Source organism: Microbacterium sp. bgisy189, from assembly GCF_057707225.1.
This window is the reverse complement of record NZ_JBYIPT010000001.1, coordinates 561,834-645,288: the sequence shown is the minus strand read 5'-3', so window position 1 is coordinate 645,288 and position 83,455 is coordinate 561,834. Positions and strand designations below refer to the sequence as shown.

78 protein-coding genes and 2 tRNA genes (1 of these 80 running past the window's edge) are annotated in these 83,455 nt (G+C 69.4%); 33 read left to right on the top strand and 47 right to left on the bottom strand.

What is annotated here, in order from left to right; translation table 11 throughout:
- Positions 1 to 101: 101 nt before the first annotated feature.
- From AC3ENX_RS03085 to AC3ENX_RS03055, 7 genes are read right to left on the bottom strand one after another with little or no spacing between them, the layout of a single operon-like run.
- The gene (locus tag AC3ENX_RS03085; protein ID WP_434810363.1) at positions 102 to 518 is read right to left on the bottom strand and encodes a pilus assembly protein TadG-related protein; all 417 of its coding nucleotides are present in this window, start codon (positions 516 to 518) and stop codon (positions 102 to 104) included.
- A complete protein-coding gene (locus AC3ENX_RS03080; protein ID WP_434810362.1) occupies positions 506 to 937 on the bottom strand; it encodes a TadE/TadG family type IV pilus assembly protein in 432 nt (143 codons plus the stop codon). The genes AC3ENX_RS03085 and AC3ENX_RS03080 overlap by 13 nt, the downstream gene beginning before the upstream one ends.
- A gap of 4 nt (positions 938 to 941) precedes the next feature.
- The gene (locus tag AC3ENX_RS03075; protein ID WP_434810361.1) at positions 942 to 1,331 is read right to left on the bottom strand and encodes a TadE family protein; all 390 of its coding nucleotides are present in this window, start codon (positions 1,329 to 1,331) and stop codon (positions 942 to 944) included.
- A gap of 3 nt (positions 1,332 to 1,334) precedes the next feature.
- Positions 1,335 to 1,538: a hypothetical protein gene (locus AC3ENX_RS03070; RefSeq protein WP_434810360.1), complete on the bottom strand. Its 204-nt coding sequence runs from the start codon at positions 1,536 to 1,538 to the stop codon at positions 1,335 to 1,337.
- Positions 1,539 to 1,571: 33 nt separating this feature from the next.
- On the bottom strand, positions 1,572 to 2,483 hold the full coding sequence (locus tag AC3ENX_RS03065) for a type II secretion system F family protein (RefSeq protein ID WP_434810359.1): 912 nt from the start codon (positions 2,481 to 2,483) through the stop codon (positions 1,572 to 1,574).
- Positions 2,480 to 3,337 (bottom strand): type II secretion system F family protein, encoded by an 858-nt coding sequence (locus AC3ENX_RS03060; RefSeq protein ID WP_434810358.1) that lies wholly within the window; start codon positions 3,335 to 3,337, stop codon positions 2,480 to 2,482. The genes AC3ENX_RS03065 and AC3ENX_RS03060 overlap by 4 nt, the downstream gene beginning before the upstream one ends.
- Entirely contained in the window at positions 3,334 to 4,500 is a 1,167-nt protein-coding gene (locus tag AC3ENX_RS03055; RefSeq protein ID WP_434810357.1) for a TadA family conjugal transfer-associated ATPase, read from the bottom strand. Before AC3ENX_RS03055 ends, AC3ENX_RS03060 begins: the two co-directional genes overlap by 4 nt.
- Before the next feature lie 110 nt (positions 4,501 to 4,610).
- Here AC3ENX_RS03055 and AC3ENX_RS03050 point away from each other — a divergent pair.
- A tRNA-Leu gene (locus tag AC3ENX_RS03050) sits at positions 4,611 to 4,692 on the top strand.
- Positions 4,693 to 4,767: 75 nt separating this feature from the next.
- Positions 4,768 to 5,517 carry a DedA family protein gene (locus AC3ENX_RS03045; RefSeq protein WP_434810392.1) on the top strand — a complete coding sequence of 250 codons (750 nt, stop codon included), beginning with the start codon at positions 4,768 to 4,770 and terminating at the stop codon, positions 5,515 to 5,517.
- Between the two features lie 6 nt (positions 5,518 to 5,523).
- Here AC3ENX_RS03045 and ku read toward each other — a convergent pair whose 3' ends face one another.
- Entirely contained in the window at positions 5,524 to 6,384 is an 861-nt protein-coding gene (gene ku / locus AC3ENX_RS03040; protein ID WP_434810356.1) for a non-homologous end joining protein Ku, read from the bottom strand.
- Positions 6,385 to 6,435: 51 nt separating this feature from the next.
- On the opposite strand from ku, the gene AC3ENX_RS03035 reads away from it, so the two are divergent.
- Positions 6,436 to 8,808, top strand: a complete 2,373-nt coding sequence (locus AC3ENX_RS03035; RefSeq protein WP_434810355.1) for an ATP-dependent DNA ligase — start codon at positions 6,436 to 6,438, stop codon at positions 8,806 to 8,808.
- Positions 8,809 to 8,814: 6 nt separating this feature from the next.
- Here AC3ENX_RS03035 and AC3ENX_RS03030 read toward each other — a convergent pair whose 3' ends face one another.
- From AC3ENX_RS03030 to murI, 4 genes are all read right to left on the bottom strand, one after another.
- Positions 8,815 to 9,720, bottom strand: a complete 906-nt coding sequence (locus AC3ENX_RS03030; protein ID WP_434810354.1) for a cation diffusion facilitator family transporter — start codon at positions 9,718 to 9,720, stop codon at positions 8,815 to 8,817.
- Between the two features lie 88 nt (positions 9,721 to 9,808).
- Positions 9,809 to 10,405 (bottom strand): RdgB/HAM1 family non-canonical purine NTP pyrophosphatase, encoded by a 597-nt coding sequence (rdgB, locus tag AC3ENX_RS03025; protein WP_434810353.1) that lies wholly within the window; start codon positions 10,403 to 10,405, stop codon positions 9,809 to 9,811.
- Between the two features lie 29 nt (positions 10,406 to 10,434).
- On the bottom strand, positions 10,435 to 11,169 hold the full coding sequence (gene rph, locus AC3ENX_RS03020) for a ribonuclease PH (RefSeq protein ID WP_434810352.1): 735 nt from the start codon (positions 11,167 to 11,169) through the stop codon (positions 10,435 to 10,437).
- A gap of 49 nt (positions 11,170 to 11,218) precedes the next feature.
- The gene (murI, locus tag AC3ENX_RS03015; protein WP_434810351.1) at positions 11,219 to 12,043 is read right to left on the bottom strand and encodes a glutamate racemase; all 825 of its coding nucleotides are present in this window, start codon (positions 12,041 to 12,043) and stop codon (positions 11,219 to 11,221) included.
- Between the two features lie 75 nt (positions 12,044 to 12,118).
- On the opposite strand from murI, the gene AC3ENX_RS03010 reads away from it, so the two are divergent.
- Positions 12,119 to 13,447 (top strand): nicotinate phosphoribosyltransferase, encoded by a 1,329-nt coding sequence (locus tag AC3ENX_RS03010; protein WP_434810350.1) that lies wholly within the window; start codon positions 12,119 to 12,121, stop codon positions 13,445 to 13,447.
- A gap of 2 nt (positions 13,448 to 13,449) precedes the next feature.
- Here the strand turns inward: AC3ENX_RS03010 and AC3ENX_RS03005 are convergent, their stop codons facing one another.
- The 3 genes from AC3ENX_RS03005 to AC3ENX_RS02995 form a co-directional block, all read right to left on the bottom strand.
- Complete coding sequence (locus AC3ENX_RS03005; protein ID WP_434810349.1) at positions 13,450 to 13,716, bottom strand: DUF3039 domain-containing protein; 267 nt, start codon at positions 13,714 to 13,716, stop codon at positions 13,450 to 13,452.
- A 66-nt stretch (positions 13,717 to 13,782) separates the two neighbouring features.
- Complete coding sequence (locus AC3ENX_RS03000) at positions 13,783 to 15,330, bottom strand: hypothetical protein (protein WP_434810348.1); 1,548 nt, start codon at positions 15,328 to 15,330, stop codon at positions 13,783 to 13,785.
- Positions 15,306 to 16,316 (bottom strand): ABC transporter ATP-binding protein, encoded by a 1,011-nt coding sequence (locus tag AC3ENX_RS02995; protein WP_434810347.1) that lies wholly within the window; start codon positions 16,314 to 16,316, stop codon positions 15,306 to 15,308. Before AC3ENX_RS02995 ends, AC3ENX_RS03000 begins: the two co-directional genes overlap by 25 nt.
- A 210-nt stretch (positions 16,317 to 16,526) precedes the next feature.
- Between AC3ENX_RS02995 and AC3ENX_RS02990 the strand changes: the two genes are divergently transcribed.
- The 4 genes from AC3ENX_RS02990 to AC3ENX_RS02975 are packed head-to-tail and all read left to right on the top strand — an operon-like array spanning position 16,527 to position 19,798.
- Entirely contained in the window at positions 16,527 to 17,219 is a 693-nt protein-coding gene (locus tag AC3ENX_RS02990) for a phosphocholine cytidylyltransferase family protein (protein WP_434810346.1), read from the top strand.
- Between the two features lie 26 nt (positions 17,220 to 17,245).
- Positions 17,246 to 18,217: a hypothetical protein gene (locus AC3ENX_RS02985; protein ID WP_434810345.1), complete on the top strand. Its 972-nt coding sequence runs from the start codon at positions 17,246 to 17,248 to the stop codon at positions 18,215 to 18,217.
- 9 nt (positions 18,218 to 18,226) lie between these two features.
- Positions 18,227 to 19,561 (top strand): maltokinase N-terminal cap-like domain-containing protein, encoded by a 1,335-nt coding sequence (locus AC3ENX_RS02980; RefSeq protein ID WP_434810344.1) that lies wholly within the window; start codon positions 18,227 to 18,229, stop codon positions 19,559 to 19,561.
- A gap of 39 nt (positions 19,562 to 19,600) precedes the next feature.
- A complete protein-coding gene (locus AC3ENX_RS02975) occupies positions 19,601 to 19,798 on the top strand; it encodes a hypothetical protein (RefSeq protein WP_434810343.1) in 198 nt (65 codons plus the stop codon).
- 3 nt (positions 19,799 to 19,801) lie between these two features.
- Here the strand turns inward: AC3ENX_RS02975 and AC3ENX_RS02970 are convergent, their stop codons facing one another.
- Positions 19,802 to 21,073: a CDP-glycerol glycerophosphotransferase family protein gene (locus AC3ENX_RS02970; protein ID WP_434810342.1), complete on the bottom strand. Its 1,272-nt coding sequence runs from the start codon at positions 21,071 to 21,073 to the stop codon at positions 19,802 to 19,804.
- Between the two features lie 140 nt (positions 21,074 to 21,213).
- Here AC3ENX_RS02970 and AC3ENX_RS02965 point away from each other — a divergent pair, with 140 nt between their 5' ends.
- Positions 21,214 to 22,230, top strand: coding sequence for a glycosyltransferase (locus tag AC3ENX_RS02965; RefSeq protein ID WP_434810391.1), 1,017 nt, complete (start codon positions 21,214 to 21,216; stop codon positions 22,228 to 22,230).
- Between the two features lie 58 nt (positions 22,231 to 22,288).
- On the opposite strand, the gene AC3ENX_RS02960 is transcribed toward AC3ENX_RS02965, so the two are convergent.
- The 3 genes from AC3ENX_RS02960 to AC3ENX_RS02950 are packed head-to-tail and all read right to left on the bottom strand — an operon-like array spanning position 22,289 to position 26,532.
- Positions 22,289 to 23,749, bottom strand: coding sequence for a CDP-glycerol glycerophosphotransferase family protein (locus AC3ENX_RS02960; RefSeq protein ID WP_434810341.1), 1,461 nt, complete (start codon positions 23,747 to 23,749; stop codon positions 22,289 to 22,291).
- A complete protein-coding gene (locus AC3ENX_RS02955) occupies positions 23,746 to 24,978 on the bottom strand; it encodes a CDP-glycerol glycerophosphotransferase family protein (RefSeq protein WP_434810340.1) in 1,233 nt (410 codons plus the stop codon). The genes AC3ENX_RS02960 and AC3ENX_RS02955 overlap by 4 nt, the downstream gene beginning before the upstream one ends.
- Positions 24,979 to 25,026: 48 nt before the next feature.
- Complete coding sequence (locus AC3ENX_RS02950) at positions 25,027 to 26,532, bottom strand: S1C family serine protease (protein WP_434810339.1); 1,506 nt, start codon at positions 26,530 to 26,532, stop codon at positions 25,027 to 25,029.
- A gap of 99 nt (positions 26,533 to 26,631) precedes the next feature.
- Between AC3ENX_RS02950 and AC3ENX_RS02945 the strand changes: the two genes are divergently transcribed.
- On the top strand, positions 26,632 to 27,858 hold the full coding sequence (locus AC3ENX_RS02945) for an aminotransferase class I/II-fold pyridoxal phosphate-dependent enzyme (protein ID WP_434810338.1): 1,227 nt from the start codon (positions 26,632 to 26,634) through the stop codon (positions 27,856 to 27,858).
- Positions 27,859 to 27,870: 12 nt separating this feature from the next.
- On the opposite strand, the gene AC3ENX_RS02940 is transcribed toward AC3ENX_RS02945, so the two are convergent.
- Positions 27,871 to 28,689: a carbon-nitrogen hydrolase family protein gene (locus AC3ENX_RS02940; RefSeq protein ID WP_434810337.1), complete on the bottom strand. Its 819-nt coding sequence runs from the start codon at positions 28,687 to 28,689 to the stop codon at positions 27,871 to 27,873.
- 98 nt (positions 28,690 to 28,787) lie between these two features.
- Between AC3ENX_RS02940 and AC3ENX_RS02935 the strand changes: the two genes are divergently transcribed.
- Positions 28,788 to 28,864 (top strand) — tRNA-Met (locus AC3ENX_RS02935).
- Between the two features lie 34 nt (positions 28,865 to 28,898).
- Here AC3ENX_RS02935 and AC3ENX_RS02930 read toward each other — a convergent pair.
- Positions 28,899 to 29,393 (bottom strand): MarR family winged helix-turn-helix transcriptional regulator, encoded by a 495-nt coding sequence (locus tag AC3ENX_RS02930; protein ID WP_434810336.1) that lies wholly within the window; start codon positions 29,391 to 29,393, stop codon positions 28,899 to 28,901.
- A gap of 74 nt (positions 29,394 to 29,467) precedes the next feature.
- Between AC3ENX_RS02930 and idi the strand changes: the two genes are divergently transcribed.
- From idi to AC3ENX_RS02895, 7 genes are read left to right on the top strand one after another with little or no spacing between them, the layout of a single operon-like run.
- Positions 29,468 to 30,055, top strand: a complete 588-nt coding sequence (gene idi, locus AC3ENX_RS02925) for an isopentenyl-diphosphate Delta-isomerase (protein ID WP_434810335.1) — start codon at positions 29,468 to 29,470, stop codon at positions 30,053 to 30,055.
- Positions 30,052 to 31,107: a polyprenyl synthetase family protein gene (locus tag AC3ENX_RS02920; RefSeq protein ID WP_434810334.1), complete on the top strand. Its 1,056-nt coding sequence runs from the start codon at positions 30,052 to 30,054 to the stop codon at positions 31,105 to 31,107. Before idi ends, AC3ENX_RS02920 begins: the two co-directional genes overlap by 4 nt.
- Entirely contained in the window at positions 31,104 to 31,976 is an 873-nt protein-coding gene (locus tag AC3ENX_RS02915) for a phytoene/squalene synthase family protein (protein WP_434810333.1), read from the top strand. Before AC3ENX_RS02920 ends, AC3ENX_RS02915 begins: the two co-directional genes overlap by 4 nt.
- Positions 31,973 to 33,517, top strand: coding sequence for a phytoene desaturase family protein (gene crtI / locus AC3ENX_RS02910; RefSeq protein ID WP_434810332.1), 1,545 nt, complete (start codon positions 31,973 to 31,975; stop codon positions 33,515 to 33,517). The genes AC3ENX_RS02915 and crtI overlap by 4 nt, the downstream gene beginning before the upstream one ends.
- Before the next feature lie 2 nt (positions 33,518 to 33,519).
- Positions 33,520 to 33,870: a lycopene cyclase domain-containing protein gene (locus AC3ENX_RS02905; RefSeq protein WP_434810331.1), complete on the top strand. Its 351-nt coding sequence runs from the start codon at positions 33,520 to 33,522 to the stop codon at positions 33,868 to 33,870.
- Entirely contained in the window at positions 33,867 to 34,190 is a 324-nt protein-coding gene (locus AC3ENX_RS02900; RefSeq protein WP_434810330.1) for a lycopene cyclase domain-containing protein, read from the top strand. Before AC3ENX_RS02905 ends, AC3ENX_RS02900 begins: the two co-directional genes overlap by 4 nt.
- Positions 34,187 to 35,068, top strand: coding sequence for a prenyltransferase (locus AC3ENX_RS02895; protein WP_434810329.1), 882 nt, complete (start codon positions 34,187 to 34,189; stop codon positions 35,066 to 35,068). Before AC3ENX_RS02900 ends, AC3ENX_RS02895 begins: the two co-directional genes overlap by 4 nt.
- Before the next feature lie 48 nt (positions 35,069 to 35,116).
- Here the strand turns inward: AC3ENX_RS02895 and AC3ENX_RS02890 are convergent, their stop codons facing one another.
- Entirely contained in the window at positions 35,117 to 38,035 is a 2,919-nt protein-coding gene (locus AC3ENX_RS02890; protein ID WP_434810328.1) for a UPF0182 family membrane protein, read from the bottom strand.
- 73 nt (positions 38,036 to 38,108) lie between these two features.
- Positions 38,109 to 39,230: a YlbL family protein gene (locus AC3ENX_RS02885; RefSeq protein WP_434810327.1), complete on the bottom strand. Its 1,122-nt coding sequence runs from the start codon at positions 39,228 to 39,230 to the stop codon at positions 38,109 to 38,111.
- Positions 39,231 to 39,366: 136 nt separating this feature from the next.
- On the opposite strand from AC3ENX_RS02885, the gene AC3ENX_RS02880 reads away from it, so the two are divergent.
- Positions 39,367 to 40,767 carry a zinc-dependent metalloprotease gene (locus AC3ENX_RS02880; RefSeq protein ID WP_434810326.1) on the top strand — a complete coding sequence of 467 codons (1,401 nt, stop codon included), beginning with the start codon at positions 39,367 to 39,369 and terminating at the stop codon, positions 40,765 to 40,767.
- A 748-nt stretch (positions 40,768 to 41,515) separates the two neighbouring features.
- On the opposite strand, the gene AC3ENX_RS02875 is transcribed toward AC3ENX_RS02880, so the two are convergent.
- Entirely contained in the window at positions 41,516 to 43,228 is a 1,713-nt protein-coding gene (locus tag AC3ENX_RS02875) for an ATP-dependent helicase (protein WP_434810325.1), read from the bottom strand.
- The gene (nudC, locus tag AC3ENX_RS02870; protein ID WP_434810324.1) at positions 43,221 to 44,141 is read right to left on the bottom strand and encodes an NAD(+) diphosphatase; all 921 of its coding nucleotides are present in this window, start codon (positions 44,139 to 44,141) and stop codon (positions 43,221 to 43,223) included. The genes AC3ENX_RS02875 and nudC overlap by 8 nt, the downstream gene beginning before the upstream one ends.
- A gap of 64 nt (positions 44,142 to 44,205) precedes the next feature.
- Between nudC and AC3ENX_RS02865 the strand changes: the two genes are divergently transcribed.
- On the top strand, positions 44,206 to 45,453 hold the full coding sequence (locus tag AC3ENX_RS02865; protein WP_434810323.1) for a phosphotransferase: 1,248 nt from the start codon (positions 44,206 to 44,208) through the stop codon (positions 45,451 to 45,453).
- A 24-nt stretch (positions 45,454 to 45,477) separates the two neighbouring features.
- Here AC3ENX_RS02865 and AC3ENX_RS02860 read toward each other — a convergent pair whose 3' ends face one another.
- Entirely contained in the window at positions 45,478 to 48,756 is a 3,279-nt protein-coding gene (locus AC3ENX_RS02860) for an ATP-dependent DNA helicase (RefSeq protein WP_434810322.1), read from the bottom strand.
- On the bottom strand, positions 48,753 to 51,860 hold the full coding sequence (locus AC3ENX_RS02855; RefSeq protein ID WP_434810321.1) for an ATP-dependent helicase: 3,108 nt from the start codon (positions 51,858 to 51,860) through the stop codon (positions 48,753 to 48,755). The genes AC3ENX_RS02860 and AC3ENX_RS02855 overlap by 4 nt, the downstream gene beginning before the upstream one ends.
- Positions 51,861 to 51,986: 126 nt before the next feature.
- Between AC3ENX_RS02855 and AC3ENX_RS02850 the strand changes: the two genes are divergently transcribed.
- On the top strand, positions 51,987 to 52,211 hold the full coding sequence (locus tag AC3ENX_RS02850) for a DUF3107 domain-containing protein (protein ID WP_434810320.1): 225 nt from the start codon (positions 51,987 to 51,989) through the stop codon (positions 52,209 to 52,211).
- Between the two features lies 1 nt (position 52,212).
- Positions 52,213 to 52,500, top strand: coding sequence for a GlsB/YeaQ/YmgE family stress response membrane protein (locus tag AC3ENX_RS02845; RefSeq protein ID WP_434810319.1), 288 nt, complete (start codon positions 52,213 to 52,215; stop codon positions 52,498 to 52,500).
- A 9-nt stretch (positions 52,501 to 52,509) separates the two neighbouring features.
- Here AC3ENX_RS02845 and AC3ENX_RS02840 read toward each other — a convergent pair whose 3' ends face one another.
- Positions 52,510 to 53,229 carry a ferritin-like fold-containing protein gene (locus AC3ENX_RS02840; RefSeq protein WP_434810318.1) on the bottom strand — a complete coding sequence of 240 codons (720 nt, stop codon included), beginning with the start codon at positions 53,227 to 53,229 and terminating at the stop codon, positions 52,510 to 52,512.
- Between the two features lie 163 nt (positions 53,230 to 53,392).
- Here AC3ENX_RS02840 and AC3ENX_RS02835 point away from each other — a divergent pair, with 163 nt between their 5' ends.
- Positions 53,393 to 54,898, top strand: coding sequence for a DEAD/DEAH box helicase (locus AC3ENX_RS02835; protein ID WP_434810317.1), 1,506 nt, complete (start codon positions 53,393 to 53,395; stop codon positions 54,896 to 54,898).
- A gap of 40 nt (positions 54,899 to 54,938) precedes the next feature.
- On the opposite strand, the gene AC3ENX_RS02830 is transcribed toward AC3ENX_RS02835, so the two are convergent.
- Positions 54,939 to 55,808 (bottom strand): PHP domain-containing protein, encoded by an 870-nt coding sequence (locus AC3ENX_RS02830; RefSeq protein ID WP_434810316.1) that lies wholly within the window; start codon positions 55,806 to 55,808, stop codon positions 54,939 to 54,941.
- 65 nt (positions 55,809 to 55,873) lie between these two features.
- On the opposite strand from AC3ENX_RS02830, the gene AC3ENX_RS02825 reads away from it, so the two are divergent.
- Positions 55,874 to 56,908 (top strand): endonuclease/exonuclease/phosphatase family protein, encoded by a 1,035-nt coding sequence (locus tag AC3ENX_RS02825; protein WP_434810315.1) that lies wholly within the window; start codon positions 55,874 to 55,876, stop codon positions 56,906 to 56,908.
- Between the two features lie 31 nt (positions 56,909 to 56,939).
- Positions 56,940 to 58,358: an aminopeptidase P family protein gene (locus AC3ENX_RS02820; protein ID WP_434810314.1), complete on the top strand. Its 1,419-nt coding sequence runs from the start codon at positions 56,940 to 56,942 to the stop codon at positions 58,356 to 58,358.
- 51 nt (positions 58,359 to 58,409) lie between these two features.
- Here AC3ENX_RS02820 and AC3ENX_RS02815 read toward each other — a convergent pair whose 3' ends face one another.
- Complete coding sequence (locus AC3ENX_RS02815; protein WP_434810313.1) at positions 58,410 to 59,108, bottom strand: alpha/beta hydrolase family protein; 699 nt, start codon at positions 59,106 to 59,108, stop codon at positions 58,410 to 58,412.
- Positions 59,105 to 59,677 carry a YflT domain-containing protein gene (locus tag AC3ENX_RS02810; protein ID WP_434810390.1) on the bottom strand — a complete coding sequence of 191 codons (573 nt, stop codon included), beginning with the start codon at positions 59,675 to 59,677 and terminating at the stop codon, positions 59,105 to 59,107. Before AC3ENX_RS02810 ends, AC3ENX_RS02815 begins: the two co-directional genes overlap by 4 nt.
- Before the next feature lie 61 nt (positions 59,678 to 59,738).
- On the opposite strand from AC3ENX_RS02810, the gene AC3ENX_RS02805 reads away from it, so the two are divergent.
- The 3 genes from AC3ENX_RS02805 to AC3ENX_RS02795 are packed head-to-tail and all read left to right on the top strand — an operon-like array spanning position 59,739 to position 62,679.
- Complete coding sequence (locus tag AC3ENX_RS02805) at positions 59,739 to 61,013, top strand: magnesium transporter MgtE N-terminal domain-containing protein (protein WP_434810312.1); 1,275 nt, start codon at positions 59,739 to 59,741, stop codon at positions 61,011 to 61,013.
- On the top strand, positions 61,013 to 61,543 hold the full coding sequence (locus tag AC3ENX_RS02800) for a DUF1003 domain-containing protein (RefSeq protein ID WP_434810311.1): 531 nt from the start codon (positions 61,013 to 61,015) through the stop codon (positions 61,541 to 61,543). Before AC3ENX_RS02805 ends, AC3ENX_RS02800 begins: the two co-directional genes overlap by 1 nt.
- Positions 61,540 to 62,679 (top strand): Mrp/NBP35 family ATP-binding protein, encoded by a 1,140-nt coding sequence (locus tag AC3ENX_RS02795; RefSeq protein ID WP_434810310.1) that lies wholly within the window; start codon positions 61,540 to 61,542, stop codon positions 62,677 to 62,679. The genes AC3ENX_RS02800 and AC3ENX_RS02795 overlap by 4 nt, the downstream gene beginning before the upstream one ends.
- Here AC3ENX_RS02795 and AC3ENX_RS02790 read toward each other — a convergent pair whose 3' ends face one another.
- Positions 62,680 to 63,045 (bottom strand): twin-arginine translocase TatA/TatE family subunit, encoded by a 366-nt coding sequence (locus AC3ENX_RS02790; protein WP_434810309.1) that lies wholly within the window; start codon positions 63,043 to 63,045, stop codon positions 62,680 to 62,682.
- 70 nt (positions 63,046 to 63,115) lie between these two features.
- Between AC3ENX_RS02790 and AC3ENX_RS02785 the strand changes: the two genes are divergently transcribed.
- Positions 63,116 to 63,751 (top strand): O-methyltransferase, encoded by a 636-nt coding sequence (locus AC3ENX_RS02785; protein WP_434810308.1) that lies wholly within the window; start codon positions 63,116 to 63,118, stop codon positions 63,749 to 63,751.
- Positions 63,752 to 63,832: 81 nt separating this feature from the next.
- On the opposite strand, the gene AC3ENX_RS02780 is transcribed toward AC3ENX_RS02785, so the two are convergent.
- The 3 genes from AC3ENX_RS02780 to dapE form a co-directional block, all read right to left on the bottom strand.
- On the bottom strand, positions 63,833 to 64,006 hold the full coding sequence (locus AC3ENX_RS02780) for a DUF3117 domain-containing protein (protein WP_076690416.1): 174 nt from the start codon (positions 64,004 to 64,006) through the stop codon (positions 63,833 to 63,835).
- An 87-nt stretch (positions 64,007 to 64,093) separates the two neighbouring features.
- The gene (locus AC3ENX_RS02775) at positions 64,094 to 65,293 is read right to left on the bottom strand and encodes a hypothetical protein (RefSeq protein ID WP_434810306.1); all 1,200 of its coding nucleotides are present in this window, start codon (positions 65,291 to 65,293) and stop codon (positions 64,094 to 64,096) included.
- Complete coding sequence (gene dapE / locus AC3ENX_RS02770; protein WP_434810305.1) at positions 65,275 to 66,348, bottom strand: succinyl-diaminopimelate desuccinylase; 1,074 nt, start codon at positions 66,346 to 66,348, stop codon at positions 65,275 to 65,277. Before dapE ends, AC3ENX_RS02775 begins: the two co-directional genes overlap by 19 nt.
- A gap of 44 nt (positions 66,349 to 66,392) precedes the next feature.
- On the opposite strand from dapE, the gene dapD reads away from it, so the two are divergent.
- Complete coding sequence (dapD, locus tag AC3ENX_RS02765) at positions 66,393 to 67,337, top strand: 2,3,4,5-tetrahydropyridine-2,6-dicarboxylate N-succinyltransferase (protein WP_434810304.1); 945 nt, start codon at positions 66,393 to 66,395, stop codon at positions 67,335 to 67,337.
- Positions 67,338 to 67,352: 15 nt separating this feature from the next.
- Here dapD and AC3ENX_RS02760 read toward each other — a convergent pair whose 3' ends face one another.
- The 7 genes from AC3ENX_RS02760 to AC3ENX_RS02730 all read right to left on the bottom strand — a co-directional run bounded on the left by AC3ENX_RS02760 (position 67,353) and on the right by AC3ENX_RS02730 (position 73,362).
- Entirely contained in the window at positions 67,353 to 68,957 is a 1,605-nt protein-coding gene (locus AC3ENX_RS02760) for an L-lactate permease (RefSeq protein WP_434810303.1), read from the bottom strand.
- A 99-nt stretch (positions 68,958 to 69,056) separates the two neighbouring features.
- The gene (locus AC3ENX_RS02755; RefSeq protein WP_434810389.1) at positions 69,057 to 70,325 is read right to left on the bottom strand and encodes a citrate synthase; all 1,269 of its coding nucleotides are present in this window, start codon (positions 70,323 to 70,325) and stop codon (positions 69,057 to 69,059) included.
- Between the two features lie 115 nt (positions 70,326 to 70,440).
- Positions 70,441 to 71,550, bottom strand: a complete 1,110-nt coding sequence (gene dapC / locus AC3ENX_RS02750; RefSeq protein WP_434810302.1) for a succinyldiaminopimelate transaminase — start codon at positions 71,548 to 71,550, stop codon at positions 70,441 to 70,443.
- Positions 71,551 to 71,871, bottom strand: a complete 321-nt coding sequence (gene fdxA / locus AC3ENX_RS02745; protein ID WP_434810301.1) for a ferredoxin — start codon at positions 71,869 to 71,871, stop codon at positions 71,551 to 71,553.
- A 9-nt stretch (positions 71,872 to 71,880) separates the two neighbouring features.
- Positions 71,881 to 72,270: a DUF6113 family protein gene (locus AC3ENX_RS02740; RefSeq protein ID WP_434810300.1), complete on the bottom strand. Its 390-nt coding sequence runs from the start codon at positions 72,268 to 72,270 to the stop codon at positions 71,881 to 71,883.
- A 37-nt stretch (positions 72,271 to 72,307) separates the two neighbouring features.
- Positions 72,308 to 72,622, bottom strand: a complete 315-nt coding sequence (locus tag AC3ENX_RS02735; protein WP_434810298.1) for an AzlD domain-containing protein — start codon at positions 72,620 to 72,622, stop codon at positions 72,308 to 72,310.
- The gene (locus tag AC3ENX_RS02730) at positions 72,619 to 73,362 is read right to left on the bottom strand and encodes an AzlC family ABC transporter permease (RefSeq protein ID WP_434810297.1); all 744 of its coding nucleotides are present in this window, start codon (positions 73,360 to 73,362) and stop codon (positions 72,619 to 72,621) included. Before AC3ENX_RS02730 ends, AC3ENX_RS02735 begins: the two co-directional genes overlap by 4 nt.
- 65 nt (positions 73,363 to 73,427) lie before the next feature.
- On the opposite strand from AC3ENX_RS02730, the gene AC3ENX_RS02725 reads away from it, so the two are divergent.
- Positions 73,428 to 73,976 carry a helix-turn-helix domain-containing protein gene (locus AC3ENX_RS02725; protein ID WP_434810296.1) on the top strand — a complete coding sequence of 183 codons (549 nt, stop codon included), beginning with the start codon at positions 73,428 to 73,430 and terminating at the stop codon, positions 73,974 to 73,976.
- Between the two features lie 17 nt (positions 73,977 to 73,993).
- Complete coding sequence (locus AC3ENX_RS02720; RefSeq protein ID WP_434810294.1) at positions 73,994 to 74,332, top strand: DUF2200 domain-containing protein; 339 nt, start codon at positions 73,994 to 73,996, stop codon at positions 74,330 to 74,332.
- A 107-nt stretch (positions 74,333 to 74,439) separates the two neighbouring features.
- Here AC3ENX_RS02720 and typA read toward each other — a convergent pair whose 3' ends face one another.
- Both typA and AC3ENX_RS02710 read right to left on the bottom strand, forming a co-directional pair.
- Positions 74,440 to 76,353, bottom strand: a complete 1,914-nt coding sequence (gene typA, locus AC3ENX_RS02715; RefSeq protein ID WP_434810293.1) for a translational GTPase TypA — start codon at positions 76,351 to 76,353, stop codon at positions 74,440 to 74,442.
- 88 nt (positions 76,354 to 76,441) lie between these two features.
- The gene (locus tag AC3ENX_RS02710; RefSeq protein ID WP_434810292.1) at positions 76,442 to 78,157 is read right to left on the bottom strand and encodes an ABC transporter ATP-binding protein; all 1,716 of its coding nucleotides are present in this window, start codon (positions 78,155 to 78,157) and stop codon (positions 76,442 to 76,444) included.
- A gap of 29 nt (positions 78,158 to 78,186) precedes the next feature.
- On the opposite strand from AC3ENX_RS02710, the gene AC3ENX_RS02705 reads away from it, so the two are divergent.
- A complete protein-coding gene (locus AC3ENX_RS02705) occupies positions 78,187 to 78,792 on the top strand; it encodes a PH domain-containing protein (protein WP_434810291.1) in 606 nt (201 codons plus the stop codon).
- Here the strand turns inward: AC3ENX_RS02705 and AC3ENX_RS02700 are convergent.
- The 3 genes from AC3ENX_RS02700 to AC3ENX_RS02690 form a co-directional block, all read right to left on the bottom strand.
- Positions 78,783 to 79,958, bottom strand: a complete 1,176-nt coding sequence (locus AC3ENX_RS02700) for an ABC transporter permease (RefSeq protein WP_434810290.1) — start codon at positions 79,956 to 79,958, stop codon at positions 78,783 to 78,785. The two genes, AC3ENX_RS02705 and AC3ENX_RS02700, sit on opposite strands and share 10 nt — an antisense overlap.
- A 1-nt stretch (position 79,959) precedes the next feature.
- Positions 79,960 to 81,495: an ABC transporter permease gene (locus tag AC3ENX_RS02695; RefSeq protein ID WP_434810289.1), complete on the bottom strand. Its 1,536-nt coding sequence runs from the start codon at positions 81,493 to 81,495 to the stop codon at positions 79,960 to 79,962.
- 200 nt (positions 81,496 to 81,695) lie between these two features.
- Positions 81,696 to 83,455 carry the 3' portion of an ABC transporter family substrate-binding protein gene (locus tag AC3ENX_RS02690; RefSeq protein ID WP_434810288.1) on the bottom strand. Its footprint extends 106 nt past the window's final position, so 1,760 of the gene's 1,866 nt are visible here — the last part of the coding sequence; its start codon lies off the right edge, out of view; the stop codon is at positions 81,696 to 81,698.

Below are 83,455 nucleotides of genomic sequence, written 5' to 3'. Positions count from 1 at the left end.
CGTCGCGACCGGGTTGATGGGAGTCGTCGGACTGCTCGGCGCCGCCGCATTCCTGCGCTGGGTGCCACGGTTCGTGCCCCGCCGCTGAACCGACGTCGCGGTCACCGCAATGCAGTGCGACTCGTCGCCGTTGCCTCCAGCGTGACCCCGTCGGGAACGAACAACGTCATGATGGGCGGACGCCACAGCCTCGAAACCGTCACCCGCGCGCTGGCGCCGTCGGGTGTCCGCGCATCGACGAGGGATGCCGAACCGTAGACGGCGACGATCTCGGACGCCTGCGCTTCGACGTCCGCATCGGTCAGACGCAGCACGGGCGCATCCGCGTCGCCCGCCAGTTCGAAGCCGTCTGATCCGGCGAGCGCGGCGGCGTCGGCGATCGCCTCGGTCCGTTTGTGGGCGAGATAGAGACTCGTGGCGTCGACGCACACCAGGATCAGCACGATCGCGAGCAGCGCGTAGCCGATCGTGAGCGGCAGGATGCTGCCCTCGTCGTCCGCCCCGTTCATCCTGTCCATGTGCGCGACACCTTCTGCACGGCGACCGCCTCGACCGGTACGCGTGCTGCCTGATCGATCCCCAGAAGCGGCGGGACGAGCGGGAGCGCGGCAGAGGCAGACACCGTCACGACGATGACCTCTCCCGGCGCCGGACACGCACCGCTCGTGGTGCACGACACATCGATCTCGATCGTCGACGGATCGATGCCGTACTCCTCGGCGACCGCGGTGACGATCCGGTCGGCGCGCGCGTCGCCCTCGGCGGCATCGGCTGCGGTCGCGATGCTTCGCGCGACGTGCCGTGCGGCCGATTCCACGCCCAGGGCGTGGGCCTGCAGCATCCCCAAGGTGACCACGAGATAGATCAGCGGCACCAGCATGACGACACCGGCGAGGATGAACTCGAGCGATGCCGACCCCGAATCGTCACCGCGCACTGCGTCATCCGAAGGATTCGACGGGCGCATGCGCCGTCACCTCCATCGACCGTGGGAGTCCGAGCAGACCGAACAGTGGCAGCCTCGCCGCGACCGTCACTTCGACTGTCGGCCCACCGAGAAGGTCGGTCTCTCGCACCACGACCGCGTCGACGATGTCCCCTCCGACGGTGTCAGCGACGACCGTGCGAGTACGGTCGGCGCCCTCACCGAGTGTCGTGTCGGCGAGCGCCGCGTGGTACGCGCCGTCGACAGCGGCGTCGTGCACGAGGTTGCGCACATAGACCGCCAGGCCGAACTGCACGACGGCGAACGTCAGCATCGTCAACAGCGCGCCGACCAGCACGAATTCGACGGGACTTGACCCGTCATCGTCGTCCCACAGCGCGCGCATGGTTCAGAAGCCGTCGACGCGATCGATCGCCTGCTCGAACAGACCCGCCAACGCGGGTCCCGCGAGCGCCCAGATGACGACGACCAGCCCTGCGGTCATCAGGGTGATGAGCACCCAGCCCGGCACGTCCCCGCGCTCATCCTCCCACGTGTCGGTCCAGACCAGACCCCACGCGGTGCGCAGGTGGCGGTACGTCTCACGGATCATGTCCGTCTCCTTTCGGATCTGTGTGTGGCGGGCTCAGCCGAGCCCGAGTCGAAGCATGACGATGCCGGGAAAGACGGCGAACAGCACCGACAACGGCAAGATGAGGAACACGAGCGGGAGCAGCATTTGGATCTCCTTGCGGCCGGCCTGCTCGATGAGGACGCGTTTCGCCTCTTCTCGTGCGTCGGATGCCTGCGCCTGCAGCACGGTCGCAAGTGGCGCGCCCCGCTCCACGGCCGCAATGAGGTGGTCCACCGCGCGAGAGAGCGCTGGCAGGTCGACCCGTCGGGCGAGTTCGGCCAGTGCGTCGGTCAACGTGGTGCCGGTGCCGGTGGCGAGTACGACGGCGCGCAGTTCGATTGTCAGCTCTCCCGAACCGACATCGCCCACCCGTCGGAGGGCATCGCGAAGCCCCTCGCCGGCCGCCAGGCACAGCGATAAGAACTCCAGCACCGTCGGGAGTTCCTCCTCGATCCGGGTCGTTCTGCGGCGCGCGGCGAGGGTGAGTCGGAAGTCATACAGTGCCGCCGCGGCGAAGCCCGACAACGGGGGCAGCAGCGCAAGTCCAGGCGACAGTCGGTCGGCCACCGCAAGCGCGACCACGAGGGCCGCCCCGGCCGCAGTGCCGGCGACAGCCCAGCCCAGCTGCCTGCCACGGAAGGCGACAGCGTCGGTCGACCACCCGGCCTGCCCGAGGCGTCGGTGCACCGACTCGACGCCACCGAATGTCGACACCCACCGGTCCCTGCGGTCGCGCCACGATCGCAGCGACGGCGCAAGCGGCGTGATCCCCTGCGGGTCGGACACATCGCGCACGTACGGTGCGATACGAGCAGCGAGCGTGGGCGCCGACCAACGAGGGATCCGCACCGCGGCCAGGAGCAGACCTGTCGCGAGCGCGCCCCCGAGGACGACAGCGAGCGCCACATCGACGAGGGCGGTCATCCGAACCACCGCCTGGGCTCGGGTAGTCGTCCAACCCGCAGCATGAGGCGGAATGCGACGACCGACACGACGGCGCCCGCGAGTACGACCGTCACTCCCTCCGCAGTCGCGTAGGCGCGCGCTCCTTCGGGCCGCAGTGACAGCAGGACGAGGATCACCCATGGCGCGACGACCCCGAGCACGGCTGCACCTCGGATCCACGACTGACGGGCCTCGACTTCAGCGCGAAGCGCGGCCTCGGCGCGGACGGCCGTCGACAGCGCGCGCAGCACGGCGGTCAGCTCGGTGCCGCCCACCTGGCGCGCCATGCGCAGGGTCTCCAGGATGCGATCGGCGACCGGATCGGCGAGCCGCGCCTTCAGTCGCAGCACGCTCGAATCGAAGTGCCCCGATGCAGCGATGTCGCCTGCGAACGACGCGAACGCAGGGCGGAGCGGCGCGGGCGCGACGGTCGCGAGCGCCGCGACCGCGTCCGGGAGCGATTGCCCCGCGCGGACCGACGAGATGAGCAGGTCGCACACATCTGGCCAGAGTGCACGTCTCGTGCGTCGCAGCCGTCGGGCACGCCCGCGCAGCCACGCGAAGGGCGCCGCGCCGCCGGCCACGACGGCGACGGCGGCGACCGCGGGCAGTCCCGTGACGAGCAGCCCCACCGAACCGGCGACGACGGCGCTTGCCGCGCCGATCGCGATCCACCTCCCTGTCGGCGTGTGCGCGAAACCGGCGCCCGCCAGAAGGCTGGTGAGTCGGTTCGACGCAGCGGCGCGCGGCGAGGCACTGCGCTGCGGCCAGAGCCACGGCGATGCGACGAGCAGGAGGCCCGCCGCCAGGACGACACCCCACAGTGCCGTCATCGGCGCGCTCCCGACCACACGGGGCGCGTCTGAACCGTGTCGCCCTCGACACGACCGGTCGTCGCGACGATCTCCGCGACCCGGCGGTGCCCATCGCGATCTTTCGTGCAATGCACGACGAGGTCGACGCTGGATGCGATCGCCGGCAGGACGAAGCCATGGTCGATATTGCGCCCCGCCAGCAGCGGAAGTGCTGCGAGCTTGCGGAGCGCCTCGGTCGCCGAATTGGCGTGGATCGTCGCCGCGCCCGGCACACCAGTGTTCAACGCCAGCAGCAGGTCGAGCGCCTCTGCATCACGCACTTCGCCGACGACGAGCCTGTCGGGGCGCATGCGCAGCGCCTCCTTCACGAGCCTGCGCAGGCTGATCTCGCCGGTGCCCTCCAGACTGGGCTGTCGGCCCTGCAGCGAGACGACATCGGGTGCCCGCAGGTCGAGCTCGAACGTCTCCTCGACGGTCACGATGCGATGATCCGACGGGCACGCACCGATCAGCGCGCCGAGCATCGTCGTCTTCCCCGCGTGGGTCGCGCCGGATACGAGCACACTCCGCCCGTCGCGCATCGCGGCGGTCAACACCTCCGCTGCTTCGCGATCGAGTGAGCCGGCGCCGACGAGCGCGTCGAGTCCGCGGTAGGCGCGGAGGAACTTTCGGATGTTGACGGCCCAGTGGCGTCGGGTCACATCGGGAATGACGACGTGAAGCCGCGATCCGTCGGGCAGCGATGCGTCGACGAACGGCTGACTCAGATCGACGCGCCGCCCGGTCGCGTGCAGCATCCGCTCGACGAGCTCCCGCACGGCGGTCTCGGTGAGCACGAACGGCGCCCGCTCGCTGCGTCCGTGTCGGGCGACATAGACCTTGTCGGGGGCGTTGATCCAGATCTCCTCGACCTCAGGATCCTCCAGCAGCACCTGCAGCGGCCCGAAGCCGGCGACGAGCGCAAGCACGTCGCGTACGCACGACGCCTCATCGTCGATCGGCGCCGCGCCGCGGGCCGGTGCGAAGTCATTGTGGCGCCGTACTTCGGCCTGCACGATCGCCTTGGCTCGCGCAGGATCGCGCGCGGGATCGGTCTGCTCCTCACGAAGCCGGTCACGAACGCGTTCGGCAACGGCGATCGTGGCGGGTTCAGCGGTCGCCGAGGCGTGCGCGAGGGACATGCCAGCATCCTGACAAGACGGCGGCCCTTGGCGTTCGGGTTATCCACAGGTGCGGATTCGGGTGATCCCCAGGGTGGGCGGTCACAGCCCGCCGATAGACTGATCACCGCGCGGGAGTGGTGAAATTGGCAGACACGCAGGATTTAGGTTCCTGTGCCTTCGGGCGTGTGGGTTCAAGTCCCACCTTCCGCACGGATCGGGGCGACCTGCCCCTCGACGCCGATCGAAACGACCGACGGGAACCCAGTGCTCGACCTCGCCATCCACATGCCCACCGCGCTCATCCCGTGGTTGGACCCGGAGCAGATCATCAGCGCCGCAGGCCCGTGGGCCCTGCTGGTCGTCTGCTTCATCGTCTTCGCCGAGACCGGCCTGCTCGTGGGATTCCTGCTGCCGGGCGACACGCTGCTGATCATCGCCGGGCTCCTCTCGCACAGCCAGCCGTACGCGCCCGAAGGCGTGTTCGGGCTGAGCGTATGGTGGGTCGCGCTGCTCATCGGCCTCGCCGCGTTCGTCGGCGGTGAGGTGGGATACATCATCGGCCACAAGGGCGGGCCGGCCATCTTCGAGCGCAAAGAATCCGGCTTGTTCAGCCGCAAGAACGTCGAGCGCACCAACGCGTTCTTCGAGCGGTATGGCGGCCTCACGATCATCCTCGCCCGCTTCGTGCCGATCGTGCGCACCTTCGCCCCGGTTGCTGCCGGCGTCGGCCACATGCACAAGGGCAAGTACACGCTCTACAACTTCATCGGCGCCGTCATCTGGGGCTTCGGCCTCACCATGTTCGGGTACGTCATCGGCTTCATTCCGCCGGTCGCGTGGTTCGTCCGCGAATACATCGACCTCATCCTGCTCGCCGCGGTCGGCGGCACCGCGCTGGTGACGCTGTGGCACTACTTCGCCGAGCGCCGTAAGGCACGCAAAGCCGCCGCGGCGGGCGAAGACGTCGTCACCGACCACGACGAGGCCGAGGCGCTGCGTCTGGACCAGAAGCACTTCGACCAGCAGCCCGACTGACCTCGGTCAGGATGCCTTCGAGGCCTTCTTCTTCGCCTTCGCCGGCTTGTCTTCGGCCCCATCGCCGACATCCTCGCCCCGCGCGGCGCGAGATCGTTCGACGCTGGCGCGAAGCGCCGCCATGAGGTCGATGACCTCCCCGGAGCCCGCCTCCTCGCGCTCGCCGAACGTCTCCGACGTGTCGAGCGCGTCGCCCTGGTCGAGCTTCGCGTCGATGAGGGTGCGCAGCTCCTGCTGGTACTCGTCGGTGAAGCGATGCGGGTCGAAGTCGGCCGAGAAGCTGTCGACGAGGGATGCCGAGAGCTCCAGTTCCTTCTCCGAGATCTTCACGGGCTCATCGAGCGACGGGAATGCGGCTTCGCGCACCTCGTCGGCCCAGAGCAGCGTCTGCAGCACGAGCACGTCGCCGCGCACCCGGAGGGCGGCCAGACGCGTCTTCTGCCGCAGCGTGAAGCGCACGATAGCGGTGCGGTCGGTGCGCTCGAGCGTCTGCCGCAGCAGGACGTACGCCTTCGGCGAGGCGGAGTCCGGCTCCAGGTAGTACGGCTTGTCGAGGGTGAGGAGGTCGATCTGCTCGCTCGGCACGAACTCGACGACGTCGATCTCGCGGGTGCGTTCGGCCGGGAGCGAGGCGATGTCGTCCTTGGTCAGCACGACGGTGCGCTCCCCGTCGTCGTAGGCCTTGTCGATGTCGGCGTACGGCACGACCTCGCCGTCGATCTCGCAGATGCGCTGGTATCGGATGCGGCCGCCGTCGGCGGCGTGCACCTGGTGCAGCGGCACGTCGTGGTCCTCGATGGCCGAATACACCTTGACCGGCACGTTGACCAGACCGAAGGTCAGCGCACCCTTCCAGATCGCTCTCATCACACCAGTACACACCGTTCACAGCCGTCTGTGCCAGATAGCCTTGCCGCCATGGCCGCAGAACAGCTCGTCGAGGTGGAGGGGCGTCGCCTGCGCCTCAGCAATCTCGACAAGGTGCTCTACCCCGCGACCGGCACCACCAAGGGCGAGGTGATCGACTACTACAGCCGTGTCGCCCCGCTCATGCTCCCCCACCTGAAGGACCGCCCGGTCACCCGCAAGCGGTGGCCGGAGGGCACCGATCACGAGCCGTTCTTCGCGAAGGATCTCGAACGCGGCGCGCCCGCGTGGCTGCGGCGCTTTCCGATCGATCACTCCACCGGCGCGAAGGACTACCCGCTGGTCGACGACCTGTCGGGGCTCGTCTACCTCGCACAGGTCGCGAGTCTCGAACTGCACGTGCCCCAGTGGCGGTTCGACCGCGACGGCAGGCGGCTGGGCCCTGACCGGCTCGTGCTCGATCTCGACCCGGGCCCGGGCGTCGGGCTGGCCGAGTGCGCACAGGTCGCCCACTGGGCGCGAGCCGTGCTCAGCGACCTCGGCATGGACCCGGTGCCGGTCACGAGCGGCAGCAAGGGCATCCACCTGTACGCACCGCTGGACGGCACCCGATCCAGCGACGACATCTCGGCATTCGCGAAGGAGCTCGCGAGGCTCCTGGAGGCCGACCATCCCGACCTCGTCGTCAGCAAGATGGCGAAGGCCTCGCGCGGCGGCAAGGTGTTCCTCGACTGGAGTCAGAACAACGGATCGAAGACGACGATCGCACCGTATTCGCTGCGCGGGCGTGCCGAGCCGACCGTCGCCGCACCCCGCACGTGGGATGAGCTCGATGACCCGGCGCTGCGGCACCTCTCCTTCGCAGACATGCTCGAGCGGCTCCCCGACACCGGCGACCTGCTGGCATCCCTCGCACCTGTCGCGCGCGACCCCCTCGCCGTCTACATCTCGAAGCGTGTCGCCGATCGCACGCCCGAACCGGTGCCGTCCTCGCCGGCCGCAGGCCGCTCGGTCACGGACCAGCTGCGGTTCGTGGTGCAGGAGCACCACGCCAGCCGGCTCCACTACGACCTGCGGTTGGAACGGGACGGGGTGCTGGTGAGCTGGGCGGTCCCGAAAGGGATACCCGAATCGGTCGACCGCAACCACCTCGCGGTCATGACCGAGCCGCACCCGCTGGAGTACCTCACCTTCCACGGCACGATCCCCGCCGGCGAATACGGTGCCGGCACGATGACGGTGTGGGACACCGGCACGTACGAGGCCGAGAAGTGGCGTGACGACGAGGTCATCTTCACCCTCACGGGGCGCGCCGACGGCCCGACGGGCACAGTGCGCCTCGCCCTGATCCGCACCTCCGGCGACGGCGAGAAGTCCACATGGCTGCTGCACCGCATGAAGGATGCCGCGGCCCGTGCCCCGCAGGCGCCCCGAGCACCGGCTGCATCCCGCGGCGCGACGGGCCCGATGCTGGCAACCGCGGCGACCCCCGCATCGGCGGCCCGAGCCGCCGACCGATGGGGCGCTGAGCCGTGGGTCGAGTTCAAGTGGGACGGCATCAGGGCGATGGGCTCGTGGGACGGCCGCCGGCTGCGCCTGCGGGCACGCAGCGGCACTGACATCACGGCCCGCTATCCGGAGCTGACCGCCGCCGACCTGGGCCTGGGCGACCTGCCGCTGGAACTCGATGGCGAGATCGTGGCAATGGATGCCGCGGGGCGACCGAGCTTCTCACGCCTGCAGAACCGCATGCACCTCACCAAGCCGCGCGAGGTCGAGCGCGAGGCGGTCCGCACGCCGATCAGCTACCTGCTCTTCGATGTGCTGCGGGTCGGTGACGACGACGTCGCGGCACTCCCGCTCGCGCAGCGCCGTCGACTGCTCGAGCAGGCCACCGTCGATGTGGCACCCGTCGTCGTCGTGCCACCGGTCGCGACCGACGTCGCAGCCGCCCTCGAAACAGCTCGCGCGATGGACCTGGAGGGACTGGTCGTGAAAGATCCCCGCTCGGCCTATCGGCGCGGTCAGCGCAGCGAGCAGTGGCTGAAGGTGAAGCTCACCCGCACACAGGAAGTCGTGATCGGCGCTATCCGACCGGGACGCGGCGGCCGCACCGGATCGATCGGATCGCTGCTGCTCGGCATCCCCGGCGACGACGGGCTACGATACGTCGGCCGTGTCGGTTCGGGATTCAGCGATGCGACGCTCGCCCGACTCGAAGCAGCGCTCGAGCCGTTGCGCACCGAGGCCTCACCGTTCCTCGACGTGCCGCGCGAAGACGCCGCCGACGCCCTCTGGGTGCGCCCCGAACTGGTCGCCGAGGTGACCTTCGCCGAATTCTCACCCAGCGGCAGCCTCCGTCACGCGGTGTGGCGGGGCCTACGACCCGACGTGTCGCCGGAGGACGTGCGCCGCGAGTCCTGATCCGCGTCAGTGCGCGTCGTGCTCGAGGTGCCCGGCGGGCTCGAGCTGGAACGTCGAATGCTCGACGTCGAAGTGCTCCGCCAGGCAGGACTGCAACTGCGCGAGCAGCGCGCCGGAGCGCCCGGATGCGAGCGCCAGATCGTCGACGACGACATGCGCCGTGAACACCGGCTGGCCGCGCGTGAGCTGCCACACGTGCACATCGTGCACGTCGACGACGCCGTCGGCCCCGAGGATGTGGTCGCGGATCTCCTGCACGTCGGTGCCCTTCGGCGCCCGCTCCCCCAGCACCGAGAACACTTCGCGCAACAGCGAGATCGCACGCGGCACGATCAGCACGGCGATCGCGAGCGAGGCCAGCGCGTCGGCCGGCATCCATCCGGTGAGCGCGATAACGATCGCCGCGACGATGACCATCGCCGAACCGACGAGATCGCCGAGCACTTCGAGATACGCGCCCCGCACGTTGATGCTGTGCTTCTGCGCCGCCGACAGCAGGTAGAGCGCGACGCCGTTGGCGACGAGACCGATGAGTGCCACGACGAGCATGAGCCCGCCTTCGACCTCGATCTCGCTCGGGTTCAGCAGCCGCCCGATCGCCTCGACCGCGATCCACGCGCACAGCACGAGCAGGATGACGGCGTTCGCGAGCGCACCGAACACCTCGGCGCGCTGATACCCGTAGGTGTTGCGGTCGTTCGCGGGACGGGCGGCGATGATGCTCGCGATGAGCGCGATCACGAGCGCCGAGCTGTCGGTGAACATGTGCGCGGCGTCCGCGAGCAGCGCGAGCGAACCAGTGAGGATCGCGCCGATGATCTGCACGACCATGACGGTCGCCGTCAGGGTGAGTGAGACGGCCAGCAGGCGCTGGTTGCTTGCGCCACGGATGCCGGGGGCGTGATCGTGCATGTCACCACGCTACGGTCGGCACACCTGCATTCCAGGCCGTTTCGCGCAGTCGGGAATGAGTGTGATTCTCACTTCCGGCGCGCGCGCCTCACAGGTTGGCCAGCAAGGGCACGAGCGCGCGGAAGGCGCGGGCACGGTGCGAGACGGCGTTCTTCTCGTCGGCGGTCCATTCGCCGACGGTCCGCTCGGGAGCGTTCTGCCCGTCCGGGATGAACACCGGGTCGTACCCGAACCCGCCGGCACCCGATGCCGCCGTGGCCAGCCGCCCGGGCCAGCGCCCCTCGACGACGTGCTCGGCGCCGCCGGGAGTGACGAGCGCGATCACCGAAACGAACTGCGCGGCGCGATGCGGGTCGGCGATATCGGAGAGCTGGTCGAGGAGCAGGTCGCGGTTTGCCACGGCATCCTTCGCATGCCCCGCCCAATACGCCGAGAACGCGCCGGGCGCGCCCCCAAGCGCGTCGACCGCGATGCCGGAGTCATCGGCGAGCGCCGGCAGCCCGGTATGGGCCGCTGCGGCGCGTGCTTTGATGAGCGCGTTGGCCGCGAACGTCACGCCGTCCTCGACCGGCTCTGGCCCGTCGTACCCGACAACCTCGAGGTCGGGCCGGGTCGCCGCGACGATCGCGCCGAACTCCTGAACTTTGTGCGGGTTGTGGGTCGCGAGGACGATCTGCGCGGTCATGGCGTCGGTTTCTCAGGAGTTGCGCACGATCAGGATGCGAGCGCCGCAGTCTGCTGGTCGCGCAGGTCGGCACAGCCGGCGACACCCAGGTCGAGCAGCGCATCGAGCTCGCGCTTGTCGAACGGCGCACCTTCGGCGGTGCCCTGCACCTCGACGAACAGGCCGCGGCCGGTCACGACGACGTTCATGTCGGTCTCGGCGCGAACATCCTCGACATAGGCGAGGTCGAGCATCGGCTCGCCGTCGATGATGCCCACCGACACCGCGGCGACGGAGTCGATCAGCGGCGTCGAGTTCTTGCCGATGTGGCCCTTGCCGCGTCCCCACTCGATGGCATCCGCCAGCGCGACGTAAGCGCCCGTGATCGCGGCGGTGCGGGTGCCGCCGTCGGCCTGCAGCACGTCGCAGTCGATGACGATCGTGTTCTCGCCGAGCGCCTTCGTGTCGACGACCGCGCGGAGGGCCCGCCCGATGAGGCGCGAGATCTCGTGCGTGCGGCCGCCGATGCGGCCCTTCACCGACTCGCGGTCACCGCGGGTGTTGGTGGCGCGCGGCAGCATCGCATACTCGGCGGTCACCCACCCCTTGCCCTTGCCGGTGAGCCAGCGCGGCACCCCTGCGGTGAACGACGCGGTGCACAGCACCTTGGTGCCGCCGAAGCTGATCAGCGCCGAGCCTTCGGCGTGGGTGCTCCAGCCGCGTTCGATCGTGACGGGGCGCAGCTGGTCGACGGTGCGACCGTCCTTGCGGATGGTGTCGGGCATCGGGTGCCTCCAGGGCTGGTCGGGTCCGCGTGCAGGCACGCGGGAGGGTTCAGGGGATGCGGGGGAGGTCGATCGCGCCGGTCTGCACGAGGCGCACGGACTGCACTTCGCGGCCCATGAGCCGGTGTGCGAGATCGAGAAAGTCGTCTGCCGAGTCGCCGGTGGCTTCGTAGACGTGCGACGCGGTCGCGTCGGGACCTGCGAGCAGGTCGCGCGAGACGAGTTGCCGATAGACGTCCTTGGCTGTCTCGGTGTCGCTGCTCACGAGCGAGACGTCGGGGCCGAGCACGTAGCTGATGGCGCCCTCGAGGAACGGGTAGTGCGTGCAGCCGAGCACGACGGTGTCGACGCCCGCGTGCCGCAGGGGCGCGAGGTACTCCTCGGCGACGGCGAGCACTTCAGGACTGCCGGTAACGCCCGCCTCGACGAACTCGACGAACCGCGGGCACGCCTGCCCGAACACGGTGAGGTCGGCGTTGACGCCGAGCATGTCCTGGTAGACGCCCGAGCCGATCGTGCCGAGCGTGCCGATCACGCCGATGCGGCGGTTGCGGGTCGTCGTGATGGCGGTGCGGACGGCGGGCCCGATCACTTCGACGACGGGCACGTCATAGCGTTCGCGCGCGTCGCGCAGCAGCGCCGCGGATGCCGTGTTGCAGGCGATCACGAGCATCTTGACGCCCTCGTCCACGAGCGTGTCGAGCACTTCGAGTCCGTAGCGGCGAACGTCAGCGATGGGCTTGGGGCCGTACGGCGAGTGGGCCGTGTCGCCGATGTAGCGGATGGATTCGCGCGGCAGCAGCTGTGAGACGGCGCGTGCGACGGTGAGTCCACCGACCCCGGAGTCGAAGATCCCGATCGGCGCATCCGTCACGGTCGTCCAGCCTACCCGCCGACGCCCACAGTCCGTCGCTGCACGCGGTGCCGCGCCCACCTCTAGGCTGAGCGCATGAGTGCGAGCACGGCGCTGTTGACCGACCGATACGAGTTGACGATGGTGGATGCCGCACTACGCGACGGGACCGCGCACCGCCCGAGCGTCTTCGAACTGTTCGGCAGGCGCCTGCCGGGGGCACGACGTTTCGGTGTCGTCGCCGGCACCGGGCGCCTGCTGTCGCACCTGCGGGAGTTCCGATTCGGCGATGACGAGCTGAAGTTCCTGCGAGACGAGCGGGTTGTCAGCGATGAGACCCTCGCCTACCTCGCCGACTTCCGCTTCACCGGCACGATCACCGGCTATCGCGAGGGCGAGCTGTACTTCCCCGGCTCCCCCATTCTCACCGTCGAGGGAACGTTCGCCGAGGCGGTCATCCTCGAGACACTGGCGCTCAGCATCCTCAACCACGACTCGGCCGTCGCCAACGCGGCGGCGCGCATGAGCGTGGCCGCCGGCGACCGTCCCCTCGCCGAGATGGGCTCGCGCCGCGCGGCCGAGCAGTCTGCGATCGCGGCCGCCCGCGCCGCGTACATCGCGGGGTTCGGCGCAACGAGCAACCTGGAGGCGGGTCGCACGTGGGGCATCCCCACGATGGGCACTGCGGCGCATTCGTGGACACTGCTGCACGAGACCGAGGAGGACGCGTTCCGCAGTCAGATCGATGCACTCGGCCTCGACACGACGCTCCTCATCGACACCTACGACATCCGGCAGGGCGTCGAGACCGCGATCCGCGTCGCCGGCACCGGCCTGGGCGGCGTCCGCATCGACTCCGGCGACCTTCCCACGGTTGCGGCCGCCGTCCGCGAACAGCTCGACGCGCTCGGGGCGACCGGTACCAAGATCACCGTGACGAGCGACCTCGACGAGTTCGCGATCGCCGCGTTGGCGGCCTCACCCGTCGACGCGTACGGCGTCGGCACTTCGGTGGTCACGGGGTCGGGCGCGCCGACCGCCGGGATGGTCTACAAGCTCGTCGCACGCCAGGCGCAGGACGGCTCGTGGGTGTCGGTTGCGAAGGCATCGACCGACAAGTCCTCGAAGGGAGGCCGCAAGGCGGCGTTCCGCACACTGGATGCCGGCACCGCGACGCACGAGCTGATCTTGGTCGCCGATGGATTCGAGGCCGTACCAGCTGTCGCCGGCCGGGCGGAGGCGCGCGCGCTGCAGGTGACGTACGTCGAGCACGGCGAGATCGACGCCGCATTCGAGGGAACCGGTGGGGTCGCGGATGCACGCGCGCATCACGCCCGGGTGCGGGAGGAGTTGCCCGTCCGCGCGCTCGCGCTCAGCAGGTCGGACCCGGCGATCCCGACGGTCTACGAAGACGTCGAAGGCTGATCTCAGCCGGTCATCGATTCGTAGATCTCTTTGCAGGTGGGGCACACAGGGAACTTCTCGGGATCGCGCCCAGGCGTCCACTTCTTGCCGCACAGGGCACGCACCGGCTTGCCGGTGAGAGCGGATTCGAGGATCTTGTCCTTCTTCACATAGTGCGAGAACCGCTCGTGGTCGCCCGGTTCGATGTTCTCCTCGCGGATCAGCTCTTCGAGCTCGCGGTCGAGGGTCGCCAGACCCCCCTGGTCGGGGCTGTCGAGAGGAGTGCTCATGGCCCCGATTGTATCCGCGGCAGGGGCTCGGCGGTCGGTGCGCGACGCGCGGGGTACTGACGCCGGTCACGTCGAGGCCGCGAACTCCATCAGTCGTCCACTGCGTCGGCGGAACGCCCAGCCGCCGAGCACCACACCGAGCACGAGGGTCGAGCAGCCGATCACGAGGCCCGCGCGCAACGCGTCCCATGCGGCGTCGTCGGTACGGTCGAGCGCGAGCCAGGCGAGCCACAGCACGGGCAGGGTCAACGCGATCGCGACGACGAGAACGGCACCCTGCGCGAGCGCGCCACCGGTGCGCTGGGGCTGTTGGAAGGGACTGTCACCGGGCCGAGAAGCAGGATACGGAGCCAGCGCGCTCGCGACCGACGACGCACCCAACCCGCAGAGGAAGAGGCTGATGCACACGCCCGACATCGCGGGCAGCAGCGACCAACTGCCGTGGAGCATGATCGAGATCGACACCGCAGCAGCGAGCAGCGGGATCGAGATGAGGGTGACCGGGACGAGCCGACCGAGTCGATCCGAGACGCCCCGCACGCCGGCGGCGATGTGCATCCAGAGCGCAGTGGAGTCGTAGGCGAGATCGTTGTGCGCGAGCCAGCCGAGGAAGAGCGCCATGAGCGGTGCCGGAATGAGCGCGACGATCTGCATCGGCACGCCGACGATCAGCAGTGGAAGGACCGCGACCACCGCCGCGACGGGTATCACCGCGACGTTGACGAGGTAGCGTGCATCGCTGAACCAGTAGGTGAGGCTCCGCGCCGCGATGGCCCCGGTCGGGGTTCCCGGCGCGACGCCGAACCACCCCAGTCCGCGACGCTCCTTGCCGCTCACGGGCCGCGTCGTCGTGGTGAGCAGTCGTTCGACGAGCAGGAACCAGAGCGCGACGAGCAGGCCGACGACGAGCGCGGCGATGACGATCGACCAGCCACCGCCCGTCGTGCCGGGCGGCGCCCACGCCGCCCCGAGCGGCGTGATCGCGAGCACGTCGACGACCGCGAGCAGCGGAGCCGGCACCCTGCCGCGCCATTCGAGCGAGGCGAAGAAGATGCCGATGGGAACGACGACTGCCAACAGGGCGACGAGCATGAGGCCGGTCAGCTCCCGCGACCGCCGCTCCTGCAGCACGAGCGCACTGAGCGCCATCGACACCTTCACAGCAAGCACGCACGTCAGCACACCGAGCGCCGCCGACGCGGCAGCGAGGGGCCATGCAACCCCGTGCGCGGTCCACAGTGCGACCACGCTGACGCCGACCGCGATGAGACACAGCGAGGGCACGCTGAGCAGCGCGGCACCCGCCAGCACGGCCGCGAGCGGTCGCGGCTGCGCGCCGAACACGGCGAAGCGCCGAGGATCCAGTTGGTCCTCGAGCACACCCACGAGTGGGGCGGCCACGCACGCGAGCACGACCACCGACCCGGTCAGCACGACTGCGGTCTGCGCCACCGCCGCCGACGCGTCCCGGAGGGAGAGCACAACGGTGCACACGACGATCGTGAGCGCGATCGCCCCGATGAACAGGAGCGCGGCGCGCAGTGCCGTCCTCGGACCCCCGCGGAAGGCGCCTGCGAACAGCGCGAGCCTCAGTCGGAGAACGTGTGCAGCCACTCCAGGCCCTCCACGTCGCTGAGGCCGCCGGCGAGCTCGACGAATCGCTGTTCGAGCGTCAACTCGCCGCGCACGTCCTCGACCGCACCTTCGGCCAGCACCTGGCCGGCGACGATGACAGCGACCCCGGTGCAGACCCGTTCGACGAGGTCCATGCCGTGGCTCGAGAGCACGACAGTCCCGCCGTGGTCCACATAGGTCTTCAGGATGTCGAGGATGACCGCGCTCGAGACGGGGTCGACGGCCTCGAACGGCTCATCCAGAACGAGCAGCCGCGGCGAGTGGATGAGGGCGCCCGCCAGCATGATCTTCTTCGTCATGCCGGCCGAATAGTCCGAGACGGGCCGCTGGAGCGCATCGACCAGGTCGAACGCGCGGGCGAGGTCACGGGTCCGGGTGTCGACGACGCCGGCGTTCACCCCGCGCAGCACACCGTAGTAGTGGAGAAGCTGGCGCCCGGTGAGTCGATCGAAGGTGCGGAGCCGGTCGGGCAGCACACCCATCCGCTGCTTCGCTTCGCGAGGGCGGGCGACGAGGTCGACGCCGCCGATTTCGACGCGGCCCGCATCGGGGCGAAGAAGCCCGGCCACCATTGACAAGGTCGTGGTCTTGCCTGCGCCATTCGGACCGACGATGCCGTAGAAGCTTCCCGCGGGCACGACCAGGTCGATCGCGTCGACCGCCTTCGTCCCGCCGTACCACTTGGTCACACCGGTCAGGCGCAACGCCGGCGTGTCGGTTGTCCCCTCACGCTCCGGCTCAGCCAGAAGAAGCGGTGCTGCGGGCTCCGGCTCGGTGACGCGCTCGACGATCGGGTCGAGCACATCGACGACATCGACGAGCTTCGGCGCGGGGGGTGCAGTCTGCGCCGCCGGGCGCCCTGCTGCCTCCGCCGCGGACATCGACGGCAGCGGCGGCCGGTCGGCGGGTGCCGCGATGGGGGCGACGTCCGGGTCGTCCTGGGGAAGCGGCAGGGAGGCGGTCACCCCTCCACGCTAGCAAGGCGCTCTCAACACGTTCCCGGGGATCCCCCGCGAACCGCGGCGCCCGTGCCCACAATCGATACGATGATCACGAATCAGCAACGGCACGCTCACTGTCTGCGGGTTCCCAGGTGCCGTCGCTAGCATGGTCGCGGCACGAAGGAGTGTCCTCTCGTCGAACGTACGACAAACACTTTCCCCGAGGAGATCGCCTTGACCATCAACACCGTCATCCTTGCTGCGGGCATGGGCTCGCGCCTGGGCCGCAGTCTCCCGAAGCCGCTCACCGAGCTTTCGGACGGCCGCACCATCATGGGCCAGCAGCACGACAACATCCGCGCCGCGTTCGGTGACGCCGCCCGCATCACGACTGTCGTCGGCTACCGTGCCGAGACGATCGTCGAGGCCTTCCCCGCCGCGACGTATGTGTACAACGACCGTTACGACCAGACGAACACGTCAAAGAGCCTGCTGCGCGCCCTCAAGGCGACCGGCAAGGGCGGCGTGCTCTGGATGAACGGCGACGTGGTCTTCGACCCCCGCATCCTGGGTCGCGCGATCGCGCTGATCGAGCGCGATCAGTCGTTCGTCACCGTCAACACCGCGAAGGTCAGCGACGAAGAGGTCAAATACACCGTCGACGCCGAGGGCTTCATCGCTGGACTGTCGAAGACGGTCAAGGGCGGCATCGGCGAGGCTGTCGGCATCAACTACATCTCGGCACGCGACAAGAAGGCCTTCATCGCACAGTTGAGCCGTGTCGACGATCAGGACTACTTCGAACGCGGCCTCGAACTCGCCATCGCTGAGAACGGCCTCCTGCTCGAGCCGATGGACATCTCCGACCTGTACGCCGTCGAGGTCGACTTCGCTGAGGACCTCGAGCGGGCGAACCTGTTCGTCTGACACGAGCCTCTGAGCCCGGCATCGACATGGCCGAGGTCCACCGGATCCATTCCCTTCCCGACGGCGCCCCCTGGAGCGGAGGGTTGCCTCCTGAGGGCTCCGAGGAGCATCCTCGGACGATTCGAGCGCTCGATCGTATCCTCGCCGTTCAGCGCCCGGTCGTCGTCGCGCACCTGCGCAGCATCAGACTGCGACACCCCGATGCGACCACGGAGCAGATCGGGCGGATGCTCGAACGGCGCTATCTGACCGCGGTCACGACCGGAGGCGCAGCCGTCGGCGCGACCGCGGTGGTGCCGGGCATCGGCACCGGCATCACGCTCGCCTTGAGCGGCGTCGAGACGGTCGGCTTCCTCGAGGCGACGGCGCTGTACGCGCAATCCCTCGCAGAACTCCACGGCATCCGTGTCGAGAACCCAGATCGGGCGCGCGCGCTCGTGCTCACCCTCATGCTCGGGCAGGAGGGCGTCTCACTCGTCTCGCAATTGGCGCGCCAGGCCACCGGCAAAGGCAGCACCCGTTCGTCGTATTGGGGCGAGCTGGTGACCAAGTCGCTCCCGCGTGCAGCGATGGGCCCGCTCGTGGATCGCCTCAAGACCGAGTTCATCAAGCAGTTCGCCGCCCGCGGCGGCGCATCCTTCCTCGGCAAGGCCCTCCCGTTCGGGATCGGCGCAGCGGTCGGCGGCGCCGGCAACCACATCCTCGGCCGTCGCGTGGTCGTCGGATCCCGCAAGGCGTTCGGCACGCCGCCGACGCACTTTCCCAGTGAGCTGGAGCCGCGCGAAGGCGCTGCGCGCGTCGAGGCGCGGGCTGCGGGTGGCATCCGTCGCGCCGGTGGCGCCGTCGTCGAAGCCGGCAGACGCGTCGGCGAGGGCGTTTCGAATCTCGTCCCGAAGCGTCGCCTCGCTCCCGATGACACCGTCGAGGCGCCCCCGATCGGCGATGACGACGCGACACGCGGAGCGGTCGATGTGTCGGAGAGGCCCGGGACGTCCTAGTCTCGTGGGATGGATCGCACGCTGGCGAGTCTGGCCGGGTGGATGCCCCGCCAGCGGTGGTATACGTCGGCGACCCGCGCACCGCGGCTGACGATGCTCGGCTCGTGGGAGCTGCCATCGGATGAGAGCGGCGTGACGATCCGCACGCATCTCCTGCTCGACGAGAGCGTCTCCCCCGCCGTCACCTATCAGGTTCCGGTCGTCCTGCGACCGTTCGCTCCGGATCGAGGACACGTCATCGACCACCCCGAGCCCGATGTCGTCGTGATCGATGGACCGCACGACCCCGCGTACACGCGCGCACTGCTTCGGCTGATCACGGCGGACGGTGACGCACGCGGCGACGGTGCATCGGCGGCCGGACACAGCAGCGCCCCCACCCCCGGCATGGCTGCCGCCTCCCGTGTGCTCACGGGCGAGCAGTCGAACACATCGATCATCTACACGCCCGCAGACGGCGGCCAGCCGGTCATCTGCAAGCTGTACCGGCAACTGCACCCCGGCCTCAACCCCGACATCGAACTGCAGACCGCCCTTGCCGCAGGCGGATCACCGCACACCCCCACCACCTTCGGGTGGGCAGAGGGCACCTGGACCACGCGGGACGGTGCCTGGGTGACCGGCTCGCTCGCGTTCGCGCAGGAGTTCGTGCAGGACGGCGAAGATGCATGGCGCGTCGCGTTGCGCGCCGCGCACGACGGAGAAGACTTCACCGACAGTGCCCGCGCATTGGGAGCTGCCGTCGCCGGCGTCCACGCCGCCCTGGCCGCCGCCCTGCCCACGAGCGAGCCTGACGATGCCGACCGCGAGGCCGCACAGCGGGTGTGGGAGCGGCGCCTGGGCATCGCGGTCTCCGAAGTGCCGGCCCTCGCCGAGCATCGGGAGGCGATCGAGCACGTGTACCGCACCGCCGGCGGTACGACCTGGCCGCGCCTGCAGCGGATCCACGGCGATCTGCATCTCGGACAAGTGCTCCATTCCCGCAATCGGGGCTGGATCGTGCTCGACTACGAGGGCGAACCGATGCGACCCATGCGGGAGCGGATGCGCCCCGACATCGCGTTGCGTGACATCGCCGGCATGCTGCGCTCCTTCGACTACGTCGCCGGATCGCTCGAATCCGACGAGCCGGCCTCTGATGCAGAACGCACACAAGCGTGGGCGGCGTCCGCGCGGGCCGCGTTCATCGAGGGATACGACGATGTCGCGGGTCGAGCGTCCCGGGGACCACTGCTCGACGCGTTCGAGCTCGACAAGGCCGTGTACGAGGCGATCTATGAGGCTCGCAACCGTCCCACGTGGCTCGCGATCCCGTTGCGCGCGATCGAACGGCTGCTGAACTGACATCTGGCGACAGCCCGCCACGCACGGCAGACTGTCGGCATGGGACTTTTCCAGCAGCGACCCGAGGAGCCGACCGAATGGGCGGGCCTGCCCGCTGAGCCGTGGCGCCCTCGGACCGAGGCGGAACTGCTCGGTGCGGCATCCTTCGGCGACCCGGCCGCGGTCACCGGCGTACCGGAGACAGTGATCGAGATCCCCGTGAGCGTCAGCGCCGTCGAGAGCGGCGACGCGGACTGAACCTCACTCGTCGTCGAGCTCGGCTTCATCGGGCTCTTCGTCGTCGGACTCAGCCGTCCGCGCATGCCACAGGTCCCACTGCGTCATCAGGCCCGCCAACGCGTCATGGAAGCGCGCCGTCGCCGCGCCGGGAGCCGTGTCGCCGAAGTAGTGGCGCACCCAGCCCTCGAGCCGGGTGACGGCGTCAGGATCAGACAGGACGCGGTCCACCTCGGCGAGGATGCGGGGCGCGGCCGCGACCGTGAGCCACTCGGCATCCGAAAGGTAGCCGTGCGTATCGACGATCGCTGCGGCGTCGGCCGGCCGTGTGATCATCAGCGGCTTGTCTGCAGCGAGCCGGTCGTAGACCATCGCCGAGATGTCGACGACCGCGACATCGGCGGCGGCGAGCTGCCACCCGAGTTCGGGTTGGTCGTCGTAGACGTGCTGCGCAGACGGATCGGACGCGTTGGCTGCCTCGATGGCGGCGATGATGCGAGCGTTCGCCGCGCCGTATTCGGGGTCGACGACGCCCGAGCGAGGGTGAGGACGGTACACGAGGCGGTGCCGCGGTGAAGCCAGGACCGCAGCCGTGAGTGCTTCACCGTGGGTGCGGATCGACCCGTAGTGCGCCGACGGGCGGTCACCCTCCCACGTCGGCGCATAGAGCACGACGGTGCGGTCATCGGGCGTGTACGGCAGCGTGCCCGAGTAGTGGTCGGCCTGGGGGCGACCGATCTGGACCGTACGCGCGTCGAGGTCGTAGTCCCAGAGCACGCGACCCAACCGTTCGCGCGCCGCATCCCCCGCGATGAACGCGTAGTCATACGCCTTGAACTGGTTGGTCGTCATGTACATCTTGTCGGACTCGCCGTGGTTGATGAACACGTGCCACCGGCGCCCGTACCGGAACATCTGGAAGTTGCGGGTGTTCTGGTTCACGTACAGCACGACCCGGATGTCCTGCGTCGCGATGTACCGCTCGAGATCGCGCACCGTCGGCACGAACGCCACGGGCAGCGCGTCGTCCGCCGCGATCGCCCGCGCACCGCGCGCGTTCCGGGCGAGGACGACGACCGGCCACGTCTTGGCGACGTCGGCGAGCGGCTTGTACCACTGCCGCACCTGGTACATGTTGACGTCGCTGTCGCCGAAGTACACGGCGATCCGGTAGTGCTGACGGGGCTGTGGCCCCCGCGCCGCCAGGGTGCGACGCACATCGATGACAGCGGCACGCCCCGTGACGGCCTTGCGGACCAGGGCGAACGCCTTCTTCACATCAGCGACCATTCCCACCCCTCCAGCCTACCCAGCGCGTCGGTGGACACTTCGCGTCGCGCGCCCGCGGGGCGTGACATGATCGTCGGGTGCACGACGACCACCCGACTCGACGGGATGCCCCGGTTCCGCCGACCGGATCCGGAGTCACGTTCGTCATGCCGGTGCTCAACGAGGTCGACTACCTCGAGAAGGCCGTGCACACGGTGCTTTCGCAACACATCGACGAGCCGACCGAACTCGTACTGGCGCTCGGGCCCTCGACGGACGGGACGACGCAGCTCGCCGAACGGCTCGCGTCCGACGACGACCGCATCCGCCTCGTGGCGAACGCGGCGGCCGACATCCCGGTCGGCCTCAATCGCGCCATCGCGGCCGGGCGCTACCCCACGATCGTGCGAGTCGACGCCCACTCAGAACTCGAGCCCGACTACACCCGCCGTGCACTGGCGACGCTCGCCGAAACGCGGGCGGCCAACGTCGGCGGCGTGATGCGGGCCGACGGTCGCACGCCCTTCCAGCGTGCGGTCGCCCGGGCCTACAACTCGCCCATCGGGCTCGGCGGTGGGGCGTATCACGGCGGCGCGGTCGCGGGACCGGCCGAGTCTGCGTACCTCGGAGTGGTCCGCAGGAGCGTCCTGGAGGAGATCGGCGGATTCGATGAGACCGTGCGGCGTGGCGAGGACTGGGAACTGAACCTCCGCATCCGTCGCGCCGGATACACCGTCTGGTTCGACCCCGACCTGTCCGTCACCTACTGGCCACGCGAAAGCTGGTCACGGCTCGTGCGTCAATTCACCGCCACCGGCATCTGGCGCGGCGAGCTGGTCCGCCGATACGGCAGGCGCAACCCCCCGCGGTTCTTCGCACCGCCGGCGCTCGTGGTCGCCGTGGTGCTCGCGATCGTCCTCGGCGCGCTGCACGCGGCAGGAGTGCTCGCGGGTGTCTGGCGAGTGCTCGCGTGGCTGGCGTATCTTCCCGTCGTGGCGTACCTGCTGCTGATCGGCGTGGTCGCTGCGCGCGGCTCAGGCACCCTTCGCGAACGGGCGTGGTTCGCCGTCGTCCTCCCGTCGATGCACCTCGCGTGGGGCGCGGGGTTCCTGCGGGGCCTCGTGCGGGGCGGCGGAGGCGCGGTCGACACCTCGCGGCTGCGACGGAACACACCGCTCCCCTGACCCACCACTCACCTGGCACACCACTCACCTGGCACACCACTCGCCCGGCCTGCGGCGGTCAGGCCCGATCGATGAAGCCCTGGTCGAGGATGCGGGCGACGACGCGCTCGGCGGCGCGCCCGTCGTCACGCGCGTTGAAGCGCTCGCGCCAGCGGGCGTAGCGCTCGGCGTACGCGTCAGCAGTCGTGGGGTCGGCGATCGCCGTGACGAGCTCATCGAGCGTCGCGGTCAGCGGACCCGGCGCCTCGTCCGCGAGATCGAAGTAGAACCCGCGCAGCTCGCCCCGATAGTGCGCGAGATCGGGCGCGAACAGGTACAGCGGTTTGCCGGTCGCGGTGAAGTCGAACATGACCGACGAATAGTCGGTCACCAAGGCGTCGGCGACCAGCAGCAGATGCGAGATGTCGGGGTAGCCGGTGACATCGACGACCCGGTCGCCATGGGCGTCATGGCCCGGCAGGAGCGTTCGAGAGTGGCCGCGCACCAGGACGACGGCATCCGTGCGCCGTGCCAGCTCGGCGAGATCGAGGAAGTCGACCATCTCATCACGGTCATCACGCCACGTCGGGGCGTAGAGGATCACCCGCGCATCATCGGCGATGCCCAAGGCTGCGCGCACCGGCGCGGCATCCCCCGACACGAGTACGTCGTTGCGCGGATACCCCTCGACCCACACCGGGCCACGGAAGGCGTACGCGGTGCGCAGGACACGTCCCCCGTACGGGTTCTGCGCCAACAGGACGTTCCAACGCCGACTCTCGCGGATCACCGCGATCGCGCGCCTGGGATCGAACCCCGGTCGATGCAACGCGAGGCGCTTGAGCGCCGTGCCGTGCCACGTCTGCAGCACCACCTGCCCGCGGCGCCTGGCGAAACGGCGACGCAACCAGTCGTTGACGACGAGCAGGCGTGCCGCCCCACGCGCACGCCACCACTCCGGAGACCCTTCCACGACGGCGATGGCGCCATCGGGCACGGACACCGACAAGTCGATGACACTCCAGTAGCGTGTGACCCCCGGCGCGCGGACTGCGAGTTCGCGGTCGATGGCCAGGGGATTGCAGCTGACGTTGCGACCGTAGAACGACTCGAAGAAGACGGCGTTCTCGAGCCCGCCCGGACGCGTCGCATAGCGCCGCTCGAGCGCGTCCTGTCCCTCGCCCGAGTCGTACGCGGGGTCGATCGGCGCGGCGACCCGCACGGCGCCTTCGGTGATCTCCGCGCGGAGGGTGCCGAGCATGACCACGGGGTGATCGGCGAGGGTCACCGCGACGTCGTCGATCTGCAGTCGGTATGTCCCGGACGGCAACGGCAACGCAGGGCCGCCCCAGCGGGCGGCGCGCAGCGGCAGCGAAGCGATCCAGCCATCGTCGATCGCGCGGATGGTGGCCTCGACCGTCGCACGCGGGCCGACGAGACGGACGCTCGCCGGCATCGCGTCACCCCCTGCCACCTCCATCGTGGCGGCCGGTTCAGACGCCACACCGGCATCGGCGACGAAGCTCGTGATCGGCGTCATGCGCTGTCCCCGATGCCGATACGGATCGCGTCATAGACGCGTCGCGACGAATTGCCGTCGCGGAAGGCGTGCACCTGGGCGCTGAGCGCACGGGCGGCGTCGAGTCGGCGCGCGCGCTCCTCGTCATCGCCGAGCACGGCGGCCAGCTGCGCAGTCGCCTGCTCCCACGAATGCGCGTGGGCCTCGTGCGACACGTCGGCATACGTGCCGTAGAACCCGCGGCGAGCACCGTAGGCGGCGAGGTCGGGAGCGAGCAGCACGACGGGGAGCGGCACGAGGGCACTGTCGAACAGGAGCGACGAGTAGTCGGTCACCAGCGCGTCCATCGCCGGAAGCAGGGGGGTGACGTCGTTGAGGACGTCACTGCCGAGGGCGCGGACCCGGGCGGTCGGCACCGGCGGGGTGTACGCGCCGGCACCCAGCGGATGGGAGCGGACGTACAGCACGGCGTCGTGCGCCTCGAGCATCTCGAGCAGGCTGTGCCACTGCTGGGCCGTCGGCACGGCGGGGTCGATCTCGCCGTCACGCCACGTCGGTGCGTACAGCACAGCCTGCTGCGACGCCTCGATCGTCCCGGACAGCGCCTGCAGCTCGTCGCGCGCGCGTTCGCGTCGTGCGAGCGCGGAACCCCGGCACAGCACGTCGGTGCGTGGTTCGCCGGTGACCGGCACCTGCGCCTCGCTCAGCCCGAAGGCGGACTCGAGCCGGCCTCGGACGAGATGCGATGCAGCAGGAAGCAGACGAATGCGGCCCTGCGTGCGCCGATAGAGCACCCGCAGGACGGGCGAAAGCGCCGCGATCGGACTGCGGGTCGTCTCCGGCGAATCGAGTCCGATGCGCTTGAGCGGGATGCCATGCCACAGCTGTACGACGAACCCGCCGGTCGCGGCATACCGGTTCACGTCACCGAAGCCGTGGGTGACGACCGTGACACCGGCGCGGGCGGTCTCCCAGAACCCTCGCCACGAATCGCGACGCACCGTCGGGATGCCGCGGGCTGCGGCATCGGCATCCTGTGCCGCGTCCGCCGTGAGCCAGACCCCACGCTCCCCCGCAGCCTGCGCGACCTGCCACAGCGCCAGCGCACCGTCGGCGATCCCGACCGCGCAGCCGAACACCCAGCGATCACGCACCCGAGGGATGACGACGGTCGCGAGCCGGCCTGCCGCGTAGAGCGGGATGCGCAGCAGTTTGCCGGCGTTCCCGGCGCCGAACGAGAAGGACGCCACCCCGCGAGCCTATCGCGCGTGGTGGCGTCCTTCTTCGAGCGTGGCGGGTCAGTCGGTGAGTTCGCCGAGGGTCACCTCGACGGTCGCCGTCTCACCGTCTCGCACGTAGATCACCTCGGCGGTGCTTCCCGCCGCCGCCGCACGGACCTGCGCAGTCAGGTCGGTCGCGTCCGAGATCGGCACACCGTTGAACTGCGTCACGATGTCGCCGGCCTGCAGTCCCGCCTCGGCGGCGGCGCCGCCCTGCGTAACCTCACTGATGTACGCGCCGGCGATCGTGGCGTTCTCCTGCGCTGCGGCATTGCCGACCATGGCGCCGAGCAGGCCGTGGCTCGCGGAACCGCCCTCGATGATCTCGTCGGTGATCCGCTGGACGACGTTGGAGGGAATGGAGAAGCCGACACCGATCGACCCCGCCGAGTCGCCCGACGACGTGCCGCCGGCAGTCGCGATGGCGACGTTGACGCCGATCAGCTTGCCTTCGTCGTCGACGAGGGCACCGCCCGAGTTGCCGGGGTTGATGGCGGCGTCGGTCTGGATGACGGCAATCGAGATCGTGCCGGTCGATCCGCTCTGCTGCTCGCCCTGACCGAAGTCGAACTGAAACGGGCTCCCGGACCCGGGGTCGTCGCCTTCTTCGAGCTCGTCGGTCTCGGGCACAGCCGAGGAGGCGATCTGGATGGAGCGGTTGAGTGCGCTGACGATGCCGGTCGTGACCGTGTTCGACAGTCCCAGCGGGGCTCCGACGGCGACTGTGGTGTCGCCGACGTTCAGGGCGCTGGAGTCGGCGAATTCGATCGGCGTGAGCCCCTCCGCGTCCTCGAGTTTGATGACGGCGAGATCGTAGACGGGATCGGTGCCGACGATCGTCGCCTGATAAACCTTGCCGTCAGAGGTGGTGACGGTGAGGTTCGGGTCGCCGGTGGCGCCGTCGAGGGTGACCACGTGCGTGTTCGTCACGACGTAGCCGTCCTCACTGAGCACGACACCTGAACCCGTGCCGCCCGAAGACCCGGAGCTCGCACTGATGGTGACGACCGACGGCAGCACCTTGGTGGCGATGCCCGTCGTCTGGTTGACCGAGTCGGGATCGTTGACGGTCACCGTCGTGGGACTGTTCTGCACAACGGTGGAACCGCTCGCCGACAGGAAGGTGTCGGCGATCGCGGAGCCACCGAAGCCGGCAGCGCCGCCCACGAGGGCCGCGGCGACCATGATCGCCACGATCTTGCCCGCGCCGACCTTGCCGGACTCGGGCTCGGCATCCTTCGTCTGCGCGATTTCCGTCGCGGGGGCCGTTGCCGTCGTCGCGCCGGCGCCGAACGCCGATGTCGGGTAGGGCGTCGTGGGCTGGGCGTCCGAAACGGCGGCGTACGGCGGGGACGGCGGCGTGTACGGGCGGTGGTGCGGTGCCGGCGCGGCAGCCGCATGAGCGGCGGGCGTCGTGGGGACGGGCGGCGGCGCCGCGCTCGGCGTCGCCGCCGGCGGCGTCTGAGGGGGCTCGGTGCCCTGGGGTTCGGATGTGGACGACTCGGTGTTGTCGTTGTCGCTCATCGCTGCTCCTTCCACAATGTGCGTTCACAGCTTGACGCGCGATCCTGTGGTTTTCTTATGTCGCCGCCCCGACAACCCTATGCGTGTACCGTTGGCGCGATGGACGATCGCCTCGCCGCACCGTCGGCGCCGAACCCCATCCCCGGTGCGTGGACGCGGGCCGCGCGCGGCGCGGGGCTGCTCGGCGCGAACGGTGTTCCGACACCGACGATCTTCGCCGAGATGAGCGCACTCGCCACGGGCACCGGTGCGATCAACCTGGGGCAGGGATTCCCCGACGAAGACGGCCCGGAGGCAGTGCTCGACGCCGCCCGCACCGCCATCACCGACGGCGTGAACCAATACCCGCCTGGCATGGGGTCGCCGGACCTGCGCGCAGCGATCTGCGAGCACCAGCGACGCTTCTACGGAATCGACCTCGACCCGGACCACGAGGTGCTCGTGACGGCGGGCGCGACCGAGGCGCTCGCCGCCGCCCTGCTCGGGCTGCTGGACGGTCCGGACGACGAGGTCGTCGTGTTCGAGCCGTTCTACGACGCCTACGCCGCACTCATCGCGCTGGTCGGGGCCAAGCGCGTGACGGTGCCCCTGCGGTGGCCGCAGTTCCAGCCCGACCTCGACGAGCTGCGCGCGGCTGTGACGGATCGAACCAGGGTGATCCTCGTCAACGATCCCCACAACCCGACCGGTGCCGTCTTCGACGCGGCTGTTCGCACCGAGATCGTCCGGTTGGCGCATCAGCACGATGCGATCATCGTGACCGACGAGGTCTACGAGCACCTTGTCTTCGACGCGACCCACGTGCCCCTGGCGACTTCCGAGGGCGCCTTCGAGCGCACCGTTTCGATCTCGTCCGCGGGCAAGACCTTCTCGACGACGGGGTGGAAGATCGGCTGGGTGACCGGGCCGGCGCCGCTGATCGATGCCGTGCTCGCGGTCAAGCAGTTCCTCACCTACTCCGGTGGCGCGCCGTTCCAGCCGGCCATCGCCGCCGGTCTCCGTCTGCCCGACGAATTCTTCACCGGCATCGCCAGCACGCTCCGCGGCAAGCGCGATGTGCTGGTGGAAGGCTTGCGCGCGGCCGGCTTCGACGTCTCGGTGTCGGCGGGCACCTACTTCACGGTGGCGGATGCCGCCCCGCTCGGTGCTGCGGATGCCGACGAGTTCTGCCGCGGACTCCCGGCCCGGTCGGGGGTGGTCGCCGTCCCGCTCACGGCATTCGTCACACCCGAGCGTCGCCAGCAGTACGCGACCCTCGTGCGGTTCGCCGCCTGCAAGCGCGACGAGGTGCTGCGCGACGCCGCGGCGCGGCTGGCCGGTCGCTGACGCGAACCCCAGTCAGCCCGACGCAGTCCCCGGAACGACCGAGAAGCGGCGCAGTGCGAGGGCCGGGTTGACGCGGCGCACGCGATCGATGTCGTCAGGATCCAGGTGCGCGACGGCGACGTCGCTGGCGATGCCGACCCCTGCCAGTTCGACCCCCTGGGGGTCGATGATCATCGACGCCCCCACGCCGAGGGGCGGCGGGTGGTCTGCCGCTGCGACGAAGAGGGTGTTCTCGATCGCGCGCGCGTGCAGGAGGGTGCGCCAGTGGTGCTCCTTGAGCGGGCCGCGGACCCATTCGGCGGCGATCAGGATGACGTCTGCGCCCGCATCGGCGAGCGTGCGAGCCACTTCGGGGAACCGCAGGTCGTAGCAGGTCATGAGCGCGAATCGCAGGCCGTCGACGACGAACGTCTGCGGTGGCGCGAGCTCACCGGGCTCGACCCAATCCGATTCACGCTGCCCGAACGCGTCGTACAGGTGCTGCTTGCGGTAGACCGCCTGCACGCCGTGCCCGTCGACGGCGACGACGGTGTTGCGCACCTTCTTGGAATCATCGGCCCGCTCCAACAAACCCGCGACGACGTGGACTCCCCGCGAGGCGGCGATCGAGACCAGACCATCGACGAACGGGCCGTCGACCGACTCGGCGTGCGCGGCGAGTCGTTCGTCGAACGGGTGCACGAAGAAGCTGGAGTATTCGGGCAGGAGCACGATGCGGGCACCCCGCGCGGCGGCTCGGGCGACGAGCTCGTCGATCGCGGCGAGGTTGTCCTCGACATCGGCTGTCGGCGCGAACTGCGCGACGGCGACGGCGACGGCATCGGGGTTCATGGCGCTCCTCTCCGCCCCCATCCTCACCCGTCTCACGTGCCCGGAGCAACCGCGTGGCGTCGAGCACTCCAAACCCGTGCTAGGCTTGATTCTCGTGCCGCGGGGTGGAGCAGTTCGGTAGCTCGCTGGGCTCATAACCCAGAGGTCGCAGGTTCAAATCCTGTCCCCGCAACCACTCAGAAGGTCCCGTCTTCGGACGGGACCTTCTGTCATGTACGGACGCCGTCCGGCGTCGTTTCGGGTGCGAGCGTATCGGCCATGTCGCGCAGGAACCGCGCAGCCGCTGCCAGCTCCTCGTCGGTGTACGACTCCATGCGGGCCCGCATCTTCGCCATCCGCTCACCGAAATGCGCGAAGAACTCGCTGCGCGCCCGCTCGGTGAGCGCCACGATCCGTGCGCGACGGTCAGCCGGATGCGGGCGGCGCTCGAGGTGTCCACTCTCGGTGAGGCGATCCAGCAGCTTCGTCGTTGATGCCGTCGATATCGCGAGGTGCGTCGCGATGTCGCGTGGCCCCACGGTCTCACCGCGCTGTTCGCGGATGATGAGCATGCGCAACGCCGCCAAGTCGGTCGCGTTCATGTCCATGTCGCCGCGCATTCCTCCGTGCATGCGATCCATCGCATCGCTGAACGCGCGCACGGCCAGCATCGATTCCATCACCAGTCGGTCGCGTTCCGTGCGCGGCACCCATCGCTCGGCCATCGATGGACACCTCCGTCTCCGATTCTGTACGATGCGATTATATTGCTAGCTAAGCTAGCGAAATGGAGGGGACAATGACAGACCTCGACCTCGTCGTCCTGCTGGACGATCAGGGCAACGAGATCGGCACGGCGCCGAAGAGCAGCGTGCACGGCACCGACACCGCCTTGCACCTCGCCTTCTCCTGCCACGTGCGCAATGCGCACGGGCAGGTGCTCGTCACGCGTCGCGCAATCGGCAAGCGGACGTGGCCGGGCGTGTGGACGAACTCGTTCTGCGGGCACCCGCGGCCTGCAGAGCCGGTCCTGTCGGCAGTGCACCGACACGCCGAGCACGAACTCGGCATCCGCGTCCACACCCTCGAACTCGCGCTGCCGCTGTTCCGGTATCGGGCCACCGATGCAGCGGGCATCGTGGAGCATGAGATCTGCCCCGTTTACACCGCACTGACCGATGACGAGCCGGACCCCAACCCGCGAGAGGTCGCGGAGACCCGATGGGTCGACCCTGCCGACCTCGCCAGGTCGCTGCGGACCACGCCGTGGGCGTTCAGCCCATGGTTGGTGCTGCAGGCGGCTCAGCTGCACCTGTTCGACGGTGCCTCCGCACGTGCGGCCGACGTGGCACTCGACCTCGAACCCGTTGCAACACGCGCATCGTGATCGCTCTCGCATCAGACACGGCTGATCGCATCGACGAAGCCGTCGAAGCATCGCTGGCCGCACTCGCAGCCCGCGCCGCGCTGCGGGCTCCGCACCTCGATGAACTCGTCACCGCGGCGCGACGGGCAGCCTCCGGTGGAAAACGGTTCCGCCCGGCACTCACCATCGCCGCCTTCGACGCGTTCGGCGGCACTCGCGACGACACACCTGAACTGTGGCCCGTCGCCGCCGCGTTCGAACTGCTCCACACCGCGTTCGTGATCCACGACGACCTCATCGACCGCGATCTCGAACGTCGCGGCGCGCCGAACGTGGGCGGCGAGTTCCGTCAGCGCGCACTCGATCGCGGAGCGACCGCACAGGCTGCGGCCGAGCTCGGCGATGCGGCCGCAGTACTCGCGGGCGACCTGCTGCTGGCAGAAGCCGTCCGTCTCGTCGCGATGGCGCCCACCGACCCCGACCGACGCGACTCCCTCCTCGGGATCCTCGACGAAGCCGTGCTCGTCTCTGCGGCGGGCGAACTCGCAGATGTCGAGCATGCCGTCGCAGAACGGCCCTCCCCCGCCGCGCAATTGGTCGCCACCGCGCACGACAAGACCGCGGTGTACTCGTTCGCGGCACCGCTGGCCGCGGGTGCAGTGTTGGCCGGAGCCGACGACAGCGACAGGGCGATCGCCGTGTCCGCCGTCTCATCGATCGGACTGGCGTTCCAGCTCGTCGACGACCTGATCGGCACGTTCGGGACGCGCACGCAGGCCGGTCGCGCGCCCGGCGCCGACCTCCGCGCCCGAAAGCAGACCGCACTTATCGCGTTCGCACGCGCGAGCGCGCAGCAGGCGACCGTCGACGAGGCCCTGGAACGCGCACCCACCGGCCCTGTCGCCGTGCGACGCGCCCAGCGCGTCTTGCAGCACAGCGGCGCGAGGGACCGACTCGTCGGCCTTGTGGGCGAGCTTCTGCGCGATGCGCGCACGGCTGCCTCGGGATTGCCGGTCGCGCCACGCGACCTCCTCCACGCCCTCGCAGACCGCGTTCAGGAGCGCATCCCGTGACCGGGCTCGACCAGTACACGCGCACCGCCGAGCAGGCCGCAGCCACCGTCATCGCGGCGTACTCCACCTCGTTCGGCCTCGCGAGTCGGCTGCTCGGCGGACGAGTGCGCCGCCACATCCGCAACATCTATGCGCTCGTCCGCGTCGCCGACGAGGTGGTCGACGGCCCCGCGGCCGAGTCCGGCGCGGATCGGGACGCCGTGCTCGCGGCCGTTGATGCGCTCGAAGCCGAGACGCTCGCCGCCGTCGCCTCCGGCTTCTCGACGAACCTCATCGTGCATGCGTTCGCGCACACCGCGCGATCGTGCGGGGTGACAACCGAGCTGATCACGCCGTTCTTCGCCTCGATGCGCACCGATGTCGACGTCGCGCAGCACGATCGCGGGTCGCACGACCGCTACGTGTACGGTTCTGCAGAAGTCGTGGGACTCATGTGCTTGCAGGTGTTCGTGGGCGCGGACGCCCCGGCGGGAACGGTCGCCTCGGACGACCTCGTGCACGGTGCACGCCGACTCGGCGCCGCCTTTCAGGACGTCAACTTTCTGCGAGACCGCCGCGACGACGCCACGCGGCTCGGTCGCGAGTACCTCGACGAGAGTCGCGGCGCGGTCCTCGACCGCGTCGATGCCGACCTCGCAGCGGCCGCTGCGGTGATCCCCCGATTGCCGGCCGACTGCCGCCGCGCCGTCGCGGCCACCCACGACCTGTTCGCCGACCTCGCCCACAGACTGCGCGACGGCGACGCGGCAGGTGGTCGCGTACGGGTTCCCAATCCCACGAAAGCGCTGATCGCGTTGCGTGCAGCAACGGGCGCCGCCCCCCGTGTCCGCAGACGCCGAACGGCCCACCACGAATCGAGCGGTACATGAACGTCATCGTCATCGGCGCCGGCATCGCCGGGCTCGCATCGGCAGCGCTGCTGGCCGCCGACGGACACCGCGTACACGTCGTCGAAGCGCGATCCGAGGTTGGCGGGCGCGCCGGCTCATGGTCGAGCGATGGCTTCAGGTTCGACACCGGGCCGAGCTGGTACTTGATGCCCGAGGTCTTCGACCACTTCTTCCGACTGCTCGGCACCTCGGCGGATGCCGAACTCGACCTCGCACCGCTCGATCCCGCGTTCCGCGTCTACGGCGACCCGACGACGCACCCCGATCCGGTCGACGTCTTCAGCGGGCGGGATCGGGTCCGCACCCTCTTCGAGTCGCGCGAACCGGGCGCGGGCCGCCGCATCGACACCTATCTGGACTCGGCTGGAGACGCCTACCGCCTCGCCGTCGACCGGTTCCTCTACGACGGTTACGCGACGATGCAGGGGCTGCGCGACCCCGCGGTGCTCCGCCGGTTGCCGACCCTGGCACCACTGCTGACCCGCTCACTCGCCCGTCACGTCGAACGCCGCTTCGACGATCCGCTGCTGCAACGCATCCTCGGCTACCCGGCCGTCTTCCTCGGTGGGTCGCCGTATGACGTGCCCGCGCTGTATCACCTGATGAGCCACCTCGACCTCGCTGATGGCGTGCGGTATCCGCGCGGCGGGTTCGCCGAGCTCATCGCGGCGATCGCGCGGTGCGCCCAGCGGGCCGGCGCCACCGTCGAGACCGATGCCAGGGTGGCGCGGATCGTGACCGCCGATGCCGCAGTGACGGGGCTCGAGCTGGCCGACGGGCGGATGCTCGAAGCCGACACGATCGTCTCGACCGCTGACCTCCACCACACCGAGACGAACCTGCTGCCGCGCAACCTGCAGACGTACCCCGAATCGTGGTGGCGGGATCGAAGCCCCAGCCCCGGAGCACTGCTCGTGCTGCTCGGCGTACGGGGCGACGTGCCGCAGCTCGCGCATCACACCCTGCTGTTCACCGACGACTGGCGCGAGAATTTCGAGGCGATCTTCGGCGACAGCCCGCGCCTGCCGGATCCTGCCTCGCTGTATGTGTGCGCGCCGAGCCGCACCGATGAGAGCGTCGCGCCGCCCGGTGACACGAATCTCTTCATGCTCGTGCCGATCCCGGCTGATCCCGGGATCGGCCACGGCGGGATCGGTGGGGCGGGCGATCAGGCGGTCGAAGCGGCGGCGGATCGCGCCATCGACCAGCTCACATCGTGGGCCGGCATCCCGGATCTGCGTGAACGGATCGTCGTGCGGCGTACGATCGCGCCGGGCGACTTCGCATCGGAGTTCAGCGCATGGCGAGGCAACAGCCTTGGCCTGGCGCACACGCTGCGACAGAGTGCGATGTTCCGCCCGCGCAATACGTCTGCGAAGGTCAAGGGCCTGTTCTACGCGGGTGCTTCGGTGCTACCGGGCATCGGTCTGCCGATGTGCCTGATCTCGGCCGAACTCGTGACGAAGCTCGTGCGTGGAGACCGCTCCCCTGGGCGCCTGGCCGAGCGGGCTTCGGTGTGAGCATGCCCGGTGCATATCTGGCAGCGATCGTCGCTTCTGCGGCCGGTGTCGCGGCCCTCGACGCCCGCTTCCGCCTCGCGCTGTGGCGTTCCCCTGCACGCACATCGGTCGCGACCGCGATCGGGGCGGCGTTCCTGCTCGTGTGGGATGCCGCTGGCATCGCATCGGGCATCTTCATCAAGGGCGGCAGCGATCTGCTCCTCGGCATCGATCTCGCTCCGCACCTGCCGCTTGAAGAGCCCCTCTTCCTGCTGTTCCTCACCTACCTTGCGCTCGTGGTCCACGCGGCTCTCCTCCGTGGACAAGGCGCGAGAGCCCGCGGGGACGAGCGGGACGGGAGGCCATCACGGTGAGCTACGCCCTGCTGATCCTCCCGTTCGCGGCAGTCACGGTGCTCGTGACCGCCCTGAGCGCACTTCGCCCAGGCTTCACGGGCCGCCTTCGCGCGTCAGCACTGACGGCCCTGGCCCTGTGCGTCTTGACGGCCGTCTTCGACAATCTCATGATCGCGCTCGACCTGTTCAGCTACCCGCCCGCGCAACTGTCCGGGCTGCGCATCGGACTCGCGCCGATCGAGGACTTCTCCTACCCGATCTGCATCGCCTTCCTTGCACCGGCGGTTCTCGCATTGCTCCCCCCGGCGCGGGTGGAGCCCCAGGAAGGCAGTTCGTGAGCGCCGGCACGCAGACGACCGCGCGCCAGCTGCTGCTGGCGTCGCGCCCGGTGAGCTGGGTCAACACCGCCTATCCGTTCGCCGCAGCGTACCTGCTCACGACCCGCGAGGTCGACGCCGCGTTCATCATCGGCACGGTGTTCTTCCTCGTGCCGTACAACCTCGCGATGTACGGCGTGAACGACGTCTTCGACTACGAGTCCGATCTGCGCAACCCGCGAAAGGGCGGCGCGCACGGCGCGGTGCTCGATCGTCGTCTCCACCGCGTCACCCTGTGGGCCGCGGCACTTTCGTGCCTGCCGTTCGTGGTCGCCCTCGTCGCACTCGGGTCCCCCGCGTCGTGGCTCGTGCTCGCGCTCAGCCTGCTGTTCGTCGTGGGTTACAGCGCTCCTCCGCTTCGACTGAAGGAACGCCCGTTCGCCGATTCGGTCACCAGCAGCATTCATTTCTTCTCACCGGCCGTCTACGGCCTCGTGCTCGCCGGTGCCACCTGGACCTGGGAGCTGGTCACGGTGATCCTCGCCTTCGCCGCGTGGGGTGTCGCATCGCACGCCTTCGGCGCCGTACAGGACGTCGTCTCGGATCGCGAGGCGGGCATCGCCTCGATCGCGACCGTGCGGGGGGCGGCGTGGACGGTCCGATTCGCCCTCGTCGCCTACGCAGCCGCAGGACTGCTGCTGCTGCCGACCGCGTGGCCCGGCCCGCTGGCGGCGCTGCTCGCGATGCCGTACATCGTCACGATCTGGCCCTACCGCGCACTCGCAGACCGTGATGCGGAGCGCGCGACTGTCGGGTGGCGGCGCTTCCTGTGGCTCAATCAGGGCACGGGATTCGCCGTGACGCTGCTGCTCATCTGGTGGTGGATGCTGACGAGCTGAACCGGGGCGCCACCTGACGCGTTGCGCGGCACCGCCCCGGCCGAGAAATCACTCCTCGGACAGCTCGAGCAGCTTCTCGACGGCAGCCGTCAGTCGCTCGTCCGCTTCTGCGAACTTCGTCAGGTCGCCCTCGGCCAGCGCCGCGTCACGATCGGCCATCGCCTGTCGTGCGTTTTCGAGCGCCTGCGTATACGCATCGCCGCCGGGCGTCTCAGTGCCGGGGTCAGGGTCCTCGGTTCCCGGATCGGTCGGCGTGGGAGACGGCCCAGGCGTCGGGGCCACCTCGTCGTCGCCCGTGCTGGCACCCGAGTCGCCGCCGAAGATCGAGTCGAGCGCCTCCTGCAGCGTGTCTTCGAAGGCGACCTCGTCGCCGAACGCGACGAGCACCTTTCGCAGCGTCGGCAGCTTCGTGCCTTCCGAAGCCTGCACGAAGACGGGCTGCACGTACAGCAATCCGCCACCGACCGGGAGCGTCAGCAGGTTGCCGTTCAGCACCTGTGACTGCCCCTGACGAAGCAGGTTCACCTGCTGCGCGATCGTCTCATTCGAGTTGAACGTGTTCTGCACCTGGCCGGGGCCCGGAACCGTGGTGTCGGCGTTGATCTCGAGCATGCGCAGCTTGCCGTAGTCCTCACTGACCACGCCCGCTTCGTTCCCCGCGTTCGAATCGACGGCGAGATAGCCCATGAGCACGTTGCGGGACTCGGTGCCCGCGGAGGACGACGGGATGAACGAGGTGAACATCGAGTACGTCGGCGCATCCTGCCCGGGCATCTGCATCGTCAGGTAGTACGGCGGCTGCAGCACGTCGTTGGCGAGCACCGGGTCTTCGGGCGTCAGCCACGCGTTGTCGCGCGAGTAGAACGACTCCGCGTCATCGACGTGGTAGGTGCCGAGCATCATGCGCTGCACCTTGAAGAGGTCAGTCGGATACCGCACGTGGCTCATCAGGTCGGCCGACATCTCGGAGACCGGCTTCAGCGTCGACGGGTAGATCTTCTGCCACGCCTGCAGCAGCGGATCCTCGTCGTCCCACGCGTAGAGCGTCACGGTGCCGTCGTACGCGTCGACCGTGGCCTTGACGGAGTTGCGGATGTAGTTGACGTCGTCGAGCGCGACCCGGGGCGACGTGTTCGTCGTGTCCGAGATCGCGTCGCGTAGGCTCACGACCTGCGAATACGGGTAGTCGGCGCTGAGGGTGTATCCGTCGACGATCCACACGATCCGCCCATCGACGACCGACGGGTACGGGTCGTTGTCGAGCTCGAGATACGGCGCTGCGCTCTGCACACGCGTGATCGGGTCGCGGTCGTAAAGGATCTGCGACTCGGCGTTGACGGCATCCGAGAAGAGGATGTCGGTCGACTGGAACTTCAGCGAGTAGATGAGTCGGTTGAAGATGTTGCCGACACTCGGTCCGCCGTCGCCGTCGAAGGTCGTCGTCGTCTGCGACTCGCCGTCCTGCCCACGGGGGTAATCGAGCTCGATGTCCTCTGCGCCCTCGGGGGCGCCGACGATCGAGTAGGTGGGCGAGTTCTCACCGAAGTACACGCGCGGCTCGAGGCCGTCCTCACTCGCGGTCAGCTCGCCGGTCGCGGGGATGCCGCGCTCGAAGAAGACGGGGTTGCCGTCGCTCGTGCGCTCGTTGCCCTTCGCGGCGACGATGCCGTACCCGTGCGTGTAGACGAGGGTCGTGTTGTACCAGGACGCGCCCGAACCGAGCTGGTCGAGGTTCAACTCACGCACCGAGACGACGGCATCCTGCGACTGTCCGTCGATCTCGTACCGGTCGACATCGAGCGGGTCGGTGAACTGGTAGTACGAGCGGTACTGCTCGAGCTGACGCACCGTCGGGCTGATGATGGCCGGGTCCATGATGCGGATGGACGCCGTGGTGTCGGCGTCTGCCCGCAACTGTCCGGGTTCGGCGTCTGTGACCGCCTGGAAGTCGCTCTTCTCGAGACCGTCGATGCCGTACGCGAACTTCGTCGCCTCGAGGTTGCGGTCGTAGTAGGTCGACTCGATCGTGCGCTGGTTGGGGATGACCTGCACCGTTGTGACGAACCACGGGTACGCGACACCGACCACGAGGGCGGAGACCACCAGCAGCGCGGTACCGATCAGCGGGAAGCGCCAGCGGCCGATCACGGCGGTTACGAAGAAGAGCACCGCGACCAGCGCAGCGGCGATCGCGAGAATGGTCTGCCCGGGGATGATCGCGTTGACGTCGACATAGCTGGCACCGGTGATGCGGTCGCCCTGCGTCGTGAGGGTCTTGTAGCGGTCGAGCCAGATGCTCACCGCCTGCACCAGCAGGTAGAGGCCCGCGATGACGGCGAGCTGGATGCGGGCCGACTTCGAGATGCGCAGCTCGCGCTGACCGACCCGCACCGAGCCGTAGAGGTACGCGACGACGACGGTGACGAGCAGGCTCACGAGCAGCGTCGCCGAGACGAAGCCGAGCAGCGCCGAGTAGAACGGCAGCTCGAACAGGTAGAAGCCGGTGTCGAGGTTGAACTCGGGGTCGGTCTGACCGGTCGAGACGCGGTTGAACCACAGCCAGACCGTCTGCCACTGCGCGGAGGCGGCGAAACCGGCGAAGAAGCCGAAGAAGATCGGAATGCCCCACATGGCAAGGCGACGAAGCGGCTCGACGACCTCCTGGTAGTGGTCGAGCTGGGAGCTCAGCCGCGCGTAGACGGGGCGGAGGCGATACGCCAGCTGGATCGCCACGAACACGGGCACCGCCATCGCGAGGAACCCGATGACGAACATCACCACGCGCGCCACCCACTGGGTGATCAGCACCCCGTCGAACCCGAGTTGGCGGAACCACAGCCAGTCCGCGTACAGGCTCGCGAAGACGAAGAACGCCACGACGAGGGCCGCAAGCGCTGCCAGGGTGATGCTGACGGCGCGGCGGGCGGGACTTGGTGTGGCCGGAGTCGGCGCTGAGGTCGAGGTCACCCTCCCATCCTAGGCGCGATGCAGGTCACCACGACCGGGATCGGGCCTCGGGGATCACGCCCCCGGCGAACGCTCAGGAATCGCAGGTCGCAAGCGCCGCGAGGTCACCATCCGACCGCACCGCATCGAGGACGTCGAGTGCATCGTCGAGCGTCTCGATGGCGAACACCTGGAGGCCCGAGGGCACGTGTCCGACGACCTCGTCGCAGTTGCTCGCGGGTGCGAGGAAGTACGCGGCTCCGGCATCCTTCGCGCCGTACAGCTTCTGACGGATGCCGCCGATCGCTCCGACCCGTCCGTCGGCGTCGATGGTGCCCGTGCCGGCGACCTGCTCGCCACCGTTGAGCTCGCCTTCGGTGAGCGTGTCGATGATCCCGAGCGCGAACATCATGCCCGCCGACGGCCCACCGACGTTGTCGAGCTGAATGGTCACGTCGATCGGAAAGTCGTACTCGTGCAGCGTGCTGACGCCGATGAGCCACAGCGTCTCACCGTCGACGTCGGTCTGACGGGGGGTGATCTGTTCGGTCAGCTCCTCGCCGTCGCGCAGCACGGTGAGCTCGATCGGTGCACCTTCACCCGCGTTGATGATGTCGCGCAGCTGCTGCGTCTGCTCGATGGGGGTGCCCTCGGCCGCGATGATGACGTCGTCGGGTTCGAGGATCCCCTGCGCCGCGGATTCGTCGGTGAGCGCGAACACCCGCACCGACGACGGCACGTCGTAGTCGAGCTCACGCAGGGCAGCCGCCGTCGCCTCCTGCTGCGAGTCGACCATGAGCTGCGCGCTCTCTTCGTTGCGCTGTTCGGTGGTCACGCCCTCCGGGAAGACCTCTTCGATCGGCACGACCGCGCGCGAAGGATCGAACCACGCACCCGCGAGCTCGAACCATGACGGCGTGCGGTCGCGGTTGCCGACGACCTGCACCGTCAGCAGATCGAGCGCGCCACCCGTGGGATAGGTCTCGGCGCCGTCGACGGCGATCAGCGGCACCTCCTCACCGTCGGGTCCCTGGGCTGTGCCGAGGGTGTTGTAGACGGGGCCGGGCTGCTGGATGACGAACGGCGTGGGCAGCACCGTCAGTGCGAACAGCGCGATGAGCGCGACCGAGACGGCCCAGATGCCGGCGACGGTGCCGCGCGACATCCGTCGCCGAGGGGTCGGAACGATCGTCACGTTCTCGTCGAACATTGCCACGGGAGCCCTTCCTTCGACCGCCGTTCGCGGCCGGCGTACACCGGACATCGGTCCGCCGGGTGGATTCGGGCCGTGCGGTGAAGCCGTGCGACTAGCGTAGAACGGGACGTCATCACTCCGCTGAAAGGCCACCGACATGGCAGACGAGGACCGTTCCCCCGAGGACGAGTTCCAGGAGATGCTGCGCAACCTCCTGGGTGGCGGCGCCGGACTCGATCCCGAACAGCTCCAGCAGCTCTCGGGCATGGGCATCGACCCCGCGATGATGCAGAACATGATGCGCAACCTGCAGGGCGCGTTCGCCGCGGGCACCGACGGGATCGACTGGTCCTCGGCACGCACCCAGGCGCTGCACCTGGCCAACAAGGACGGGCACGGCATCTCCTCGGGCGCACGCCAGGACTTCGACCAGGCCTTCGCGCTCGCCACCCTCTGGCTGAGCGAAGCGACCACCATCTCGGATCTCGCCGCACCACCGGCAGCGATGACCCGCGGGCAATGGGTCGAGGCGACGCTCCCGGTGTGGCAGGAGCTCGCCGAGCCCGTAGCGACCTCGATCGCCGACGCCCTCACCGAGGCGCTGCAGACCCAGACCCCCGAAGAGATGCAGTCGATGATCGCCGGCGCGGGCAAGTTCCTGCGGACGATCGGCGGCGCCCTGTTCGCGGCGCAGCTCGGCAGCGTCATCGGGCGCCTCTCGCTCGAGGTCGTCTCCGGCGGAGACGTCGGCATCCCCGTCATGCCAGACGGCGCAGCGGCGATCCTGCCGCAGAACTTCGACGACTTCGGTCGCGACCTCGAGATCGAGGACGACCAGCTCGCCCTGTACCTCGCGACGCGTGAGCTCGCCCACGCCCGACTGTTCCGCCACGCACGGTGGCTGCGTCTGCACGTCATCTCGCAGGTCACCGAGTTCGCCCGCGGCACCCGCGTCGACACCGATGCACTCGAAGAGCTCGCGTCACGGTTCGACCCTTCCTCGACCGACGAACTTCGCGAGGCCCTCGAAAGCGGCGCCCTGCTGCCACAGCGGACCGAGGCGCAGACGCTCGCACTGACACGGCTCGAGAACCTGCTCGCGACGATCGAGGGTTGGGTCGAAGTCGTGACAGCAGACGCCACGAGCCGCCTGCCGGCGGCGGACCGCATCAGTGAAGCCGTGCGCCGACGCCGCGCCGTCGGCGGTCCCGCCGAGCAGGCCATGGCATCCCTCGTCGGCCTCGAACTGCGCCCGCGGCGCCTGCGAGAAGCTGCCGCCATGTGGCGCGCCGTCACGGATGCCGTGGGCGCCGAGGCGCGCGACCGCCTGTGGGACTACCCCGACCTCATACCGACGGCCGACGACATCGACGATCCGCACGCGCTCGTCGCCCGGCTGCAGGCCCACGAGCGTGGTGAAGCGCCGGCGCGCGACGCCATCGACGACGCACTCGATGCCCTGTTGAACGCTCCGCAGGCGTCGGATGCGGGCGGCGACGCGGCAGGGTCGGAGCCCGACGACGGCGCTGAAGGTCCCGAAGGACCCCGCCCGGTCTGAGCACCACGTGCCCCGGGCGGCTACGCCTGTGGACAACCCGGTGGGCACACGCGCGCGGCGCGCGAGGATCAGGGCATGCCCAGACTGACCCCGTCGAACGCACCGCTGTGGCGGTCTCCGACGTCACTGCAGCTCGGTATCGACGGCGACGTGCGCGTCGAGACCGTGCAGCCGTGGCAGGAGCGACTGCTGGACGCGCTCATCGAGGGCGTCCCCGAGGCGATGCTCCATCCGCTGGCACGCTGTCTCGGTGCGTCGGGCGCGGACGCAGCGACGTTCATCGCCGATCTCCGTCCCGCCTTCGCTGCTGACGACCCGCCGGTCACGGCGCGCGTCGCCGCCGCCGACGGGGTACCCGACCGCGATGCCGAGGTCTTCGCGTCGAGCCTGCGACACGCGGGGCTGGACGATGGGGTCGACGACACGGCGCCATTGGTCATCGTCGCCGCGCGGCTGGTCGAACCGCGCCACGCCGCAGCCCTCGTCGCGCGCGACATCGCGCACCTGCCGGTTCACCTCGCGGGCGACCGCGTCGAGGTCGGGCCGCTCATCGTGCCCGGTGCGACCGCCTGCCTCGCGTGCATCCACGCGACACGCACCGACGCCGATCCGACGTGGCCGGCGCTCGCAGCGCAACTGCTCGGTCGCGCGCCGGTTGCGACAGCAGGGCCGCTGCTGCTGGAAGCCGCGGCGATCGCCGCGCGCATGCTCACCTCACGCGAGCTTCCCGCCGGCGCCGCAGTGACGCTCAGGGCCGACTCGGCGCGGCGCGCCTGGCGCGTGCACCGGCCGCATCCTCGATGCTGGTGCCGAGTTCCCGCAGGAATCGCGACGGCTGCCGATCGCGATGTCCGCTCGATCGCGCCCACGTCAGCGAGAGCGACCGAGCAGCCCGCGTGACGCCCACGTAGGCCAGGCGTCGCTCTTCATCGACGCCCTCGAGCGTCGAGGCGTACGAGATGGGCAACAGCCCCTCGGACATTCCCGCAAGATGCACGTGGTCCCACTCGAGGCCCTTCGCCGCGTGGAGTGTTGCGAGCGTGACGGTGCGCATCGAGGGCTCATGCTGATCTTTCGCGCGGGCCAGCAAGCCGTCGGCGAAGGCCCGCAGCGACGTCCCGTCGGGCGCCTCCTCGGCCAGTCGCAGGAGCGCCGCCCGCGCCTCCCACTGGTCGCGCAGGGCGCCGCCCGCCGGCGGCGGCTCCTCGGTGAGCCCGAGCGAGCGCAGCACATCGCGCACCGCGCGCACGAGGCCCGCCTCGCCGGGTGCGACGGCCGCACCGCGCAGCGCGAGCACCGCCTGGCGAACCTCCGGAAGGTCGAAGAAGCGGGTACCGCCGAGCACGGTCGCGGGGATGCCGCGACCGGCGAGGGCCGCGAGGATCGGAGCCGACTGCGCGTTCGCGCGGTACAGCACCGCGATGCGCCGCGGATCGACGCCGCGGGCGACCTGGGCCGCCACCGCTGCCGCGATGCCGTCCGCCTCGGCCGCGTCGTCTGCGTAAGCGGCGACCGTCGGCTGCGGTCCCCGGGCGGCGTCCGAGACCAGCCGCAGGGCGCCAGGGCGATCACGCATGAGCGCGTTCGCGACGTCGAGCACGGCGGGATCGGATCGGTAGTTGTGCTCGAGCCGCACGACCCGCGCATCGGGAAACCGCCCGGCGAAGCCGAGCAGGTACTGCGGGTCGGCGCCCGCGAACGAATAAATCGTCTGGCTGGCGTCGCCGACGACGCACAGATCGCGACGATCGCCGAGCCACAACTCCAGCAGTCGGTTCTGCACCGGCGAAACGTCCTGGAACTCGTCGACCGTGAAGTGTCGGTACTGCTCGTGCACGGCCGCCGCGACCCGCGGTTCGGACTCCAGCATCCCCGCGCAGGCCAACAGCACGTCTTCGAAGTCGATCTGTCGCCGTTCGTCCTTGAGCTTCTCGTACGCACGCTGCAGGTCGACGAGAGCCGACAGTTCCAGCCCGCCCACTCCGTGCGGGCGATCGGCGGCATCCTGATCGATCGTGCGCATCGTCACTTTGCGGTGCTCGATACGCGAGGCCACGTCACGCAGCGTCGTGTTGTCGGTTCGCACGCGCGCCGCGTCCGCCGCCTGGGCGAGCAGGCGGATCTTGCTGTCGACGATGGTCGGCGCCGTGTCCGCGGCCAGCTGCGGCCAGAAGAAATTCACCTGCGCCAACGCGGCAGCGTGGAACGTCCGCGCGGCGACCCCCTCGACGCCGAGGGCGCGCAGGCGGCCGCGCATCTCCCCCGCCGCCTTGCTCGTGAACGTCACCGCCATCACGCGCGACGGCGAGTAGGCACCCGTGTCGACCCCGTGGGCGATGCGATGGGTGATGACGCGGGTCTTTCCCGTTCCCGCACCGGCCAACACGCACACGGGTCCACGAAGTGTCGAGGCCGCCTCGCGCTGGGCTTCATCGAGGCCGACCAGCGAGCGATCACTCACCGGAGCCGCCGTCCGCGTCGAGCCATTCCCGGATGAGCATGTGCGCGATCGACGCCGGCCCGGGCAACGAGAAGTCTGCCCTGCCGGAGAATCCGGCTCGCAGCTCCTGCCGATCGAACCAGCGCACGTCGACGATCTCTTCACCGTCGGGTCGCGCAGCGGTCTCGTCGACCGCCGTCGCGTGGAACCCGAGCATCAGCGACCGCGGATACGGCCACGGCTGCGAGCTGCGATAGCGAATGCCGTGCAGGCGGACGCCCGCCTCTTCCTCCACCTCGCGCGCGACCGTCGCCTCGATCGACTCCCCCGCCTCGACGAAGCCCGCGAACGTCGAGTACATCGCACGGTCGCCCCACTGCGCGTTGCGCCCGAGCAGCACACGCCGGTCGTCCGCCGAGGTCACCGCGACGATGACAGCGGGGTCCGTCCGCGGAAAGTGCTCGCGCCCGCACGACGGGCAACGGCGCGCCCACCCCGACTGGATCACGTCGGTGAGCGCCCCACACGCGGGACAGTACGGCGACTCTCGCAACCAGCGGGCGAGCGCGACCGCAGTGACCAGCGCGGTCGCCTCTTCGGCCGGCAGCACCGCGCCGGCGGTGCGCAACGAGGCCCAGCGCGAGTCATCGGACTCGTGCGCGTCCAACACGGCCGCGAGCAGCAGCGGCGCACCCGCCTGCGTGCGGCCGAGGAAGGCCCAGTGCTCGATCTCGACACCTGCGAGACCTGCGGGCGCGTCGAGGTGAAGCTGATCGCCGTCGGTACGGATGCGGTCGCCCGCCACGACAAGCACACGGGTATCCGACCGTTCCCGCAGTCGGCGAATCAATGCGGGGTCGGTTCGTTCGTCGGCGGCGCGGTCGAACCGGCCCCGCGCGAGAGCGGGCGGCGGCGCGCTGTCGTTCGCGGGCATCGAGGACCTCTCTTGCCGGGCGTGGCGCGGTGTCGCGGGGGCGTGCCCGACCTACCCTGGGGGCATGGCACGCTCACCTCTCACTCTAGCCGCGTCGGTGACAGCCGCCCTGCCCCGTGTGACCGCGGTCGGTGTGGCGCCCCTCAGCGACGGCGGCGCGGGACGGTTCGACAGCGCGGTCGTCTCCCTCGACGACGGCCGACGCGTGGTCGTGCGTGCGCCCCGCGATGACGAGGCGGCGGCCGAACTGCACGCCGAGGCGAACGCCCTACGGGCGCTGACCCCCGGTGTGCGCGCGGTGCTGCCGTTCGCGGCGCCCGAAGTGCTCGGCGAGGCGTCGCTGGGTGGACCCCGCGCGCTCGTCGAAACCTACCTGCGCGGGTACCGCGTGGATGCCGCGCACATCCCGCCCGGGCAGGGTGTCGCGACCTCGATCGCCGCTTCGCTTGCCCGCGTGCACAACCTGCCGCACTCCGTGGTCCGCGATGCGGGGCTGCCGGTGCGCACCGCCGAGCAGGTGCGCGACGAGGCCGAGCGACTGCTCGATCGCGCCGAAGCCACGGGGCGCCTGCCGTTCGGGTTGCTACGCCGGTGGAGCACGGCTCTGGCCGACGAGGAACTGTGGCGATTCGAGACGACGGTCGTGCTGGGCGGCGCAGAGCCGTCGTCCTTCCTGCTCGAAGACGTCGAGGGCGTTCCCGCCGTGACCGGCCTGCTGGGCTGGCGCGGGCTGAGCGTCGGCGACCCCGCCGTCGACCTGCGGTGGGTGGCGTCGGCTTCGGCGGCGCGCCACGACATCTTCGACACGTACGCCGATCAGACCCATCGCACCGCCGATGCACTGCTGGCCGAGCGAGCCAGGCTGCACGCGGAGTTCGAGTTCGCGTCGTGGCTCGTCCACGGGCACACCGTCGGGTCGGAGTCGATCGTCGCCGACGCGGTCGCCCTGCTCGAATCCCTCGACGAGAACGTGCGCGACGAGCCCGCCTTCGTCCGCGAGCACGTCAGCGCCGACGATGCGTTCGCCGCGAGCGACCGCGTCTCGCGGAACCAGTCGGGCCCGATCGACACCTCGATGCAGACCGACGCGTTCGATGCGGACGATCTGGAGGCGTTCGGTGACGACGAACCTTCATCGACGGTCGATCAGCCGACGCAGCCGCTCGAGATGAGCGAATGGGCCGCGCGAGAACTGGCAGCCCGCACGCCTGCCGACCCCGACATTCGCCACGAGGCCGCCGCAGCGTCCGCCGCTGTCGATCCCGACGAAGCCGCGCGCAATGCGCTGCGGCGTTGGACCGGCACCGCCTGAGCGGGGCGGGGCCCAACCGGGCGATCAGCCGCGAAGGATGAGGTCGTCGGCCACGTAGTACAAGACGACGTCGATGCGTTCCAGCGGCACGCCGCGGTGTGCGTGATATGCCCGGCGATACAGTTCGAGCTGCAGCATGCGCTCCTCGCGCTGCGCGGCACCCCGCGGCGGCCGCCCGGTCTTCCAGTCCACGATCTCGATGCGATCGCCGCGCCGGTAGACGGCATCGAGCTTGCAGATGATGACGTGCGCGCGGCCGTCGCCGAACGCGTCGGTGTCGACGAAATCGATCTCGGTCTCGACTTCGATCGGCTGCAGCTGCGCCCACTCCGACGCGAGGAAGTTGCGCTTGAGCGTTGCGAGGGCCGCATCGTCGGCCCTCGCCGCATCGGGTGTGTCGTCGTCCTGCTCCCACAGTGCGTCGTCGAGTGAGGTGCCCGCGCCGGTGAGTCCCGAGCGCTCCTCGACCCATGCGTGGAAGACGGTGCCCAGTCTCGTCTGGCGGTACGGGCGTTCGGGCAGTGGCCTCGCGATGGCGGCGACGGTGCCCGCGTAATCGGTGACGAACTCCTTGAATCGCGAGGCCGGGATGCGTGTCGGTGCGGTCTCGACTGCCGAGCGCCCTCGGGCGGCGCGTTCGGCGAGCAGCAGCTCGAGGTCGCGCTCGGGCGCGACCGGCGGTGCGGCCTGCGCCGCGGCGACCGCTGCGGATGCCGCTTCCACCCGCGACCGGCGCGCGCCGAGCGGATCCATCGGCCATCGCAGCAGTTCTACGGCGTCCGCGTACGGGTTGTCCCCCGGGTCGGCGTCACGGTCGACTGCGCCGGTCACGTCGTCGCCGAGTGTCTGCGCGATCTCCGCCAGAAAGATGCTCGGCCGCCGCGCGCTCTTCGTCCCCGCCCAGTGCGATCCGCTCAGCAGGAGGTGGTCGCGCGCACGGGTGACCGCGACGTAGGCGAGGCGTCGCTCCTCGTCGAGGTGACGGGTACGGATGCCGTCGCCGTAGTCCGCCAGCGCCTGTTTGAGCTCTTGCTGCGTCTGCGAGTGCTCCCACGCGAACGTCGGCAACCAGCGCTCATCACCTCGGAACGCGTACGGCAGCACACCGAACGACAACCACCCCTGGCCGTCACGCAGTCGCGCCGGCAGCTCGTCGTCGACGCCGCGCACGACGGCGACGGCATCCCACTCGAGCCCCTTGGAGCCGTGGATCGTGAGCAGCTGCACCACGTCTTCCTCGGGCGGCTCGGTGCGGGGCGCGAACTCGTCAAGCCGTTCGGCGCGGTCGAGCCACGCCAGCAGGCTCGGGAGCGATCCGGATTCGTCGGTCGCGAGAAAGCCGTGCAGCTCGTCGACGAAGGCGCGCAGCTGGTCGGTCGCGGTGCGGGCCGGCCCCCTGGACTCGTTCGCCGCGAGCTCGATATCGAGGCGCAGCTCGCGCTCGACGAGCCGCACGAGCTCTGGAATCGGGATGCCGGCGGACTGACGCAGCGCCGCGAACACTCCCGCTGCTTCGCGAAGGCGCGTCCTGGCGGCCGCCGTGAACCCGTCGAGCCAACCGTGGTCGGCGGGGTGTCGCAGAAAGAAGTCGAGGGCGTCGACCAGCGATGCGTCGTCGCCACCCTGCAACCGTGCCGATGCGTGCGCATCGAGGGGCTGCAACGAGACATCGTGCCGCCCCACCCGTCGGGCGAGCGCATGGAGCGCACGCAGATCGCGCAGCCCGATCCGCCAGCGGGGACCGGCAAGCAGTCGGATCAGGGCTGATCCGGCGTGCGGGTCGGTGATGACGCGCAGCGCGGCGACGACGTCGACCACCTCGGGCGTCGCGAGGAGCCCGCCGAGGCCGAGGATGCGATGCGGGATGCCGCGCTGCCCGAGCGCGTCGGCGAACCGCAGCATGTGCTTCTTGCTGCGAAACAGCACGGCGCCGCTCGTCTCCTGACTGTGTCGGCGGCGCTCGTCGCGCACATGCGCGAACCATTCCGCGACGGCGGCGGCCTCGGCATCCACATCGGTCGTGATCGTGATGCGTACGTCACCCTGCGGCGCCCCGGGGCGCGGGCGCAGCGCTCCGACGTCGACGGGGCTGGACGCCGCCAACGGCGCCAGCACGGCATTGGCCGCCGCCAGCACGCGTGCGCTGTTGCGCCAGCTCGTGAGCAGCGTGAAGCGAGCGCTCTCACCTGTGGATGAGAACGCCTGGGCGAAGTCGCCGAGGTTCCCCGCACTCGCGCCGCGCCAGCCGTAGATCGATTGGTGCGGATCACCGACGGCCATGACCGCTGCGTCGGCGAAGACGCCCGACAGCAGCTGCGTCTGCACGACGGAGGTGTCCTGATATTCGTCCAGCAGCACGACACGGTAGCGCTGCCGAAGCTCGGCGGCGATGCCCGGGTGGGCGCCGACCGCGTCGAGTGCGCCGGCGACCTGATCGGCGAAGTCCATGACGCCTTGGCGGCGCTTGGCGTGCTCATAGTCCCGTGCGAGCGCGACGAGCACCCCGAGACCGCCGACTTTGTCTGCCGCCTTCTGGATGTCGGCGTAGACGGTGACGCGCGCCGAGGTCGAGGGCCGCTCCAGCACGTGCGCGAAGTCGTCGGGGAACGAGGCGAGCAGGTCGAGGTCGACGCGGTTGTCGACCCCGTCACGCGCAATGCGAAGGGCCGCATCGATGATCGACGACAGCGCCTCCTCCCGTCCTTCCAGGCGTGGATCATCGGAGGCGAACACGACCCGCCGCATCAGCAGCCACGCGGCAGATTCGCTGAGCACCGCAGCCTCGGGATCGCGTCCGATCCGCACGGCGTGCTCGCGCGCGATCTGGTCGGCGAAGCTGTTGTAGGTCGACACCTCGGGCCGGTGCAGGAGCGCGTCGGGGTCATCGGCGACGGGTTCGAGGTCGCGCGCGAGGTCGTCGAGCAGGATGCGGCGGGCACCCTCCGCACCGCCGGAACGCTCGAGCTCGCCGAACGCGTCGAGGGCGCCGCGTTCGTGCAGGCGGGTGAGGTGCGGCAGCAGTCCGCGGCGCTCGAACTCGGCGAGTCGCTGCAGGCGCTTCGCGATGCGTTCGGCGAGTTCGCCGGCGGCCTTCCGGGTGAAGGTGAGGCCGAGCACCTGGTCGCGCCGCACGAGTCCGTTCGCCACGAGCCATACGACCCGACCCGACATCGTCTCGGTCTTGCCGCTGCCTGCTCCGGCGACGACGAGTGCGGGCGCCAATGGCGCCGCGATCACGGCGGCCTGTTCGGCCGTCGGCGGAAACTGGCCGAGTGCGGCGGCGAGCGTCTCGGGCGAGATCACGAGGCACTCACCGCCGCGATCGTGTGGATGCGGCACAGTCCGTAGGTGTGGTCGTCGCGACAGTGGTCCTCGTACGGCGCCTGGAAGGTCTCACCGCGCATCACGGCGACCGCGTCGGCGACGCGACCGAGGAAGGCCGCGCGGGTCTCTTCGTCGAAGGGCAGCTGCCGTGGCTCGACGTAGTCCTTCGAGGCCGCAGTCGGGCGCAGCACCAACAGCTTCGCTCCCCCGGACGGCTTGCCGGAGGCAGCCTCGATGGCGCCGGATTCGAAGGCGAGCTGGTAGGCGGCCAGCTGCGGATGATCGGCGACCTTCGCATCGGTCTGCGGCTCGCGCTTGCCGGTTTTCAGGTCGACGATGACGACCGTCCCCTCCGGCGTGAGTTCGACCCGGTCGATGAATCCGGACAGCACAGCCGGTCCGGTGCCCCGATCGGGCAGCGGCACCTCAAAGCGGGGCTCCGCTCCCAGCAACGCACCGCCGGACGCCTCGAAGCGTCGCAGGTACAGCGCGAGACGGCGGATGAGATCGCGCGCACGCGTCTGCTCGGCGCGATCGCGCCACGGCGCCTCGAACTCGAGCTCACCCCACCGCGCCTCCACGGTGCGCCAGAGGTCGTCCTCGTCCGCACCGGCGGCGTGTTCGAGGGCCGCGTGGATGATCGTGCCGATGCCGGCGACGGTGCTCCCCGCATCGCCGCCGAGATCGCCGATGAGCCAATCGAGCTGACAGGTCTCGATCGCCTCCAGCCTCGACGGCGACACGCGGACAACCTCCTCGGTGTCGCGGGCGCCGCCCGAGGTGACCTCTGCGATCCCGTACCAGCGTGTCGGGTCGGCACCGTCGACCTCGGCGGCCGCGAGCAGCGCGAGTTGACCGGCGGCATGCTGCCGCTCCACCGCGCTCGCGCGTCCGGCGGTGAGGGTGCGACGGTGCCGAGCGACGAGCCCGCGCAAGGACAGCGGATGCTCCGCCGACACCGGCGCAGGCTGCGCGGGCGGAAGGAACTCGAACAGCGCGCTCGGGCCGGTGTCGTCGTCGTCCACGGCCGTCACGACGAGGTGTGTGCGGGCACGCGAGACGGCACGCGCGAACAGCCGGAGCTCATCGTGCAGCACCGAACGGCGCCGGTCGACCACGTCGGGGGTGGGCTGTCCGATCGTCGCCAGGCGCCAGGTCTCCAACAGCGACCCGCGGGTGCGGAGGTTCGGCCAGACGCCGTCCTGCACGCCCGCGATCACGACGGTGTCGAATTCTGCCCCGAGCGCCGCAGCCGGCGTCATGATGCGCACCGCGTCACCCGGCGGCGGTGCGGACAGACGGTCCTCGGCGACATCGGAGTTGAGGACGCCGCGGATGAAGGCGAGCGCCGACGTGTTGTCCTCGCGTTCACCGTGTCGTTTGGCGGCCTGGAAGAGCGCGACAAGTGCCTCGATGTCTCGCCGTGCCTGCTCGGCGAGGGGTCCGTGCCCGGCTGCGGCTTCGGTCCACACCCGCTGCCTGCCCGATGACTCCCAGACCGTCCAGAGCAATTCGTGCGCCGTGGCGGCCTCGGCGAGCTGCGTGCGAAGTGCCGCGACGGTGCCGGCCACACGGGCAGCCTGACGGCCCTCTCGTGTGTCGAGCAGTTCGAACTCGATCGGGTGCGCCATCGCCGACGCGAGCAGTTCGCGCCCCGACGGCAGCGGCGCATCATCGGCATCCGTCGCCCGTGCTGCGGCGTGGCGAAGCGTGGTGCGCAGTCGCCGGAGCGCGATCGGATCGAACCCTGCACCGCGCAGCGCGTCGGTGACGTCGTCCGGCCGCCACTGCTCGACCGGAAGTGCGGCGAGTTCGACCGTGCGCAGGACATCGCGGATGGCGCTGCGATCGCCCAGCGTGCGCCCCTGCACACCGCCGGTGGGCACGTCGCGGGCGGCGAGTTCGGCCTCCAGCGCCGTCACCTGCCGGGTGTCGTGCGCGATCACCGCACACTGCGCCCACGGCACCCCGTCGTGCACGTGCCGTTCGCGCAACAGTCGCGCGATCGTGTCGTACTGTTCGGCGGCGGAGCGCAGTGCGAAGGCCCGCACACTCGCGTCGGTCGCGACGGTCGCATCGCCGGTCGGGCGACGGCGGTGCGCCACGACGCCGGCCGCGCCGATGCGCGCGGTCACCTGCGCCAGCAGATCGTGCTGGGCGGGCGTGCCCCGATGTGCACCGTCGAGCACATGCAGCGTCGAGCCGGCTGCCAGCCGTGCGAAGTTCTCGGGGCTCGCCCCGCGGAACGCACCCGACCCCACGTCGGGGTCGCCGAACGCCAGGACGGCGACGCCGCGTTCGCGAAGTGCGCCGAGCAGGTCGACGCCGCCCGCGGTGAGCTCCTGCGCGTCATCGACGAGCACGACCCGCACGTCGAGCCGCTCGGGTACGCCGCCGCGCACGATGCCGAGCGCTTCGCGGACCATGCCCGCGGCGTCGCGGTGCGCACCGCGCATGCGCGCCCGGACACGCTGGTATTCGGCCGCGAACGAGGCGACCGACTCCCAGACCGGCAACGACTCGTCGCGAGCGATGTCAGGGAGTGAGGACGGTTCGACGCCGAGGGTGACGCATTCGGCCAGGAACGCCCGCAGCTCGGCGCGGAAGCCCTGCGTGGCCCTGATGTCGGCACCGAGCCAGTCCGGCCATCGCGAGCGACCATGACGCTCGTCGTCGGCGTCGCCCGTCAGCAGGTCTTGCAGGATCTGGTCTTCGTCCGGCCCCGTGAGCAGCTGCGGCGGTTCTGCGCCGGCACGCACGGCGGCGGCCCGCACGAGCGCGTAGGCGAACGCCGCGACCGATCTGGCCAGCGGTCCCGGTGTTGCGACCTCGACGGCGAGGGCGAGGCGGTCGCGCAGTTCAGTCGCCCCTTGGCGAGTGGGCGTGAGCACGAGCACCTCGTGCGGTGCGAAGCCCCCCTGCAGCAGGTGGACGACGCGTGCGACGACGACCTCGGTCTTGCCGGCGCCCGACGCCCCGACGACGACGCCGGACGCATCATCGGGCAGGTCGACGATGGCGCGCTGGGCGGCATCGAGTTCGACCTCGGGGGTGGACGCCGAGGCGGAGGGCGCAGGGGGCATGCACACACGCTATCCGGCGGGTCCGACGTCCGTTCGCCCACAGCGTGCGCGCATCGCGACCCCCGTCCGGACGGTGCCGTAGAGTCGTGAGTGCGCCGCGACGGGCGCAACGAAAGGCAGGCAACCGTGGACATCCGCATCGGCATCACCAACACCGCACGCGAGCTCAGCTTCGAGTCCGTCGAGTCGGCGGACGCCGTCAAGAAGTCGGTTGCGCACGCGCTCGAGTCGGGTGCACCGTTCGTCGAGTTCGTCGACAGCAAGGGCAACGCCTACCTCGTCCCGACCGCGGGCATCGCCTTCGTCGAGGTCGGCACCGAAGAATCGCGACGCGTCGGCTTCGTGGCCTGACATGCAGATCCTGATCGCGCTCATCATCGGCGCGTCCTACGGTGCGCTGCTGCACTTCTTGATGGCCGGGCGCGACCTGCGCGGTGCGGCACTGGCGCCCCTGTTGGGTGCCGCCGTGGCTGGCGTGACGTGGCTCGCCTTCACGTGGGCGGGTGCGCCGATCACCGAGCCGTGGATCTGGCTGGCATCCATCGCGGTACCCGTGGTGGTGGTCCCGATCGCGCTGATCGCGCTGACGCGGGTGCGCACGGGACACGATGAGCGCGAGCGCGCGCGCCTGGGGATCTGACGACGCCTCTCAGGCGTCGAGCGCCATCGCCGACATCCGGCGCGAGTGCGCCGCCATCAGGTCGGTGAAGACGGGTTCGACCTTCTTCTCCTCGGCGGCGTCCAACGACCTCGGCCCGAGTGCACCGCGCGCGATGAGCAGCGTGTCGCCGACGAGGCGCCTCCCCCACATCGCGAGCAGCGAACGCCATTCGACGTCGGCCTCGATCGCATCGGTGAGGATGCCGACGAGGGCTTCTCGGTCGTCGTCCGCGCCCAGGATCTGCGCGACGCGCCGCCCAGTGTCGCCGTAGCTCGCCGACAGCGCGAGGTAGAAGTCGTCGAGCATCCCCGCCGTGATGTGCACCGACAGCATGGTCTCGAGCGGCCTGGCGCCGTGCGTCGCGCGCCGGAACGCGTCGAGCGGCTCGCGGAACGGGAGCATCAGATCGAGTGGGTCGTCGCCGCGTTCACGGATGACGGCGACCAGGGCGGCGTGCTTGTTCAACGCCGCGCCGGCGGCGCGTGAGATCGATTCCTTCTGTGAGAGCTCCGGCGTCGGCGCGATCAGCGCGCTCAGCGTCTCGAAGTATCCGAGTTGCAGGTAGGCGGCTTGCCCCAGGAAGGTGTCGATATCGGGCGCGAGCTCTTCGAAGTCGACGCGGCTGACGTCCCCATAGTCGCCGCGTGAACGCAGCCGGAGCACGCGCTCTTCGGGCCGTTTGCCGCGCTGCCAGAACCAGTTCACCACGCCCCCAGCCTAGAGGTGCGCGCCCTCGCTACCGGTGATTCCCGCGCACGACGGTAGGCTGGGACGGTCCCGGCGATGGAACGGGACCACCGCGCCTGTGTCAGCAAGAGGGCGTGGACCTTCTCACCCGGCGGCCGCACGCCGCCAGACAGGCAAGACAATCGTGACGACTTTCGCCGAGCTCGGCGTCGACCAGGACATCGTGGACGCCCTCGCGGCCAAGGGCATCGTGGATGCGTTCCCCATCCAGGAGCAGACCATCCCCCTGGGTCTGCCGGGCCAGGACATCATCGGCCAGGCCAAGACCGGCACCGGCAAGACCTTCGGCTTCGGCATTCCGGTCGTTCAGCGACTGGGCCTCGACCCCGAGCCCGGGGTGAAGGCGCTCATCGTCGTTCCGACCCGCGAACTCGCGGTGCAGGTCTACGAAGACATGGACATGCTCACCTCGAACCGCTCCACGAGCGTCGTCGCCATCTACGGCGGCAAGGCGTACGAGGGGCAGATCGACCAGCTCAAGGCCGGCGCGCAGATCGTCGTCGGCACGCCGGGCCGTCTCATCGACCTGAACAACCAGCGTCTGCTCGACCTGTCGAATGCGACCGAGGTCGTCCTCGACGAGGCCGACAAGATGCTCGACCTCGGCTTCCTCGCCGACATCGAGAAGATCTTCTCCAAGGTGCCCGCGGTGCGGCACACCCAGCTGTTCTCGGCGACCATGCCGGGCCCGATCGTCGCCCTGGCGCGCCGGTTCATGTCGAACCCCATCCACATGCGCGCGACCGACCCCGACGAGGGGCTCACGCAGGCAAACATCCGTCACCTCGTCTACCGCGCGCACTCGCTCGACAAGGACGAGGTCATCGCCCGCATCCTGCAGGCCGAAGGTCGCGGCAAGACTGTCATCTTCACGCGCACGAAGCGCGCCGCCCAGAAGCTCGTCGACGAGCTGAACGACCGCGGCTTCAACGCCGGCGCGGTGCACGGCGACATGAGCCAGGAGGCGCGCGAGCGGTCGATGGCCGGGTTCAAGGCGGGCAAGAAGGACGTGCTCATCGCGACCGACGTCGCCGCGCGCGGCATCGACGTCAACGACGTCACGCACGTGATCAACCACACGATCCCCGACGACGAGAAGACCTACCTGCACCGCGCGGGCCGCACCGGTCGCGCCGGGAAGACCGGCATCGCCGTCACCTTCGTCGACTGGGACGATCTGCACAAGTGGGCGCTCATCAACCGGGCCCTCGAGTTCGGTCAGCCCGAGCCCGTCGAGACCTATTCGTCGAGTCCGCACCTGTACACCGACCTCGACATCCCGGCGGGCACGAAGGGGCGCATCACAAAGGCGCCCGCCACCGCCACGGTGAAGTCCTCGCGTCCCGGCCGCGCGGCAGACGCGGCGCAGGAAGGTGAACCGGGCGGCTCGCGCCGCCGGCGTCGTCGTCGCTCGGGCGGCGACAAGGTCGGTGCGACCTTCGCCGAGGGTGCGGATGCCACGACTTCCGGGTCGGATGAGCATGCGAACGTGGATCGCGGCGCGGACGGTGCGGGAACGCACGACGGCGCAGGCAAGGAGCACCACGACGGCAAGCCGGCACCGGCGCGTCGTCGCCGCCGTCGTCGCGGCGGTGGTGGCGGCGGTCAAGCCGCGGCAGCGGGCGCCTGAGCCGACGGCACCGGATCTGAATCCGGAGTCTTCGGCGCACTCACGGGAAGACCGGCGCTGTGCCTGAGGCCCGGGCGATGATGCGCGCGACCATGTCCTCGCTCGTGGTGTGCTCCCCCGGCAGATTCGGCTTTCCAGCGCCGTGATAGTCGCTGGAGCCGGTGATGATGAGGTCGCGCGTTCGTGCCAGCGCTTGCAGCGTGCCGAGGGCGGGTTGGACGTTCTCACGGTGGCCGAGTTCGAACCCGGCCAACCCCGCATCGAGCATGCGCGACAGCAACCGCGACGGCAGCAGACCCGCGCGTCCCGCAGGGTGCGCGATGATCGGCACGCCCCCGGCCTCAGCGATCGTTGCGACCGCAGTGACGGGATCGGGGGCGTACAGCGCGACGTAGTACTCGCTGCCGGGGTGCAGCACGGTGGCGAAGGCGTCTTCGCGATTGCGGACGATGCCCTTCGCCACGAGCGCGTCGGCGATGTGCGGTCTGCCGACCGTCGCACCGACGGCGGTCTGACCCACGATGTCTTCCCACGTCAGATCGTGGTGACGCGAAAGACGCGCCGCCATCTCACGCGCCCGTGTCAGGCGCGACTCCCGGATTCGCGTCGTGAGTGCACGGACGGCCTCGTCATCCGGATCGAACAGATACCCGAGGACGTGCACGCTGCGCCACTCGTGTCGCGCGGACAGCTCCATGCCGGGCAGGAAGGTCATGTCCAGCGACGCGGCCGCCTCGGCCGCCTCGGCCCATCCAGACGTCGTGTCGTGGTCCGTGAGCGCAGCGGTGCGGATGCCGTGGGCATGCGCAGAGGCCATCACCTGCGCCGGCGGTTCGGTGCCGTCGGAGTGGTCCGAGTGCAGGTGCAGATCGGCCGGAGCGTGGAATCGTCCCCGCGCGTTCGCTGCCATCTGCCGAGCGTATCGCGGCGGGCGCATGCGTCGATCTCCCAGCCTGCTGACATAGGCTCGCCCACGTGCTGCGGCTGTTCGGGATCCTGGTCACGGTGGTGTTCGCCATCGGCGCGGCGATCGTGACCTGGCCACAGTTCTTCCGTCTGGAACGCACGCTGCCGTTCGCCCAGATCGTGTCCGTGCGCGCAGCCGTGCTCGCCGCATTCGCGATCGTCCTCGTGGTCGCACTCCTGCTGTCGATCGCGCGCCCGCTGCGCGCCTTCGCGGCCTCGATCGCCGCGATCTGCGTGTTGGCGGCCGTCGCGAACGCCGCCATCCTCGTCGCGCGTGGCCTCGGCACCGAAGAGCTGCCTGCGGCCACCGACACGAGTCTTCGCGTCATGACCTGGAATACGGCGGGTGCAGCCACCGACCCTGCCGAGATCGCGCAGACGGCCGTCGCCATGCAGGCCGACATCGTGGCACTGCCCGAGACGACGATCGAAACCGGCGAGGCCGTCGCGATCACGATGCGCGAGATGGGTCGCCCCATGTGGGCCCACCACGAGGACTACCGCAACCGCGAGGACTGGGCGCAGTGGGACGCGAACTCGACGACCCTGCTGATTTCTCCTGACCTCGGGGACTACGCGGTCGTGGAGTCCGTGGCATCCGGCACGACGAACACGTCAACGGTGCCGAGCGTCGTCGCGATGCCCGTCGACGGCGAAGGTCCGATCGTCGTGGCGGTGCATGCCGTGGCTCCGCGGCAGGACGCGATGTCGCAGTGGCGCGGTGACCTGCAGTGGGTCGCCGATCAATGCGCGAGCGACAATGTGATCCTCGCCGGAGACTTCAACGCCACGGTCGATCACATGGACCGTCTCGGCAGCGACGGCGGCACGCTCGGCAGATGCACCGACGCCGCCGCGCACACGGGCAACGGCGCCGTCGGCACGTGGACCACCGAAGTGCCCGCGCTGCTGGGCACACCGATCGACCACGTGATGGCGACGGATGCGTGGGTGGCGACCGGCTCCGTGGTGCTGCGGTCGCAAGATGCCGCGGGCAGCGACCACCGCCCGCTCATCGTGCAGTACGAGCCGGCATCCGGCTGACCGCGCACGCCAGGGGTGCGAGACTGGTCTCATGAGCACCAGCGAAAGCGACACGATCGCCGACACCGAGCAGGCGCCGCAGGAGAACACGAACCGCCGGCAGCCGTTCCCCCGGGGATTCCTCGACACCATCTCGACCGGATGGGCCGAACGTCCCGATCAGCTTCCGCCGCCGCGCGAGCAGGCTCCGTACGCCGCAGCGCGACGCGACGTGGTCTCGGCCGCCTTCACCGGCAAGCGCCTCGTCCTGCCGGCAGGTTCGCTCAAGCAGCGCTCGAACGACACCGACTACCCGTTCCGCGCGCACTCCGCGTTCTCGCATCTCACCGGCTGGGGTGCCGACGCGGTCCCCGACTCGGTGCTCGTGTTCGAACCGAACGGCGACGCCCACGACGTGACCCTCTATCTGCGCGAACGCGCCGACCGCACGACACCCGAGTTCTACGCGGATGCCACCGTCGGCGAGTTCTGGATCGGTCCGCGCCCGGCCCTCGAGGGCGTCGCCTCCGACCTCGGCATCGCGACGGCCCATCTCGACGCGTTCGAGTCGCGTGAGGGCGATGTCGTCCTCGACGAGGACGACGCGCTCACCGGATTCGTGTCCGAGCTTCGGCTCGTGAAGGACGAGTACGAGATCGAGCAGATGCGCCTCGCCGTCGAGGTCACCGGGCGCGGGTTCGACGACATCGTCGCCGACCTCCCCCGCATCGTCGCCACGCCGCGCGGCGAACGCGCCGTCGAAGGCGTCTTCCACCTGCGTGCGCGCACCGACGGAAACGGCGAAGGCTACGACACGATCGCCGCCTCGGGCCCGCATGCCTGCTACCTGCACTGGACGCGCAACGACGGCGCCGTCGTGCCCGGCGACCTGATCCTCGTCGACGCCGGCGTCGAGGTCGACAGCCTGTACACCGCCGACATCACCCGCACGCTGCCGGTGTCGGGCACGTTCACCGACATCCAGCGCCGCATCTACGAGACGGTGCGCGAAGCGGCCGATGCCGCGTTCGCGGCTGCCGTACCGGGCGTGAAGTTCCGCGCCGTGCACGAAGCCGCGATGCAGGTGATCGCGGCGCGCGTGGCCGAGTGGGGGCTGCTGCCGGTGACTGCCGAGGAGGCACTCGATGCCGATGCGGGTGGGCAGCACCGCCGCTACATGGTGCACGGCACGAGTCACCACCTCGGCATCGACGTCCACGACTGCGCGCAGGCACGCCGCGAGATGTACTACGACGGCCTGCTCGAACCGGGCATGGTGTTCACGATCGAACCGGGACTGTACTTCCAGATCGACGACCTCACGGTGCCCGAGGAGTACCGCGGCATCGGGGTGCGCATCGAGGACGACATCCTCATGACGGTGGACGGCCCAGTGAACCTGTCGGCTGACATCCCGCGCACGGCCGACGAGGTCGAGGCCTGGATCGCGCGGGCGAACGCCGCGCCGTGACGCAGAAGCGAGGCGACCGCGCTCGGCGGCGAGCCCTCGCGGGAGCGCCGGCTACGCCGCGGGCCGCTGAGCGATCGCGCGCATCCACTCCACGACGCGCACGGCCAGCCCGGCACCGACCTCGTCGGCGGGGCGCTTCGCACCCTTGATCTCGAAGGAATGGCCGCCGCCGGTCACCCACGAGATCTCGGCGTCGCGGCACGCCGCGACCGCCTCCTCGAGTTGGGTGAGCGGATGAATGAACGGGTCGTTCGAGCCCTCGACGAACAGCTGCGGCTGGGTGATGTCGGGCAGGTGCGCCGTTCGCGCCTTCTCGGGGTCGCCCGGCGGGTGCAGGGGGTAGCCGAGATATGCGAGGCCGGCGGGAGCGATCCGCCCCTCGGCGGCCGCCATCGACGCCATCCGCCCGCCGTAGGACTTGCCCGCGGCGAACCAGACACCCTGTTCCGCGAGCGACGCGGCGTGTCCGGCGACGGCGTCCCAGGCGGCGATCGCGTGGGCGGCGGGGCCCGGCATCCGGCGACCCGCGACGCGGTACGGAAAGTCGAACGTCACGGTCGTGACTCCGGCCTCGGCGGCGGCCCGGGCGAATCCGACCATGAAGGGGTGGTTGCGTCCGGCTCCCGCGCCATGTGCGAGCGCGAGCACGGCCCACGAGTCGGCGGCGACGTAGGTCGTGACCGGCACCTCCACGACGCCGGCCGGTAACGGCACCGGAAGCGTGTGGGTGGGCTCGGAGTACTCGCTCACGCCGGTCGGTCCTCGTCGGGCGCGGGCTCCGGTGCCGGATGTGCGTCGGTGATCCGCTCCCCGTACTGCGGCGGTGCGTCGTCGATGGGTGCGGGCGCGGCCGGCTGCGCGGCCGCCTGTGCCCGCCCGAGAACCTCGCGCGCACGAGCGAGACTGCGCGGCAGCACCGTGACCTCGTAGTCTTCGGCGATCATCTGCGTGATCGAGGTGTAGTCCCGACGACGCCGGATGATCGAGTACGTGATGATGCTCATCAGCATGCCGAGGGCGATGCCGACAAGCATGACGCCGATGAACACCTGCAACGCAGCGTTCGGCGTGCCCAGCACGAAGATCGCCGAGAACAGCAGACCCAGCAGGATGCCGTTGATCGCACCCGACCGCGCCGCCGCGGCGTAGCCGAGACGTCCGGTCACGCGCTCGACCGATCGCAGACCCCGTCCGACGATCGCGATGTCCTTCGCGGGGATCTCGGCCTCGATCAGCTTCGAGACGGCCTGCTGCGCACCCTCGTACGAGGCGAAGTCGGCGATCGTCTCGCCGTGGTCCTGCGGCGCGCCGCCCATCATGCTCACGGCACCATTGTGTCACGCACCCGCCAGGCGATCACGGGCGGACTACGCTGGTCGGGTGAGTACGCAGAGGGTTTTCGTCGCGCGCCTGACAGGGTGCTCGGTCTTCGACCCCGCGGGCGACCGGCTCGGCAAGGTCCGGGATGTCGTCGTCATCTATCGAAAAGACGACCCGCCGCGCGTCGTCGGTCTCGTCGTCGAGATTCCCGGCCGACGTCATGTGTTCCTCTCCATCGGCAGGGTCACCTCCATCGCCACCGGTCAGGTCATCACGACGGGTCTCATCAACGTGCGCCGCTTCCAGCAGCGCGGCGGTGAGGTGCGCGTCATGGCCGAGATGATCGGCCGCAAGGTCTACCTCAACGACGGCTCCGGTCAGGCCGTCATCGAAGACGTCGCGATCGAGCGCAACCGGCTCGGCGAATGGGACATCGGACAGCTCTTCCTGCGACGGCCGAAGACCAGCGGCGCCCCGTTCGCGAAGGGGCCGACGACGTTCGCCGCCTGGTCTGCGGTGCGCGAGGACCAGGCTCCCGGCGAGGCGCAGTCAGCCGAGCAGTTGGTCGCGACCTACTCCGAACTCAAGCCGGCCGACCTCGCGAACACCCTGCTCGACCTGCCCGAGGAGCGGCTGCTCGAGGTCGCCGAAGAGCTTCCTGACGACCGTCTCGCCGACGCCCTCGAAGAGATGCCCGAAGAAGAGCAGGTCCACATCCTCGAAGCGCTCGGCGATGAGCGCGCAGCAGACATCCTCGACCAGATGGAGCCCGACGACGCCGCCGATGTGCTCGCGCAGCTCACCGAGGAGCAGCGCGAGGAGCTGCTCGAGCTCATGCAGCCCGAAGAGGCCGAAGATGTCCGCGAACTGCTGAAGTACGGCGCCGACACCGCGGGCGGCCTCATGACGAGCGAGCCGATCGTCCTTCCCGCCGATGCGACGGTCGCCGAGGCGCTCGCGCTCATCCGCCGTCACGAACTGCACCCGGCCCTGGCCGCGTCGGTGTTCGTGACGCTGCCCCCGTACGAGACACCGACCGGCAGACTGCTCGGCACCGTGCACTTCCAGCGGATGCTGCGCTACCCGCCGCACGAGCGGCTGGGTGCGATCATCGACGACGACGTCGACGCCGTGCAGGCAACCGCACCGGCCGCGGAGGTCGCGCGCCTGCTGGCGAGCTACGACCTCGTCTCACTGCCCGTCGTCGATCAGGCGCACCGCCTCGTAGGCGCCGTCAGTGTCGACGACATGCTCGACTACCTGCTGCCGAAGGACTGGCGCTCCCATGACGGCTCCCCGGCGCCGGCCGCCCCGACGCGGAGTGCACGCTCGTGATGGCCCGGGCACCGAAAGTCGCCCTCGACGCGCCCCGCGGTCGTCGGCGAGCCGGTGTGCTCACCCGCACATCACAGCCCAGTCGCGACCGGTTCGGCCGCTTCACGGAGTGGATTGCACGGGCGATGGGCACCCCAGCCTTTCTGCTGATCCTGACGGGCTTCTGCGTCGCGTGGATCCTGTGGAACACGGTCGCCCCGGCGAACCTGCGCTTCGACGATGCCGCGCTCGGGTTCACGGCGCTCACGCTCATGCTGTCGCTGCAGGCCTCGTACGCCGCGCCCCTCATCCTGCTCGCCCAGAACCGACAGGACGACCGCGACCGCGTGCAGATCGAACAGGACCGACAACGAGCCGAACGCAACCTCGCCGACACCGAGTACCTGGCACGCGAGGTCGTCGCGTTGCGGATGGCGCTCACCGAGGTGTCGGAACACCTCGTGACCCGCGACATGCTGCGTGAAGAGCTGCGAGAGCTCATCGAGAACGTGCGTCGCGAAGGCGACGACGCCGGGGAATCGCCGTCGTGACCGCCGATGAAGCCGTCCGGCGCGCCGTCGCGGCCGTGACGGACCCCGAGCTTCGCCGCCCGATCGGCGAACTCGACATGGTGCGCGGCATCCGGGTCGATGGCGCGGTCGCACACGTCGGCATCGTGCTGACGATCGTCGGCTGCCCCGCCGCCGACCGCATCGAGCGCGACGTGCGGGATGCCGCGGCATCCGTCGACGGGATCACCGACGTCGAGGTCGAGGTCGGCGTCATGACCGGCGAGGAGCGCCGCGCGCTCACCGAGAAGCTGCGTGATGGCCGACCCGCCCGCCAGATGCCGTTCGGACCTGATTCGCTGACTCGCGTCGTGGCGGTCACGAGCGGCAAGGGGGGTGTCGGCAAGTCCACACTGACGGCAGGGCTCGCCGTCGCGGCTGCTCGATCCGGACTTCGCGTCGGACTCATCGACGCGGACGTGCACGGGTTCTCGATTCCTGGGCTGCTCGGTCTCAACGGTCCTGACGGGAGACCGCCGCAGCCCACACGCATCGATGACCTCATGCTGCCGCCGGTCGCGCACGGCGTGAAGACGATTTCGATCGGCATGTTCCTGCCGCCTGACGCCACCGCCTCGGCCGTCGCATGGCGTGGCCCGATGCTCCACCGGACGGTGCAGCAGTTCCTCACCGATGTGTTCTTCGGCGACCTCGACCTGCTGCTGATCGACATGCCGCCGGGAACCGGTGACGTCGCGATCTCGGTGGGCCAACTGCTCCCCCATGCCGATGTGCTCGTCGTCACGACGCCGCAATCGGCGGCGTCCGACGTCGCGGTGCGAAGCGGCGAGGTGGCCCGTCAGACGGGACAGCGCGTCATCGGCGTCGTCGAGAACATGGCAGCCATGACCCTGTCCGACGGGACCGTGCTCGACCTGTTCGGCTCGGGTGGCGGCGCCGAGGTCGCTCGCTCGCTGTCGTCACCCGATGCCGAGGTGCCGCTGCTGGGCAGTGTGCCGCTCTCCCCCGGCCTGCGCGCGGGCGGTGACTCCGGCGTGCCGATCGTCGTCGGCGATCCCGACGATCCGGCGGCGCGGGCGATCACCGCGATCGCGACGGCGCTGACGACGCGCCCCCGCGGCCTCGCGGGCCGCTCCCTTCCCGTCGCCCCCCGCTGATCAGGTCGCCTCGGTGTCGAAGGGCACCGAGCCCTCCGCGACCTCGGCCTTCGGCGGGTGCGTCGAGGTCTTCGCGACGGCGGTGCCGACGACTGCCGCCTGCACCGTCGGAACGGGCGCGTCATCGAGGAGCGCATCGCGGATGATGCGACGCGGGTCGTACTGGCGCGGGTCGAGTTTGCGCCACTCGATGTCGTCGCCCATCTCATCTCGGACCCGGGTCTTCGCTCCGTTGAGCCAGTCGCGTGCGCGCACGGTGAAGCGGCCGAGCGCCTCGGCATAGCGAGGCAGCCGTTCGGGGCCGACCAGCAGGACGGCCACCACGAGGATGAGGATGAGCTTCTCCCCATCGAGACCGAAGAACATGCGTCCAGGTTACCCGTGCGCCTGGCGTGCGGATGCCGCACTCGGCCGTACGCTGGGCGTGGAGGTTCTCATGCGCGAACACGACGCGATCCGGCGCTTCGCCGACGAGGCGACGGTCGAACCCGACGCGATCAGTCGAGCGCGCGCCCACGCGCTCGAGCTCGGCGCCGATCCGGTCAGCCCGACCGTCGGCGCCCAGATCGCCGTGCTGGCGGCCGCGACGGCCGCGTTGAACATCGTCGAGATCGGCACCGGCGGCGGTGTCTCAGGCCTGTGGCTGCTGCACGGCTCGCCCCGCGCAACCCTCACGACGATCGACAAGGAGCCCGAGCACCTCGCAGCCGCCCGCAAGGCTTTCCAGGACGCTCGGATCGCACCGGCACGCGCCAGGTTCATCACGGGGCGCGCCGCCGACGTCCTCCCCCGCATGAACGAGGCGTCGTACGACATCGTGCTCGTCGACGCCGACCCCGAGAACGTGATCGAATACGTCGAGCACGGCCTGCGGCTGGCCCGAGTCGGTGGAACCGTGCTCGTGCCGCGGGTGCTCGCCGGCGGCGCCGTCGCCGATCCCGTCAAGCGCGACCCCATCGTGAGCGCCTACCGCTCCCTCATCCACGAGACCCAGGCATCGCCTGCCGTCCTCGGAGCACTGTCGATCACGGGCGAGGGGCTGCTGCAGCTGACGAGCGTCGGCGGCCGCTGAGTCTGCGGCATCCGCTCCAGCCGTCGCCGGGAAACGACGAACGGCCGGTCCGAAGACCGGCCGCCACCTGGTGGGTCATCGTCAGGCTGCGCCGACGACCTCACCGAGGACACCGTGGAGCTCCTTGGCTTCCTCATCGTTCACCGAAACGACGAGACGGCCTCCGCCCTCGAGAGGCACGCGAACGATGATCAGGCGCCCCTCCTTCACGGCCTCCATAGGTCCGTCCCCCGTGCGCGGCTTCATGGCTGCCATAGCGTTCCCTTTCGTCTTCGGACTGCATTTCAAGTTTACCCGGGTTCACGGGGCATCGTCGCGCAGCCGATGACGCACGCTGTCAGATCACGGTATCTGCATGTACGTGTTCCCCTGCGCGTACATGTTGAAGATCCACCACCACTGCGCGCCGAGACACGCGACGAGCACGCCGATCCGCCAAGCCGGATGGCGCGGCGCGGCGAGCGCACCGCTCAAGGGCGCGAGCGGCACGAGCAGTCGGAACAGACTCGACTGGGGAAAGAACACCGCGAGCAGGTAGATCAGATATGACGCCGCCCACAATCTCATGACGACGCCGAGGCGCCGCACGTCACGGTGCCAGAGCAGGAGGGCCGCCGCCCCACCGCCCAGCACGACAAGCAAGACGACGCCGAGCCAGGCGGGCAGACCCCACAGCGGGAACCAGATGCCTGCGGCCTGGATCCACCCCTCGAATGGGACGAAGCCCGCCTCGTGGGCACCCGTCCACGCGCGACGCCACGACAGCTCGGTCTCGAGATATGCCCCGGGGTCGCCGGTCACGACAGCGGCGATCACCTGCCATGAGAAGCCGACGGCTGCGGCGAGCAACCCCAGCGCGACGATGTGCACGACGTCACGAACCGGCAGGGGGTCACGGCTGCGCCGGAAAAACCGCCAGATGCCGTACAGCGCCAACAGCAGTGAGAACGCGAGCACACCCGGGCGTGTGTATCCCATGAGCGGGATCAGTGCATACAGCCACCACCAGCTGCGGCGACGCAGCGCGATGAGGGCGAGCAGCAGCCACAGCAGAAACAGCGACTCGGCATACCCCACCTGGAACAGCGCCGCAAGCGGACCGGCGGCGAAGAACACGACCGCCCACAGGGTCGCGTCGGCGTCGAGCCTGTCGCGCAGCAGCACATACAGCGCGAGGCATGCGAGGAATCCCGCGACGAGCGAGACGAGGATGGCTGCGGGCGGGTAGAACCCTCCGAAGGGCAGCGACAGGGCCTTCGCGAGATACGGGTAGAGCGGCATGAACGCCCACGCGTTCTGCTCGACGACGCCGTCGTCCGATCTGGGCAGCTCCGACGGATAGCCGGACTCGGCGACGAGCCAGTACCACTGCGCATCCCATCCCATCAACAGATCGCCGAGGGTGGCGTGCTCGCCGAAGCGGGATGCAGGCCCCGAAAGGTTCGCCGCGAGGAGAAAGAAGCCGGTCGTGACCAGTCGCGCCGAAAGGTAGACGAGCGCGATGCGCAGGACGACCTGCGGGGTCAGGCGCCGCTCAGCCACGCGCGCAGACCGCGTTCGACGTCGTCGATCTGCGCGATCGGCACGCGCTCTTCGTCGTGGTGCGCCAGGTGGGGGTCACCCGGACCATAGTTGACGGCAGGAACACCCATCGCAGAGAAGCGCGCGACATCCGTCCAGCCGTACTTGGGTCGAGGCTGGGCGCCGACTGCGGTGACGAACTGCTTCGCGATTTCGGCATCGAGCCCCGGACGCGCACCGGCGGCGCGGTCTGTGATTCGCACATCGAACCCTGCGAAGACGTCGCGAACGTGCTGCTCGGCCTCGGAGAGGTCACGGCTGGGCGCGAACCGGTAGTTGACTTCGATCTCGCACGCGTCGGGAATGACGTTGCCCGCGACACCGCCGCTGATGCGAACCGCGTTGAGACCTTCGCGGTAGACCAGTCCCTCGACATCGACTTCGCGGGGACGGTACTCGGCGAGGCGCGCGAGAATCGGCGCCGCCTTGTGAATGGCGTTCTCACCGATCCACGACCGCGCGCTGTGTGAACGCACGCCGGTCGTGCTCACGACGGCACGCAGATTGCCGTTGCAGCCTCCCTCGACCTCCCCATTGGAGGGCTCGCCGAGGATTGCGAAGTCTCCCTCGAACAGGTCAGGTCGGGCCGCGGAGAGTCGGTTGAGCCCGTTGAGCTCGGCATCCACCTCTTCGTGGTCGTACCACATCCAGGTGATGTCGACGACGGGGTCTGTGAGTTCGGCGGCGAGTTTCAGCTGTACCGCGACCCCCGCCTTCATGTCGACGGTGCCACGCCCCCACAGGTGCGGAACGCCCTCGATCTCGATGTCACGGAGCGGCAGGTTCGCGTTGATCGGCACGGTGTCGATGTGGCCGGCGATGACGACGCGCTGCGCGCGCCCGAGCGACGTCCGGGCCACGATCGTGTCGCCGTCCCGATACACCTCGAGATGCGCGAGGGGTGCGAGCGCCTCGTGGATGGCATCGGCGAGCACCTGCTCATCGCCCGAGACACTCGGGATGTCGCAGATCGCGCGGGTGAGGTCGACGGCCGAAGCGGTGAGATCGAGGCGCATGTCATCGAGTCTAGCCAGGGCGCCCGGGCCGATAATCTGGAGGGATGAGTGAGCAGCGTTGGGTGTGGGGTACGGGTCTGGCGACGACGAGCGGCGACGGGACGGTCCTCGACACCTGGTTCCCCGCTCCGACGGTGGGACGAGCCCCTGCAGATCCCGACACGACGGCGCTCGACGCCTTCGCCGTCGCCGATGAGCGACGCAACGTGTCCGTGCAGGTGGTGACGGTCGAGATCGATTTGGATGCCGCTCCCACCGGCACCTCCGACGCCTACCTCCGCCTGCACGCGCTGTCGCATCTGCTGGTCGCCCCGAACGAGGTGAACCTCGACGGCATCTTCGGGCACCTTCCGATCGTGGCGTGGTCGACGGCCGGACCGATCCTTCCCTCCGACGCCGAGCGGCTCCGCCCGGCGCTCGTGCGCGCCGGCATCCAGGTGCACAGCCTCGACAAGTTCCCGCGTCTGGTCGACTACGTGACGCCGGCCGGTGTGCGCATCGCCGACGCCTCGCGGGTGCGCCTCGGCGCCCACCTCGCCCCCGGCACGACCGTCATGCACGAAGGATTCGTGAACTTCAACGCCGGCACCCTCGGGTCTTCGATGGTCGAGGGCCGCATCTCACAGGGTGTCGTCGTTGGCGACGGCAGCGACATCGGCGGCGGCGCCTCCATCATGGGCACGCTCTCGGGCGGCGGCAGCCACCGTGTCGCGATCGGCGCCCGCACGCTGCTGGGCGCCAACGCCGGTATCGGCATCTCGCTCGGTGACGACTGCATCGTCGAGGCGGGCCTGTACGTCACGGCGGGGTCGAAGATCGTCCTCGCCGACGAGCCAGTGCGCGCCGACGGTTCGCGCCCGGTCGTGAAGGGTGGCGAGCTGTCGGGGCAGTCCGGCATCCTGTTCCGCCGCAATTCGCTCACCGGCGCCATCGAGGCCGTCCGCCGTCAGGGCGTGGGCGTCACGCTCAACGAAGCGCTCCACGCCTGAGCGGGACCGTCGCCGTCAAACCAGGCCGCTGAGCACCCACGTCCACACGCACTGGAACGCGAGCATGCCGAGGCTGTAGCCGATCGCGGCTCGGAGGATCTCGGACTCTCGGCCCGAGAGGCCGACGGCGCCCGCGGCGATCGCGATCGACTGCGGCGAGATCACCTTGGCGGTCGTGCCGCCCGCCGTGTTCGCAGCGACCAGGGTCGCCGGCGCGACGCCCAGCTCGCCCGCCGTCACGACCTGCAGCGGGGCGAACAGGGTGTTGTTGTTGACCACTGATCCGGTGAGGAAGACCCCGATCCACCCGATGATCGACGCGATCAGCGGGAACACCGGACCGACGGCGGCGATCGCCGTCCCCATCGTGGCGGAGCCGCCGGAGTAGTTGGCGATGTTCGCGAGCACAAGGATGATCGCGATGAGTGCGACCGCCTGCCACAGCTCCCCCACCGTCGCCACCATCTCGCGCCACGCCATGCGCCACGTGATCGTCGCAGTCGTGAGCGCCGTGATCACCGCCGCGACGAGGATCGCGGTGCCGGTTGCGTTCAGCGGGGTGAACGCCCACGTCGCTGTGACCGTCTCCCCCGCCGCCGACGCGATCGCGCCGGTGAGCCCCGGAACCGGTACCGCTGCCACAGCCCACCCGAGCGCTCCCCCAGCCGCGAACAGTGTCTTGAAGGCGGGCAGGCTCCACACGAGGATGACGGCGGTCAGCACGTAGAACGGGCTCCACGCCGTCACGACCTCGCGGAACGTGTGCCTCGCAACCGAAGGCTCCGGCGCGCCGGGCTCGCGGAAGATCCGCTTCGGACGCCAGACCCGGCCGAGCGCGAAGACGGCGACCATCGCGCCAAGGCCTGCGCTCAGGTCTGCAAGCTCCGGGCCCAGGAACCACAGGACACCCGCCTGCAGCCCGCTGAAGACCACGGTCACGGTCAGCGTCGCAGGCCACGTCTCGCGAAGCCCGCGCCACCCGTCGAGGATCAGCACGAGCACGAACGGGATCAGCAGCGTGAGCGGCTGCAGAATGACGACGAGGGCGCGGGACAGTTCCTGCACGTCCATGCCGCTCACCTGCGCACCGACGATGACCGGGATGCCGATGGCGCCGTACGCGCCGGCACCCGCGTTGGCCACGAGCGAGAGCATCGCCGCCTTCACGGGGCGGAAGCCGAGCTGCACGAGCAGCGCCGCGCAGATCGCGATCGGCACGCCGAATCCGGCCGCGCCTTCGAGGAACGCGCCGAAACCGAAGCTGATGAGCAGCACCTGGATGCGCTGGTCGGGCGAGACGCCGGCGATCGATGATCGGATCACATCGAAACGGCCACTGGCGACAGCGAGTTTGTACAGCCAAACCGCCATGACGATGATGTACGCGATCGGCCAGAGGGCCGTCAGCAGCCCGAGCAAGCCGGCACCGGTGATTGCAGAGGCAGGCATGCCGAACCCCGCGGCTGCGACCACGACCTGCACCACGAGAGCGATGACTCCCGCCCAGAGTCCGCGCATGCGCAGCGCCACCAGGCACAGCAGGAACACGAGAATGGGGGCCGCGGCCAGCAGGGCCGACAGCCACGCGTTCCCGAGCGGATCAGTCTGCGCAACCCACATCGTCTCCCCCGCACTCGACGCACGGCGGCGCCGTCATGCACAGGCTATCGACGCCTGCGTGCGGAGGATCAGGTCTCGGACCGTGAGAAATCCGGGCGGTCAGGCGCCCGGGTACTGGCGTTCGGCGGCACCCGTGTAGAGCTGCTGGGGCCGGCCGATCTTGGTCTGCGGGTCGTTCTGCATCTCGCGCCAGTGGGCGAGCCAGCCAGGCAGGCGGCCGATCGCGAACAGCACCGTGAACATGCGCGTCGGAAAGCCCATCGCCTTGTAGATGACGCCGGTGTAGAAGTCGACGTTCGGGTAGAGGCGACGCTCCCTGAAGTAGTCGTCGTTGAGCGCGATCTCTTCGAGCTGCTTGGCGAGGTCGAGCAGCGGGTCGCTGACGCCCAGCGCCTCGAGCACCTCGTCCGCCGATTCCTTGACGAGCTTGGCCCGCGGATCGTAGTTCTTGTAGACGCGGTGCCCGAAGCCCATGAGCTTCACGCCGTCTTCCTTGTTCTTGACCCGCTCGACAAACCGCTCGACGCTCTCGCCGGAGTCGCGGATGCGCGCGAGCATGTCGAGGACAGCCTCGTTGGCGCCGCCGTGCAGCGGCCCGTAGAGCGCGTTGATGCCGGCCGAAATCGACGAGAACTGGTTGGCACCGGTCGAGCCGACCAGTCGCACCGTCGACGTCGAGGCGTTCTGCTCGTGATCCTCATGCAGGATCAGCAGTCGCTCGAGCGCGCGGGACATGACCGGGTCGACCTCGTAGGGCTCGGCGAGGACGCCGAAGTTCAGCTTGAGGAAGTTGTCGACGAAGCTGAGCGAGTTGTCGGGGTACAGGAAGGCCTGACCGATGCTCTTCTTGTGCGCATACGCGGCGATCACCGGCAGCTTCGCGAGCAGGCGGATCGTGTTCAGCTCGACATGCTCGGGGTCGTTGGGGTCTGACTGGTGCTCGTAGTACGTCGACAGCGCGGCCGTCGCCGCAGACAGCATCGACATGGGGTGCGCAGTCGACGGCAGCGCCGAGAAGAAGCGCTTGAGGTCTTCGTGCAGCAGGGTGTGACGGCGGATGCGCTCGTCGAACGCGGCCAACTCGTCGGCAGTGGGCAGTTCGCCGTAGAGCAGCAGCCACGCGATCTCGAGGTAGGTCGAGTTCTTCGCGAGCTGTTCGATCGGGTACCCGCGGTAGCGCAGGATGCCCTGGTCGCCGTCGATGTAGGTGATCGCCGACTTGGTCGCCGCCGTATTCACGAAGCCGTAGTCAAGCGCAGTGTGGCCCGTCTGCCGGGTGAAGGTCGAGAAGTCGACGCTCGGGACGCCGCCCGTACCGGGAACGATCGGCAACTCGGCGCGCTTGTCGCCGATTGCGACGGTAGCCATCTGGGGGGTGCCCGTGTCGCTCACGAAGCCTCCTTGCGGTCGTCCGTATTGGTGCGATTACAGCCTATCGGGCCGATCGTCCTATGCAGATCCACGCCAAAGGATCGCAGGATCCTTAGGAGGATGCCGACAGCCTGCGGGCCGCCTCGGCTATCCGCTCATCCGTCGCCGTGAGCGAGAACCGCACGTGCTGCGGGTGGTGCTCACCGTAGAAGTGGCCGGGACCGGCGAGGATGCCGAGGTCGGCGAGCACATCGAGGCTCTGCCACGCGTCTTCGCCGCGCGTCGCCCACAGGTAGAGGCCGCCTTCGCTGTGGTCGATGCGGAACCCCGCGGCCTCGACAGCGGGACGAAGGATGTCGCGGCGCGTCCGGTAGCGCTCCTTCTGCTGTTCGACGTGCGCGTCATCGCCGAGCGCGACCGCCATTGCCGCCTGGACAGGCGCCGGCAGCATGAGGCCGAGGTGCTTTCGGGCGGTCAGCAGCTTGGCGACGATCGCCGCATCGCCCGCGAGGAACGCGGCGCGGTAACCGGCGAGGTTGGACTGCTTGCTCAGCGAGTAGACGGCCAGCACACCCGTGAGGTCGGTTCCGACGACGCGCGGATCCAACATGCTCGGCACGGGTTCGTGCGCCCAGGGGCCGTCCCAGCCGAGCTCGGCGTAGCACTCGTCCGAGGCGATCACGGCGCCGAGTTCGCGGGCCCGTGCGACGGCGGCACGCAGCTCATCGACCGACAGGACGCGGCCGTCGGGATTGCCGGGCGAATTGATCCAGACCAGCCGCGTCCCGTCCGGCCACGACGAGGGATCGTCGGCCGCGACCGGTTGCGCCCCGACCAGCCGCGCACCGACCTCGTACGTCGGGTAGGCGGCTCGCGGGTGGACAACCGTGTCGCCCGGGCCGAGCCCGAGCAGCAGGGGCAGCAGCGCGACGAGCTCTTTCGAACCGATCGTCGGGAGGACGTTGGCCGGTTGCAGTCCGTGGACGCCGCGGCGCCGGGCGAACCAGTCGACGATGGCGCTTCGCAGCGCCGAGGTTCCGACGGTCTGCGGATAGGCGTGCGCGTCGGTCGCAGCCTTCAACGCTTCGGCGACGATCGTCGGCGTCGCGTCGACGGGCGACCCGATCGACAGGTCGACGATGCCGTCCGGGTGACGGCGCGCGCGCTCCGCGTAAGGCGCGACGGCATCCCAGGGGTAGTCGGCGAGGTCGCGGACGCCCATCTACTCGCCCTGGGGCGGGAGGGCGGCGATGATCGGGTGGTCCTTCTTGATGACGCCGACCTTCGCGGCACCGCCGGGCGAGCCGATGTCGTCGAAGAAGTCGACGTTGGCGGTGTAGTAGTCCTGCCACTCGTCGGGCAGGTCGTCTTCGTAGTAGATCGCCTCGACGGGGCACACCGGCTCGCACGCACCGCAGTCGACGCACTCGTCGGGGTGGATGTAGAGCGAACGCTCACCCTCGTAGATGCAATCGACGGGACACTCGTCGATGCACGCACGGTCCTTCACATCGACACACGGCAGGGCGATCACATACGTCACCCGGCCAGTCTAGTTCGTGCGCTCCGGTGCGGGTGTCGCCCGCGACGGCCATGCGGCGATGATGCCGACCATGAGCGGAACGGCGATCGTCCAGATGACGCCGGTCGACAGTTCACCCGACTCGGGCGCCGGCACGACGACCGAACCGCCCGGCCCTCGGCCGGAGAAGACGAGCGTTGCGAGCATCGCCCCGGCACCGGTCGCGACTGCGGCCCAGCGATCTTCCGTGAGGAGCCGCACTGCCAGCAGGAGCGCCCCCGTGCCGATGATCGCGACGAGCAGGCCGACGGGAACTGGGCCCACGAACGACGACTGCCCGATCGTGCCCGCCACGCCGAACACCGCGCCGATCACGGCCGCGACGACCCAGGACACGACCTTCGCCCACGAACCCTTCACGCCTGCCATCGTACGCGGCGCGCCGTGCGGTCGCCCGTCACGCCGCCCAGCCCCAAAGGCGCAACAGTGCGGCGACGGCGGCTGCCGCGACGACCACGACGAGGAAGGGTGCTCGCAGCAACAACAGCCCCGCCGCAACCAACAGAGCCGGCATCCGGGCATCGACGACCACGGCCTGCCCGACGCCGAGCGTCTGGACGGCGACGAGGGCCGCCAACAGCGCCACCGTGAGCAGATCGGTGATGCGCGCAGGGGTCGGCTGCTCGAACCAGGCCGGTGGGATCAGGTAGCCGACGCCCTTCAGCCCCACGCAGATGATCGACGCCAGCAGCACGGCGTTCCACAGGGTCACGGCAGTCCTTCCCGCTCCGGGACGTCGTCCGGTTCCGGGGCCGGTGCCTCGCGGCGTCCCAGCCAGTTCGTCCAGCCGACGACGACGGCGACCAGCGCGGCGACCAGCACCGGCATCCCCGGCATCAGCAGCGGGGTGGTGACCGTGGCGACCACAGCGGCGGCGATCCCGACCGCGATCGCCTGCCGTTCGCGCAGCCGTGGCCACAGCAACGCGAGGAACGCGGCCGCTGCGGCGGCATCCAGTCCATACGCCCGCACGTCGCCGAGCACGTCGCCCAGCAGCGCGCCGACGAGGGTGAACAGGTTCCAGCCCAGGTAGATGCCGAGCCCGGTCGCCCAGAAGCCCACCAGTCGGGCCCGCGGCGTCGTCTGGGCGAGCGAGACCGCGGTCGATTCGTCGATGGTGAACTGCGCGGCGGCGGTACGACGCAGCGCGCCCGGGCCGATCACGGGCGACATCCGCAGCCCGTAGGCGACGTTGCGCACGCCCAGCAGCGCAGACGAGGCGATCGCGGCGGGGGCCGCCGCCAGTCCCCCGCCGGCGATCACGCCGACGAAGGCGAACTGCGAGCCGCCCGTGAACATGAGCAGGCTCAGCACGCAGGTCTGCCACACGTCGAGCCCTGCCGCGACGGCCAGCGCGCCGAACGACACCCCGTACGCGCTCGTCGCCAATGCGACGCCGATCGCGTCACGCCACGCGCGACGCGTCTCCCCCGGCTGATCTGACGAACGCATGATCAACATGATGAACGAGGTGACGTCGTTCGTCAAACCTGCCGGGTGTTTGTCATAATGAACAGATGGATGCTCTCGGACCCCGGATCGCCACCGCGCTGCGACGCGAACGCGAGCGAGCGGGGCTGAGCGTGTCCGAGCTCGCCCGGCGCTCGAACGTCTCGAAGGCGACCGTGTCGCAACTCGAGAGCGGCAGCGGCAACCCGAGCGTCGAGACGCTGTGGGCGATCGCCACCGCACTCGACGTGCCGTTCTCGGTGTTCGTGGAGGACCGCCTGGACGCGCCGCAGCTCATCCGAGCCTCCGACGGCTCCGCGGTCCGGGCTGCGGACGCACCGTACGAGGCACTGCTGCTGGCCGCCGGTGCACCGAACGCCCGAAGCGACCTGTACGTGCTGCGCGCCGAACCCGGCTCCCCCAGGCGCTCGGCACCCCACAGCCACGGCACGACCGAACACGTCGTGATCATCACCGGCAGCGCGAACGTCGGCCCCGCCGACGAGCCGTTCACACTGCACGTCGGCGACTACCTGCGCTATGCGGGCGACGCGGGTCATGTCTTCGAGGCGCTCGAGCCGGGCACCTCGGCGGTGCTGCTGTCCGAGGTCCGCTGACGGGTTAGCCTGCTGGCATGCACCGCATCTTCGGCATGCCCTTTGCATCGATCTACCCCCTCTACATCCAGAAGGTCGAGAAGAAGGGCCGTACGCAAGCCGAGCTCGATGAAGTCCTCACGTGGCTCACGGGATTCGACGCTGACGCGCTGCGCGGACACCTCGACGCCAAGACGACCCTGGCCGACTTCTTCGCCGCCGCGACGCTCAACCCGCGCGCCGACCAGATCACGGGCGTGATCTGCGGCATCCGCGTCGAGCAGATCGAAGACCCGCTCATGCAGAAGATCCGCTTCATGGACAAGCTCGTCGACGAACTGGCACGCGGCAAGGCGATGGAGAAAATTCTGCGCTGACACACCCCGCCGAACCCTCAGAGAATGCGCGAACCCCCACACTTTGCACGAGCAAACCGTCAGGGTTCGCGGAAAGTGTGAGGGTTCGCGGTGGATGCCGGCGCGGGTCAGGCGTTGGCATCCTGACGCTTCAGGCGCGACGCGGCGCGGCCGCGCTCGGTCGCGTCGAGGATCACCTTGCGGATGCGCACCTTCTCGGGCGTCACCTCGACACACTCGTCCTCACGGGCGAACTCGAGGCTCTCCTCCAGCGACAGCTGTCGCGGCGGGGTCAGACGCTCGAGCTCGTCGGCGGTCGACGAACGCATGTTGGTGAGCTTCTTCTCCTTGGTGATGTTGACGTCCATGTCGTCGGCGCGGGTGTTCTCGCCGACGACCATGCCCTCGTACACCTCTTCGGTGGGCTGTACGAAGAAGCTCATGCGCTCCTGCAGCGCCATCATCGCGAAGGGCGTCACGACACCGGAGCGGTCGGCGACGATCGAGCCGTTCTGGCGGGCGACGATCTGCCCGGCCCAGTCGTCGTAGCCGTGCGAGATCGCGTTGGCGATGCCGGTGCCGCGAGTGACCGAGAGGAACTCGGTGCGGAAGCCGATGAGACCGCGCGAGGGCACGACGAACTCCATGCGCACCCAGCCGGTGCCGTGGTTGACCATCGTCTCCATGCGGCCCTTGCGGGCGGCGAGCAGCTGCGTGATCGAGCCGAGGTACTCCTCGGGCGCGTCGATCGTGAGGTGCTCGAAGGGCTCCTGGACCTGGCCGTTCTCGCCCTTGCGGGTGACCACCTGGGGCTTGCCGACCGTGAGCTCGAAGCCCTCACGGCGCATGTTCTCGACGAGGATCGCGAGGGCCAGCTCACCACGGCCCTGCACCTCCCACGCGTCGGGACGGCCGATGTCGACGACGTTGAGGGACACGTTGCCGATGAGCTCGCGGTCGAGGCGGTCCTTCACCATGCGTGCGGTGACCTTGTGACCCTTGACCTTGCCGACCAGTGGTGAGGTGTTCGTGCCGATCGTCATCGAGATGGCGGGGTCGTCGACCGTGATGGCCGGCAGCGGGCGCACGTCTTCGGGATCGGCGATCGTCTCACCGATCGTGATCTCTTCGATGCCGGCGATCGCGACGATGTCGCCGGGGCCGGCGGACTCCGCCGGGTACCGCTCGAGGGCGCGGGTCTTCAGCAGCTCGGTGATGCGGGCATTGGTGTGCGAGCCGTCGTGGCGCACCCAGGCGACAGTCTGCCCCTTCTTCAGCGTGCCGTTGAAGACGCGCAGCAGCGCGAGACGGCCGAGGAACGGCGACGAGTCGAGGTTCGTGACCCACGCCTGCAGCGGCGCGTCGTCGTCGTATGCCGGAGCGGGAACGTGCTCGAGGATCGCGGCGAACAGCGGCTCGAGGTCGTCGTTGTCGGGCAGTTCACCGTTGGCGGGGCGCGTGCGAGAGGCGGCACCTGCGCGACCGGAGGCGTAGACGACCGGAACGTCGAGCAACGCATCGACATCGAGGTCGGGCACGTCGTCCTGCAGGTCGGAGGCCAGACCCAGCAGCAGGTCGTGGGCCTCCTCCTCGACCTCGGCGATGCGCGCGTCAGGCCGGTCGGTCTTGTTCACGAGCAAGATGACGGGGAGCTTCGCTTCGAGCGCCTTGCGCAGCACGAAGCGTGTCTGCGGCAGCGGGCCCTCCGACGCGTCGACGAGCAGCACGACGCCGTCGACCATCGACAGGCCGCGCTCGACCTCGCCGCCGAAGTCGGCGTGACCGGGGGTGTCGATCACGTTGATCGTGATCGGCTCGTCGGTGTGCGCGCCGTTGTAGGTGATCGCCGTGTTCTTGGCGAGGATCGTGATGCCCTTCTCACGCTCGAGGTCGTTCGAGTCCATCGCGCGCTCTTCGACGTGCGCGTGCTCGCCGAACGAGCCGGTCTGGCGGAGCATGGCGTCGACGAGGGTCGTCTTGCCGTGGTCGACGTGCGCGACGATCGCCACGTTGCGGAGGTCGGGACGGAGGGCGCGCGCCATGAGGATTCCTTGTGAGAAATGAGAAGGGGATGCACCCGGAGCCGGGTGCATCCCATTCTACAAGCCGAAGCCGCTTCGGCAGGTCAGGCTACTGTTGGCTGGCCAGAAGGGCCGCTCGAGCCTCGCGGCGCTCACGCTGCTCGGCCGGGTCGGGCACCGGCACCGCCGCGATGAGTCGCTGCGTGTACGGATCCTTCGGGCTGCGCAGGATCTGCTCCTTCGTGCCCTGCTCGACGATCTTGCCGTGCTGCATGACCGCGATCCGGTCGGCGAGCATGTCGACGACGGCGAGGTCGTGCGTCACGAACAGGGTCGCGAACTGCTTCTCCTTCTGGATCTGCTGCAGCAACTCCAGCACGCGCGCCTGCACCGACACATCCAGCGCGCTCGTCGGCTCGTCGGCGACGAGCACCTCGGGGTCGAGGGCGAGCGCGCGGGCGATGCCGATGCGCTGCCGCTGACCGCCCGACAACTCGTGCGGGTAGCGGTTGCGGAAGTCGCGCGGCAGCTCGACCATGTCGAGCAGCTCCTCGACGCGCTTGCCGATGGTGCCCTTCTCCCAGTCCGACAGTTCGAGCGGCTCACCGATGGACACGCCGACAGGCCAGCGCGGGTTCAGCGAGGAACCCGGGTCCTGGAAGACGATGCCGAGCTTGCGTCGAACGGCGCGAAGCTGCTTGGCATCCACCCCGACCATCTCTTGACCGGCGACCCGCATCGTGCCTTCGGCGATCGGCACGAGGCCGACCACAGCACGGGCGATCGTCGTCTTGCCCGACCCGGACTCGCCGACCAGACCCATGACTTCACCGGGCTGGATCGACAGATTCGCACCCTCGACGGCGCGGAACGCCGCGACGCGTCCGCGCTTGGGGTACTCGATCGAGACGTTCTCGAGACGAAGCGCAGCCGTGGCGTCGTCGCTGATCCGGTCTTCCTCGGGTGTCGCCTCGCCGAGGCCGAGGTGCGGCACGGATGCCATGAGCGCCCGCGTGTAGGGGTGCTTCGCCTCGCCGAAGATCTGCGCGACGGGTCCGTGCTCCACCACGTCGCCGTCCTTCATCACCATGACGTCGTCGGCCATGTCGGCGACGACGCCCATGTCGTGGGTGATGAGGATGATGGCCGAGTCCAGCTTGGTGTGGAGGTTGCGGAGCAGATCGAGGATCTCGGCCTGCACCGTCACATCCAGCGCCGTCGTCGGCTCATCGGCGATGAGGACCCGCGGGTCGAGCGCGATCGACTGCGCGATCATGGCGCGCTGCCGCTGCCCGCCCGAGAGCTGGTGCGGGTAGGAGTTGAACGCCTTCTCGGGGTCGGGCATCTCCACGAGGCCGAGCAACTCGATCGAGCGGGCCTTCGCCTGCTTGCGCGTCATGCCGGGGCGGTGGGTGAGAAGCGTCTCCGAGATCTGGAACCCGATCGTGAACACCGGGTTCAGCGCCGTCATCGGCTCCTGGAAGATCGCCGAGATCCCCTCACCGCGCACCTTCCGCAGCATCTCCGGCGGTGCGCCCACGAGCTCACGCCCGGCGAGCTTCGCGCTGCCGGTGACACGGGCGTTCTTGGGGAGCAGGCCCATGATCGCCATCGAGCTCGTGCTCTTGCCCGAACCCGACTCGCCGACGATCGCGAGCACCTTGCCGGGCATGAGGTCGTACGAGATGCGCTTCGCGGCAGCCGCCCATTTCTCGCCGACCCAGAACTCGACACTCAGGTCCGAGACCGACAGTGCCGGGCCGTCATAGGCCTCTCCGGGAACGTAGGTGCGCTTCTTGTTCGGCGTCCGATCCGTCGCGCTCATCGCGATCCCTCCCGTGTCAGGATGGGCAGATGCCCGATCCGGTCGTCTTCCGCCCGCGCGGCGGCGTGGTTCTCGCCGCCGTCGCCATGTCCGTCTGCGCTGTCGCCCTCATCTGGCTCGCCGTCACCGACGGACCCGTGGCGGTGCTGCAGTGGGGTTGGCCGATCATCGCGTTCGGCTGGTTGGCGTGGCTGCTCTACATCCGCCCGACCGTCACGATCTCTGAGGGCTTCATCGAGATCCGCAACCCGTTGCGCACGCATCGGGTGCCGTGGGGCGACATCACCGATGTCGAGTCGCGCTACGCCCTCACGGTGCGCACCGTCGACGGTCGCATCCTGCGCGCCTGGGCGGCACCTGCGCCCGGCGCCCGCCAGGCGCTGCGTACGCGGCGCGAAGACGTGCACCGCGCGCCCGGAGACGGCGACACGCGCCGGCCGTCGGATGCCGAGGGCACCCTCTCCGGTGACGCGGCGACCCTTGTGCACCGCGGTCTCGAGCGTCACCGTCGCTCCGGCGCTCCGGGCCTGCCAGGTGGCACCGTGACCAGCTGGGCGGTCCTGCCCGCGGGCACCACCGTGCTGTTGGTGGGAGCGGCGATCGCGTCGCTGTTCGTGCTGTCCGTTCACGCCTGATCGTCCTTCCCGCGGCGCGCCGCCGGGGGCGCATCGGAGGCGACCCCGCGCGGGTCGTCAGCGCTGGTCTCCGACACGAGCACCGAACCGGGCTGCACCGACGGCACAGCCGCAACCGCCTTGGCGGCCTTGCGCTTGCTCACCTTCGACTGCTGGCGCGGGTCGAACGCGTCGCGCAAGCCGTCGCCGATGAAGTTGATGCAGAGGGCCAGGATGATGATGAAGAAGCCCGGCCACCAGAACAGCCATGGCCGCGTGCGGAACGCTTCGCGGTACTCCGAGATGATCTGACCGAGTGACACGTCGGGGTAGGTGATCCCGAAGCCGATGAAGGACAGAGCCGCCTCGATGAGGACCGCGGCGCTCATCAGCAGCGTCGTGTTGACGATGATGACGCCGACCGCGTTGGGCAGGATGTGGCGGAAGATGATCCGGCTGTTGGAGGCGCCGGCGACGCGAGCGGCATCCACGAATTCTCGTTCACGCAGCGCGAGGAACTCACCGCGCACCAGTCGCGCGAGGCCCGTCCAGCTCAGGATCCCGAGGAACAGGCCGAACACCCAGGCGGGCGATCCGCCGAGCAGCTTGCCGATGATCGAGCCGATGACGATGATCGGGATGATGATCACGACGTCGGTCATGCGCATGAGCACCGAATCGACCCAGCCGCGGAAGAACCCGGAGAGCGCGCCGACCACAACGCCGAGGACGAGCGAGACGGCGCCGACCAGGAACATGACCGTGATCGACTGCTGCGCACCGCGCATCACCTGCGCGAACACGTCCTTGCCCAGCGTGTCCTGCCCGAACGGGTGCTCACCGATCGCGAACGGGACGAGACTCATCGTCGGCTGGCCGCCATTGACGATTGGATACGCGGTGTACCAGTCCTTGTCCCACCATCCGGGGATCCGCCAGCCCGACAGGCGCAGGGTGCCCTCGGAGGTGGCGCTGAGCGCGCCGCTGCCGATGACGGTGCCGACGGAACTGAAGGCGAACACGATCGTCAGGAAGAGGACCATCAGGGCGATCATGGCGCCGCGGTGACGGAAGAAGCGGCGGCGGACGAGCTGCCCCTGGCTGAGACCGGCGATGGCCTTCTGCTCGAGCGACTGTTCCGACCCGCGGTCTTCGGGGGCGTCGGTGGAAAGTGGTGTGGTCGACATGTCAGCTCACCCGAATCCGGGGGTCGAGGGCGGAATACAAGAGGTCGGCGATCAGGTTGAAGATGACCGCGAGGACGCCGGTGACGACGAAGAAGCCCATCACCAGGTTCACATCTCCTCGCTCGAGCCCGGTCACGAACAGTGATCCCATCCCGCGCCAGGCGAAGATGGTCTCGGTGATGACGGCGCCGCCGATCAGCGCCCCGATGTCGAAGGCGATGATCGTCGCGATCGGGATGAGGGCGTTGCGCATGGCGTGGCGGACGATGACCGTTCGTTCGCTCAGGCCCTTGGCGCGTGCGGTGCGCACGTAATCCTGGTTCATCACCTCGAGCAGACTCGAGCGGGCGTAGCGGGTGTATGCCGCGATCGAGACCAGCGAGAGCGCGATGGTCGGCAGGATCAGGTGGGTGAACCCGTCCATGATCTGGAACCACATGTCGCCACGCAGGTTCGGCGTCTCCGAGCCGATTGTCGCGATCGCGCCGGATTGCGGGATACGGCGAAGATAGTCGGGGTAGACGAGCATCGTGCGGTCGATGACCATGACGAAGAAGGTGATGAAACTCACGATCGCGGCGGTCCGCGCCGCCTCCTTCTTGCCCTCGCCGCCGATCAGCAGGCCGACGCCGACGCCGAGCAGGATCGAGACCACGTACATTCCCAGCAGCATCCAGCCCTGCGGCACGAACGTGAACAGGTACTGCATCGGCTGGTAGAGCGCTGCCCACACGGCGACGGTGATCAGCGCCGCGTACAGGGTGCGCCGGTTGGCAAGGCCCGTCGAGATCGCGGTGACGCCGACAGCGGCCGCAAGCCCGGTGATGATCACGCCGATGATGCCGACCGTGGGGCGTGAGAACCAATCGGTGACCTGCAGGAACGCGAGGAGGAGCACGACGGCGGCAAACGCCGAGCCGAACGTGATGAGGCGCTTGCGCACGTCGCCCCCGAGCACGCTCATGAAGATGACGCCTGCGATCAAGCCGGAGACGATCATCGCTGGGATCGATATGTACGGATCAGCGAGAAACTGGTTGAACTGGATCGCGCCGTACTCCTTGAGCAGCACGGCGATCCAGAAGATCGGGAGCGAGTAGACGATGAAGGTCAGGAAGGTGACCGTGTAGTCGAATCCGCTGTACTGGCGCAAGGCGGTCAGGATGCCGATGGTGATACCGACGATGATCGCGATGATGGTCGCGGCGGTGACGAGCTGGATCGTCGAGCTGGCGGCATTGGCGACAGCGGCAGTGACGGGTTGGTCGCTTCGGCTGAAGGCGATGCCGAGATCGCACTGGAAGATGAGGCATTTCGATGCGCCACCGAGCCAGGTGAAGTAACGCACGACCGGCGGCAGATTGAGGCTCAGCTGTTCGATGCGCTGATCGATCCGCTCCTGCCGGTCCGACGACGTGCTGCCGCGCAAGTCGGCCAACGGGTCCGATCCGATGGCGGTCAGGTTGTACACGATGAACGAGGCGACCAACAGAACCAGGAGGATCGCGCCGAGTCGTCGAAGGATGAAGGTCAGCAAGAGCTACCTCCCGGGGGTGTCGCTGAGGTCATGGCCGTTCCGATCGGGAAGTCCGGTGAGTGAATAGTACGGGTCGGGGCCCGCTCGTGGTCAGCCCCGACATGACTGTGGGTGCCGAAGGGTCTCCTCGGCACCCACAGTCCTGCATGTCGCGGTGTCGGCCGGGCGGGACACGCCCGCCCGGCCGACATCAGCGCGGCTTATTCGCCGTCAGCCGGCGTCCACTCCCAGAAGTTCCAGAAGTAGTCGGGGCTCAGCGGCATGGCCTTGACCTCCGTCACGCGGTTGCTCGAGACGAGCAGGCCCGGGTGCTGGAAGATCGGGATCGACACTGCGTCGGCCCAGATGCCCGTCTCAGCGGTGGTCAGGAGCTCGGTCTGTTCGTCCGCGTCCGACGTGACGTTCAGCGTCTTCAGCGCGTCCGAGACCTCCTGGTTGCAGTAGCCGTTGTAGTTACCGCCCTTGGCCATCGGCTCGTCGTAGCAGGCGTAGATCTGGTCCGAGCCACCGACAGCGAGCGAGGTCTGCGACCACGCGAAGATCGTCGCGTCGTGCGGGTTGATCGGCTCCTGCGACGGGTCGGTGAAGACCCAGTTCGGCTCGCTCTCGTCGACCAGCGTGAAGCCGGCCTTCGCCGCCGAAGAGGCGATCAGCTCGAACTCCTGGCCACGACGGACGTTGCCCTCGGGGTACCAGAAGCCGACCTCGACCTCGCCGGTGACGCCTGCCTCAGCGAGCAGCGCCTTGGCGCCCTCGATGTCGACCGCAGCGTAGTCAGCCGAGCCGTTCGCCTCCGAAAGGATCGGGTAGCGCTCGCCGTCGGCCTCGCTGACCAGGTGCGTGTTGCGCACGGTGGCCTCGGGGTTCAGCGGCTTGATGATCTTCTCGACGATCTCGTCACGCGGAATGGTCTTCAGGAACGCCTGGCGAACCTTGAGGGCCTTCTCCTCGTCGCCGCCGTACGTGGCGGGGTCGAACGGACCACCGTTGTTGACGGTCAGGTCGACGTGCTCGTGCGAAGCCTGGACACCGGTCTGCACCTCGGCGGTGTCGATGTCGTTGGCCAGCTGGAGGATGTCGGCCGTCGGCTGACCCGTCCAGATGTCAAGCTCCCCCGACTGCAGCGCCTGCAGCGCCGTGGTCGAGTCCGCGATCGCGCGAACCGTGATCCGCTCGTACTTCGGCGACGGACCCCACGTGAACAGCGGGTTCGCCTCGATGGTCGTGTACTGGTCCTCGACGGTGTCGACGAGGTTGTACTGACCGGCGGTGAGGAACGCGGCCGGGCTGTCGGGCATCGACGTGTAGACGTAGTCGTCGTTCCACGCGGTCGCCAACGCGGTGAGCACCTCGGTGTCGCCGTCCTGGATGGCAGAGATGACCGCTGCCTTGGCATCCTCTGCGAAGGCCTTCGCGGCATCCTGGTACGCCGTGAAGTTCTCGTCGCTGTCTTCGCCCTGGTAGGTGTCCCACGCGGCCTGCACGTCGGAGTACTCCTCCGGGTAGGCCAGCGCGTAGGTGCCGTGCGCCGAAACGCCGAGGGGGCCGATGAGCTCCCAGTCGACGTAGGGCTCGTCGTAGACGAACGTGATCTCCTTCTCGCCGATCTCGGGGGTCTCGGTGACCAGGTTCCAGCCGGACGTGGACGCGGGAGCCCAGCCGCCTTCGACGTTGCCCGACATGGCAGCCCAGTGCATGAGCATGTCGGCCTCGTCGATCGGCACGCCGTCGGACCAGACGGCTTCGGCGGTGATCGCGTAGTCGACGGTCAGCGGGTCGTCGCTGCTCTTCTCCAGCGTGCCGAACTCCTCGTTGTGGACGAGTTCGGGGGTGTTGTTGTAGTAGACCCACGACGACGCCATGTCGGTCATGTACTTGATGTTCGAGTTGGCGGTGTTGTTACCGGCCGAGCTGCTCGAGTTGAACGCCATGAAGCCTTCGTTGTAGGCAACGAAGAGCT

Bases quoted from the DNA above. Each gene is read 5' to 3' on its own strand.
- AC3ENX_RS02705 (WP_434810291.1), top strand. From the start codon at position 78,187: ATGCCCGATCCGGTCGTCTTCCGCCCGCGCGGCGGCGTGGTTCTCGCC.
- AC3ENX_RS02790 (WP_434810309.1), bottom strand. From the start codon at position 63,045: ATGTTCTTCGGTCTCGATGGGGAGAAGCTCATCCTCATCCTCGTGGTG.
- AC3ENX_RS02700 (WP_434810290.1), bottom strand. From the start codon at position 79,958: ATGTCGACCACACCACTTTCCACCGACGCCCCCGAAGACCGCGGGTCG.
- AC3ENX_RS02755 (WP_434810389.1), bottom strand. From the start codon at position 70,325: ATGGCTACCGTCGCAATCGGCGACAAGCGCGCCGAGTTGCCGATCGTT.
- typA (WP_434810293.1), bottom strand. From the start codon at position 76,353: ATGGCGCGCGCCCTCCGTCCCGACCTCCGCAACGTGGCGATCGTCGCG.
- AC3ENX_RS02965 (WP_434810391.1), top strand. From the start codon at position 21,214: ATGCCGGTGCTCAACGAGGTCGACTACCTCGAGAAGGCCGTGCACACG.
- AC3ENX_RS02940 (WP_434810337.1), bottom strand. From the start codon at position 28,689: ATGAACCCCGATGCCGTCGCCGTCGCCGTCGCGCAGTTCGCGCCGACA.
- crtI (WP_434810332.1), top strand. From the start codon at position 31,973: ATGAACGTCATCGTCATCGGCGCCGGCATCGCCGGGCTCGCATCGGCA.
- AC3ENX_RS02820 (WP_434810314.1), top strand. From the start codon at position 56,940: ATGAGCACCAGCGAAAGCGACACGATCGCCGACACCGAGCAGGCGCCG.
- AC3ENX_RS02810 (WP_434810390.1), bottom strand. From the start codon at position 59,677: ATGATGGGCGGCGCGCCGCAGGACCACGGCGAGACGATCGCCGACTTC.
- AC3ENX_RS02865 (WP_434810323.1), top strand. From the start codon at position 44,206: ATGGCACGCTCACCTCTCACTCTAGCCGCGTCGGTGACAGCCGCCCTG.
- AC3ENX_RS02985 (WP_434810345.1), top strand. From the start codon at position 17,246: ATGGCCGAGGTCCACCGGATCCATTCCCTTCCCGACGGCGCCCCCTGG.
- idi (WP_434810335.1), top strand. From the start codon at position 29,468: ATGACAGACCTCGACCTCGTCGTCCTGCTGGACGATCAGGGCAACGAG.
- AC3ENX_RS02960 (WP_434810341.1), bottom strand. From the start codon at position 23,749: ATGACGCCGATCACGAGCTTCGTCGCCGATGCCGGTGTGGCGTCTGAA.
- AC3ENX_RS03070 (WP_434810360.1), bottom strand. From the start codon at position 1,538: ATGATCCGTGAGACGTACCGCCACCTGCGCACCGCGTGGGGTCTGGTC.
- AC3ENX_RS02950 (WP_434810339.1), bottom strand. From the start codon at position 26,532: ATGAGCGACAACGACAACACCGAGTCGTCCACATCCGAACCCCAGGGC.
- dapD (WP_434810304.1), top strand. From the start codon at position 66,393: ATGAGTGAGCAGCGTTGGGTGTGGGGTACGGGTCTGGCGACGACGAGC.
- AC3ENX_RS03065 (WP_434810359.1), bottom strand. From the start codon at position 2,483: ATGACCGCCCTCGTCGATGTGGCGCTCGCTGTCGTCCTCGGGGGCGCG.
- AC3ENX_RS02800 (WP_434810311.1), top strand. From the start codon at position 61,013: ATGGCCCGGGCACCGAAAGTCGCCCTCGACGCGCCCCGCGGTCGTCGG.
- AC3ENX_RS02930 (WP_434810336.1), bottom strand. From the start codon at position 29,393: ATGGCCGAGCGATGGGTGCCGCGCACGGAACGCGACCGACTGGTGATG.
- AC3ENX_RS02880 (WP_434810326.1), top strand. From the start codon at position 39,367: ATGGCAGACGAGGACCGTTCCCCCGAGGACGAGTTCCAGGAGATGCTG.
- AC3ENX_RS03030 (WP_434810354.1), bottom strand. From the start codon at position 9,720: ATGCACGATCACGCCCCCGGCATCCGTGGCGCAAGCAACCAGCGCCTG.
- AC3ENX_RS02845 (WP_434810319.1), top strand. From the start codon at position 52,213: ATGCAGATCCTGATCGCGCTCATCATCGGCGCGTCCTACGGTGCGCTG.
- rph (WP_434810352.1), bottom strand. From the start codon at position 11,169: ATGCCCGACACCATCCGCAAGGACGGTCGCACCGTCGACCAGCTGCGC.
- AC3ENX_RS02975 (WP_434810343.1), top strand. From the start codon at position 19,601: ATGGGACTTTTCCAGCAGCGACCCGAGGAGCCGACCGAATGGGCGGGC.
- rdgB (WP_434810353.1), bottom strand. From the start codon at position 10,405: ATGACCGCGCAGATCGTCCTCGCGACCCACAACCCGCACAAAGTTCAG.
- AC3ENX_RS02725 (WP_434810296.1), top strand. From the start codon at position 73,428: ATGGATGCTCTCGGACCCCGGATCGCCACCGCGCTGCGACGCGAACGC.
- AC3ENX_RS02945 (WP_434810338.1), top strand. From the start codon at position 26,632: ATGGACGATCGCCTCGCCGCACCGTCGGCGCCGAACCCCATCCCCGGT.
- AC3ENX_RS02855 (WP_434810321.1), bottom strand. From the start codon at position 51,860: ATGCCCCCTGCGCCCTCCGCCTCGGCGTCCACCCCCGAGGTCGAACTC.
- AC3ENX_RS03060 (WP_434810358.1), bottom strand. From the start codon at position 3,337: ATGACGGCACTGTGGGGTGTCGTCCTGGCGGCGGGCCTCCTGCTCGTC.
- AC3ENX_RS02730 (WP_434810297.1), bottom strand. From the start codon at position 73,362: ATGCGTTCGTCAGATCAGCCGGGGGAGACGCGTCGCGCGTGGCGTGAC.
- AC3ENX_RS02830 (WP_434810316.1), bottom strand. From the start codon at position 55,808: ATGGCAGCGAACGCGCGGGGACGATTCCACGCTCCGGCCGATCTGCAC.
- AC3ENX_RS02720 (WP_434810294.1), top strand. From the start codon at position 73,994: ATGCACCGCATCTTCGGCATGCCCTTTGCATCGATCTACCCCCTCTAC.
- ku (WP_434810356.1), bottom strand. From the start codon at position 6,384: ATGAGAGCGATCTGGAAGGGTGCGCTGACCTTCGGTCTGGTCAACGTG.
- AC3ENX_RS03010 (WP_434810350.1), top strand. From the start codon at position 12,119: ATGAGTGCGAGCACGGCGCTGTTGACCGACCGATACGAGTTGACGATG.
- AC3ENX_RS02785 (WP_434810308.1), top strand. From the start codon at position 63,116: ATGCGCGAACACGACGCGATCCGGCGCTTCGCCGACGAGGCGACGGTC.
- AC3ENX_RS02905 (WP_434810331.1), top strand. From the start codon at position 33,520: ATGCCCGGTGCATATCTGGCAGCGATCGTCGCTTCTGCGGCCGGTGTC.
- AC3ENX_RS02760 (WP_434810303.1), bottom strand. From the start codon at position 68,957: ATGTGGGTTGCGCAGACTGATCCGCTCGGGAACGCGTGGCTGTCGGCC.
- nudC (WP_434810324.1), bottom strand. From the start codon at position 44,141: ATGCCCGCGAACGACAGCGCGCCGCCGCCCGCTCTCGCGCGGGGCCGG.
- AC3ENX_RS02980 (WP_434810344.1), top strand. From the start codon at position 18,227: ATGGATCGCACGCTGGCGAGTCTGGCCGGGTGGATGCCCCGCCAGCGG.
- dapE (WP_434810305.1), bottom strand. From the start codon at position 66,348: ATGCGCCTCGATCTCACCGCTTCGGCCGTCGACCTCACCCGCGCGATC.
- AC3ENX_RS03005 (WP_434810349.1), bottom strand. From the start codon at position 13,716: ATGAGCACTCCTCTCGACAGCCCCGACCAGGGGGGTCTGGCGACCCTC.
- AC3ENX_RS03045 (WP_434810392.1), top strand. From the start codon at position 4,768: ATGCCCACCGCGCTCATCCCGTGGTTGGACCCGGAGCAGATCATCAGC.
- dapC (WP_434810302.1), bottom strand. From the start codon at position 71,550: ATGGGCGTCCGCGACCTCGCCGACTACCCCTGGGATGCCGTCGCGCCT.
- AC3ENX_RS03055 (WP_434810357.1), bottom strand. From the start codon at position 4,500: ATGTCCCTCGCGCACGCCTCGGCGACCGCTGAACCCGCCACGATCGCC.
- AC3ENX_RS03075 (WP_434810361.1), bottom strand. From the start codon at position 1,331: ATGCGCGCGCTGTGGGACGACGATGACGGGTCAAGTCCCGTCGAATTC.
- AC3ENX_RS03035 (WP_434810355.1), top strand. From the start codon at position 6,436: ATGGCCGCAGAACAGCTCGTCGAGGTGGAGGGGCGTCGCCTGCGCCTC.
- AC3ENX_RS02780 (WP_076690416.1), bottom strand. From the start codon at position 64,006: ATGGCAGCCATGAAGCCGCGCACGGGGGACGGACCTATGGAGGCCGTG.
- AC3ENX_RS02710 (WP_434810292.1), bottom strand. From the start codon at position 78,157: ATGAGCGCGACGGATCGGACGCCGAACAAGAAGCGCACCTACGTTCCC.
- AC3ENX_RS03085 (WP_434810363.1), bottom strand. From the start codon at position 518: ATGGACAGGATGAACGGGGCGGACGACGAGGGCAGCATCCTGCCGCTC.